The sequence below is a fragment of the Fodinicurvata halophila genome, from assembly GCF_042651425.1.
Taxonomy (GTDB): domain Bacteria; phylum Pseudomonadota; class Alphaproteobacteria; order Kiloniellales; family DSM-21159; genus Fodinicurvata; species Fodinicurvata halophila.
In genome coordinates this window covers 167,272-278,498 of the sequence record NZ_JBHSCW010000011.1, presented here as the reverse complement: position 1 = coordinate 278,498, position 111,227 = coordinate 167,272, and the positions used below count along the sequence as shown (strand labels likewise).

The 111,227-nt window shown below is 63.0% G+C and carries 111 protein-coding genes and 1 pseudogene (2 of these 112 only partly in view); 66 read left to right on the top strand and 46 right to left on the bottom strand.

Features of this window, described 5'->3' with window-relative positions; translation table 11 throughout:
- The 3 genes from ACFOW6_RS17515 to ACFOW6_RS17505 form a co-directional block, all read left to right on the top strand.
- Positions 1-338 carry the final stretch of a pirin family protein gene (locus ACFOW6_RS17515; RefSeq protein WP_382423725.1) on the top strand. Its footprint begins 526 nt before the window's first position, so 338 of the gene's 864 nt are visible here — the last part of the coding sequence; the start codon falls outside the window, past its left edge; its stop codon occupies positions 336-338.
- 236 nt (positions 339-574) lie between these two features.
- A complete protein-coding gene (locus ACFOW6_RS17510) occupies positions 575-1,459 on the top strand; it encodes an NAD(P)-dependent oxidoreductase (protein ID WP_382423724.1) in 885 nt (294 codons plus the stop codon).
- 33 nt (positions 1,460-1,492) lie between these two features.
- On the top strand, positions 1,493-2,440 hold the full coding sequence (locus ACFOW6_RS17505) for a 2-hydroxyacid dehydrogenase (protein WP_382423723.1): 948 nt from the start codon (positions 1,493-1,495) through the stop codon (positions 2,438-2,440).
- Between the two features lie 31 nt (positions 2,441-2,471).
- Here the strand turns inward: ACFOW6_RS17505 and ACFOW6_RS17500 are convergent, their stop codons facing one another.
- From ACFOW6_RS17500 to ACFOW6_RS17470, 7 genes are all read right to left on the bottom strand, one after another.
- On the bottom strand, positions 2,472-3,191 hold the full coding sequence (locus ACFOW6_RS17500) for an FCD domain-containing protein (protein WP_382423722.1): 720 nt from the start codon (positions 3,189-3,191) through the stop codon (positions 2,472-2,474).
- Between the two features lie 208 nt (positions 3,192-3,399).
- Complete coding sequence (locus ACFOW6_RS17495) at positions 3,400-4,782, bottom strand: TRAP transporter large permease (RefSeq protein WP_382423721.1); 1,383 nt, start codon at positions 4,780-4,782, stop codon at positions 3,400-3,402.
- Positions 4,779-5,357 (bottom strand): TRAP transporter small permease, encoded by a 579-nt coding sequence (locus ACFOW6_RS17490; protein WP_382423720.1) that lies wholly within the window; start codon positions 5,355-5,357, stop codon positions 4,779-4,781. Before ACFOW6_RS17490 ends, ACFOW6_RS17495 begins: the two co-directional genes overlap by 4 nt.
- Positions 5,358-5,450: 93 nt before the next feature.
- Entirely contained in the window at positions 5,451-6,434 is a 984-nt protein-coding gene (locus ACFOW6_RS17485; RefSeq protein WP_382423719.1) for a sialic acid TRAP transporter substrate-binding protein SiaP, read from the bottom strand.
- Between the two features lie 115 nt (positions 6,435-6,549).
- Complete coding sequence (locus ACFOW6_RS17480) at positions 6,550-7,713, bottom strand: four-carbon acid sugar kinase family protein (RefSeq protein WP_382423718.1); 1,164 nt, start codon at positions 7,711-7,713, stop codon at positions 6,550-6,552.
- Positions 7,714-7,719: 6 nt separating this feature from the next.
- Positions 7,720-8,715 (bottom strand): 4-hydroxythreonine-4-phosphate dehydrogenase PdxA, encoded by a 996-nt coding sequence (pdxA, locus tag ACFOW6_RS17475; RefSeq protein ID WP_382423717.1) that lies wholly within the window; start codon positions 8,713-8,715, stop codon positions 7,720-7,722.
- Positions 8,712-9,479: an SDR family NAD(P)-dependent oxidoreductase gene (locus ACFOW6_RS17470; RefSeq protein WP_382423716.1), complete on the bottom strand. Its 768-nt coding sequence runs from the start codon at positions 9,477-9,479 to the stop codon at positions 8,712-8,714. The genes pdxA and ACFOW6_RS17470 overlap by 4 nt, the downstream gene beginning before the upstream one ends.
- Positions 9,480-9,625: 146 nt before the next feature.
- Between ACFOW6_RS17470 and ACFOW6_RS17465 the strand changes: the two genes are divergently transcribed.
- Positions 9,626-11,209 (top strand): UxaA family hydrolase, encoded by a 1,584-nt coding sequence (locus ACFOW6_RS17465; RefSeq protein ID WP_382423715.1) that lies wholly within the window; start codon positions 9,626-9,628, stop codon positions 11,207-11,209.
- Between the two features lie 29 nt (positions 11,210-11,238).
- On the opposite strand, the gene ACFOW6_RS17460 is transcribed toward ACFOW6_RS17465, so the two are convergent.
- Positions 11,239-12,300 carry a class I SAM-dependent methyltransferase gene (locus ACFOW6_RS17460; RefSeq protein ID WP_382423714.1) on the bottom strand — a complete coding sequence of 354 codons (1,062 nt, stop codon included), beginning with the start codon at positions 12,298-12,300 and terminating at the stop codon, positions 11,239-11,241.
- A 148-nt stretch (positions 12,301-12,448) separates the two neighbouring features.
- Between ACFOW6_RS17460 and ACFOW6_RS17455 the strand changes: the two genes are divergently transcribed.
- The 5 genes from ACFOW6_RS17455 to ACFOW6_RS17435 all read left to right on the top strand — a co-directional run bounded on the left by ACFOW6_RS17455 (position 12,449) and on the right by ACFOW6_RS17435 (position 18,244).
- The gene (locus tag ACFOW6_RS17455) at positions 12,449-13,459 is read left to right on the top strand and encodes a GlxA family transcriptional regulator (RefSeq protein WP_382423713.1); all 1,011 of its coding nucleotides are present in this window, start codon (positions 12,449-12,451) and stop codon (positions 13,457-13,459) included.
- A 265-nt stretch (positions 13,460-13,724) separates the two neighbouring features.
- Positions 13,725-15,257 carry a malonate--CoA ligase gene (locus tag ACFOW6_RS17450; RefSeq protein ID WP_382423712.1) on the top strand — a complete coding sequence of 511 codons (1,533 nt, stop codon included), beginning with the start codon at positions 13,725-13,727 and terminating at the stop codon, positions 15,255-15,257.
- A gap of 139 nt (positions 15,258-15,396) precedes the next feature.
- A complete protein-coding gene (locus tag ACFOW6_RS17445; protein ID WP_382423711.1) occupies positions 15,397-15,960 on the top strand; it encodes a PAS domain-containing protein in 564 nt (187 codons plus the stop codon).
- Between the two features lie 75 nt (positions 15,961-16,035).
- A complete protein-coding gene (locus ACFOW6_RS17440; protein ID WP_382423710.1) occupies positions 16,036-16,512 on the top strand; it encodes a nucleoside deaminase in 477 nt (158 codons plus the stop codon).
- Positions 16,513-16,789: 277 nt separating this feature from the next.
- A complete protein-coding gene (locus ACFOW6_RS17435; protein WP_382423709.1) occupies positions 16,790-18,244 on the top strand; it encodes a catalase in 1,455 nt (484 codons plus the stop codon).
- 89 nt (positions 18,245-18,333) lie between these two features.
- On the opposite strand, the gene ACFOW6_RS17430 is transcribed toward ACFOW6_RS17435, so the two are convergent.
- The 10 genes from ACFOW6_RS17430 to ACFOW6_RS17385 form a co-directional block, all read right to left on the bottom strand.
- A complete protein-coding gene (locus tag ACFOW6_RS17430) occupies positions 18,334-19,392 on the bottom strand; it encodes a branched-chain amino acid ABC transporter permease (protein ID WP_382423708.1) in 1,059 nt (352 codons plus the stop codon).
- Positions 19,393-19,411: 19 nt separating this feature from the next.
- Entirely contained in the window at positions 19,412-20,446 is a 1,035-nt protein-coding gene (locus ACFOW6_RS17425; protein ID WP_382423707.1) for a branched-chain amino acid ABC transporter permease, read from the bottom strand.
- Positions 20,443-21,168: an ABC transporter ATP-binding protein gene (locus ACFOW6_RS17420; protein WP_382423706.1), complete on the bottom strand. Its 726-nt coding sequence runs from the start codon at positions 21,166-21,168 to the stop codon at positions 20,443-20,445. Before ACFOW6_RS17420 ends, ACFOW6_RS17425 begins: the two co-directional genes overlap by 4 nt.
- On the bottom strand, positions 21,161-21,934 hold the full coding sequence (locus ACFOW6_RS17415; RefSeq protein WP_382423705.1) for an ABC transporter ATP-binding protein: 774 nt from the start codon (positions 21,932-21,934) through the stop codon (positions 21,161-21,163). Before ACFOW6_RS17415 ends, ACFOW6_RS17420 begins: the two co-directional genes overlap by 8 nt.
- A gap of 73 nt (positions 21,935-22,007) precedes the next feature.
- On the bottom strand, positions 22,008-23,210 hold the full coding sequence (locus ACFOW6_RS17410) for a substrate-binding domain-containing protein (protein ID WP_382423704.1): 1,203 nt from the start codon (positions 23,208-23,210) through the stop codon (positions 22,008-22,010).
- 29 nt (positions 23,211-23,239) lie between these two features.
- Complete coding sequence (locus tag ACFOW6_RS17405) at positions 23,240-23,635, bottom strand: hypothetical protein (protein ID WP_382423703.1); 396 nt, start codon at positions 23,633-23,635, stop codon at positions 23,240-23,242.
- The gene (locus ACFOW6_RS17400) at positions 23,632-24,051 is read right to left on the bottom strand and encodes a MaoC/PaaZ C-terminal domain-containing protein (RefSeq protein ID WP_382423702.1); all 420 of its coding nucleotides are present in this window, start codon (positions 24,049-24,051) and stop codon (positions 23,632-23,634) included. The genes ACFOW6_RS17405 and ACFOW6_RS17400 overlap by 4 nt, the downstream gene beginning before the upstream one ends.
- Positions 24,048-25,601, bottom strand: coding sequence for an acyl-CoA synthetase (locus ACFOW6_RS17395; RefSeq protein WP_382423701.1), 1,554 nt, complete (start codon positions 25,599-25,601; stop codon positions 24,048-24,050). Before ACFOW6_RS17395 ends, ACFOW6_RS17400 begins: the two co-directional genes overlap by 4 nt.
- Positions 25,602-25,617: 16 nt before the next feature.
- Positions 25,618-26,388, bottom strand: a complete 771-nt coding sequence (locus ACFOW6_RS17390; RefSeq protein ID WP_382423700.1) for an enoyl-CoA hydratase/isomerase family protein — start codon at positions 26,386-26,388, stop codon at positions 25,618-25,620.
- Positions 26,385-27,014: a TetR/AcrR family transcriptional regulator gene (locus ACFOW6_RS17385; RefSeq protein WP_382423699.1), complete on the bottom strand. Its 630-nt coding sequence runs from the start codon at positions 27,012-27,014 to the stop codon at positions 26,385-26,387. The genes ACFOW6_RS17390 and ACFOW6_RS17385 overlap by 4 nt, the downstream gene beginning before the upstream one ends.
- Before the next feature lie 198 nt (positions 27,015-27,212).
- Between ACFOW6_RS17385 and ACFOW6_RS17380 the strand changes: the two genes are divergently transcribed.
- From ACFOW6_RS17380 to ACFOW6_RS17370, 3 genes are all read left to right on the top strand, one after another.
- A complete protein-coding gene (locus ACFOW6_RS17380) occupies positions 27,213-28,079 on the top strand; it encodes an alpha/beta fold hydrolase (RefSeq protein ID WP_382423698.1) in 867 nt (288 codons plus the stop codon).
- Positions 28,080-28,313: 234 nt separating this feature from the next.
- Complete coding sequence (locus ACFOW6_RS17375) at positions 28,314-28,886, top strand: hypothetical protein (RefSeq protein ID WP_382423697.1); 573 nt, start codon at positions 28,314-28,316, stop codon at positions 28,884-28,886.
- Between the two features lie 8 nt (positions 28,887-28,894).
- The gene (locus tag ACFOW6_RS17370) at positions 28,895-29,653 is read left to right on the top strand and encodes a hypothetical protein (RefSeq protein ID WP_382423696.1); all 759 of its coding nucleotides are present in this window, start codon (positions 28,895-28,897) and stop codon (positions 29,651-29,653) included.
- A gap of 268 nt (positions 29,654-29,921) precedes the next feature.
- Here ACFOW6_RS17370 and ACFOW6_RS17365 read toward each other — a convergent pair whose 3' ends face one another.
- Together ACFOW6_RS17365 and ACFOW6_RS17360 are read right to left on the bottom strand one after the other, a co-directional pair.
- The gene (locus ACFOW6_RS17365) at positions 29,922-30,170 is read right to left on the bottom strand and encodes a hypothetical protein (RefSeq protein ID WP_382423695.1); all 249 of its coding nucleotides are present in this window, start codon (positions 30,168-30,170) and stop codon (positions 29,922-29,924) included.
- 378 nt (positions 30,171-30,548) lie between these two features.
- Positions 30,549-31,379: a class I SAM-dependent methyltransferase gene (locus tag ACFOW6_RS17360; protein WP_382423694.1), complete on the bottom strand. Its 831-nt coding sequence runs from the start codon at positions 31,377-31,379 to the stop codon at positions 30,549-30,551.
- A gap of 164 nt (positions 31,380-31,543) precedes the next feature.
- Here ACFOW6_RS17360 and ACFOW6_RS17355 point away from each other — a divergent pair, with 164 nt between their 5' ends.
- Positions 31,544-32,254, top strand: a complete 711-nt coding sequence (locus ACFOW6_RS17355; RefSeq protein ID WP_382423693.1) for a winged helix-turn-helix transcriptional regulator — start codon at positions 31,544-31,546, stop codon at positions 32,252-32,254.
- Between the two features lies 1 nt (position 32,255).
- On the opposite strand, the gene ACFOW6_RS17350 is transcribed toward ACFOW6_RS17355, so the two are convergent.
- The 4 genes from ACFOW6_RS17350 to ACFOW6_RS17335 form a co-directional block, all read right to left on the bottom strand.
- The gene (locus tag ACFOW6_RS17350; protein WP_382423692.1) at positions 32,256-33,515 is read right to left on the bottom strand and encodes an FCSD flavin-binding domain-containing protein; all 1,260 of its coding nucleotides are present in this window, start codon (positions 33,513-33,515) and stop codon (positions 32,256-32,258) included.
- A gap of 2 nt (positions 33,516-33,517) precedes the next feature.
- The gene (locus tag ACFOW6_RS17345; protein ID WP_382423691.1) at positions 33,518-33,868 is read right to left on the bottom strand and encodes a c-type cytochrome; all 351 of its coding nucleotides are present in this window, start codon (positions 33,866-33,868) and stop codon (positions 33,518-33,520) included.
- Between the two features lie 260 nt (positions 33,869-34,128).
- The gene (locus ACFOW6_RS17340) at positions 34,129-34,581 is read right to left on the bottom strand and encodes a DUF302 domain-containing protein (protein WP_382423690.1); all 453 of its coding nucleotides are present in this window, start codon (positions 34,579-34,581) and stop codon (positions 34,129-34,131) included.
- A 95-nt stretch (positions 34,582-34,676) separates the two neighbouring features.
- The gene (locus tag ACFOW6_RS17335; RefSeq protein ID WP_382423689.1) at positions 34,677-35,042 is read right to left on the bottom strand and encodes a DsrE family protein; all 366 of its coding nucleotides are present in this window, start codon (positions 35,040-35,042) and stop codon (positions 34,677-34,679) included.
- Between the two features lie 305 nt (positions 35,043-35,347).
- Here ACFOW6_RS17335 and ACFOW6_RS17330 point away from each other — a divergent pair, with 305 nt between their 5' ends.
- From ACFOW6_RS17330 to ACFOW6_RS17320, 3 genes are all read left to right on the top strand, one after another.
- Positions 35,348-36,244, top strand: coding sequence for a class I SAM-dependent methyltransferase (locus tag ACFOW6_RS17330; protein WP_382423688.1), 897 nt, complete (start codon positions 35,348-35,350; stop codon positions 36,242-36,244).
- A gap of 171 nt (positions 36,245-36,415) precedes the next feature.
- Positions 36,416-36,808, top strand: coding sequence for a MerC family mercury resistance protein (locus ACFOW6_RS17325; RefSeq protein WP_382423687.1), 393 nt, complete (start codon positions 36,416-36,418; stop codon positions 36,806-36,808).
- Positions 36,809-36,983: 175 nt separating this feature from the next.
- Entirely contained in the window at positions 36,984-39,065 is a 2,082-nt protein-coding gene (locus ACFOW6_RS17320) for a winged helix-turn-helix domain-containing tetratricopeptide repeat protein (protein WP_382423686.1), read from the top strand.
- 190 nt (positions 39,066-39,255) lie between these two features.
- Here ACFOW6_RS17320 and ACFOW6_RS17315 read toward each other — a convergent pair whose 3' ends face one another.
- Complete coding sequence (locus ACFOW6_RS17315; RefSeq protein WP_382423685.1) at positions 39,256-40,434, bottom strand: serine hydrolase domain-containing protein; 1,179 nt, start codon at positions 40,432-40,434, stop codon at positions 39,256-39,258.
- A 312-nt stretch (positions 40,435-40,746) separates the two neighbouring features.
- Between ACFOW6_RS17315 and ACFOW6_RS17310 the strand changes: the two genes are divergently transcribed.
- From ACFOW6_RS17310 to arsB, 4 genes are all read left to right on the top strand, one after another.
- Complete coding sequence (locus tag ACFOW6_RS17310) at positions 40,747-41,280, top strand: macro domain-containing protein (protein WP_382423684.1); 534 nt, start codon at positions 40,747-40,749, stop codon at positions 41,278-41,280.
- 191 nt (positions 41,281-41,471) lie between these two features.
- Positions 41,472-43,544, top strand: coding sequence for a HelD family protein (locus ACFOW6_RS17305; RefSeq protein ID WP_382423683.1), 2,073 nt, complete (start codon positions 41,472-41,474; stop codon positions 43,542-43,544).
- Positions 43,545-43,742: 198 nt separating this feature from the next.
- Positions 43,743-44,108 (top strand): ArsR/SmtB family transcription factor, encoded by a 366-nt coding sequence (locus ACFOW6_RS17300; protein WP_382423682.1) that lies wholly within the window; start codon positions 43,743-43,745, stop codon positions 44,106-44,108.
- Between the two features lie 77 nt (positions 44,109-44,185).
- Positions 44,186-45,268: an ACR3 family arsenite efflux transporter gene (arsB, locus tag ACFOW6_RS17295; RefSeq protein ID WP_382423681.1), complete on the top strand. Its 1,083-nt coding sequence runs from the start codon at positions 44,186-44,188 to the stop codon at positions 45,266-45,268.
- 24 nt (positions 45,269-45,292) lie between these two features.
- On the opposite strand, the gene ACFOW6_RS17290 is transcribed toward arsB, so the two are convergent.
- Positions 45,293-45,583 carry a cation:dicarboxylate symporter family transporter gene (locus ACFOW6_RS17290; protein ID WP_382423731.1) on the bottom strand — a complete coding sequence of 97 codons (291 nt, stop codon included), beginning with the start codon at positions 45,581-45,583 and terminating at the stop codon, positions 45,293-45,295.
- Positions 45,584-45,709: 126 nt separating this feature from the next.
- On the opposite strand from ACFOW6_RS17290, the gene ACFOW6_RS17285 reads away from it, so the two are divergent.
- Positions 45,710-46,693 carry an HAD family hydrolase gene (locus ACFOW6_RS17285; RefSeq protein ID WP_382423680.1) on the top strand — a complete coding sequence of 328 codons (984 nt, stop codon included), beginning with the start codon at positions 45,710-45,712 and terminating at the stop codon, positions 46,691-46,693.
- Positions 46,690-47,307 (top strand): methyltransferase, encoded by a 618-nt coding sequence (locus ACFOW6_RS17280; protein WP_382423679.1) that lies wholly within the window; start codon positions 46,690-46,692, stop codon positions 47,305-47,307. Before ACFOW6_RS17285 ends, ACFOW6_RS17280 begins: the two co-directional genes overlap by 4 nt.
- Before the next feature lie 40 nt (positions 47,308-47,347).
- Here the strand turns inward: ACFOW6_RS17280 and ACFOW6_RS17275 are convergent, their stop codons facing one another.
- Positions 47,348-47,818, bottom strand: coding sequence for a pseudoazurin (locus ACFOW6_RS17275; RefSeq protein ID WP_382423678.1), 471 nt, complete (start codon positions 47,816-47,818; stop codon positions 47,348-47,350).
- 294 nt (positions 47,819-48,112) lie between these two features.
- Between ACFOW6_RS17275 and ACFOW6_RS17270 the strand changes: the two genes are divergently transcribed.
- A complete protein-coding gene (locus ACFOW6_RS17270) occupies positions 48,113-50,428 on the top strand; it encodes a nitric-oxide reductase large subunit (protein ID WP_382423677.1) in 2,316 nt (771 codons plus the stop codon).
- A 37-nt stretch (positions 50,429-50,465) separates the two neighbouring features.
- Positions 50,466-50,867, top strand: coding sequence for a SirB2 family protein (locus ACFOW6_RS17265; RefSeq protein WP_382423676.1), 402 nt, complete (start codon positions 50,466-50,468; stop codon positions 50,865-50,867).
- A 4-nt stretch (positions 50,868-50,871) separates the two neighbouring features.
- Here ACFOW6_RS17265 and ACFOW6_RS17260 read toward each other — a convergent pair whose 3' ends face one another.
- Together ACFOW6_RS17260 and nirK are read right to left on the bottom strand one after the other, a co-directional pair.
- Entirely contained in the window at positions 50,872-51,531 is a 660-nt protein-coding gene (locus ACFOW6_RS17260; protein ID WP_382423675.1) for an alternative oxidase, read from the bottom strand.
- Between the two features lie 101 nt (positions 51,532-51,632).
- Complete coding sequence (nirK, locus tag ACFOW6_RS17255; protein WP_382423674.1) at positions 51,633-52,682, bottom strand: copper-containing nitrite reductase; 1,050 nt, start codon at positions 52,680-52,682, stop codon at positions 51,633-51,635.
- Positions 52,683-52,860: 178 nt separating this feature from the next.
- On the opposite strand from nirK, the gene ACFOW6_RS17250 reads away from it, so the two are divergent.
- The 6 genes from ACFOW6_RS17250 to ACFOW6_RS17225 all read left to right on the top strand — a co-directional run bounded on the left by ACFOW6_RS17250 (position 52,861) and on the right by ACFOW6_RS17225 (position 58,723).
- Positions 52,861-53,556, top strand: coding sequence for a Crp/Fnr family transcriptional regulator (locus ACFOW6_RS17250; RefSeq protein WP_382423673.1), 696 nt, complete (start codon positions 52,861-52,863; stop codon positions 53,554-53,556).
- A gap of 128 nt (positions 53,557-53,684) precedes the next feature.
- Positions 53,685-53,999, top strand: a complete 315-nt coding sequence (locus ACFOW6_RS17245; protein WP_382423672.1) for a hypothetical protein — start codon at positions 53,685-53,687, stop codon at positions 53,997-53,999.
- Positions 54,000-54,382: 383 nt separating this feature from the next.
- Positions 54,383-55,447: a TRAP transporter substrate-binding protein gene (locus ACFOW6_RS17240; protein WP_382423671.1), complete on the top strand. Its 1,065-nt coding sequence runs from the start codon at positions 54,383-54,385 to the stop codon at positions 55,445-55,447.
- Positions 55,448-55,463: 16 nt separating this feature from the next.
- Complete coding sequence (locus tag ACFOW6_RS17235) at positions 55,464-56,066, top strand: TRAP transporter small permease subunit (protein WP_382423670.1); 603 nt, start codon at positions 55,464-55,466, stop codon at positions 56,064-56,066.
- Entirely contained in the window at positions 56,059-57,402 is a 1,344-nt protein-coding gene (locus tag ACFOW6_RS17230) for a TRAP transporter large permease (RefSeq protein ID WP_382423669.1), read from the top strand. The genes ACFOW6_RS17235 and ACFOW6_RS17230 overlap by 8 nt, the downstream gene beginning before the upstream one ends.
- Before the next feature lie 43 nt (positions 57,403-57,445).
- Positions 57,446-58,723, top strand: a complete 1,278-nt coding sequence (locus tag ACFOW6_RS17225; protein ID WP_382423668.1) for a hydroxymethylglutaryl-CoA reductase, degradative — start codon at positions 57,446-57,448, stop codon at positions 58,721-58,723.
- A 12-nt stretch (positions 58,724-58,735) separates the two neighbouring features.
- On the opposite strand, the gene ACFOW6_RS17220 is transcribed toward ACFOW6_RS17225, so the two are convergent.
- From ACFOW6_RS17220 to ACFOW6_RS17205, 4 genes are read right to left on the bottom strand one after another with little or no spacing between them, the layout of a single operon-like run.
- Positions 58,736-59,509: an HpcH/HpaI aldolase family protein gene (locus ACFOW6_RS17220; protein ID WP_382423667.1), complete on the bottom strand. Its 774-nt coding sequence runs from the start codon at positions 59,507-59,509 to the stop codon at positions 58,736-58,738.
- A gap of 15 nt (positions 59,510-59,524) precedes the next feature.
- Positions 59,525-60,262 carry an SDR family NAD(P)-dependent oxidoreductase gene (locus ACFOW6_RS17215; protein WP_382423666.1) on the bottom strand — a complete coding sequence of 246 codons (738 nt, stop codon included), beginning with the start codon at positions 60,260-60,262 and terminating at the stop codon, positions 59,525-59,527.
- Entirely contained in the window at positions 60,262-62,448 is a 2,187-nt protein-coding gene (locus ACFOW6_RS17210) for an alpha-ketoacid dehydrogenase subunit alpha/beta (RefSeq protein ID WP_382423665.1), read from the bottom strand. The genes ACFOW6_RS17215 and ACFOW6_RS17210 overlap by 1 nt, the downstream gene beginning before the upstream one ends.
- Positions 62,445-63,374 (bottom strand): isocitrate lyase/PEP mutase family protein, encoded by a 930-nt coding sequence (locus ACFOW6_RS17205; protein WP_382423664.1) that lies wholly within the window; start codon positions 63,372-63,374, stop codon positions 62,445-62,447. Before ACFOW6_RS17205 ends, ACFOW6_RS17210 begins: the two co-directional genes overlap by 4 nt.
- A gap of 177 nt (positions 63,375-63,551) precedes the next feature.
- On the opposite strand from ACFOW6_RS17205, the gene ACFOW6_RS17200 reads away from it, so the two are divergent.
- From ACFOW6_RS17200 to ACFOW6_RS17170, 7 genes are all read left to right on the top strand, one after another.
- Positions 63,552-64,313, top strand: a complete 762-nt coding sequence (locus tag ACFOW6_RS17200; protein WP_382423663.1) for an SDR family oxidoreductase — start codon at positions 63,552-63,554, stop codon at positions 64,311-64,313.
- 36 nt (positions 64,314-64,349) lie between these two features.
- Complete coding sequence (locus ACFOW6_RS17195; RefSeq protein WP_382423662.1) at positions 64,350-65,147, top strand: SDR family NAD(P)-dependent oxidoreductase; 798 nt, start codon at positions 64,350-64,352, stop codon at positions 65,145-65,147.
- Between the two features lie 81 nt (positions 65,148-65,228).
- Positions 65,229-66,017, top strand: coding sequence for an SDR family oxidoreductase (locus ACFOW6_RS17190; protein WP_382423661.1), 789 nt, complete (start codon positions 65,229-65,231; stop codon positions 66,015-66,017).
- 2 nt (positions 66,018-66,019) lie between these two features.
- Positions 66,020-66,958 (top strand): 3-hydroxyacyl-CoA dehydrogenase, encoded by a 939-nt coding sequence (locus ACFOW6_RS17185; protein WP_382423660.1) that lies wholly within the window; start codon positions 66,020-66,022, stop codon positions 66,956-66,958.
- Positions 66,959-66,986: 28 nt separating this feature from the next.
- Complete coding sequence (locus ACFOW6_RS17180; protein WP_382423659.1) at positions 66,987-67,925, top strand: BKACE family enzyme; 939 nt, start codon at positions 66,987-66,989, stop codon at positions 67,923-67,925.
- Positions 67,926-67,971: 46 nt separating this feature from the next.
- Positions 67,972-68,580 carry a DUF6151 family protein gene (locus ACFOW6_RS17175; RefSeq protein ID WP_382423658.1) on the top strand — a complete coding sequence of 203 codons (609 nt, stop codon included), beginning with the start codon at positions 67,972-67,974 and terminating at the stop codon, positions 68,578-68,580.
- 177 nt (positions 68,581-68,757) lie between these two features.
- Positions 68,758-69,882, top strand: a complete 1,125-nt coding sequence (locus ACFOW6_RS17170) for a zinc-dependent alcohol dehydrogenase family protein (protein ID WP_382423657.1) — start codon at positions 68,758-68,760, stop codon at positions 69,880-69,882.
- Between the two features lie 30 nt (positions 69,883-69,912).
- Here the strand turns inward: ACFOW6_RS17170 and ACFOW6_RS17165 are convergent, their stop codons facing one another.
- Positions 69,913-71,088: an acyl-CoA dehydrogenase family protein gene (locus ACFOW6_RS17165; protein WP_382423656.1), complete on the bottom strand. Its 1,176-nt coding sequence runs from the start codon at positions 71,086-71,088 to the stop codon at positions 69,913-69,915.
- 134 nt (positions 71,089-71,222) lie between these two features.
- Between ACFOW6_RS17165 and ACFOW6_RS17160 the strand changes: the two genes are divergently transcribed.
- On the top strand, positions 71,223-72,170 hold the full coding sequence (locus ACFOW6_RS17160; RefSeq protein ID WP_382423655.1) for a LysR family transcriptional regulator: 948 nt from the start codon (positions 71,223-71,225) through the stop codon (positions 72,168-72,170).
- Here ACFOW6_RS17160 and ACFOW6_RS17155 read toward each other — a convergent pair.
- Positions 72,167-72,705 (bottom strand): annotated as a pseudogene (locus tag ACFOW6_RS17155) (exopolysaccharide biosynthesis protein). The gene ACFOW6_RS17160 and the pseudogene ACFOW6_RS17155 overlap by 4 nt on opposite strands.
- A gap of 327 nt (positions 72,706-73,032) precedes the next feature.
- Here ACFOW6_RS17155 and ACFOW6_RS17150 point away from each other — a divergent pair.
- From ACFOW6_RS17150 to ACFOW6_RS17105, 10 genes are all read left to right on the top strand, one after another.
- Entirely contained in the window at positions 73,033-74,334 is a 1,302-nt protein-coding gene (locus ACFOW6_RS17150; RefSeq protein ID WP_382423654.1) for an ABC transporter substrate-binding protein, read from the top strand.
- A gap of 77 nt (positions 74,335-74,411) precedes the next feature.
- Positions 74,412-75,317 (top strand): branched-chain amino acid ABC transporter permease, encoded by a 906-nt coding sequence (locus tag ACFOW6_RS17145; protein ID WP_382423653.1) that lies wholly within the window; start codon positions 74,412-74,414, stop codon positions 75,315-75,317.
- Between the two features lie 3 nt (positions 75,318-75,320).
- A complete protein-coding gene (locus ACFOW6_RS17140; RefSeq protein ID WP_382423652.1) occupies positions 75,321-76,325 on the top strand; it encodes a branched-chain amino acid ABC transporter permease in 1,005 nt (334 codons plus the stop codon).
- Entirely contained in the window at positions 76,322-77,062 is a 741-nt protein-coding gene (locus ACFOW6_RS17135; protein ID WP_382423651.1) for an ABC transporter ATP-binding protein, read from the top strand. Before ACFOW6_RS17140 ends, ACFOW6_RS17135 begins: the two co-directional genes overlap by 4 nt.
- Before the next feature lie 4 nt (positions 77,063-77,066).
- Complete coding sequence (locus tag ACFOW6_RS17130; RefSeq protein WP_382423650.1) at positions 77,067-77,744, top strand: ABC transporter ATP-binding protein; 678 nt, start codon at positions 77,067-77,069, stop codon at positions 77,742-77,744.
- Positions 77,745-77,834: 90 nt separating this feature from the next.
- Entirely contained in the window at positions 77,835-78,581 is a 747-nt protein-coding gene (locus tag ACFOW6_RS17125) for an SDR family oxidoreductase (RefSeq protein ID WP_382423649.1), read from the top strand.
- Between the two features lie 128 nt (positions 78,582-78,709).
- Positions 78,710-79,699, top strand: coding sequence for a cyclase family protein (locus ACFOW6_RS17120; RefSeq protein ID WP_382423648.1), 990 nt, complete (start codon positions 78,710-78,712; stop codon positions 79,697-79,699).
- A gap of 125 nt (positions 79,700-79,824) precedes the next feature.
- Positions 79,825-80,547: a spermine/spermidine synthase domain-containing protein gene (locus tag ACFOW6_RS17115; RefSeq protein WP_382423647.1), complete on the top strand. Its 723-nt coding sequence runs from the start codon at positions 79,825-79,827 to the stop codon at positions 80,545-80,547.
- 114 nt (positions 80,548-80,661) lie between these two features.
- Positions 80,662-81,477, top strand: a complete 816-nt coding sequence (locus ACFOW6_RS17110) for an undecaprenyl-diphosphate phosphatase (RefSeq protein ID WP_382423646.1) — start codon at positions 80,662-80,664, stop codon at positions 81,475-81,477.
- Complete coding sequence (locus tag ACFOW6_RS17105) at positions 81,474-82,124, top strand: class I SAM-dependent methyltransferase (RefSeq protein ID WP_382423645.1); 651 nt, start codon at positions 81,474-81,476, stop codon at positions 82,122-82,124. The genes ACFOW6_RS17110 and ACFOW6_RS17105 overlap by 4 nt, the downstream gene beginning before the upstream one ends.
- Before the next feature lie 12 nt (positions 82,125-82,136).
- Here the strand turns inward: ACFOW6_RS17105 and ACFOW6_RS17100 are convergent, their stop codons facing one another.
- A complete protein-coding gene (locus tag ACFOW6_RS17100) occupies positions 82,137-82,898 on the bottom strand; it encodes an ADP-ribosylglycohydrolase family protein (protein WP_382423644.1) in 762 nt (253 codons plus the stop codon).
- Between the two features lie 85 nt (positions 82,899-82,983).
- A complete protein-coding gene (locus tag ACFOW6_RS17095; RefSeq protein WP_382423643.1) occupies positions 82,984-83,850 on the bottom strand; it encodes a LysR family transcriptional regulator in 867 nt (288 codons plus the stop codon).
- A 104-nt stretch (positions 83,851-83,954) separates the two neighbouring features.
- Between ACFOW6_RS17095 and ACFOW6_RS17090 the strand changes: the two genes are divergently transcribed.
- Positions 83,955-84,896 (top strand): DMT family transporter, encoded by a 942-nt coding sequence (locus tag ACFOW6_RS17090; RefSeq protein WP_382423642.1) that lies wholly within the window; start codon positions 83,955-83,957, stop codon positions 84,894-84,896.
- A gap of 63 nt (positions 84,897-84,959) precedes the next feature.
- On the opposite strand, the gene ACFOW6_RS17085 is transcribed toward ACFOW6_RS17090, so the two are convergent.
- Positions 84,960-85,826: an NAD(P)-dependent oxidoreductase gene (locus tag ACFOW6_RS17085; protein ID WP_382423641.1), complete on the bottom strand. Its 867-nt coding sequence runs from the start codon at positions 85,824-85,826 to the stop codon at positions 84,960-84,962.
- Between the two features lie 188 nt (positions 85,827-86,014).
- Here ACFOW6_RS17085 and ACFOW6_RS17080 point away from each other — a divergent pair, with 188 nt between their 5' ends.
- The 4 genes from ACFOW6_RS17080 to ACFOW6_RS17065 all read left to right on the top strand — a co-directional run bounded on the left by ACFOW6_RS17080 (position 86,015) and on the right by ACFOW6_RS17065 (position 90,061).
- The gene (locus ACFOW6_RS17080) at positions 86,015-87,166 is read left to right on the top strand and encodes an extracellular solute-binding protein (protein WP_382423640.1); all 1,152 of its coding nucleotides are present in this window, start codon (positions 86,015-86,017) and stop codon (positions 87,164-87,166) included.
- Positions 87,167-87,253: 87 nt separating this feature from the next.
- Complete coding sequence (locus ACFOW6_RS17075; protein WP_382423639.1) at positions 87,254-88,324, top strand: ABC transporter ATP-binding protein; 1,071 nt, start codon at positions 87,254-87,256, stop codon at positions 88,322-88,324.
- A gap of 3 nt (positions 88,325-88,327) precedes the next feature.
- The gene (locus tag ACFOW6_RS17070) at positions 88,328-89,212 is read left to right on the top strand and encodes an ABC transporter permease (RefSeq protein ID WP_382423638.1); all 885 of its coding nucleotides are present in this window, start codon (positions 88,328-88,330) and stop codon (positions 89,210-89,212) included.
- Positions 89,213-89,221: 9 nt separating this feature from the next.
- Complete coding sequence (locus tag ACFOW6_RS17065; protein ID WP_382423637.1) at positions 89,222-90,061, top strand: ABC transporter permease; 840 nt, start codon at positions 89,222-89,224, stop codon at positions 90,059-90,061.
- A 2-nt stretch (positions 90,062-90,063) separates the two neighbouring features.
- Here the strand turns inward: ACFOW6_RS17065 and ACFOW6_RS17060 are convergent, their stop codons facing one another.
- Positions 90,064-91,080, bottom strand: coding sequence for a 1-aminocyclopropane-1-carboxylate deaminase (locus tag ACFOW6_RS17060; protein WP_382423636.1), 1,017 nt, complete (start codon positions 91,078-91,080; stop codon positions 90,064-90,066).
- Between the two features lie 140 nt (positions 91,081-91,220).
- Here ACFOW6_RS17060 and ACFOW6_RS17055 point away from each other — a divergent pair, with 140 nt between their 5' ends.
- Positions 91,221-91,739: an Lrp/AsnC family transcriptional regulator gene (locus tag ACFOW6_RS17055; RefSeq protein WP_382423635.1), complete on the top strand. Its 519-nt coding sequence runs from the start codon at positions 91,221-91,223 to the stop codon at positions 91,737-91,739.
- 18 nt (positions 91,740-91,757) lie between these two features.
- Here ACFOW6_RS17055 and ACFOW6_RS17050 read toward each other — a convergent pair whose 3' ends face one another.
- From ACFOW6_RS17050 to ACFOW6_RS17040, 3 genes are all read right to left on the bottom strand, one after another.
- Positions 91,758-92,408 carry a dioxygenase family protein gene (locus ACFOW6_RS17050; protein ID WP_382423634.1) on the bottom strand — a complete coding sequence of 217 codons (651 nt, stop codon included), beginning with the start codon at positions 92,406-92,408 and terminating at the stop codon, positions 91,758-91,760.
- A gap of 43 nt (positions 92,409-92,451) precedes the next feature.
- Positions 92,452-93,420 (bottom strand): acrylyl-CoA reductase (NADPH), encoded by a 969-nt coding sequence (gene acuI, locus ACFOW6_RS17045; protein ID WP_382423633.1) that lies wholly within the window; start codon positions 93,418-93,420, stop codon positions 92,452-92,454.
- A 100-nt stretch (positions 93,421-93,520) separates the two neighbouring features.
- A complete protein-coding gene (locus ACFOW6_RS17040; protein WP_382423632.1) occupies positions 93,521-94,945 on the bottom strand; it encodes an FAD-binding oxidoreductase in 1,425 nt (474 codons plus the stop codon).
- 274 nt (positions 94,946-95,219) lie between these two features.
- Here ACFOW6_RS17040 and ACFOW6_RS17035 point away from each other — a divergent pair, with 274 nt between their 5' ends.
- Complete coding sequence (locus ACFOW6_RS17035; protein WP_382423631.1) at positions 95,220-96,299, top strand: endonuclease/exonuclease/phosphatase family protein; 1,080 nt, start codon at positions 95,220-95,222, stop codon at positions 96,297-96,299.
- Between the two features lie 26 nt (positions 96,300-96,325).
- Here ACFOW6_RS17035 and ACFOW6_RS17030 read toward each other — a convergent pair whose 3' ends face one another.
- Both ACFOW6_RS17030 and ACFOW6_RS17025 read right to left on the bottom strand, forming a co-directional pair.
- Positions 96,326-97,453, bottom strand: coding sequence for a CaiB/BaiF CoA transferase family protein (locus tag ACFOW6_RS17030; RefSeq protein WP_382423630.1), 1,128 nt, complete (start codon positions 97,451-97,453; stop codon positions 96,326-96,328).
- Between the two features lie 94 nt (positions 97,454-97,547).
- Positions 97,548-98,309 (bottom strand): class I SAM-dependent methyltransferase, encoded by a 762-nt coding sequence (locus ACFOW6_RS17025; protein WP_382423629.1) that lies wholly within the window; start codon positions 98,307-98,309, stop codon positions 97,548-97,550.
- Positions 98,310-98,490: 181 nt separating this feature from the next.
- Here ACFOW6_RS17025 and ACFOW6_RS17020 point away from each other — a divergent pair, with 181 nt between their 5' ends.
- The 9 genes from ACFOW6_RS17020 (at position 98,491) to glpK (ending at position 108,530) form a co-directional block, all read left to right on the top strand.
- Positions 98,491-99,255, top strand: coding sequence for a DeoR/GlpR family DNA-binding transcription regulator (locus ACFOW6_RS17020; RefSeq protein WP_382423628.1), 765 nt, complete (start codon positions 98,491-98,493; stop codon positions 99,253-99,255).
- Between the two features lie 137 nt (positions 99,256-99,392).
- Entirely contained in the window at positions 99,393-100,940 is a 1,548-nt protein-coding gene (glpD, locus tag ACFOW6_RS17015) for a glycerol-3-phosphate dehydrogenase (RefSeq protein ID WP_382423627.1), read from the top strand.
- Between the two features lie 5 nt (positions 100,941-100,945).
- Positions 100,946-102,034 (top strand): ABC transporter ATP-binding protein, encoded by a 1,089-nt coding sequence (locus tag ACFOW6_RS17010; RefSeq protein WP_382423626.1) that lies wholly within the window; start codon positions 100,946-100,948, stop codon positions 102,032-102,034.
- Between the two features lie 17 nt (positions 102,035-102,051).
- Positions 102,052-103,137, top strand: coding sequence for an ABC transporter ATP-binding protein (locus ACFOW6_RS17005; protein WP_382423625.1), 1,086 nt, complete (start codon positions 102,052-102,054; stop codon positions 103,135-103,137).
- 4 nt (positions 103,138-103,141) lie between these two features.
- A complete protein-coding gene (locus tag ACFOW6_RS17000; RefSeq protein WP_382423624.1) occupies positions 103,142-104,023 on the top strand; it encodes a carbohydrate ABC transporter permease in 882 nt (293 codons plus the stop codon).
- Entirely contained in the window at positions 104,020-104,817 is a 798-nt protein-coding gene (locus ACFOW6_RS16995; RefSeq protein WP_382423623.1) for a carbohydrate ABC transporter permease, read from the top strand. Before ACFOW6_RS17000 ends, ACFOW6_RS16995 begins: the two co-directional genes overlap by 4 nt.
- Before the next feature lie 12 nt (positions 104,818-104,829).
- Entirely contained in the window at positions 104,830-105,114 is a 285-nt protein-coding gene (locus ACFOW6_RS16990; RefSeq protein WP_382423622.1) for a DUF2160 domain-containing protein, read from the top strand.
- Positions 105,115-105,192: 78 nt separating this feature from the next.
- Positions 105,193-106,914, top strand: a complete 1,722-nt coding sequence (locus ACFOW6_RS16985) for an ABC transporter substrate-binding protein (RefSeq protein WP_382423621.1) — start codon at positions 105,193-105,195, stop codon at positions 106,912-106,914.
- 110 nt (positions 106,915-107,024) lie between these two features.
- Entirely contained in the window at positions 107,025-108,530 is a 1,506-nt protein-coding gene (gene glpK / locus ACFOW6_RS16980) for a glycerol kinase GlpK (RefSeq protein WP_382423620.1), read from the top strand.
- A gap of 5 nt (positions 108,531-108,535) precedes the next feature.
- Here glpK and ACFOW6_RS16975 read toward each other — a convergent pair whose 3' ends face one another.
- Complete coding sequence (locus ACFOW6_RS16975) at positions 108,536-109,561, bottom strand: YeiH family protein (protein WP_382423619.1); 1,026 nt, start codon at positions 109,559-109,561, stop codon at positions 108,536-108,538.
- A gap of 183 nt (positions 109,562-109,744) precedes the next feature.
- The gene (locus tag ACFOW6_RS16970; RefSeq protein ID WP_382423618.1) at positions 109,745-110,404 is read right to left on the bottom strand and encodes a haloacid dehalogenase type II; all 660 of its coding nucleotides are present in this window, start codon (positions 110,402-110,404) and stop codon (positions 109,745-109,747) included.
- Between the two features lie 111 nt (positions 110,405-110,515).
- Between ACFOW6_RS16970 and ACFOW6_RS16965 the strand changes: the two genes are divergently transcribed.
- Together ACFOW6_RS16965 and otnI are read left to right on the top strand one after the other, a co-directional pair.
- A complete protein-coding gene (locus ACFOW6_RS16965) occupies positions 110,516-111,202 on the top strand; it encodes an L-fuculose-phosphate aldolase (protein WP_382423617.1) in 687 nt (228 codons plus the stop codon).
- Between the two features lie 18 nt (positions 111,203-111,220).
- Positions 111,221-111,227, top strand: partial view of a 2-oxo-tetronate isomerase gene (otnI, locus tag ACFOW6_RS16960; RefSeq protein WP_382423616.1) — the 5' end (the start) only. 809 nt of this gene lie beyond the right edge of the window; only the first 7 of its 816 coding nucleotides appear in the window; its start codon is at positions 111,221-111,223; its stop codon lies off the right edge, out of view.

The window sequence follows — 111,227 nt, the reverse complement described above, 5'->3', positions numbered from 1 at the left end:
TTACGCCGGTCAACCTTTGGGATGTGCGGCTCGATGCCGGGGCGGAGGCGGTGCTGCCGCTGCCGGCGGGCCATAACAGCATGGTCGCGGTCCTATCCGGTCATATCACGATTGACGGGACCGGCCTCGGCGAAGCCGAGGTTGCACACCTGTCCACGGACGGTGAGGGCGTCCGGCTGCAGGCCGATGGCGAGTCCATGATCCTGGTGATGACCGGCGAGCCGATCGACGAGCCTGTCGTGGGATACGGGCCCTTCGTGATGACAAGCAAGGACGAGATCCGCCAAGCGATCGAGGATTTCAATGCCGGCCGCTTCGGCCAGATGGCAGCCACCTGACAGATGACAGCCGGGCTTCGGATGCGGGGCCCGGCTGCCCTCATCTCTCGCCTCCGCCTTTCTGTTCTACCGAAACTGGCACCTGACAGAACGGACTGATATACTTACGCTTCCAGACTGTTCCTGTACCAAACGTCTGAAGGGACCCGCGGTGTGAAGGTGCAACTGCGCCAGAGTGGCTTGGTAGGTAGTGTGCCCTTCACCAGCATTCCCAACCAATACAGAGGGAGGCATTCATGGCAAAGCGTATCGGTTTCATCGGGGTCGGGCTCATGGGCTATGGGCCGGCGCGGCTGCTGCTGGAGGCGGGCTATCCGCTGACGCTGCTGGGCCATCGCAACCGGACGCCCGTGGACGACCTGGTGGGACGCGGCGCGCAGGAGGCCGCGAATGCGGCGGACCTGGCGCGCAACGCCGATGTGATCATCACCTGCGTGACCTCCTCCGCCATCATGGAAAGCCTGGTGAACGGCGAGCAGGGCATCCTGGCGGGCGCGCATGACGGCCAGATCCTGATCGACATGACGACGGCCGATCCGCAATCCACGCAAGACCTGGCCGCTGCCCTGGCGGAGAAGGGGGTGCGGATGATCGACGCACCCATGAGCCGGACGCCGCGGGAGGCGCGGGAAGGGCGCTTGAACCTTCTGATCGGCGGCGATGCGGCCGATATCGACGAGGTCGAGCCCATCCTGTCGGTCTTTTCCGAGAACCGCTTCCGCGCCGGGCCGCTGGGCAGCGGGCATACCGTGAAGCTAGTCAACAATGCGCTTTCGCTGGGCCACGCCGCCCTGGCGGCGGAAGCGGCGGCGACCTGCGAGGCCGCCGGGGTCGACCCGCAGGTGCTCTACGACATCGTCACGGCCGGCGGCGCCGACAGCAAGATGTTCCGCATGGTCATGCCGGCCGCCCTGGAAGGCCGTACCGATGGTCTGGAATTCACACTGCAGAACGCGCGCAAGGACTATGGTTATTACCTGAAGTCCGCGCGCGATGCCGGCTGCGTTCCCATGACGACCCAGGCCGTCCACCAGCTGTTCGAGCTGGCGATGGCCCAGGGCAAGGGCGACGAGTACGTGCCCTACCTCTACCGATTGCTGCAGGGCTGGCGCACCAAGTGATCAGGCCTTCCTCGCAGCGGATAGGAGTCATCCATGTCCAAGTTCCCTCTTCTTTCCCTGTCCCCTCTGGGGCCATCGGACATCCAGGAGCAGCTGGATTCGGAGTTCGAGTGCCATCTGGTCGGCCGCGATGGCTCGCTGGAAGAGCTGCTTGAGCGGGTGGGAGGCCAGGTCACCGCCCTGGTCACCACGGGCGGTCGCGGCGCCGAGGCCGAGCTGATCGAGCGCCTGCCGAAGCTGCAGGTGATTGCCTGTTACGGCGTTGGCGTCGATGCGATCGATCTTGTAACCGCCGCGCGCCATGGCGCCGCCGTCACCAACACGCCGGATGTCCTGACCGACGACGTCGCGGACCTTGCGGTTTTCCTTCTGGGGGCCCTGCATCGCCTGATCGTGCGGGGCGATTCCTGGGTCCGTGCCGGCGAGTGGGCCCGCTCCGGAGGAATCCCCCTGGGGCGGTGCCTGCGCGGACGCCGGGCCGGGATTCTCGGTCTGGGGCGCATCGGCGAGGCCACGGCGCAGCGGCTGGAGGCGTTCGGGATGGAGATCCTGTACCACAAGCGCAGCCCGCTGCCGGACTCGAACTGGAGCTACCTGGACAGCCCGGTGGCGCTGGCCGAGCAATGCGACGACCTGATCGTCTGCTGCAGCGGTGGAAGCGCGACCCATCACCTGGTCGATGAGAAGATCCTGAATGCGCTCGGCCCGGAGAGCACGCTGGTGAACATCGCGCGGGGCAGTGTCGTGGACGAGACGGCGCTGGTGGCCGCGCTTCGCGCCGGGGGAATTGGAGGCGCCGCGCTCGACGTCTTCGAGAACGAACCGGAGGTACCCGAGGCACTTTTCGATCTCGACAACGTGGTCCTGGCCCCGCATATCGGCAGCGCCACCTGGGAGACGCGGCGCGCCATGGGAACCCTGGTGCTCGATAACCTGCGGGCACACCGGGACGGGCGCAAATTGCTGACGGCGGTGGAATAGGGTTGGCCGAGACGCCGGGCTAGCTCGAGCCCTAAGTCTCGGGGCCGCCTTCCATCAAGGTCCGGTACGTGCCGTAGTGGTGTTCCAGATGCCGGCGCATGGCGTCCTCGGCGGTGTCGGGATTGCCGCTTTCGATGGCTTCGACGATCTCGCGATGCGCCTCGGAGGCGACCTTGTCCTCGCCGGGACGCTGCAGGACGTGGGCGCGCCGGTCGTCCAGCAGGGTGGAAAGCGCGTCGTGGACGGCAATGATGATGGAATTGCCGGTCACACGGGCCAGGGTCGCATGGAACGCGACGTCCGAGCGCTTGAAGGCCAGCTCGTCGCCAATGTTGTGCAGGTTGGTTGCCAGCGCATCGCGCAGCGCCTCGTGGTCGGCTGCCGTGCCGTGTTCGGCGGCGTGGCGTGCGATCGCGACCTCGAACAGGACACGGGCGTCCTGCAGGGAGGTCTGCCCTTCGGGATCCTCCAACAGGCTGCGCACCGCCCCTGACAGACGCGGCAGGACGGTGTCCAGGGTGGGCTTGATCACGCGTGGCCGGGTGCCGCTGCTGATGGCGACGAAACCAAGCTTCTGGAGATAGAACAGCGCCTCGCGAACGGCGGGTCGTCCGACGCCGAACTGTTCCATCAGTTCCCGTTCGGCCGGCAACCTGTCGCCGGTCTTGTAGTGGCCGTCACGGATATCCTGCTCAAGGCGTTCCGCAACCTGTTCCGAAAGCGTCTTGCGTTCGATCCTGTAGGTTTTCATCTCATTTCTCGCGCGTCCGCTATATCAGGCCCGGCGGGACGCGTCCGGGTCGCCTACGGCCTGCTACAGCTTTCTCTGCGAGGACTCCAGCAAGTTTTCCCAAGGCATGGATTCTCGCATCCTGAAAAGGAACCACGTTGTGCCGAGGATCGTCCCGAAGCGCGGCGCGCGGCCGTCCAAGGGCCGCCTCCCCGAAGCCCGGCAGTGCTCAGCGATAGATCAGGCTCGGCAGCCACATGGAAATCTCCGGGATAAAGGTGATGAGAAGCAGCGAAATCACCAGCGGAATCAGGAATGGGATGGTCCCCCGCATGCAGCGCTCGAACGAGACGCCGGAAACGCGGGAGAGAACGTAGAGCACCATGCCCACCGGCGGCGTGAGCAGCCCGATCATCAGGTTCAGCACCATGATCACCCCGAAGTGCACCGGATCGACGCCCACCTGGACCGCGACCGGCAGCAGCACGGGGACCAGGATGGTGATGGCGGCGACCGTCTCCATGAAACAGCCGACAACCAGCATGATGAGGGTCATGATCAGCAGGATGATCGCCTGGTTGTCCGTATAGGCGGTCAGCAGGCCGGCGAACTGGTCGGTGAACTGGTTGCTGATCAGGATCCACGCGAAGATCGAGGCCGCTGCGACGACGAGCAGGATGATGGCCGTGGTCTCGATCGTCTCCATGCTGATCCGAAGCAGCCGGCGCGGCGGCAAGGTGCGGTAGACGACGGCGCCGAGGAACAGCGCGTAGACGACGGCCGCGATCGCCGCCTCGGTCGGCGTGAAGGCTCCGGAAATGATGCCGCCGATGATGATGAGCGGCGTCAGCAGCGACAGGAACGCTCTGGTAAAGGTCGACCACAGACGGCGCAGGCTGAATTGAGTGTCGCGCGGATAGCCACGGCGGCGCGCGATCCAGGCGACCATGATCATCAGGGTCGCGGCCATCAACAGGCCCGGGATCAGGCCGGCGACGAACAGCTGGCCGATCGATGCGGAGGCCATCACGCCATAGATCACCATGGGCAGGCTGGGGGGAATGATCGGACCGATGGTCGAGGAGGCGGCGGTGATGCCGATCGCGAAGTCGGAGTCGTAACCGCGCTCGCGCATCGCCTTGATCTCGATGGTGCCCAGGCCGCCGGCGTCCGCCACCGCCGCTCCGGACATACCCGAGAAGATGATGCTGGCGCCGATGTTGACGTGTCCCAGGCCGCCGCGCATCCAGCCCATCAGGGCGTTGGCGAAGTTGAACAGCCGGTATGTGATGCCGGCGCCGTTCATCAGGGTGCCGGCCAGGATGAAGAAGGGGATCGCGAGAAGCGGGAAACTGTCCACGCCGTTGATCATCCGGTGGGCCACGACGAAGTCGGGAACCTGCCCGGTGACATAGACGAACAGGAGGCTGGCGCCGCCGAGCGACACCGCTACAGGGATACCTGCAAGCAGCATCGTGAACAGGGCGGCAAACAGGAAGCCCAGGTCCTGCTCGGTCCAGGCCAGCCATGCGGAAAGCAGAGTGCCAGCGACGATTATGACAGGCGCCACGATCTTCGGCCGCCCGCCCGGTGCCATGGGGCTCACGGTCATCGGGTGTTTTCCTCGTTCACGGGAGATCCGGGTTGGTGGGACGAGCCTGCGCCCCCGAAGCGTTGCGGCCAGACGGTCAGAATGCGATAGATCGTTCGCAATGCCATGAGGGCGAATCCCGCGCAGGCCACGTAATAGATGACGCTCTTGGGGATATCGACGGAGGCCATGTAGGAGCCGGTGCGCGCCGCCACTTCATACGTCAGCCAGGCCAGGATGACAAAGAAGACAAGGTTTATCACGTCGACCAACGAGGCCAGCAAGCGTCCCACAGGGTCGGACATGTAGCGATACATGAACTCCATCATGATGTGGTTGTTCCGGCGCACCGCCATGGCGCCGCCCGTAAAGCCGACCGCGATCAGCAGGTAGCGCGCCATCTCCTCGGTCCAGCCGATCGAATCGCCAAGGACGAAGCGCGTGAAGAACTGTGCGAAAACGTCAAGCGCCAGGAGCCAGAAGACGAGGAGGACGACATAATCCTCCAGGGCAAACTCGGAGAAGTCGAACGGTGGCTCAGCCTCGAGCTCGAACGATTCTGATTCGGGAGCGTCCCCCGGATTCGGATCGGTCATCTTCACCTCCAAGGCTACAGGCGCGGAAGCTGGGGAGAGAGCTCCCCGTCCGCCGGCCACAGGCGCGACGGACGGGGAGAACGTGACGCGCTATCAGAGGTCCTGGAGACGGTCGAACGTTTCCTGGGACCATTCGACGTCTTCACCCGTCAGGTGCGGGCGGACGGCTTCGCGGAAGGCCTCCCGGTCAACGTCCTTGTTGACCGTCGTGCCCTGCTCCTCGAACCAGGAGACGAGTTCCTCCTCGGACTCGATGATGTCCTGGGTGGCACCCTGGGCCGCTTCCTCGAGGACGTTGGTGAGAATCTCCTGGTCCTCTTCGGAGAGGGAGTTCCAGGTGATCCCGCTGACGATGGTCAGCAGCGAGTCGGTGATATGACCGGTCAGGTTGATGTACTCCTGGACCTCATAGAACTTCTTCGCCCGGATCGTGTTGAGGGGGTTCTCCTGGGCGTCGACCGTGCCCTGCTGCAATGCCAGGTAGACCTCGGCAAATGCGATCGGCGTCGGGTTCGCGCCGACGGCATCCGGCATCATCATGTACAGTGGGGCGTTCGGCGTGCGGATCTTCAGTCCCTCCATGTCGGAGGGCTCATCGATCTCCACATTCGAGGTGACGTGACGCTGCCCATAATAGGTGAGGGTGATGACCTTGTTGTCGGTCTCGTCCCGATAGCCCTGGGCCAGCTCGCGGAACAGGTCGCTGTCGCGATAGGTCTTCCAGTGATCGACGTCACGGAACATGTAGGGCGCGCCGGCAATGCCGATCGGGCCATAGGAGCGGGCGGCAAACTGGTTGCCGGTGTAGATCACGTCCACGGTACCCAGGCCAAGGCCCTCGTTGATGTCCACTTCCTTGCCGAGGGACGAGGCCGGGAAGACCTCCATCGTATGCCGTCCGTCGGTACGCTCCTCGAGTTCCTCGGCAGCCCAGACGGCCCATTCGTGGAACGGTTCCGAGGTCTCGTAGACATGCGCGAACTTCAGGTCCTTGGCGGATGCGGAGTGAGCTGTCGCGACCGCACCGACTGCGAGCGCCATCAGACCGCATTTGCCCAGTAGCGTAAGCTTTTTCATGAGCTGTTTCCTCCTTGTAGTCGTCTGTTTCACCCCCACGGTAGAACCGCGGAAGACTTGTTATTATTATCCTTTTTGGAGCCGGATCTTATACCTTTCATACCAGCATACCAAATCATTTTGAAGGGCCTGCCGTAAATCCGGTCCAGGACAGCAGGTCGGTGAAGAGCTCAGGGCCGCCAAAACCGCCGGCCTTGGTGATCAATGGAACCGTCCGCTCCTGCACCCGAATGCAGGCATGGACGACACCGGCCTCGAACTCGCCACGGACTGTCACGAGCGTTGCATCCAGCACACCCAGAAGGGCGAGCGCCGTATCGCCGCCCGTGACCACAAGCAGGCCTGGCACCTTCTGACGTATCAGGCGCGCGGCACTTTCGGCAAGGCAGGCTGCAACGGTCTCTGCATCGCATGCGTCCTCGTCGTCCGGAACCGTCAGCAGTGTTGGGCCTGGCCCCGGGGAGGTGCGGCAATCCAATCGCCCGCCGGGTGCGCGCAGATGTGTCACCTCGTGCCGGTGCCGGAGCGCGTGAACTTGCGAGTGGGTCGTCTCGGTCCGGGATCCCACGACGAAGACGGCAGGTGGTTCCGGATTGGGTGCGGGGGTGAGGTTAGGGGGGCCGAAGGCTGTGTCTGCCAGCGCCTCGGCCAGGCCGGAGGCGCCGACCGGTAGCCATTGCCGTGCCTCCGGAAGCATGCGCCGGGCAAGCGATGATAGCGCGTCCGCAGTGTCGGCATCGGCGACGAGGTTGTCCGTGCGGGGCCAGGGACCATTCGCGTCCACCACTGTGGTTTCGCCCAGCGTTGTCTCCAGCAGCTTTGCGAGATCGTCTTCCGGAACGGCGGCGCGCGGATCGCGTCCGGCCGCCGTTTCCCGCAAGGGGCGCCCGTTCACCAGCAGCCGGCCGTGGCGCACGCAACGGCCCTGGGCGGGAACGGCAGGGCATATCAGGGCGCGCCGTTGCGATGAAGAGGCGGCCGCGGCGACCTCGGCCCCGACCGGGCCGCGGAGCGTCGAGTCAATCTTCTTGAGCAGGATGTCGGGCGTCTGCGAGAGCAGGCGCTGGAACGTGTCCCGCACCCTCGCCGCCGCTGCCTGCGGGGATGCGTGGCGGCTGACGGTGTTGACCGCGAGAACCTCCGGTTTCTCAGCAAGCGCCAGGTCCAGGGCGTCTGGCGTAGCGGCTACCAGCGTGTGCAGCCCCCGGGTCGCGAAAGGTGCGGCGGCATCGAGGGCCCCCGTCAAATCGTCGGCGACGATCGCGACCCGGAGTGCCATCCCGCGCTATCCTGGCGTGGCCGTCATGCGGCGTGCATAGGCAATGGCACAACGCATGTTCTGGTGATCGGCAGATCCCTGCCAGGCGATGTCGAAGGCGGTGCCGTGGTCGACCGAGGTGCGCTTGACCGGCAGGCCAAGGCTGACGTTCACGGTGCTGTCGAAGGCGATAAGCTTGATCGGAATGTGTCCCTGGTCGTGGTACTGGGCGACCACCAGGTCGAATTCCCCGCGCGAGGCCCTGTAGAAGACGGTGTCCCCGGAAATGGGCCCGACGACGTCGATACCCTGGTCGCGGGCCGTGGCCACCGCCGGCTCGATCGCGTCGATCTCCTGCCGGCCGAAGATGCCGCCTTCGCCGCAATGGGGGTTCAGGCCGGCCACGGCGATCCGGGGCGCCCGGCCAGTGACCTCGCGCATGTGCTCGTCTCCGGCCCGGATCGTCTCGAGGACACGCTCGTGGGTCGCCCGTTCGGTGGCGTCCCGCAGCGACACATGGGTGGAGACATGGACGGTGGCGAGCGGTTCGCTTGTGAGCAGCATGAACGAGGAGCGCACACCTGTCAGGTCGGCCAGCATGCCGGTGTGTCCGTCGTACTCCCGCCCCGCCGCGTGCAACGCGGCCTTGTTGAGCGGTGCGGTGACGATCACGCCGATCTCGTGTGCCAGGGCGCGCTGCACGGCCTGTTGTACGCACAGGAAGGCGCTTTCGCCGGCTTCCGGCGAGACCGTCCCGTCCTTCACGGCCGCCCGGTTCGGCAGCGGGATGTCGTCGATGGCGATCGTTCCCGGCATTTCGTCGGCCTCGTCGGGGGCGCGGAAGTCGAGCGCGTGCCCGGTCAGCTTCGCCGCGCGTTCCAGTGTCAGCCGGTCGCCGATCACAAGCGACTGGCTGCGCTGCTGCGCCGACATCTCGGCCAGGGCACGACAGACGATCTCCGGGCCGATCCCGGCCGGGTCTCCAATGGTGATGCCGAGTTCGCGGGGGCGGATGGTGGTCATGGCATCAGCTGGCCGCCGTTCACCTCGAGAACCTGGCCGGTGACATAGCCGCTGAGGGCGTCCGTCGCCAGGAACAGGTAGGCGCCGACACAGTCGCCGGGCGTGCCCAGGCGGCCCAGGGGAATGGTGCGGCGGACGGTCTCCAGCTGCTCTTGGCTGGAGTGCCGCTCATGGAAGGGGGTGTCGATCGTGCCGGGGGCCACGGCATTGACGCGTATGCCCTCGGGGGCAAGTTCCTTTGCCAGGGTGCGCGTCAATGTGGAGACGAAGCCCTTGCCGGCGGCATAGAGGCCGACACCGGGGCCGCCACCGTTGCGCGCGGCGATCGAGCTCGTGTTGATGATGTTGCCGTGTCCCTGGCTGTGGAACTGCGGCAGGAAGGCACGGACCGCCGCGAAGACGGAACGGGCGTTGAGATCCATGACGTGATCGTAGCGGGCGTCGTCGATGTCCTCCATCGGCGCGCGGCCGCCCATGTCGCCCGCATTGTTGACCAGGATATCGATACCGTCCCACGCTGCGATGAAGTCTTCGGCAAGCCGGTTCACGGCCTCGGGGTCGCGCACGTCGGCCGCGAACAGCTGCGCCTCGCCCCCGGAGGTCCGAATCTCTTCTGCGACGGCTTGCGCCGCCTCCTGGCTGGCGTTGTAGTGGACGCCGACACGCGCGCCGAAGGCGCCCATGCGGTGGGCGACAGCGGCCCCTATGCCCGTACTCGCACCGGTGATCAGAATGCGCTTGCCGCGTAATTCGTCGAATTCCATGTACGCCTCTCGCTGGCTGTAGAGTCCCTCCCGACTTTTACATAGCATGACCTTTCATACTAGTATACTTTCATGACGTGGCGTGGCCTTCGGGATCGGGCGTAGCCGATCCGCGACAGGGCTACAGCCAGGAGCGGAGGACACTCATGACACATGCTGATGCAGATGTGGCGGAGGCCGAGCAACAGGCCGATGCGCAAACAGTGACGACGACGCCTGCCGTCGTGCGCCTGAACCCCGATGACAACGTGCTGGTAGCCGCGCGCCGGGTCACGGCCGGTACCGAACTGCCGTCCGTCGGGCTCAAGTGCCGCGACGACATACCTGCCGGACACAAGGTGGCTGCGCGCGCGGTCGCCGAGGGCGAGGCAGTACGTAAATATGGCCAGATCATCGGCTTCGCCACGCAGGACATCGCCGAGGGCCAGCACGTGCACTCGCACAACTGCGGCATGGGCGACTTCGAGCGCGACTATGACCATGGCGTCGAGGCGCGCCCGACAGAGTACGTTCCGGAGCCGCAGCGGGCGACGTTCCAGGGCATCGTGCGGCCCGACGGGCAGGTTGCCACACGCAACTATATCGGCGTCCTGACCACGGTGAACTGCTCCGCGACGGTCGCACGGGCCGTTGCAAGCGCCTTCAATGACGCTGCTCTCGAGGCCTATCCCAATGTCGACGGGGTCGTTGCCTTTGCCCACGGAACCGGCTGCGGCATGGCCGGATCGGGCGAAGGCATGGAGCTGCTACAGCGCACCCTGCACGGCTACATGATGCATCCGAACTTTGCCGGCGTGCTGCTGATCGGTCTCGGCTGCGAGATGAACCAGATCAGTCGAATCGTGGAGCGCTTCGGGCTCGAGCGGGGTAACAGCTTCGACTACATGAAGATCCAGGAAGCCGGGGGCACGCGCGCCGCGATCCAGGACGGTGTGGAACGTGTGAAGGCCATGCTGCCGGCCGCCAACGAGGCGACCCGTCAGCCGGTTCCCGCCAGCCAAATCAAGCTGGCGCTGCAGTGCGGCGGCTCGGACGGTTACTCCGGCATCACGGCGAATCCGGCGCTTGGCGCTGCCGTCGACAAGCTGGTGCGCCACGGCGGCACGGCGATCCTCAGCGAAACACCGGAAATCTACGGCGCCGAGCACCTGCTGACCCGGCGGGCCGTCAGTCGCGAGGTGGGCGAGAAGCTGCTCGAGCGCATCCGCTGGTGGGAGGACTATACCGCGCGCAATTCCGGGACCATGGACAACAACCCCTCGCCCGGCAACAAGGAGGGCGGCCTGACGACGATCCTCGAGAAGTCGCTGGGCGCGGCCGCCAAGGGCGGCACGACGCGGCTGGAGAACGTTTACGGCTATGCCGAGCCCATCGAGGGCCCGGGCTTCGTATTCATGGACTCGCCGGGCTACGATCCCTGTTCGGTCACCGGCCAGATCGCCAGCGGCGCCAACGTCGTCTGCTTCACCACCGGGCGTGGCTCGGTTTCCGGCTTCAAGCCGTCCCCCTCGCTGAAGCTCTGTACCAACTCGACGACCTATCAGCGCATGTCCGAGGACATGGACATCAACTGCGGTCCGGTCCTGGACGAGGGCGTCTCGGTCGAGGAGATGGGCGACAGGATCTTCGATCTCGTGCTGCGGACCGCCTCGGGCGAACAGAGCTGCAGCGAGGCCCTGGACTTCGGCGACAACGAGTTCGTGCCCTGGCAGATCGGCGCCGTGATGTAACGCGCTTGAAGGCGGGGTGACATCCCCGCCTAAAGCCGGGCCTCGAAGACGATGTTGAACGGGGTTTCGGTTGCCCGCCGGAATGTGCCGAAGCCCGCCGTGTCGAAGACGTCGGACAGACGCTTTTCCCCGGCCTGCGCGCCGAGAGCCATGCCGCCCTCCTCAGAGAGCGAATGCGGACAGCAGATGGTCGTGGAGCCGCAATAGAACAGCCGGCCGACCGTGTTGAGGTTGTCCTCCAGCCGATCGTTGGCGAAGGGTTCCACGAGCATCACCGTGCCGTCCTCGGCGAGTGTCTCCCGCGCGTAGCGGGCCCCGCCGACCGGGTCGCCCATGTCGTGCAGGCAGTCGAAGAAGCACACCATGTCATAGCCGTCACCGGGGTAGGACTTTGCGCTCGCCACCTCGAAGTGTACCCGGTCAGTGACTCCGGCATGCTCTGCATTGGCGCGGGCGGCCGCGATGGACTCCTCGTGCGCGTCGAAGCCGAAGAAGCGGGATCCGGGAAAGGCCTCCGCCATGATGATGGTGGAATGACCGTGGCCGCAGCCGATGTCTGCCACCTGTGCTCCGGCTGTCAGCTTGTCGACGACGCCGTCGAGGGCCGGCAGCCAGTTGGGCACGAGATTGGCCCGGTAGGGCGCCTTGAAGAAGGCGGCCGAGCCGCAGAACAGCCGATGATGATGCTCGCCCCAGGACACCCCTTCGCCGGTACGGAAGGCCCGCAGCAGCTTGTCCTCATCGAACCAGACCGATGCGGGAACCTCCCAGGCGTGCGGGATGAAGACGGGGCTGTCCTCGTCTGCGAGCACCAGTGCCTGTTCGGGCGTAAGCTCGTAGCTGTCGTTTGCGGCATCATAGGCAACATAGCCGCCTGCCGCCTGGCTGTTGAGCCATTCACGCACATAGCGCTCGGCGCAGCCGGCGCGCTCGGCGACCTGGCGGGCGGTCATTGGGCCGGCGCCCTTCATCGCCTTGTAGAGGCCGCACTTGTGGCCGAGGCTGACCATGATCCCGCCAAAGCCCGCGGCGAGATCGCCGACGGCCTGCTGGATGAAGGCATTGAGTTTGCTTTCGTCGATCGCCGTCATTGTTCCTCCTTCACGCGGATAGTCTTCGCGCTTTTTGAATGACGCGGCGCAGCGCCATTGCTGCCCACCAAGACTGCGACTTGAGGCGCTGCGCAGGAAGTGCGAGAGTCGACCCAATCGGTCCATTTCCGTCACGGAGGCCGAAAAGTTGAGCGACAAGCCGCCGCTGCACGTGAGCGTGATTGCCACCCCGGGGACCCTGTCGATGCCCATCGCGGGGCTTTACGAGGTGCTCAATGCCTTCCCGGTGGTGGCCGGCTTCTATGACGAGGTGCCGGCCTCGCCGCCCTTTGAGGTGGAGATCGTTGGCGCGACGCGCACGAACATGACCTCCGCGAGCGGCCTGCCGATCACGATCCAGCGTGCGATCACGGACATCGAGCAGACCGACATCGTCATCGTGCCCATCATGGCCGCCGATGACAGCTGGCAGACCGGTCGTCATCCTGATCTTGTGGACTGGATGCGGCGCATGCACGCGGGCGGCGCGCTGCTCTGTTCGGCTTGCACGGGGCTTCTCGTCCTGGCCGAGACCGGGCTTCTCGATGGGCGACGGGCGACCACGCACTGGGCGATTGAGCCCGTCGTCCGGCACACCTTCCCCGAAATCGAGCTGTGCCTGGACGAGGTGCTGGTGACGGCCGGCGAGCGTGAAGAGTTCGTGATGTCGGGCGGCGCATCCTCCTGGCAGGACCTCGTGCTCTACCTGATCGGACGCTGTGTCGGCCCGACCGCCTCCCAGGCGGTGGCCAAGTTCGAGTTGCTGGAGCGCCATGCGGAAGGCCAGGCGCCCTATCTGCCGTTCCTGCCGCGAACCCGGCATGGGGACTCGCTCGTACTCGGACTGCAGAAATGGCTGGATACGAACTACGCGATCGCCAGTCCGGTTGCAGAGATGACCCGCAGGTCGGGCCTGTCGCCCCGCGCCCTCGAGCGTCGATTCCGGCGAGCAACCGACCATTCGCCCATCGGCTATGTGCAGCAGATCCGTATCGCGGAAGCAAAGCGGTGGCTCGAGCAGACCGATGCCCCCATCGACCAGATCAGCTGGGAGGTGGGCTATGAGGATGCAGCGGCATTCCGGCGCCTGTTCAAGCGCATCGTCCGCATCACGCCGGGGGCCTATCGCCGGAAATTCACACTGCCCAAGCTGGCATAGCGTAGCAGTTCGCCGTCATTGTCTCCCGGATGATGGCTGTCATCGAGGCGCTCTTCGTGCTCTGCAGTCCCAACCTTCCGCTTCGGCATTGCCGGTGATCTGGTCCGCTTCCTGTGCAGCCAACCGTTCGCATTGTGCCCCTGGCCGACCTGCAAACAGTTTGACCAGAAGCCTGCGCATGCGTCACTTTTAGGATCGGATTACTTCGATCCCCGGCGCGCCTTCCTGTCGGATCCCCCTTCGGACAAAACATTCACGATGACAAATGACTGAAGAGACACTCTACAATCGCCTTTTCCAGAACGTGCCGAACCCGGACAAGGTCTTCCTGGAAACTCCCGAAGGACGCACCCTGACCTACGAAGAGGTGCAGGCCGGAGCGGCGCGTGTGGCCAACGCGCTGGTGGAACTGGGCGTCGAACCGGGCGATCGGGTCGCCGTCCAGGTGGAGAAAACGCCGGAAGCCCTTCTTCTCTATCTTGGAACGATCCGGGCCGGAGCGGTCTATCTGCCACTCAACACCGGCTATACGCTGGCCGAACTCGCCTATTTCCTGGGCGATGCAACGCCCACTGTCGTTGTCTGCGATCCCCAGGCGCGTGACGAGATCGCCGGCCTGCCGGAAGCGCGCTCGGTGAGGGCGATAGAGACGCTCGATGCAGCCGGACAAGGCAGCTTGGCAGATCGCATGGCGCGACAGAGTGGTGCGTTCGACACCGTGCCGCGTGCCAGGGACGATCTTGCTTCCATCCTTTACACATCAGGCACGACGGGGCGCTCGAAGGGCGCCATGCTCAGTCAGCACAACCTGGCATCGAATGCCGAGATCCTGGTCGATAGCTGGCGGATCACGGCTGACGATACCTTGATTCACGCCTTGCCGTTTTTCCATACGCATGGGCTGTTCGTTGCAACGAACACCCTGCTCATGGCCGGAGGCAGCGTTTTCTTCCTGTCCAAGTTCGATGCTGAGACGGTAATCCGGCTGATGCCGCGTGCCACGATGCTGATGGGTGTTCCAACCCATTACACGCGCCTGCTCGCTCATGACTCCTTCACGCGAGATGTCACGCGGGGCATGCGGCTGTTCATTTCCGGCTCGGCGCCGTTGCTGGCCGAAACCCATCGTGCATTCAGCGAACGTACGGGCCACGCCATTCTCGAGCGCTATGGCATGACCGAGATCAGCATGACCTCGTCCAATCCCTATGACGGAGAACGTCGTCCGGGCACGGTCGGCTTTCCGCTGCCGGGCACCGAGTTGCGCGTTGTGGATCCTGAAACAGGCCAGCCACGGGCAACGGGCGAGGTTGGCGTGATCGAGGTCCGCGGCCCACATGTCTTCAAGGGCTATTGGCAGATGCCCGATAAGACAGCCGCCGAATTCCGCGCCGACGGGTTCTTCATTACCGGCGATCTCGGAAAGATCGACGAGGATGGCTATGTCCATATCGTGGGGCGCGACAAGGACCTGATCATTTCGGGTGGCTTCAACGTCTATCCCAAGGAAGTGGAGACGGAGATCGACGCGCTCGAAGGTGTTTCCGAATCAGCCGTGTTCGGTGTGCCGCATCCCGATTTCGGGGAGGGCGTGACCGCTGTCGTCGTCAGGAAGGATGGTGCAAGCATAAGTGAGGAGGAGGTGCTGAACGCCCTCGAGGACAAGCTGGCACGATACAAACAGCCCAAGCGGGCTTTCTTCGTCGATGAACTGCCGCGCAACACGATGGGCAAGGTGCAGAAGAATATTCTGCGAGAAAGCTATGATGCGCTCTACCAGGCGGCTCCTTCGGGTTGAAGGATCATGGCATCGATATCCTTTGCGGTTACCATGTGGAAATCTTCGGTAGCGGAAGTCCGTTGGGCTGCCCAGCCACGATACGAATGTGTATGGTCGCCTTGATGTCACAAGGATCGATCACAAGAGACGGGATGGAATGCTTCAGGCGCTCGAAGACGAATATCGCCATTTGATCGACCAGTGGAAGCAGGCCCGGACGGACGGTGGCGTGCCCACACGCGAAAGCTTTGACCCCATGGCCTTGCGTGGCCTTGTGGCGCGGGTTCATCTGCTGGAGTTCGATGGTCCGGAAAAACTGATCTATCGTCTTTCGGGAACCCATGAGCAGGCGCGTTTGGGGGAGGACCCGAAAGGAGACGATTACCTGACCCTGATTGACCCGGACGCGCGGGACTATCTGGTCCGGAATATGCACCGCATACTGTTTCATCCGGCAGCTCTGGTGTTCACGACGCAAGAGATTCATGCAGACGGCAGCCGCACGCCCACGCGCTTCATCGCCCTGCCCCTGCGCGATACCAGGCGCGGGCGGGATCAGGTGATCGCCCTGGTGAGCGAAAAGGGACCGAAACAGCATCTGCAGGCCACGTTTCCGGTTCCGCTCAGTCACCCATGGCACGATGAGGTCATTGCCATTGAGGCTGTGGAACTGGGCAGTGGAGTGCCGGACATCCCCATTTACAAGCGCGAGAGTGCATAAGGTTGTGTGCAGCGCTTTTTAGCGAGGTCCCCGTTGTACGGGTAAATTTGGAAGACAGGGCCGCGAAGGATTAGGATGATTGATGCGAATGACCAGGCGCACCTGAAACGCTGCATCGAGCTTGCCGAGGAGGCCTTGGAGGCGGGGGACGAACCGTTCGGCTCGGTGCTGGTTTCCGCCGAGGGAAAGGTCCTGGCCGAGGATCGCAATCGCGTTGCCGCCGGGGACCAGACGCGCCACCCGGAGTTCGCCCTGGTGCGCTGGGCGGCCGCCAACATGGCCCCCGACGACCGGGCGCGGGCGACGGTCTATACATCCGGCGAGCATTGTCCCATGTGTGCTGCGGCCCACGGCTGGGTCGGCCTGGGCCGGATCGTGTACGCCAGCTCGTCGCACCAGCTCAGGACCTGGCTGGAGGCGATGGGGGTTCCGCCGGCGCCGGTGCGGCCCTTGCCGATCCAGGAGGTCGTGCCGGATCTGGAGGTCGAGGGGCCCGTGGCGGGTCTGGCCGAGCAGGTGCAGGCCCTTCACCGGCGTCGGCACAAAGCCTGAGCTCTTCGGCACGATCGGGAAGCTGGTGACAGGCGGACAGGGGTTACCAGGTTCTGCGTTCGCTTACGAGAGTCTTGTCGCAGTTTTGCCATGCGCCAGCCCCCGCTCAGAGGCTAGCCTGCGAAACGGACTTCCGTGCTGCTGCACATGGCGGGGACAGGACCTCGCATAGGCACAGGCCTCTGCAAGCTCTGGTTCAAGAACGGCGTCCGCGCCCCCACATGATACCAAAAGCAATTATCGATGTACGCGCTCACGACGGACAGGAGAGATCACAATGGCAAAGAGCGACGATAAACCAACGACGACAGATGCGGGAATCCCCGTTTCCAGCGATGAGCATTCGCTTACTGTCGGACCGGACGGTCCCATCCTGTTGCAGGATCACTATCTCATCGAGCAAATGGCGAACTTCAATCGGGAGCGGATTCCGGAACGCCAGCCGCATGCCAAGGGGGGCGGTGCCTTCGGGCATTTCGAAGTCACCCAGGACGTCAGCAAGTACACCAAGGCCGCGGTGTTCCAGCCGGGCACCAAGACCGAGACGCTGATCCGTTTCTCGTCGGTCGCCGGTGAGCGCGGCAGTCCCGATACCTGGCGTGACCCGCGCGGCTTCGCGCTGAAGTTCTATACCAGCGAGGGCAACTACGACATGGTCGGCAACAACACGCCGGTCTTCTTCGTGCGCGATCCGATGAAATTCCAGCACTTCATCCGCTCCCAGAAGCGCCGCGCGGACACCAACCTGCGCGACCACGACATGCAGTGGGATTTCTGGACGCTCTCACCCGAGTCGGCACACCAGGTGACCTGGCTGATGGGCGACCGTGGTATCCCCAAGACCTGGCGCCACATGAACGGCTATTCCAGTCATACCTACATGTGGGTCAACGCGAAGGGCGAGAAGTTCTGGGTAAAGTATCACTTCAAGACCGACCAGGGCATCGAGTGCCTGACCCAGGAGGACGCCGACCGGCTGGCCGGCGAGGACGGCGATTACCACACGCGCGATCTCTACAACGCGATCCAGCGCAAGGAGTATCCCAGCTGGACGCTGTACATGCAGATCATGCCGTTCCACGAGGCGGAAACCTACCGTTTCAATCCCTTCGACCTGACCAAGGTGTGGCCGCATTCGGATTATCCGCTGATCGAGGTCGGCCGGCTGACGCTGGATCGCAATCCGACCGACTATCACACCGAGATCGAGCAGGCGGCCTTCGAGCCCAACAACCTCGTCCCGGGCATCGGGCCGAGCCCCGACAAGATGCTGTTGGGGCGTCTCTTCTCCTATGCCGATGCCCATCGGGCCCGCATGGGCGTCAACTACAAGCAGATCCCGGTGAACCGCTCCAAGGCGCCCGTGCACAGCTACAGCAAGGATGGGGTGATGCGGGTCGAGAACGTGTCAGACCCGGTCTATGCGCCGAACACGAAAGGCGGTCCGGCGGCCGATCCCGAGCGCTATCCCCAGGATGACACCTGGGAGGCCAGCGGGGACATCATTCGCGCGGCCTACACCAAGCGCCGGGATGACGACGACTTCGGCCAGGCCGGCACGCTGGTGCGCGAGGTCATGGACGATGCGGCCCGTGATCGCCTGGTCTCCAATGTCGTGGGCCACCTCAAGGACGGTGTGTCCCAGCCCATACTGGAACGCGCCTTCGAGTACTGGCGCAATATCGACCAGGACATCGGCAACCGTATCGAAAAGGGCGTGAAGGGCAGCTGACCGCCTTCGCGCGTCCGCTTTTCAGGATGACAAGCTCCGGGGAGCGAAACCGGCTCCCCGGAGTTTTTCTTGCACTCCAGAGACCACTCCTATCGGCCCGCGCGCAGGCGCCCGACGATGCCGGTGGGGAAGAAGTAGACGCTGAGTATGAACAGCACGCCGAGCCAGAGCAGCCAGCGGTCGGGGTCGATGAGTGCTGGCAGCAGCGGCACATCGCCCAGCGCCGTAGCACCGATCTCCATCAGGTTCTGCAGATAGTTGCGGGCCAGGATGAACAGCGTGGCGCCCAACACGGCGCCATAGATGGAGCCCATGCCGCCGATGACCAGCATCAGCAGGATGTCGATCATGATGGTCAGGCTGAGCGTGGTGTCGGGGCCGGTGTACTTCAGCCAGATCGCCATCAGCGAGCCGGCCAGGGAGGCCACGCCGGCCGACAGGCAGACCGCGATGGTGCGGTAGATCACCGTACGATATCCGATGGCCTCGGCGCGGAAGGTATTCTCGCGGATCGCCTGCAGGACCCGGCCGAAGGGCGCGTTGACGAAGCGCAGCAGCAGCAGGACGAGACCGACGGAGGCGAGAAAGACCAGGTAGTAGTTGAGCAGCCGCCCGTCAATCTTGACGCCGAAGACTTCCGTATCGATCAGCTTGAAGGCGGGCCCCAGTTCCCGTGGCACGCGGTAACTGAGGCCGTCCTCGCCGCCGGTCAGTCCGGAGAGCTGGGAGGCGAGGATCATGAAGGCACTGGCCACCGCCAGGGTCACCATGGCGAAGAAGATCGAGCGGACGCGCAGCGAGAAGAGCGCGATGACGAAGGCAAGCGCAATCGAAACCGCCAGCCCCGCCAGGCTGCCCAGCAGTATGCCGCTCCAGCTTGCCGGCCAGACTTCAAGCAGGATGGCGACACCGTAGGCGCCGATCCCGTAGAACATGGTGTGGGCGAAGGACACCACGCCGGTGTAGCCGAGCAGCAGGTCGTAGCTGGCCACCAGGACGATGAAGACGCAGACCGTCGCCGCGGTGTTGAGCGAGCGCGTGCCCGGAAACAGGAAGGGTGCGAAGGCGAGACCGACAAGGATCGCCAGCAGGATGAGCGTCAGCGCACGGCTGCGTGGCAGGTCGCCGGAGAGAAGAGCGTTCAGCATGGCCTAGATTCTCCCGCGCTCAATGCTTGTTGACCGGCAGCAGGCCCTGCGGCCGCCACATCAGCACCGCCACCATCAGCAGGATGTTGGAGCCGAGCGCCACCTTGGGCACCAGGTAGCCGGTGTAGTTGGCCATCAGCCCGACCAGCAGCGCACCGATGAAGCAGCCCGGAACCGAGCCGAGGCCACCGATGATGACGACGATGAAGACCAGCACCAGGACATCGAGCCCCATCTGGGCGGTGATGATCTGTTCGTAGAGACCCCACATCACGCCGCCCAGGCCGGCCAGCGCCGAGCCGGCGACGAACACCAGGATGAAAATCAGGCGGATGCGGTAGCCGAGCGCTTCCACCATCTCGCCGTTCTCGACCCCGGCGCGGATCAGCAGGCCGATCCGCGTGCGCCCCAGGACCCAGAGCAGGGCCAGGAAGATGACGAGGCCTAGGATCACGGAATAGACGCGGTATTTCTCGATGGCCACCATGCCATACACCCAGGCGCCCGTGAGTGCTTCCGGGCGGGGCAGCGGAATGGCGTCGGGGCCCCAGATCAGGCGAATCAGCTCCTCGGCGACGATCAGGCCACCCATGGTCACCAGGATCTGTTTCAGGTGCGCGCCATAGACCGGCCGCACGATGACCCGCTCGAAGACATAGCCGAGGCCGCCGGCGACCAACATGGCCGCCAGCATGGCCGGGAGCACCGCGCCGAGATTGAGCAACACGGAATCCGCACCCGTCCACCCCGTGGCCTGCAGCAGGACCGTGGCCCCGACGAAGGCGCCGATGGAGATGAAGGCGCCATGTCCGAAATTGAGAATGTCCATCAGGCCGAAGACCAGGGTGAGCCCCGAGGCCATGACGAAGATCATCATCCCCATGGCCAGTCCGGCCAGGGTCAACGTGGCCCAGGTCGGGCCGCTGCCGATCAGGACATAGCCGACTATCAGGAAGGCCGGGACGAGGAGATAGGGCACCCAGGCCCCGAGCCGTTCGGTAAACGGCGCACGCGGTGTGGCGTTTTCGGTCTGGCTGGCGGTCTGGTCGGTCATGACTCTGTATCCAGGCTGAGGCCGAGGAGGCGCTGCTGCAGGGCCTCGTCCTCGGCGAGTTCGGCCATGGCCCCGCCATGGACGACGCGGCCGTCGTCCATCACCGCGACGCTGTCGCCGACGGCGCAGGCCATGTGGAAGTTCTGCTCGACGAGAAGGATCGTGGTTTCGCTGCGCTTGAGGTCCAGAAAGGCCTCGATCAGGGCCTCGACGATCGAGGGGGCGAGACCCTTGGTCGGTTCGTCGACCAGCAGCAGGCGTCGCGGCTCGGCGATGGCGCGCGCGATCGCCAGCATCTGCTTCTGGCCCCCGGAGAGATTCCCGGCCGGCAGCCGCCAGAATTTCCTGAGCGCCGGGAAGAGCTGGAAGATCCAGTCTAGGCGCGCTTCGTCCATGGGCCCCTTGCGGGCGGCCAGGACCATGTTCTCCTGGACCGTCAGGTTGCTGAAGAGGCCCATGTTCTCAGGGACATAGGAAATGCCCTGGCGCGCGATGTCCGCTGTCGCCATGCCGCCGATCTCGGCGCCGTCGAAGACGACTTTCCCCTGCGAGGGCTGCCAGAGACCCATGATGCTGCGCAGGGTGGTGGTCTTGCCGGCGCCGTTGCGGCCCAGCAGCATGGTGAGGCCCCCGGCCGGCACGGTGAGATCGACACCCTGGAGGATGTGGTACTGGCCGATGTGGGTGTGGACGCCCTCGAGGTGCAGCAATGGCTCAGGCATGGCTCTTCCTCACGCCGAGATAGGCTTCCTGGACGATTGGTGAGGCGATGACCTCGTCGGGCGGGCCGTCGGCAACAAGCGCGCCGTTGTGCAGCACGATGATCCGGTCGGCGAGCGAGCGCACCACGTCCATCTTGTGTTCGACCAGCAGGACGGTCTTGGTCCGGTCGCCCTTGATTTCGCGAATAAGGTCGAGAATGACCGGCACCTCGTCGGCGCTCATGCCGGCCGTGGGTTCGTCGAACATCAGAACGTCGGGCTCCAGGGCCAGCAGTACGGCGACCTCGAGGCGGCGCTGGCCACCGTGCGGCAGGGCCGCGGCCGTTTCGCCGGCGCGCTCGAGCAGGTTGGTGCGGTCCAGCAGGGTCTCGGCCTCCTCGATCAGGCTGCCGAAGGAACTGGCGCGTGTCAGGAGGTTGAGGCCGATGCCGCGCCGACTCTGGATCGCCAGGCGCACGTTCTCCAGCACGCTCAGGTTGGGAAACAGGTTGGTCAGCTGGAAGGCGCGGCCGATGCCGCGATGGGTGCGTGCCGGCGCGCTCAGGCCGGTGATGTCATTCCCGTAGAGGCGTACCTGTCCGGCACTCGCCTTCAGCTGGCCGGAAATCATGTTGAAATAGGTGGTCTTGCCCGCCCCGTTGGGGCCGACAATGGCGGTCAGGCTGCCGCTCTCGTAACGGCAGGAGACGGAATCCACGGCGACATGGCCGCCGAAGCGGATCGTCAGGTTCTCGGTCTCGAGCACAGGGGGGCTGGATGCGGGCATTGGCTCTTGCTCTTTGAGGGAGAGAGCTGGCGGAGCGCGCCGCTGCACGCCCCGCCAGACTGCTATCGGCCATTCACCGGTCGTTGCGGATGGGGATGTCCATGTCCTCGATCTCGAGTGTGCGAACGAGTTCGGGAATGCCCCATTCCACGTCCTCCTCGACGCGGATCTTGAAGTGGTACATGGCCTGCAGGGCCTGGTGATCCTCCTCGCGGAAGCGCATGGTGCCCTTGGGCGTCATGAACTCCATGCCCTCCATGGTCGCGATCAGGTCCTCGGTCTCGGTGCTTTCGGCCCGACGCAGGGCCTCCACGATGGCCACGCCGGCCGACATGCCGCCGGCCGTGAAGAAGTCCGGCGGCTCGTTGTGGCGCGCGAAGTGCTCCTCGACGAGCCAGTCGTTCATCTCGTTTTCCGGGATCTCGTAGTAGTAATAGGTGGCACCCTCCATACCCGGAAGTTCCTTGTAGGCCGCCATCGCGGCCAGGATGTTGCCGCCGGAGGCCAGCTCGATGTCGAAGCGCTCCGGTGCCAGGGCCTTGATCTTCCCGACGGGATTGCCGCCGCCGGCCCAGACCACCCAGATAATCTTGCGCTCGCAGTTCTCGGCCGCGTTCAGCTCATCGAAGAGGCGCTGCGCGTGGGCCGTGAAGTCCGTGGCATCCTGCGGAGCATATTCCTCGAAGATCAGGCGCGCGTCCGTGTCGGCGAGCGCCTCCTTGAAGGCGGCGACGCCGTCGCGGCCGAAGGCATAGTCCTGCGCCAGGGTGGCGATACAGTTGCCGTCCTGACCGAGGGCGACCGCGTTGGCGATGGCGTCCTGGGAGGAGTTGCGCCCGGTCCTGAAGATGTAACGGTTCCACGCCTCTCCGGTGATGGAATCGGCGACCGCCGGCTCGACCAGCAGGATCTTTTCGTACTCCTGGGCGACCGGCAGCATGGCGAGCGCGACGCCGGAGGACACGGCGCCCACCGCCAGGGTGACCTCGTCGTCTCCGTAGGCCTCGGCCAGCAGGGTCTTGCCGAGGTCCGGCTTCAGCTGGGTGTCCTTCTCGATCACCTCGATGGGCCGGCCGTCGATCTCCATGGTGCCGTCGGTGGCGTACTCGAGTCCCATCATCAATCCGTTGTGGGACTGTTCGGCATAGGCTTCGTAGGGGCCCGTCTTGCCATAGACATGGGCGATCTTGATGGGCTCCTGGGCAAGCGCGCTGCCGCTGGCCAGGAGGCCCGCGACGGCCGTGGCGGCCGCCAGGGTCGATACTAGTCTCTGCATTGCTTTCTCCCTTTCCATGATCGTGGTTCTCATTGTTGTTGCGCGCTCTCCGCAGTACCGGAGACGCGGTGGCCGACATCCTTCACCAGCACCAGCGCGCGACCTTCGCAGATGGTGCGGCCGTCTGCGTCGCGGCAGAGCGTGGCCAGGTCCACGAGATCCTTCTCCGGCCGGATGCGCGTGATGGTGACGCTCGCCGTCAGCGGCATGCCCACCTCAGCCGTGCCGACGAAGTCCAGTGTCTGTTTCAGGTAGTTCGTACCGTATCCGGGCAGCTCGGCGCCCAGAAGATAGGAAAACAGGCCGCCGATCAGCGGCTCCGGCACGCCTCCGGTTGCACTCGGCGCGCCGCTGAGTGCCTCGTATCCGGCGATGGCCTCGGTGTCGAACACGCGGATGGTGCTGGCTGAGTCCCCGGTTTTCATGCGCCCGTCTCCCTGTCCAGTGCAATGCACGTTTCCCCCTCCAGGGTCAGTGTCGCATCTGCCGCCCGCAGAATTCGCATCGCGAGCCGGCATTCCTTGGCCGAAGGATAGTCGAGCACTTCGACCTCCAGGCGCAGTGTTTCCTCTGCAAAGGTGGGCGCCGGAAACATCAGGCTCTGGGTGAGCTGCCGCATACCGGGAAAATGGGTGGCAATCACACCACGCAGTGCCGTGTAGAGCAGCATGCCGTGAGCCACCGTGCGACCGAAACGGGTCTGCGAGGAGAAGACAGGATCCACATGGATCGGATTGTCGTCGCCGCTGATCTCGGCGAAGCGGTCGAACTCCGCCTGGGTGAACCGGCGCTCGGCGGTGAAGACCGTGCTGCTTGCAGGCAGCTGGGTGTCCAGTGTCATCGCTCACCTCCCGCCTTGGCTGAGGGCGCCTCGTTTTGGGAGCGTTCTCGTAGCATATGCTTCTGTACCTTTCCCGCCGGCGTACGCGGGAAATCCTCGACCACGAAGAAGCGCTTGGGAATGCGGTAGCCGGCAAGGTGTTCGCGGCAGTAGGCGTCCAGGGAGTCGAAGTCGATATCCTCGCCGGGTCGGGGGCGCAGATAGGCATGGCCGACCTCGCCCCACTTCTGGTCGGGGACCCCCACCACGGCCACCTCGAGAAGCTGGGGGTGGCCGAGCAGGGTTGCCTCGACCTCGGCCGGGTAGACGTTCTCGCCGCCGGAGATGAACATGTCCTTGATCCGGTCGACGAGATAGAAATAGCCCTCGCCATCGCGGCGCGCGACGTCGCCGCTGTGCAGCCAGCCGTCGACGATGGTTCTCGCTGTCTCCTCCGGCCGGTTCCAGTAGCCGGGCGTGATGTTCGCCCCGCGCAGGAGCAGTTCGCCGGCTTCCCCGTCGGCCACATCCCGGCCGTCACTGTCGACGACCCGCGCCTCGACCAGCAGCTGCGGCTTGCCGATGGAGCCGGGCTTGCGGGTGACGTTCTCGGCATCCATCAGGAAGGTGGTCGGACCGGACTCCGTCATCCCGAAGCCCTGCTGGATATACGCACCACGTTCGGCATAGGTGTGCAGGATGTGATCGGGCAGGGGCGCGCCGCCGGCGCTCCAGCTGCGCACCCGCGTCAGGTCGACCTCCGAAAAGCGTTCATGCAAGCTGAGCGCCTGATAGACCGCCGGCACGGCGAGCAGCGCCGTCAGCTCTCCGCCGTCGATCAGGTCGAGCAGCCGCTCGGCATCGAAACCGGGCAGGACATTGACGGAGCCGCCGCAGATCAGGGTGGGCAGGGTGTGCAGGTTGATGCCGGCCGTGTGGAACAGCGGCAGGTAGCAGGGCGTGGTGTCGGCGCCGGTGAGGTTGGTCGGCTGGGCGATGTTGATGTAGTTGGCGAGCGCCATGCCGAAGGTCTGGATCACCGCCTTGGGCGTGCCGGTGGTGCCCGAAGTATAGAGCATGTACCAGGGAGCTTCGGGATCGCGTTCCTCGACGCGTGGCGGCCAGCTCGGCATTTCCTCGGCGGCGAGCAGGTCTTCGTAGCTTTCCGTACCCTGCGTTTGCTCCAGCGGAACCATCGGCAGGTCGCGCCCGGCGGTCATCTTGCCGGCGAGTTCGGCCGTGGCCGCGTCGTGCAGCAGGAAACGCGGCGCGCAGTCCTCGACCACGGGGGTGAGCTCGCTCGCGGTCTGGCGCCAGTTGAGTGGCGTCAGGATGACTCCGGCCTTGCCGCAGCCGAAGAGGATCTCGAAGAAGGCGATGCAGTTGTGGCAGAGGATGGCAACGCGCTCGCCGGGTTCGGCGCCGCGCCGGCGCAGGGCCGCGGCGAAGCGCTCGGCGCGCTCGTTGAGCGCGCGATAGGTGACGCTTCGTCCGCTTGCGACCTCGTGCATGGCCGTCTTGTCCGGCAGCAGGCTTGCGCGCTTGGCGGCGAAATCGAAGACCTGGAACATCCTGCCTCCTCCTCCGCTAGGCGGCCCGGCCGAGGAACCGCGCCACGCCGGCGCGGGTTTCCGGTCGGGCGGCCTGTTCAATGAAACCACGGCGCTCAGCCTCGAGGGCCTGCGCGATTGCGGCGCGTCGGGCGGGGTCGAGCAGTCGCGCTTTGGTGGCGTGCAGGCCGCCCTGAACCTTGCTCGAGAGCATCTCGACCCAGTCATTCACCTGGCTGTCCAGGGTTCCGGCCGGCACCACTGCGTGGGCGAGGCCGAGGCGACTTGCTTCCTCGGCGTCCACCTGACGGTTCAGCAGCTGGATCTCGGCGGCCCGGGCATGCCCGATCCGTTCGGGCAGCAGCGCGCTCCAGCCGCCGTCGGGACTGAAGCCGACCTCGACGTAGTAGGGCGCAATGAAGGTCTCTTCGGCCAGGACGACGAGGTCGGCGGCGAGAACCAGGCCCAGCGAGCCGCCGGTGACCGGTCCCTGGACGCGAGCGATCACGGGCAGAGGCAGGTCGAGCAGCGTCAGGATCGCCTCGTTCAGCCGGCCGACGATCCGTTCCCCATAGACCGCCATGTCCTCGGCATCGTGGAAAGTGGCGAGATCGCCGCCGGTGGAGAAACTCCGGCCTTCCGCGGCCAGCACCACGACACGCACGCTGTCGTCCCGGCGGACCTCGGCAATGGCGTCCAGCAGGTCTTCCAGCAGCTCCGGCACCAGGCTGTTGTGCCGCTCCGGCCGATTGAGGGTCAGCCGAGCGAGACCGCTGTCGATCTCGCAGAGGACCAGCTTGCCGCTCATGCCGTACCTCCTTCGCCGGGTCGTGGCTTGAGGCCGTTGGCGATCATGTCCATCACGCTGGCGACCACGGGGCCCGGGTCGCGCTCCGCCTCCCAGATGCCGTAGCGCAGGCCGAGAAAGAGCGAGATGCCCATCAGCGCCCAGCTCTCGGCGTCGGCGTCCTGGACACGGATTTCGCCGCGTGTCGCAGCCGCTTCGCAGCGCGCGCGATAGGCCGCACCGAAATCCTGGAAGTAGAGGCGGAAGGCCTCGGGGTCGACGAACTGTGCCTCAAGGACGATGCGATAGAGATCCGGGTAGAGCCGCACGAAGCGGATGAAGGCTTCCATGCCCTGCGCTTCGGCGGTCAGGCGGTCGGTCGTCTCGTCCACGTTCTCGGTCAGGAAGTCGCGCAGCCGCCGGCCGAGATCGAAGACCAGCGTGCGGAACAGCTCCTCCTTGCTGGCGAAATAGATATAGAAGGTGCCCTGGGCGGTGCCGGCCGCCGAGGTGATGCCGGCAACCGAGGCCTCGTGGAAGCCCTTGCTGCCGAACTCCTCCTGCGCCGCGTCCAGCAGCTTGCGCACGGTGCGCGCGCCGCGTCGCGTCTTTGGCGGGTTGTTCAGTTCCGGCAGGGCCTGGTCCAAGGCGCGGCTCCCAAAGTGTTCCGTCCCGTGACAGCGGTTGCCGGCGCGATGGCCTCGGCTTGCAATTTCCGCTGTCGTGCGTTTTCTTATTATGAGACATGACTCAACTGTCATGTTTATACTAAGGCCGCTCATTAGGTCCTGTCAATTCGCTCGGTTGTCCGCAGGGAGCGAAGGACGGCAAGCTGGGAGAAGGGTTTGAGCGAAACGCCGGGGAAAGCCCTGCCGATGGGTGACGGACCTCCACTGCACTATCGTGTGCTGGGGGAAGGCCCGCCGCTGCTGCTCCTGCACGGCTTTGGCTGTGACGGCCACAGTTTCGACGGGCTGGCTGACCGCCTGAAGGAGCGATTTCGCGTCATCATTCCCGATCAGCGCGGGCACGGTCAATCGGCGGCGTGTGCCTTCCCGGACGTACGGGAGGCGACGGATCCTCTTGATGATCTTGCCGATGATGCGGTGCACCTGATCGATCATGCGGCGGGGCAGCCGGTGGTGGCGCTGGGCTGGTCGATGGGTGCGGCGGTGCTCTTTTCCGCCGTCGCGCGCCACGGCCAGGGGCGTTTCGCCGGCCTGGTCGTCGAGGACATGGCACCGCGGGTTGCGAGAGGGCCCGGCTGGGACCTGGGCCTGATCGGGGCCGGCTCACCGAAGGAAACGGCTGCGGTCGCCGAGCGCATGAGCGAGGACTGGCCGCAGGTGGTCGAGCGCATGGCGCCACGCGTCTTCGCCGATGCGGAAACTCCCATGGCGAAGGATCTGCAGTGCAGCATGCTGGACAGTGACCCCGAAGCGATGGCGCTGCTCTGGCACGCTCTGGCCACGGCGGATTTCCGCGAGACCTGTTCGGCGATCGACATTCCCGTGTTTCTCACACGTGGCGCACACAGCCGGCTCTATCCGGCGGAGACGATGGACTGGCTGGCTGCACGCATGGCGAACGCGCAAAGCCGGACCTATTCCCAATCGGGTCACGCCCCCCACCTCGAGGAGCCGGCGCGCTTCGCCGCGGACCTTGCCGCGTTCGCAGAGCGATGTGTTTTCGGGCAGGACGAGCCCACCTGAGGCAAATCGAGAGTAGACGATCTCACATGGATTTGAACTCTCGGTACGCCTGTCATCACCTTTTCAAACAAAGTGTGGTACCGGAAAACCTCCCAGTAAAACCTAACTTGATCGCGGGTCAAGTGCACGCGAACAACTTATCTGTGAGACAACCGAACATCTCGACTCAGGCGAATTCGTACCATATGATGTACTCTAGTGGGGTTGGGGCTACCATCTGGGGGAAGGCGCAAAATGACAACAAAGCTACACGTGAACATACACCAAGGCATTATTGACGTTGAAGGTGATCCAGAATTTGTCAAAACGGTCTACGCAGACTTTAAGTCTACTATTGTAACCAAATTAGAAGAGACGACAGATTACAATAGCGCGCCTGAACCTCAACAAGACACAAATCTAGGTGCCGAAACTGCCGCCAGTAAGAGCAAGTCCGGACGTCGCACTAAATCGTCAAAATCAAGTTCTTCTGGAAAATCTACCAACACAAAGTACTCTCCTAAGGTTGATCCAAAACTTGAAATTGAGGGATTAAAAGAATTTAAAGATAAATTTAAGCTAAGCAATAACTATACAAAAATACTAGTGTTTTGTAAATTTTTAGAATCTAAAGGTATTTCTCCTTGTAATGCGGATCAAATTTATACGTGTTTTCGTGCATTGAATGAGAAATTGCCTAAATACTTTTCACAAGCGCTTTACGACACAAAAAACAAACCAACGTATATTCAATTTGAAACACTTGATGAAATATCGGTCACAAATATAGGCGAAAATGCGTTTAATTACGAGCTAGAGCGCGCCTGATATAACCAATGAACTCGAGAGCAGAACGTTTTTACAATTCTATCACCGAACGTGATACCTTATTACAACGGGATCAGATAGATATGTTCGCGTATTTCCTCCAGATAGAGGAGGAATACAGCGTATTATCTCTTAAAGATATCCGAGAATGTTTCGAGCTCTGCGACCTTTCTGTACCAGCTCGGTTAAGCGCTCATCTTTCGGAAGGCGCAAAAGGGAAATCTCCCCGATACATAAAAACGAAAAATGGATATCGTTTGGAGAAGTCTTATCGCGAGTGTTTATCACAAAAGCTCGGTGACGACCGTTTAGAGCGACAAACCAGCGTGGAACTACGAAACCTCGAAAAGAACTTCCCAGAAGGCTCCGAACTCAGGTTTTTCGAAGAAACAGTAGCATGTTTTGAAGCAGGTGCTAATCGCGCTGCCATTGTAATGTGCTGGAATTTAACACTTTGCCGTCTCTATGAATATATATTCCAACATAAACTATCGGAATTTAATGCTGCTTTAGCCACCAACAAGGACAAATCTGTCAAGGTTTCCAAAATCGAAAATAGGTCTGACTTCAGCGATATCCCTGAGCGCGCGTTTTTATTGCTTTGCCGTCAAGCGCGTATTATCTCGGGTGATGTAAAGAAAATCTTAGACCAAAGGATTGAGATAAGGAATACGGCCGCGCATCCTTCAGACATTGAGCTCTCAAAGATGAAGACCATTGATTTTATAGAAGATCTTACGCGAAATGTAATTCAAAAATTCTTCTAAGATTATTAAATAAATTATACTTAATAAAAACCTGTATCGTGAGAATAATGATTAATTATTATATAATATTGGTTAATATTTGTATTTCCCGTGACCCATTCGGGATCAGGAGCATACCAAAATTGTAGCACGAAACATTTCGGCAGAAGCATGTCTTAATAAAATAGTGTGCTGACGGAAGTTGGTGCTGAAAGGCCTGGATAGTTTCCTAATTTTTTTCGCCATGTAGGGTGCCTTGGAGGTAGCTGTTTTCCTCTGGTTCTGCATCCTACCGCATTTTTAAGAAAAGGGTCATGCCTGCGCCGTGGGGAATTAGCTCAGGGATCAATGCCGCATTCCTTTTCCAGCTCCGCTCCCCTTCGTCCTCGTCGATGGGAATGGTGCGCTTTCCTTCGTCCGGTGCGTCCAGGAAGGTTGCCATGACGACGGCCTCCTCGGCACTGGGATTGAAGGCCGTGTAGGCGTTGTCGAAGGCGGGGTCGACGAAGGCCGTGCCCGTGGGATAGGGGCGTTCCACAATCCTCGGCGTAGACGTAGATCAACTCGACCTGAGTGATGGGAGCAAGAAGGGGGGCCAGGTGTGTTATATGCCAGGGAAAACGGCGCCCGGCTGGATGGCGATCTCTGCCACCACGACGTTCGAGACGTAGTCGAACTCGATGGTCTTCTCCTCAAGGCCCTCAGGGGTCAGCATGAGCTATGCGGCCACCTCGTCGGTGAAGGTGTGGCGTTCGGATATGGACGTTACGGTGATCGGTTCCGTCTCGCCTTGGCCTCGGCCAAGGCGCTGAACGCCAGAACGCCCACGGCAATGGGCGCGAGCGTAGGCGAGAGGATGGATGTAAAGGGTATTTCTCTCCTCCGTTTCTATCAGGAGCGGTTTGAAGACACTGCCTTAGCGTCGGGTGCCCACGACGACCCAGTAGTCGCGAGGCACACAGATACCCAGTTCGGTGGCGAAGCCGTCGTGGAAGGCGATCCAGTCCCGCTTGAGTGCTTCGAGCTGGCCGGCCTCCAGCTTGCCCGACAGGGTATGAAGGGGACCGTAACCGTTGAGGAAGGTCTCCCAAGCCGCCTGGCCATCCGGTTCGCGATAGAAGGAGGTGCCGCGCTCGAACCTGAGCTCGAAGGCCTCACCCAGGAGTTCTTCCAGACGCTCCGGTTTGCCCCATTCGAAGGGCGAAGGCGGCGGCGATCCTGTGGGGGCGGGCATGTAACCCTTCATGATCTTGAACATCTCGAAGACGTTTCCATCGGGCGTCCAGGTGGCCAGCGCCAGCCGGCCGCCGGGCCGGCAGACCCGCGACAGCTCGGCAGCGGCGTCCTCGGGCCGCTGCACGAACATGACGCCGAAGGTCGAGATGACCGCATCGAAGGAGGCGTCCCGATAGGGCAGCGCCTCGGCATCGCCCAGGTCGAAGGGGATATCGAGATTGCGGACGGCGGCGATCTCCTGCGCCGTGGACAGCATGTCGGGTGCGAAATCCACGCCCGTGACATGGAATCCGCGTTCGGCGAGGCGCCGGGCCGTCCAGCCCGTGCCCGTGGCGACATCCAGAAGCCGCTCGCCGGCGGCCGGTGCGAGGCGGTTGATGCAGTGCTCGATCGCGTCGAGGATGCCGCGACTGATCTCGTCATAGGCGCGGCCGGCACTCGACCAGGTGGCCGACGGCGTTTCGTTGTGGCTGCGGATGACTGAGTTCGGATGTTCCGTTGCTGTCGTCATCGTCATCTCCTTCGAAAGTGATATACAGCGCAGGAAAACCTGCGATAGGGTGACAGCATTCCCGAGCCCGCCCGCATCCATCCAGTTCACAATGTGAACTTCGGGCGGTCGACTGCAGAGGTTACGCAGTTCGGGACTCCACGGAGAAGCCGGGAGGCGATCCGATGACGGAGGACAGTGGGTACGGACAGTTCTGTCCCGTCGCGAAAGCCGCCGAGATCCTCGCCACGCGCTGGACGCCGCTGATCCTGCGCGAGCTGATCAGCGGCAGTTCACGCTTCAACGACATTCACCGCGGTGTACCGTTGATGCCCCGAGCGTTGCTGTCGAAGCGCCTGAAGGAACTCCAGGCTGCGGGCATCGTGGAACATGTGTCGGCGGAGGAGTCGAAGAGTGCGAGCTATCAGTTGACCCAGGCGGGTGAGGACCTGCGCCCGATCATCGTCTCCATGGGCATCTGGGGCCAGCGCTGGGTGGAAAGCGCACTGGAAGGTCCCGACTGGGATGCCGGTGTGCTGATGTGGGACATGCGGCGCCGTATCGATACCAGCTGTCTGGAAAAGCCCCGCACCGTCCTGCAGTTCGAATACCAGGATGCGCCTGCCGAAATGCGCCGCTGGTGGCTGTTGATCGAGGACGGGGCGATCGACCTCTGCCAATCGGATCCGGGTTTCGAGGTTGATCTCTATGTCCTGACCACGGTTCCGGTGATGAGCCAGGTCTGGATCGGCAAGACATCTCTGGGACGGGCCATGGCAAACGACGAGATCGTTCTGCATGGCGACGCGGACCTACGCCGGAACTTCAGCCGCCTGTTGCAGCTCTCCGTGATCGTCGAAGCCGCAAGCCAACCGCCGCGGATGCAGGCCACCTGACTCACGAGAACATGTCTGTGGTGATGGCGTGGTACCAGTCGACGCTTTCCCGGAAGGTGGCCTGACGGGTCTGTGCGTCCTCGTCGCGAGTGCTGATGAAGCTGTCGACGGTGCGAATGCGGCCGTCCTTCGGTTCATAGACGGCACCGACCTTGACGCCGTCCTCCGGCCCCAGGAGCGACCAGCAGGTGTTCATGTAACGTGCCGGGAACGCCCGCTGGCCGAGGAGTGCGTGGCAGATCGCATTGGCGGCGACCTTGGCCTGGCTGTTGGCCGCAAACCCCGATTTCGGCATGTCTCCCTGGTCGGCCGCGTCGCCCAGCACGTGTATCGCGGTGTCTCGGCGGCTGGTCATGTCCCCGGGGTGTACCGGGGCCCAGCCGGAATCATCGGTCAGCCCGGCGACCTCGGCAATATGGCCGGCCTTCTGCGCCGGAATGACGTTGCAGACATCGACGGTTTCCGAGTGTCCGTCGATATCCACGGTCATGGTGTCCGGGTCGACACTGATTGTGCTGGAGCCAGACTCCGGGCCAATCCGCTCGATCATGCCGCCGTAGTGTCGTTGCCAGGCTTCCTCGAACAGAGCCTGCTTGGGAAAGCCGGGTTTCGGATCCACCAGCAGGATCTTCGCTTTGGGGTTCCGCTGTTTCAGCAGATGGGCGACCATGCAGATCCGCTCATAGGGCCCGGGCGGACAGCGATAGGGATGGGGCGGTGCCACCAGGCAGAAGACCCCGCCCTCGCGCATCTCCATGAGCTGGTCGCGCAGTAGCCGAGTCTGGCTGCCGGCCCGATAGGCATGGGGCATCGCGTTCTGGGCCGCAACGCTCCAGCCGGGCACGCTGTCCTCGACGAAATCGATGCCAGGTGAGATGACGAGACGGTCATAGGGCAGAGCGGAACCGCCCGCCAGCCGCACCTGCCGCGCCTCGCGGTCGACGGCCACCGCCCAGTCATGCACCACATTGATGCCGTTACGCGCGGCAAGCCGTCCGTAGCCGTGGGCGAGATCGTCATAATCCCAGAAACCGGCAATATAGAGATTGGAGAAATAACAGGTGTAGTACTGGCGCGTGGGCTCGATCAGGGTGACCTCTATCTCGGCGGCGCTGTCGTGAGCGATGTAACGCGCCGCCGTCGCCCCGCCCGAACCACCGCCGATGACCACCACCTTCGGCCGGCTTCCGGACGAAGCGCGGGGTGCGGCAAGCGTCCCGACCCCAGCCGCGAGAGCCCCCATGAGACTGCGCCGCGACATTCTCATTGGCTGCTCCTTTCGGTTTCATCTGCCTGTTTGGCCAGGTAGGCGGCGATGTCGGCAATATCGGCCTCGTCGAGCGCGGTCGCGAAAACCGTCATCGCGGGATGTGCCCGCTTGCCGCTGCGATAGGCCGCCATGCGATCGGTGAAGCGCTGCGGATCCATGCCCTGCAGGGCGGGAATGGCCCATTGGGGAGGGGAGGGGCCGTGACAGCCGGCGCACTGGTTCGCCAGATGGGCACCGCGCTCCGGGTCGCCGCTCTCTTGAGCAAGCGCCGGCTGCACGATCGCCAGGAGAATGACGGTGGCCAGACCGGCCCAGGATCGGGAGTCTGCAAATATCCGTTTCATCCTGTCTCTCGTTTCTGGGAGCGTCCAAGCGGTGCTCTCCTGTTGCATCGTTGTTGTGCGACGGGTCCCGCGCCCGGGGGCCGTATCGAATGGAGTGGCAAGGCCAGCTCCAGCTCTACGAGGATCTCGCCGTTCAAACTGCACAGGAGCCGTTTGAAAATGCGGCAAGGATGCCCCCCGGCTCCGGATGCCTGAGCGCGGGCCGTTTCCCTCAGGGGGAGGGAGGCGATCATGCGAGACGCCATGATACGCTCTCTTGCCTATTCGACGCCGAGAACCTCGGAGAGCAGCTCCTCGAAGGCTGGCCTGGCGGTGGCCACGGCGTTCTCCAGGTTCGGGTCGGGATAGAGCTCGGTCATGAACGAGAGATCGAGCATCGACAGCTTCGATTCCCCGTCCTCCTCATAGAAGGCGAGATGACCGCAGGGCATCATCGCCATGGTATGCATGCCGGCCGCGACCACATCCGATCCGATTTCGGGATAGCAGATCTTCAGCGCAGTGACCTTGCCGCCGGCCAGGCCGAACTCGGCCAGGAAGAGCCAGTTCTCTTCGGCCTCGGTATACTCGCGCAATTGCGTCGCGGCGTCCTCGGGGGACTGGTCGAGCGTGTACACATGGAACATGTCGCTGCCGCTGTCGCCGGCGGCGGGCAGTGCAGTGCCGACGGTCAGGATTCCCGCCATGGCGGTGGTCTTAAGAAACCTGGTCATTGCTATGCTCCTTCTGATTGGCATGAATTCCTGTGGTGTCGAATGAGGGGGACGTACTCACCGCCCAACTCCACCACGTGTCCGGGAGTCCGGGCTCAAAAGCTCAGGGTTGCAGCGCCGGCCTTTATACGCTCGTGCATGGCACTGGCGCCCGTAACCTCGATGCCGTCGATCAGGTCATCCTGCGTGTAGCCGCGCGCCTTGACGCATGGGGTGCAGGCCCAGAGCGTTCCGCCACGTTGCAGGAAATCATCGACCAGCGACTTCAGCGGCTCCATCGGATGCGCCTGTGTCAGGTCGATGGCGCCGCGGCGGACGATGTCGACCGCATTGCCGGTGAGGAAGATCGAAACCGTAAGCCCGGAGGTCATGCCTCCATTCGCGACCGTGAAGCCGATCGAGGCGCGTTCGTCCTCGGGACCGTGTGTCATCGTTACAACCAGTTCTTCCGTCTGTGCCATGATGGTGGTCTCCTCCCTGCTTGGCTGGGGTGCCTTTGGCATCACCAAGTAAACAGAACATCATTGGCGTTAAAGATGCTTGCCGGACTCCTCATGGTTTTCTGGATTTTCCCTGAGGGATGGCAGCAGATGAGGAAAAGCGTGCGGTCCTGGAGGCCCGAAAACCGAGCCGCGGGACGCCGCCGGCCTGTTGTCCTCATGAAACCAACAGATCTTCCTCAGGGAACCTTCAAGCGCGAGGTTTTCCGACTCGCTATACTCTCGGCAATGAGATTGAATGGTATTTCACATGAAGGAGAAGCGTCATGACGGCTTCCAGCGATGCACCTGTTACCGCGCCGGAACAGGAGGATACGGAGTTCGTTCAGTTCTGGAACGAGGTTCTGGCGCCGAAATTCATTCGCTTTCGCCATATCCTGGTGGATGGCCTGACCCACCACAGTGAAGCGGTGTTTCCCAAACTGCCGGTCAAGCCCGGGGATCGCGTGCTCGACGTCGGTTGCGGCTTTGGCGACACCGCGATCAAGCTTGCCCGGATTGTCGGGCCCGAGGGAGACGTCGTGGGCATCGACTGCTGCGACGCGTTCCTGACCGCGGCCGAGGCCGATCTCGCACAGACCGACCTGAAGAATGTCAAGTTCATGCGTGGCGATGCCGAGATCTCACTGCCCGAGGGAGAATTCGATTTCGTCTTTGCCCGCTTCGGCACGATGTTCTTCGCCAATCCGGTGGCCGGGCTGCGCAACATGCGCCGCGCACTGCGGCCAGGTGGAACGATGGTGCACATCGTCTGGCGCAATCCGGAAGACAATCCCTGGCTATCGATGGCCAAGAATATCGTCCTCGAGTTTCTGCCTCCGCCGGGAGACGATGCACGTACCTGTGGACCGGGGCCGTTCTCCATGGCCGATGAGCCCACCGTGCGCAAGATGATGGAGGTCGCTGGCTACACCGACATCGACTTCCAGCGTGTCGATGCCCCCGTTCTGGTCGGCCAGGACGTGCGTGACGCCATCGAATTCCAGTTGGCCATCGGGCCCGCGGGCGAAGTGTTCCGCGAGGCTGGCGAAGTGGCCGAGGCCAAGCGCAGCCAGATCGAAGAGGCGCTTGCCGATGCGATCCGCCAGCAGACCCTCGAAGAGGACGGGATCGTGATGGGCAGTTCGTCCTGGGTGATCAGTGGCCGCAATCCTGAGGACTAGGTGTTTGAGCCCGGACGTGGATGGGATGATGACCATGATCGTTTGACGAACACGTGAGGACAATTCCTGGCAGTGTTTGCCCCAGGCGGTCGTTGTGCTCGGCTCCAGTTCCTGGATGGCAAGCGCACGCACCCCGGATGAGTCCCGTCACGTTTCCAGGGAGCAGAAATCATGCAAGAAGAGACAGTGCCACGAAGGTTGAAGGGAACAGGCAGATGGAGCCTGCTGGGCGCCGTAGCTGCCGTGGTGGCCCTTATCTCCTGTTATGGCCCCCTGTTGCTGATTGGCGTGCTCTCGTTACTGGGTACCAGCCTTGTGCTCGACGAAACCCTCTGGGCCGGAGCGATCCTGGCGGCGACCGCTGTGGCTCTTCTGGCCTTGGTGATCAGCTTCCTGCGCCATCGCAAGCCTTTGTCCCTGCTATTTGCTCTCGCGGGGGGCGCGCTCATCTTCTATGCTTTTCTGGTATCATACCACGTTCTGATAGAAGGGCTGGGATTTCTTCTCCTGATCGTCGGCGTGGTGATGGACCTGCTAAGCGTGCGCAGAAAGAGTGCTCGCTAGCTAGAACCGGGATGCAATAGAGGTTGTTGTTAAGTATTTGAGGTGGTGCAGACTTCAGTATGCAAGAGCGTTTTCTTGCGAATGGGAGCAGACAGCTGGTATGCTAAAAAAACACTGACTCGAAATCAGGGTGGTTCTGAAGGGCGGTGTAAAGACGACTTGTGGAGTGCGCTCGATGGCCTCCGCGTTGACCTGTATCGTCGCGATCAGGATTGCCTCTCCCTTCCCAGAGCGCAGTGCTGTCCATGCGCCCTATTCTTCGGAAGCAATCAAGGCGCATCTCGTCCTCTCCGCCGAAACCCATGGAGGATACCCCCTCGAGGCAGACTGCGCCGGCAAGGATTCCGCGGAGCCGGCACTCGTGTTTCACGAGGTCGATCGCGCACTCAGCTTTGCACTGGACGTGAGTGAAGGCGGCAACCCCGAATCAGACGGGGCAACATGGCTCCATATAGGGGTGCACGGGGTTTCGGCGAGACCCGATGATGACGCGGTCAGGGGCGAGGATGTCGCGCTTGCCTTGTGTCTGGCCGATCGCGCTCCGGCAGGTGGGATCGTTGTCTCTCGCGAGGTGCACGCACACGCCAGCTCCGATATGTCGCTACGGGTCTTCGATCATGGCTGGGTCGAGCAATCGGCGCATGGCCCGGCGATCGAAAGTTTGCGCGTGCAAAGGGAGTCGCGCGCGCCGGAGCGCCAGGTTATCCGGTTCGGTGCCTTCGAACTGGATGCCTCCTGCTTCGAGTTGCGGCACGATGGCATGGTGATTCCCGTGGAGCCACGGACATTCGATCTGATTGCGCTTCTGGCCCGCAACATCGATCGCACGGTCACGAAGGACGAGATTTTCCAGACCATCTGGGAAGGGCGCGTCGTTTCCGATGCCGCCCTGAGCAGCCAGGTCAGATCGGCACGTCGTGCCCTGGGTGATGACGGCCTCAACCAGTCCATAATCGCCACTGTACATGGACGTGGTTTCCGCTTGAGGAGCAACTCCGAGGATGCCCGGTCTTCTGCGCAGCGGCCGGCCACGGGCGAATCACTGTCGCTGCCGCAGACAGAGACACCGCGGCCGACGGTGGCGGTCCTGCCCTGCGCCAATCTCGACGAGGACGGACGAGGCGCCATCCTGGCGCAAGGGCTGACGGAAGACCTCATCAACGCCCTGTCCAAGAACAGGTGGCTGCGCGTGATCACACGCAGTCCAACCTTCGCCTTGAGCAGGGCCACGGACGATATCTCCGAGATTGCCCGGAAGCTGGGAGCCGACTACCTCGTCACGGGCAGCATACGCCGGGCCGGCAGCCGAGTGCGCACGACCATGCAGGCAACCGATACCCGGACGATGCGCTGTATCTGGTCCGAGGGCTTCGATCGCGAAATGCGCGACATATTCGAGTTGCAGGAGGAAATCTCGGGCCTCGTCTCCTCGCGCATCGCCACGGAACTCGGCATCGAGGAACAGAAGAAGGCGGCACGCGTTCCACACACCAACCTCGGTGCCTGGGAATTGTATCAGCTGGGTTCGGCGGAATTCTATCGCTTCACACCGGAAAGCAATCGCCGTTGCCAGGAGTTGATGCGCCAGGCCATCCGGGAGGATCCTGCCTTCGCCGATCCCCATTCGCGGCTGGCCTATGCCATGATTCTCGAAATGGTGTACTTTGAGGCGCCGATCGATGCCGCACGCATGGACGAAGCCGCCAGACTGGCCGAGCAGGGTGTCGCATTGGACGACCAGGACGCCAACACCTTCTTTTCGCTCGGGCGTGTGCGACTGGCGCGGCGCGAATACAATCTCGCCATCGACGCCCTGGAGCATGCGATCACACTCAACCCCTGCCATGCGCTGTCGCATTGCGGCCTGGGCGACTCCCTCGCCTATGAGGAATGCTTCGATGAGGCGTTCAGCCAGTTCGACCATGCCATAGAGCTCAGTCCGCACGACCCCTTCCGCTGGGCGTTCATGTCCTATCGCTCGCTGGCGCACCTCTTCGCCGGCCAGTTCGAGGACTCCGCCCTGTGGGCACGCCGTGCTTCACAGGTGCCCAACGCGCACTACTGGGCCCGCGCCCATCTGGTTTCGGCATTGGGTCATCTGGGTGGTGCGGAGCAGGCGAGTACGGATTCCAACCTGCTCCTGAAGACGCGCCCCGGCTTTTCCCGGGACTTTGCCGAAGAGCGCCTGTTCTTCGTCAAGAAACGCAATCAGCTGGAGACCTTCCTCGAAGGCCTGGGACGGGCGGGCATTCCCTGACTGACAGGCACCGAGTTTCCGCTTGGTCCCTTTGCGTCCGGTCCTGGTTCGCCGCATTTACCCTGATACGGACGAGGCGTCAGGCTGCGGCCGTGGGTTGCCGCCAGGATCAGATGAAACCCAGTTCTGTTAGAGATGGCGCTGTCTGGGAAACGGCCGAAATGTTCAAGCGCAACACGGGGGGCGTCTTTCAGTTCCCGCCATATGCGAGATAAAGTTCTTTCATGATGTATCCAGCCGCCAGGTTGGCCTGCCGGCCGCCGATGTTGGTGGCAACGACGATGGCAATGTCGACTTCTGGATCCACCAGGATCTTTGCCAGGTTCATGCTGTTGGAGCCGTTGTGGGTGTGCAGGGGGCGGTCAGCCCAGTCGAACTGCTCGATTCCCCAGCCGAGGGCATAGCCGCCTTCCTCGGGAGTGCCTGGCGGCGGATTGGGTATTTTTGCCGGGACCTTGGGGTCCATGATGTAGGCCAGGGTCTCCGGCGCGACCAGTTTTGGACCGCGATGTGCGCCGCCGGAAATCCATGCGCCCCAGCGTGCGAAATCCAGGATGGACATGTGGGCCGTTCCGGCCGGCCCCATGATGGGCGGGATATCCGCCGCGGCACCCCAAGGCCTGGCTTCGGGCTCTCCGGTATTCTCCTGTGAATGTCCCACCAGTGCATCGATCAAACCGGGCGTGGCGGTAGCGCCCAGGCCAGCCGTTTCCAGCTCGAGCGGCTGGAAGATCCGTTGCTGTATCAGGGCCTCCCAGGGCTGACCCATTGCCGTCTCGATCATGGTGCCGGCGATGAGATAGCCGAAGTTGGCATACTGGAAAGGGGAGTCGTCGGGAATGACCGGCTCGTGATCCTTCCAGGCATCCAGCGCCATCAGGCGAAGATCCGTCAGGTTGTGCTCGAAGGCATTGGCATTGAAGTAGATCTCGATCATCTCCTGCGTGTCGCTGGGAATGCCACTCGAGTGCGAAAGAAGCTGCTCCAGACGGACCTCGGCCAGAGTTTCGTTCATGTCAGGGACCTTGTCGCCCAGCACGTCCCCGATGGTGCTGTTCCAGCTCAAGAGGTCCTCTTCGACGGCCATGCCCGCCAGCAGTGCCGTCATGGCCTTGGTGTCCGAGCCGATGTGGATCCTGTCCTCGACCTCCGCCGGGGCGTCATGGCCCAGGGCCCGCAGGCCGGTGGCGCCGGCGGCAACGATCTCGCCGTCGACGGCCACGGCGGCGACCATGGCGGGGAGACCGAACTCTTCGCGAACCGGTTCGAGGCGTGACTCCAGGTCTTCCTGTGCCTCGGCGAAGGACACGGACGTCAACTGGAACAACACAGCGAGGGCGAGCAGGGGAGTCAGACGGACAGGACGCATGAATCTTGCTTTCTTTCTTGGGACCGCAGGGTCCTGTTGAGAATCGGCAGGGGAGCCGGAAGGCCGCCCGATATATGAGCGGAAAACTTCGGGCTGTTCAAGGAGTTGCAGCCTGCTTGAGGAAGGGACGTGCCTGCACCTGGCGAGACGGAGGCTTGAGGAGCGCCGGGCCCGCACTACACAGGCTGTGATTTCCTTCCCATGTTCTTTTTATCCGTGATGCCCCAGGGAAGTGACAGCTGCGGTCCGGACAGTGGCAGACAAACGAACCGGCACTCACTTGGAGTGCTGTTCCAAAGCGGAGAGAAGACCATGAAGATCGAGGTGAATCAGGTTGCCCTTGAATGCCGTGTCGGGGATATAGCCGCTCAATCCGATATCGAAGCAGTGGTGAACGCCGCCAATGCGGAGTTGATGCCGGGTGGAGGCGTGGCGGGTGCCCTTCATGCGCGCGCCGGTCGTGAACTGGCGAAGGCCTGTGCCCCTTTGGCGCCGATCTCGCCCGGGGAAGCGGTGCTCACGAAGGGTTTCAATCTTCCCAATGCTTACGTGATCCATACCCTGGGACCGGTCTATGGTCGTGACGAACCTTCTGAGGAATTGCTCGCTCACTGCTATAGGCAGTCCCTGAAGGTCGCGGAAAACCAGGGTATCGCTTCGGTGGCCTTCCCGGCGATCTCGACGGGAGCTTTCGGCTATCCGCTGGTCTCGGGCGCAGAGGTCGCCTGCAGGACCGTGGTGTCCATGGTTCCGGAACTGAGTCATGTACGGCTCGTACGTTTCGTGATGTTCGATGAACGCGCACATGAAGTGTTTAGCGAAAAGCTACAGCAGGTTGCGGAATAGCTCCCGTCCAAGAACAGAGTGAACGGCTGCGCGAAGATGTTTCGCCGGGTGCGCGGTCTGTCAGCTGGAGGGGCCTGACCTGAAGCGTGAGTCTTGAGATTTGAACCCGAAACCCTGATAAGGAGCCTCGTTGTGTGGGCTCCCACAAGCCGGATCCCAGGTGCCCAAACCGGAAGCCAGCCCTAGATAAGATGAATTCTGCCGAGACCGAAGAGAAGGTGCGCCTCGAGGCCTGCCTGGAACGTATAGATCATAACCTGAAGAGCATCGATGCGCGGCTCAACGCCTATGCCCAGGAGGTCCAGACGAACAAGGACTATCTCTGGGAAGCGCGACGCGACATGGACCATATCGAGAAGATCGCGGTGCGCCAGACGATCGACCAGAAGGTGCGCTCTGGTGAGGTGCTCGACCAACAGCGGCAGAAGCTGCTCAAGCTGAAGAAGGCGCCCTACTTTGGGCGGTTCGATTTTGCGCGCGGCACGGCCGGTGGCGACCAGGCAGAAGCCATCTATGTCGGGGTGCACGATTTCCGGGACGAGGAGACGGGACAGACCCTCGTCTACGATTGGCGTGCCCCGATTTCCTCGCTGTTCTACGACTACGAGATTGGCCCCGCGCGCTATCAGGCACCTTCAGGCGAGATCGCGGGCCAGCTGACACGCAAGCGGCAGTTCCGCATCCGCGAGGGCGATCTCGAGTTCCTGCTGGAAACCGACGTGAACATCGTGGACGAAGTCCTGCAGGAGGAGTTGAGCCGCTCCTCCGACGAGGGGATGAAGAACATCGTCGCCACCATCCAGCGCGACCAGAATGCCATCATCCGCGATGCCGAGGCGCAGACGCTGATCATCCAGGGGGTGGCCGGCTCGGGCAAGACCTCCATCGCGCTGCACCGCATCGCCTTCCTGCTCTATCGCTTCAAGGACACGCTGAGCTCCGACGACATCCTGATCATCTCGCCCAATCGCGTGTTCGCCGACTACATCGGCAACGTCCTGCCCGAGCTGGGTGAGGAGCAGGTGGGCGAGATCGGCATGGAAACGCTGGCTGGCGAGCTTCTGGGTCACAAGTATCGCTTCCAGAGCTTTGCCGAACAGACCGCCCAGCTGTTGGAAAAGGATGACGCGGCGATGAAGGAACGCATGGTCGCGAAGGCCTCGCCGGAGTTCCTGAAGCAGATTGATGCCTATGTGGAGCACCTGGAGGCAAACTCCTTCCAGGCAGAGATGTGGCGCGTTGGCCGCAAGCTGGTCCCTGACTGGTTCTTCGCCGAGACCTGGAACAAGCATCGCGGCCTGCCGTTTACCGAACGCGTGGCGGAGGTGGTCAAGGCGGCCGAGCACAATATCGGGCTCTACTACAACTACGAGCTTCTGACTCATGAGCGGCAGTCGCTGCGGGAGGCTGTTCGGGGCATGGCCCGAAAGATCACCCTACGCGAGGCCTACAAGCAGATGTTCGAGTGGCTGGAGCGGCCCGACCTGTTCAAGCCGGCGGGCGGCAAGCTCGAGTATGCCGACGTCTTTCCGCTGATTTACCTGAAGATGCGGCTCGAGGGGATCGACAATCCCCGCAAGGAGGTGAAGCACCTGCTGGTGGACGAGATGCAGGACTATACGCCCGTTCAGTATGCCGTCCTCGGCAAGCTGTTTCCCTGCCGCAAGACGATCCTGGGCGATGCCAGCCAGTCGGTGAATCCCTACAGCGCCTCGAGCCCGGAACAGATCCAGCGCGCCTTGCGGGCGCCGGCGCCGGTCAAACTGACCAAGAGCTATCGCTCAAGCTGGGAGATCATGCAGTTCGCCCTGGCGATTTCGCCCAACGAGGAGCTGGTGCCCATCGAACGCCACGGCGAGCCGCCCCAGGTCGTGACCTGCACACGCGCGAGTGAGACGAGAGCGCGGATCCTGCAGGAGGTCGAGGATTTTCGGGCCTCCGGCCACAACAGCCTGGCGCTCATTGCCAAGACGCAGAAGCAGGCGAACAGGTTGCATCGACAGCTGACCGAGGCCGGTGCGAAGGCCCGCCTGCTGGATGCCGGCAGCGAGGGGTTTTCCACGGGCGTGATCGTCTGCACGGCACACTTGGCGAAGGGCCTGGAATTCGACCGCGTGATCGTGCCAGACGCCAGTGCCGAGACCTACAGCACGGAGCTGGATCGCAATCTCCTTTACGTTGCCTGTACCCGGGCGATGCACCGCCTGACCGTCCTGGTAACAGGAGCCCCGTCCGAATTCCTGCCGGCCCCGGCTGCTGCCTGAGCGCGGTAGAGCAAACGCCGGGGTCTCTCCACTGCAGCGCATTTCCTGGAGGCGCGACACCATTGCGGCCTGACGAAAAGGCCGTGTTTGATCTTGCTTCTCCTGGAGAGCGGCATTACCTTCAATCGTTAATCGACGATAAACGATTGAAGGTAATACATGGCAGACGCATCGCTGAGCTCCCCGAATGCAGTTGGGATGGATCTGACGCCGGCGTCCGGCGACGAGGATGCTGCGGCGATCGCGAAGGCGCTGGCCCATCCGGCGCGCATCCGCATCCTGCGCCTGCTCTTGGAGAAACAGTCCTGCATCGGCTGCGACATCGTGGAGGAGATCGGGCTTGCGCAGTCCACGGTGTCCGAGCACCTGCGGATCCTGAAGTCGGCCGGGGTCATCACGGCCGAGGCCATGCCGCCGCGCGTCTGCTATGCCCTGAACGCCGAGTGCCTGATGCCGCTTGCCGGCCTGCTGAATACGGTGTTCGAGCAGGACAGCCGAGGTGCGCTCAAGGGGTCGATCTGCTGTCCGCCTGCGGAGGACGAGCCAAAAGAAAGTCCCGAGTGACCACTGCACACTGAGGCTGCGTGATCCGGCTGGCCAGGGACAAGCCGAAAGCCTGAGTCCTGACCAAGGAGAAGAGCATGGCGTCCGCCGCCTCCCGCAAACAGCTGTCCTTCCTGGATCGTTACCTGACGCTCTGGATCTTTGCCGCCATGGCGGTGGGCGTCGGTCTCGGTTCGCTCTTCGACGAATTGCCGCTGTTCCTGGACAGCCTGTCAATCGGGAACACCAACCTGCCGATCGCCATCGGCCTGGTCCTGATGATGTATCCGCCGCTGGCCAAGGTGCGCTACGAGGAACTGCCACTGGTCTTCAAGGATGTCCGGGTGCTGGCCCTCTCGCTGGTGCAGAACTGGTTGATCGGGCCACTCCTGATGTTCGCGCTGGCGGTGCTCTTCTTGCAGGACTATCCCGAATACATGACGGGCCTGATCCTGATCGGCCTGGCGCGCTGTATCGCCATGGTGCTGGTCTGGAACCAGCTCGCCGGCGGCAGCAATCAGTACGTGGCCGCGCTGGTCGCCTTCAACTCGATCTTCCAGATCCTGTTCTTCAGCCTCTATGCCTGGGTCTTCCTGACGGTGCTGCCGCCGCTGCTCGGCCTGGACGGCAGCGTGATCGATGTCGGTTTCCTGACGATCGCCGAGGCCGTTCTGATCTATCTGGGCATCCCCTTCGCGGCCGGATACCTCACTCGACGGGTGCTTGTGCAGCGCAAGGGCGAGAGCTGGTACGAGAGCCATTTCCTGCCCAGGATCTCGCCCCTCACCCTGGGGGCACTTCTGTTCACCATCGTTGCCATGTTCTCGCTGAAGGGCGGCATGGTGCTGGAGCTGCCGCTCGACGCCCTGCGGATCGCGCTTCCCCTGGCGCTGTATTTCGTGATCATGTTCGTGATCAGTTTCTGGATGGGCAAGCTGATCGAGGCCGACTATCCACGTACCACGGCGATCGCCTTCACGGCGGCCAGCAACAATTTCGAGCTCGCCATCGCTGTCGCCATCGCCTCGTTCGGCCTGGCCTCGCCGGTCGCCTTCGCAACGGTCATCGGGCCTTTGGTCGAGGTGCCTGTGCTGATCTCTCTGGTGACGGTGGCGCTCTGGCTGAAACGGCGGTGGTTTGGCGAGGCGGCCGGAACTTCCCTGCGGCACGGCGCGGAGTAGCCGCAGAAGCCTGGCCTCCGGCCTTCACCCGGGCGCCGTCTCAACGGAATGCGCCTTGACACGTGGGTTCAGCAGTGTGGCCGCCACCAGGTCGCCCGTTACGTTCACCGTGGTGCGACTCATGTCCAGGATGCGGTCGACGCCCAGGATGATCACCATGCCCTCGACGGGAATGCCGAAGTTCGTGGCCACGCTGAGCAGGATGGCGATGCTGACGCCGGGTGTCCCGGGGGCGCCGATGGAAGAGGCCACCAGCGTGCCGGTGATCAACAGGGTCTGGGCCAGCGAAAGTTCGATTTCGCTTAGCTGTGCCAGACAGGGTCTACAGTTGTCGAAGCACTATCTCCGACGAGAGTGACATGGACAAGCCGAAGGGGCATAACTGCGGAAGATGCGGCGAGATTGAGGGCAACGGGTGGCACAATGCGCATTTCTGGGATCATGCTCGGTTGCTTCCTTCTGGGGCAGGCTGCCTTTGCCGGTCTGGCACTGGCGCAGGAGGATCCGCTGGCGTCCTGGAACGAAGGGCCGGCCAAGTCCGCCATCCTGGAGTTCGTGGCCGAGACCACCGACCCGGACAGCCAGGGCTATGTCGCCCCCGACGAGCGGATTGCGGTGTTCGACAACGATGGCACGCTCTGGTCCGAGAAGCCCCTTTACTTCCAGGTGCTCTTCGCCATCGAGCGTCTTCAGGAGATGGCGGGGGATCACCCGGAGAGGACGGAAACCCAGCCGTTCAAGGCGGCGCTCAAGAGGGACTGGGAGGCTGTGGCTGCCTCGGGCGGCAAGGGCCTGATGAAGCTGCTGGCGGCCACCCAGACCGGCATGAGCGACAGGACTTTCACGGCGGAGGTCCAGGATTGGCTCGATACGGCGCGCCATCCGCGTTTCGATCGACCGTTCACCGAGCTCGTCTTCCAGCCGATGCTCGACGTACTGGAGTATCTGCGAGCCAACGGGTTCCGCACATGGATCGTCTCCGGTGGGGGCATCGATTTCATGCGTGCCTGGACCGAGGAAGCCTACGGTGTACCGCCCGAGCAGGTGATCGGCACCCAGGTCGATCTCGATTACGTCTCCGATACCAAGGCTCCGGCTTTCGAGCGAAAGTCGGGAACCTTCTTCTTCACTGACGGAGCGAACAAACCCATCGGCATCCAGCGCCATGTGGGCCGCCGGCCCGTCATCGCCTTCGGAAATTCCGACGGTGACCTGGAGATGCTCGAATGGACGACGACAGGTGAGGGGCCGCGACTTGGGGTGCTCATCCACCACACGGATGCGGAACGCGAGTGGGCCTACGACCGCGAGAGCGATATAGGCCGGCTGGACAAGGGACTCGCCGAAGGACCGGATCGCGGCTGGATCATCGTCGACATGGCCGATGACTGGGCGCAAGTCTATCCGTGGCAGAGCGCGCCATGACCACCTGGATTCACGAGCAGAGGCTGGCAACGGTTCATCAGGCTGTCTTGGACACCGGGGCCCGCAGGGTGCTCGATCTCGGCTGTGGAGAGGGCGACCTGCTCCTGCGCCTGATGCATGAGTCCCGATTCGACAGGCTGGTGGGCGTCGATCTTTCGGAAGACGCGCTGGACCGGCTGCGCTCCAGACTTGCCGAGCAGACCGGGCCGCCGGCCACCTGTATCGAACTGGTGCATGCGTCGATGATCGAGCCCCCTCCAGCGCTTTCGGGGTTCGATTGCGCCGTGTTGCTGGAGACGCTCGAACATCTCGATCCCCAGCGCCTGTCGGTCCTGGAAACCGCTCTGTTCCAGAAGATGAAACCCGCCAGCGTGATCGTCACGACGCCCAACGCCGATTACAACGAGTTGCTGGGCGTCCCGGCTCACCGTTTTCGCCATCCCGATCACCGATTCGAGTGGGGGCGGCGGAAATTCCGAAGCTGGGCCGAGGGTGTCGGGCAACGCAACGGATGCCGGGTCGTCCTGTCCGACCTGGCCGGCGCGCATCCCTTCTATGGGGGCGTCAGCCAGATGGCTGTCTTCACGAAGGAAGCGGTCGCGGCCGCGCGTTGAGATGGTCTCACACACGGCCGCTCCCGGTAGGCAGGCTGTATCACTGCGCCTGGGCAGTCTGGCTGGTCTTCAGCTGCTCGAACAGCTCCGCCATCTTCTGGCCGGCGCGTCCGGGGTGTTTGACCTCTTCGGCCGCATCGGCATTGGCCATGGCATCACCGACCTTGATTACGCCCACCATGCCCATGCCGTAGTGGGGCAGGCACTTGTAGCCATAGATGCCTTCCTGGTCGAAGGTCACGGTGATCTCCTCGTTCATGGCGCCTTTCCACTCCTCGGCGCCCTCGGGCAGCATGCCGGGGATGATCTCCGCGTTGTGGTTCCTGTCGGTGAGCACGAAGGTCACGGTGTCACCGGGCTCGATCTCGAGATAGGCCGGCTCGAAGGCCATGGGCTTGCCGTCCGCACCCTTGTTGAGCATCTGGACTTCGTGGTCGGCGGCCAGCGCCGTGCCCGAGATCAGCAGCGTACCTGCGATCGCGAGGGCAAACTGGAGTTTCTGCATTTTCATGGCTCATGTCCTTCCTTGGCCGTAATGTCCTCGCCCCTTCGGGCGGATCTCGTCGTCACGTCGTTCCCGTGACCTGCCCCTGTGTATAGAGCAGAGGGCCGGAGCGAACCTTGCGCTGGAACAAATTCATGCATTGAAAATGTCTTTTAGCGCACATACGCTTGCGTCTATCTGGAGTGAACAGCACCGACTCTTTTCAAGAGTGTAGTCGATAGTTTCGCGGGGGCTGCCGAGACGGCACTGGAGATGGCGCAGGGCAGATAGATCCCGCTTGGTCCGGACAGGGGGATTGTCATGACCAACACGAAACAGCTTTGGATCTTTCTGGCGGTCCTGCTGGGCGTTTCCTTTGCCGTACTCCTGTGGAGCGGCAACCAGATCTACCAGGCCGCACCCCCTGTCCCTGAGGAAGTGGTCACCACCGAAGGGGAAACCGTCTACACCCGCGCGGACATCCAGAAGGGACGTCAGGTCTGGCAATCGATGGGCGGCATGCAGCTGGGCTCGATCTGGGGGCACGGCGGCTACGTGGCCCCGGACTGGAGTGCCGACTGGCTGCACCGCGAGCTCATGTTCCTGCTCGATCGCTGGGCGCAGGAGGAATACGATACCGCCGGTTACGAGGAGTCGAGCAACCAGCAGAAGGCGGCCCTGCGCGGTCGTCTGACTGCGCAGATACGCGAGAACACCTACGATCCCGAAAGCGGCACGATCACGATCAGCCAGGATCGTGCCGAGGCGATCGAGGCGGTATCCGCGCATTACGAGAGCCTCTTTGGCAACGATCCGGAAACGGCGGATCTGCGCGAAGCCTACGCGATGAAGAACGACACGGTGCCGGATGCGGAAAATCGGCAGGTGATGTCGGCCTTCTTCTGGTGGTCCGCCTGGTCAGCGGCCACGGAGCGTCCAAACGACTCGATTACCTATACCAACAACTGGCCGAGCGAGCCGCTGATCGAGAACCGGCCGCCCTCCAGCACCTTCCTGTGGTCCGCCTTCAGCGTGATTTTCCTGCTTGGAGGAATAGCCCTGCTGGGCTGGCACTATGCCGTGAGCCATTCCCGGGAAGAGGAGCCGCACCGCTTGCCGGAATTCGATCCCATGCGGCATCTCAAGCCCACGCCCTCCATGATGGCGACGGCGAAGTACTTCTGGGTCCTGCTGGCCCTGTTCCTGCTGCAGATCCTGCTGGGGGCGATCACGGCCCACTACCAGGTCGAGGGCCAGGTGATGTACGGCTTCGAACTGGCGGATATCCTGCCCTATTCGATCACCCGGACCTGGCATACGCAGCTTGCGGTGTTGTGGATCGCGCTGGCCTGGCTCGGGACCGGGCTCTACATCGCGCCGGCGGTCTCGAACTATGAGCCGCCCTATCAGCGCCTCGGCGTGAATCTGCTCTGGCTGTGCCTGATCGTCATCGTGGTGGGCGCCTTCGCCGGGCAGTGGCTGGCCGTGATGCAGGAGCTGGGCCTCGAGCACAATTTCTGGTTTGGCCATCAAGGCTGGGAGTACGCGGATATCGGCCGCTTCTGGCAGTACTTCCTGTTCATCGGCCTGCTCCTGTGGCTGTTCCTTGTGGGCCGGGCTCTCTGGCCGACCTTGACCAGCAATTCGGAATCCCGGTCCATCGTCGGGTTGCTGTTCCTCTCGACGGTGGCGATCGGCCTCTTCTTCGGGGCTGCGCTGATGTGGGGCGAGCACACCCATCTCTCCATCGTGGAGTACTGGCGCTGGTGGCTGGTCCATCTGTGGGTCGAAGGCTTCTTCGAGGTCTTCGCCACGGCGGTCATCGCCTTCATCTTCACGCGGCTCGGCCTGTTGCCCGTACGCACGGCGACCATAGCGGTGTTGTTCGCCACCATCATCTTCATGGCCGGTGGTGTCCTGGGCACTCTCCATCACCTCTACTTCGCCGGTTCGCCGACACCCGTGCTGGCGCTGGGGGCCAGCTTCTCGGCCCTGGAGGTGGTGCCTCTGGCCTATGTCGGGTTCGAGGCCTATCATCACTATCGCCTGGGCGTGGCGACCCAGTGGATGCGTCGCTATCGCTGGCCGGTCATGTTCTTCCTGGCGGTGGCCTTCTGGAACCTTGTGGGCGCCGGCCTGTTCGGCTTCCTGATCAATCCGCCACTTTCGCTCTATTACATGCAGGGCCTGAACCTGACGCCGCTGCACGGGCATACGGCGCTCTTCGGAGTGTACGGCATGCTGGGTATCGGGCTGGTTCTGTTCTGCATTCGCGGAATGAAGCCCAACCTGGCCTGGCCGGAAGGAACCCTGAAAGTGAGCTTCTGGTGCCTCAACATCGGGCTTGCGATGATGGCCCTCATGACCCTGTTGCCACTGGGCGTCATGCAGCTGTTCGCCTCGCTCGAGCATGGCTACTGGTATGCCCGCTCGGCCGAGTTCATGCAGCAGCCCATCGTCGACCTGCTGGTCTGGCTGCGGGTGCCGGGGGATACCATCTTCTCCATCGGGGCCGTGGCCCTGGCGGTCTTCGTCATCCGCCTGTGGATCTTCCCGCGGCGCGAGGACGAGGTGCCTGTCGAAGAGGGCGAGCGCGAAGCTGGCGCCTATGCCGGGTCAACGGGATACCGCCGTTGATCCGGCCGGTCTGGCAGACAGGGGGCGGCCTGCCTGAATGATCGAGTTCTATTCGGAGATCAGGCTGGTCCACGTTTGGGCCGTGCTTGCCAGCGGCGGACTATTTCTGTTGCGCGGTCTGGCGCTCTTCGCGGGCACGCGCTGGGCCATGGTCGCGCCGGTGCGCTATCTCAGCTACACCATCGACACGGTTCTGCTGACGGCGGCCCTGATGCTGATGACGATCGTGCAGCAGTATCCGTTCTTCCACGGCTGGCTGACCGTGAAAGTGCTGCTGCTGGTCGTCTATATCCTGCTGGGCTATTTCGCGTTCTGGAGGGCGCGTACCCGCATGATACGGATCGGCGCCTGGGCGGCAGCGCTGCTGGTCTACGCCTTCATCTTTTCCATCGCGCGCGCCCATCACCCCTTGGGGGTCTTCTATACCTTGGCGGGATGACGCCTTACAGAAGTGGAGAGGGCGGGTCGGGCAGGTTCTGCCCGCGTGCCAGGACATCGGCGAAACCGTGATTGATGTCACGGTGGATGGCTTCGTCCTCCTGCATGGCGACGATAGCGTCCCTCAGGCGCGCATCCGGCTCCAGGTTCCAGTAGGCGATGGCGAGATCCGGGGCTGGCGGGTTCTCGCGTCGGCCCTGATCGATCTCGCGCAGGTATTCGCTGTAGCCCTCGACGGCATCCTCGGCGAAATAGCCGGTTATGCGGTGGGCGGTCTTGGGCGAAAAGAGGCAGATCAGGAAGTGGGCGTTGTAGAACAGGCCCTGGGCCAGGAGAATCAGGATACGCTCGAAGCCGTTCGGTCGGTCGAGGGTGACGAAGACCATCAGGTGCGTGCGCTGGTTCTCGGCCTCGTCCATCAGGCTGCGCACCCAGCCACGGTCGTCCTGAAGACGCCGCAGGCATTTCAAGTGCAGCAGTGTGGCGGCCACCATTCCCGGAACGGCTGCGATGGTTTCGAGGACGATGGTGCGATTGCCGTACCGGCGGCCAAAGGCGCCACGGGCGAGATGGCCGAGGCCGCTTACCAGCGTGTATGCGAAGCGATCGGAGAGTCCCTTCGGGGCGTGATGGCGGGTGAGGTCGGTCTTGTCGATCTGCAGCATGGCATGTCCGCAGCTGGTGTACCTTGCAGCGGCACTATACAGATCGGCTGCCCCGAAGGGCAGCCGATTCGTTGTCATCCTCGCTTCACAGGAGGGAGGTTTCAGGACGTCGGTTCCTTGGCCTCATGCTCCTGGAAAATCTCGGGGTTCTCCGGACCTTCCACCACCAGGTGTCCGGCCAGGCCGCGTTCGGCCCGCGAGAGGGCGTGGTCCACCAGGACGTAGGTGCCCGGTACTTCGAGCTCCAGGTCGACGACTGACGCACCGCCCGGAGGCACTGAGATGGTCTGCACGTCCATTAGTGGCTCGCTGGTCAGTGACGCGTTCGAGTAGACCGTGTCGAAGATCTCGCCGATCACGTGGAACGAAGAGGTCTTGTTCGGGCCGCCGACCCCGAAGAAGATCCGGATGCTTTCGCCAACTTCCGCCTTGAGAGCCTTCTCGCCGGTCAGTGCTTCAGCAGCGCCGTTGAAGACGTAGTACTCGGGCTGTTCGGCCGACAGCTTCTCGTAGCTCTCCATCAGCTCACCCTTGGTGCCGAAGGGCTCCTCGGTATAGAGCTCGCCTTGCATGACATAGAACTCACGGTCCACTTCAGGCAGTCCGCCTTCAGGCTCCACCAGGATCATGCCGTACATGCCGTTCGAGATGTGATGCGCCACGCTCGGGACTGCACAGTGGTAGACATAGAGGCCGGGCTTCAGGGCCTTGAACGAAAAGCCGTTCGAGTCCTTGCCGGGGTCGGCCATGGTCGCTGCACCGCCGCCGTGCGGCCCGGTTACCGCGTGGAAGTCCACGTTGTGCGGCATCCAGCTGTTCTCATCGTTCTTCATCGACACTTCCACCGTGTCGCCGACACGGACCCGAACCATGGGGCCGGGCACCTGACCGTTGAAGGTCCAGTAGCGGTATGTGGTTCCGTCGTCGAGCTGACCCACCTTCTCGATGGTTTCGAGCTCAACCTTGACGGTCTCGGGCTCCGTACGGTCGATGGCTGGGGGCAGGTCGGTGGGCGCGCGCACGATGTCGGCAACTCCCGCAGCCTGCGCGCTCTCGGGCGCCTTGTCCTCTGCCACTGCAGATCCGAAACCGCCAAGGGCTATGGCCAGGGCCAGGGCGCTTGTCGTGGTGACCAGGGTGTTGCGTTTCATCGTCGTTACTCCTTGAACTGAACGTTTGTCAGGACATCCCGTGATGTCCCGATCCTTATGCCCGAAAGCCTGGTCGCGGACTTTGCGCCAGAACAAACTGCGGTGATTATTATCGCTTCCTCCAGGAGCAGTCGTTAGAGTTCGAACACACGGGACAGGGGCTGAAGCGACCGCGCGTATGGAAGGAAAAGCCGATCTGGATATTCTGGCCGGCACGGAAATCTTTCGTTCCCTTCCCCGGGAGGCTCTGGAGGATATCTGGGCCGGGGGGTTCCGAAAGCAGCTGCCAAAAGGGTCCACACTCTTTTTCCAGGATGATGCCGTCTCCGCCCTCTATGTCGTGGTGGTGGGGCGCTTGCGGGTGTCCCAGTCCACGGCCGAGGGGGCCCAGGTTATTCTGCGCTATCTGGGACCGGGAGAGCTGGCCGGTTATGCCGTCCTTTCCGGTGGCGAGAGCTATCCGGGCACCGTCAGCGCCGTGGAAGACAGTTACCTGCTGGGCTGGTCCAGCGACTCCATACATGCCCTGATGGGCCGTTACCCACAGATTGCACTCAACAGCGTTTCGGTTCTGGGACGTCGCTATCAGGAGACCCAGTTGCGCCTGCGCCAGCTTTCCACCGAGAAGGTGGAGCGCCGGATCGCGCACACGCTCCTGCGGCTTGTCGAGCAGGCCGGACGGCGCACGCCTGCGGGAATCGAGATTGCCTTTCCCCTGTCGCGTCAGGACCTGGCCGAGATGGCCGGCACCACGCTGCATACCGTCAGCCGAACCCTGAGTACCTGGGAAAAGCTGGGGGTGGTGGTGAGTGGTCGTCGCCGGATCATGGTCTGCCAGCCGGAGGAGCTCGCGGAGATCGCGGAAAGCGACTGATGGGAGAGCACGCGGCCCGCCACGCCTCTTACCTCCACGAGATGCGCTTGAAGCAGCTGTTTCCGGCTCAATATATGCGGGTAGGGCAATTCCGTTGTTGTCCGCGCTTGGTTGAAGGAGGTTCGAGCATGGCGATCTGGCGACTCTATCCCGTGGTGGCTCCCAGCGATTCCGCTTGGCTGGGGCGGCCGATCTGGGAAGAGGTGATTGTGCGTGCCGATACCGCCGGCATGGCGCGCGTGGTGGCGTCCAAGCTGGAATATCCCAAGCGTGAAGGGGGTGTCGGCAACGAAAGCCACAGTTTCAACAGCGGCCTGGACAATGAGCGGCTCTACTGGATCAAGAAGTTGTCGGCGGAAGAAGCTGCCCGGTTCGATGACTCTCCGGGGAATCCGGCCGTATTGTCGGCCACACCTCTCGGGTCGGAGAGCGAACACGCATGAGAAGCTTCGCTCGCGTTCGCTAGGAATACCCTGAGGGCGGGACAGAAGGACGATTGCCTTCCGCGCGATGAGGTGCTTGTATGAGTCGAGAGTGCTGCTTGAGCGCGATGCCTCCGACAGGTATGCGCCAGCCTCAATTCACTCCTATTAAAAAAACAGGAATAATGTTGCGGGCAGACTAGCAAGTGCACCGCAAATTTTTCCATATCCCAGTATAATCATTGACATTGTTACGCAGTCTTTGAAAGATTAGCTCCTATCGCTTTGCATGATACCATCTTGCTTCGGCGGATGGGAATTCAGTGCTGAATGATATAACGCGGAACCCGACGAGAAGAAGCGGGAAACCAATCCGCATATCGACAAACATATGGGAGGACGAAATGAATTCATTGACCAAGAACCTTATTCCCGCCGCTGCGGCGGCCGCGCTGGCATTCGGCGGGGCCACCTCAGCCGGCGCACAGGGCGGGCCGTCCGAACTGGACGTTGCCAGCACCTTTCCAAAGAACCTGACCTATCTGGGCGAAGGCGGCGAGAAGTTCGCCGACCTCCTTGCCGAGGTAACCGAAGGGGAGATCACCCTCAACATCCACGGCGACGGCGATCTCGTGCCCGCGCTCGAGGTCTTCAATGCCGTCAGCCAGGGCTCGGTGCAGGCTGGCTGGGACTGGATCGGCTATTGGGGCGGCACCGTTCCCGTTGCCGGTCTGGCCGGCGCAATGCCCTTCGGGCCAGGTCCGGAGCTGTTCCTCGGCTGGATGTGGGAAGGCGGCGGACTGGAGATTCTCCAGGATGCTTACGACGAATACAATGTCCAGGTGCTGCCCTGCCACCTGACCGCCCCGGAAGCCGGCGGCTGGTTCAACCAGGAAATCAATTCGCCGGAGGACTTCGAAGGTCTCACGATGCGCATTTCCGGACTGGGCGGCAAGGTGCTCAACAAGCTCGGCGCATCCACGCAGCTGATCCCGGCCAGTGAGCTCTATGTGGCCCTGGAGCGTGGTCGTATCGATGCCACGGAGTTCTCTCTGCCGATCATCGACGACACCCTCGGCTTTGCCGAAATCGCCGATTACTACTACTTCCCGGGTTGGCACCAGCCAGCCAGCTGGAACTCCTTCATCATCAACCAGGATGTCTGGAACCAGTACACCCAGGAAGAAAAGGACCAGTTCTGGGCCGCCTGCAAGGCCAACATCATCTGGTCCATGGGCTCCGCTCCTGAAGCGCAGGCCGATGCCATCGACAAGTTCGAGGAAGAAGAGGGTGTCGAGGTGAAGCGCTTCCCCGATGAGGTTCTGGATGCGCTTCGCAAGGCGTCCAGGGAAGTCCTTGAGGAAGAGGCAGCCAACGACCCGCACTTCAAGGAAGCCTATGAATCCCTCCTGGCCTACATGGAGACAGCCGGCCGCTGGCAGGAACTGCAGACTCTGCCGAAAGAGTGATCAGGGTTCCTGATCCATGGCTTTCTTCAAGGCTATAGAACGGGTGGGCCGCGCGCTGGGAGAGATCAGCGCGTGGCCCGGCCGTTTGGCATCCTGGCTGATCCTGCCGGTGATCCTGGCAGCGCTTTTCGTGGTGATCGGCAGCTTGTTCGGGGTGGGCACCATTGCCCAATGGGAAGGTCGCGTCCTGCTTTTCTCCAACCAGCTGACCCTCACCAGTCTGGTCGAACTGCAATGGCACCTCTTCGCCGTCATGATCATGCTGGGCGGTGCCTATGCCCTGCGCGAGAACCATCATGTGCGGGTGGATCTTATCTACGCCGGAGTGGGGCCGAAATGGCAGCGTATCATCGATATCGTTGGCGATCTCGTCCTGCTGCTGCCCTATTGTGCCCTGATTGCGTGGTTGTCGCTGGGATTTGTCGACATGGCCTATCGCTCCGGAGAAGGTTCGGATTACGGCGGCCTGTCGGATCGCTACCTGGTCAAGGCGTTCCTGCCCATCGGGCTTTGCGTACTCTTCCTGGCAGGACTGGGGCGGATTCTCGAAAACCTGGGCGCGCTGTTGTCCGGGAAGGACAGCGAACAGGGTAGAGGAACACAAGAAACCAATGGGTGAATACACGCTCCCGCTTCTGATGATTCTGGCCCTGATGGGGGGGATCTTCACGGGCTATCCCGTCGCGTTTGTCCTGGCCGGTCTTGGCATCCTTTTCACCTTCATCGCCGACCTGCCTTTCCTGTTTCTTGGTTCGGTGGTCAATCGGACCTTCACGGGCGTGATCGGAAACTGGCTTCTGCTGGCCGTGCCGCTGTTCGTCTTCATGGGCCTGATGCTGGAAAAATCGGGCCTGGCCAAGAACCTGTTGCTGTCCCTGGAGCGCCTGTTCGTGGGCATGCGGGGCGGACTGGCGGTTTCCGTGGCGTTGCTCGGCATCGTCATGGCGGCTTCCACCGGCATTATCGGTGCCTCGGTGGTGATGCTGGCCATGCTGTCGCTGCCCGTGATGATGAAGCAGGGCTATGACAAGTCGCTCGCCTGTGGAACGGTCTGCGCCGCGGGGACGCTGGGAATTCTCATCCCGCCCAGCATCATGCTGGTTCTTGTCGGCGATATCCTGCGGATCTCCGTGGGTGACCTGTTCACGGCGGCGATCCTTCCGGGCTTGCTGCTCGGCGCGATCTATATTGGATACATCGTTGGCGTCGCGGTTCTGCAACCGCACAAGGCGCCCGTTAACGTTATCGAGGACGATAGCGGGCGGATATCGGTTATCCTGGAACTTCTGAAGGACCTGATTGCGCCCGTGCTGCTGATCATGGGTGTGCTGGGGTCCATCATCGCCGGTATCGCGACCCCGACGGAGGCTGCGGCTGTCGGTGCGGCGGGGACAATCCTGCTGGCGGCCATCAACCGGACCCTGAATCTGGAGACCCTGAGGACCTGTGTCTACGAGACAGGCAAGACCTCTGCCATGATCCTCTTCGTGGCGATCGGCGCGACTTGCTTCAGCGCCATCTTCAAGCGCATTGGCGGCGAGGACATGATCTTCGATGCCACGACGGCGCTGGGAACCGGCCCCTATGGCACGCTGATCGTCCTGATGCTGATCATTTTCATACTCGGCTTCTTCCTGGAGTGGATCGAGATCAGCTATGTGGTGCTGCCGCTGTTCGCCCCCATCGTTGCGAGCCTCGAATTCGGCCTGGACATGCATAGCGGGGAGCGTCTCGTGTGGTTTGCCATCCTGGTGGCCGTCAACCTGCAGACCTCGTTCCTGACACCGCCTTTCGGTTATGCGCTCTTCTACCTGAAAGGGGTGGCGCCTCCGGAAATATCCATGAAGGATATCTACGGCAGCATATGGCCCTTTGTTCTGCTGCAGATTGTGGGGCTGGCGTTCTGCTTGGCCTTCCCCAGTGTTATCCTCTGGTTGCCCCGTGTCCTGGGGTAGGGCGCAGGTTTCATTCGGACCGTCAAGGATGTGAGTCGATACAATGAGTGAGCAGAAATCTTCGCGCATAGGCGGATTCTACAAGCTTTCGCGTGAGGAAAGACTCGATGCCGTGAAGGATGTTTCTGGCTTGGCGCAGGAAGATCTCGACAGGCTGCTGTCCACGGAATCCCTGCCGTTCGAGCTGGCGGACCGACTTGTGGAGAATGCCGTCTCCAGTTTCGGGGTGCCACTGGGAATTGCCACGAACATGCTTGTGGATGGCCGCGATGTCCTGGTGCCCATGGCCACCGAGGAATCGTCGGTGATCGCGGCAGCCAGCAACGCGGCCCGCCAATGCCGGGACAGCGGTGGATTCCACACCTCCCTCAGCGCCACGGAAATGATCGCCCAGATCCAGGTCCTGGGCCTTTCCGATCCCTGGGCCGGGCGCGCCAAGATCCTGGAGCGCAAGTCGGAAATCGCCCAGATCTGCAACGGTTGCGATCCGATGCTCGTCAAGCTGGGTGGCGGGTTTCGCGATCTCCAGGTGCGCGTCCTGCCGTCTTCCAGGGGCAGCATGGTGGTCACCCACATCATCGTGGACACGAAGGATGCCATGGGGGCCAATGCCGTGAACACCATGGCGGAGCGCCTGGCGCCCACGCTGGCGTCCTGGACCGGTGGCCGGCACCATCTGCGCATCCTTTCGAACCTGGCCGATCGTCGCCTGGCCCGGGCGAGAGCCGTCTGGCCCAAGGATGCAATTGGCGGGACGGAGATCGTCGATGCCATGCTGGATGCGGCCGAGTTCGCTGAAGTGGACCCCTACCGGGCGGCCACCCACAACAAGGGTATCATGAACGGGATCTCCTCCGTGGCCCTGGCCACCGGAAACGACACCCGCGCCATCGAGGCTGGTGCCCATGCCTATGCCGCGACCTCCGGCGCCTATCGTCCGCTGAGTCATTACGAGAAGACGGCAGAGGGCGACCTGGCGGGCAGCATCGAACTGCCCCTGGCGCTGGGCCTCGTGGGCGGTGCCACAAAGGTGCATCCCATGGCTCAGGTGTGCCTGAAGATCCTGGGTGTGCAGAACGTGGTCGAATTCTCGGGTATCGTCGCTGCCGTCGGCCTGGCCCAGAACTTTGCCGCGCTCAAGGCCCTGGCGACGGTGGGCATACAGAAGGGCCACATGACCCTGCATGCCCAGAACGTGGCCATTGCTGCCGGCGCCACCGGCGAGGAGATCGCCCAGGTGGCCGCGGAACTGGCCCGGCGCGGAGAGGTGCGCGGTGACGTGGCCGAGACCGTCCTGGCGGAGATCAGGGCGAAGACATAGCGCTCGGCCGTTTCAGCTCTTCAGGTGGCTGGTATAGCGGCTGCAGTAGTCCGCAAGCAGCAGTTTGTCGGTGCCGATGGTGAAGGCACTTACGCCCTGGGCCTGCCATTCGTGCATTTCCCGGCGTGCCTGGTCCATGTCCGGTGAGAAGACGGGCATGATGACCGGCAGGTCGACCTCCCGGGCCTGGGCGGTCATGGTTTCAAGGGCGGAAACCACTTCAGGATGGCGGAAATCGCCTTCCTTGCCCATGGCAACGGACAGGTCGAAAGGGCCGAACAGGACGGCTTTCAATCCGTCCGTAGCTGCGATTTCCGGAAAGGCTTCCACGCCTGCCGGGCTCTCGACCAGCGCTATGATGCCGCTGGAGCGGTTGGCCTTTTTTGCATAGTTCGGCCAGTTGCGAACGAACTGGTCGCCCGAGCGCACACAGGGGCAGGCACCGCGCCGTCCGTCGGGCTCAAAGCGTGCTGCCGCCACGACAGCTTGCGCCGCCTCAGCCGACTCGATCTTCGGCACCAGCACCGTTCCGGCGCCCGCATCCAGAGCCTTCATGATCATCCAGGCTTCGTTCGTGGGAACGCGCACGATGGGCTCCAGGCGATTGGCGTTGCAGGCGCGTACGAGCTCAGCGGCCGTTTCCAGCCCGAAGACACCGTGCTCGGTGTCGATGATGGTGAAGGCAAAGCCGGAGGCGGCGACGATGTCGACGACTTCAGCCGAGGCGATCTGGGACCAGGTGCCGAGAATCGGCGACGGCGAATCCAGCAGATCCTGAAAGCTCATGAGGCAAACGCTCCTTCAGTTCATGAAGACACCGCCGTTCACGTCCAGGATGGTCCCGGACATGTAGCTGGCGGCACCGGTCAGCAGGAAGACGATCGGCCAGGCGATCTCCTGGGGCTCGGCCATGCGTCCGAGCGGAATGCGGGACAGGTCGAACTCCTGGTCTTGTGTCATGGGGGAAGCGGTTGCCCCCGGCGCCACGCCATTGACCAGGACGCCGTGGGGGGACGCCCGCCGGGCCAGCCATTTGACCAGGGTGTTCACGCCGCCTTTCGAGGCCACGTAATGCGGGCTGGCATTCAGGCCGCCCATGCGCCCGGCCACCGAACTGACGATGACCATGCGCCCGTCCTTCTGCTCCTGCATGACCGGCAGGCAAGCGCGGGCACAGTGGATCACGCTGAGGACATTGGTGTGCATGACCTCGTCGAACACGGCATCCCAGCCGTCCTCCATCCAGTCGTCCCAGGGACACATGGCCGCCAGGGCAACCAGGCCATCGATGCGACCGGCCTCGCCGATCAGCTGTTCCACGCTGTGTCGGTCCGAGATGTCGCAGGCCTGCGCGCGCACCCGGCTGCCGCCGGCCTCGAGTTCCGCCTTCAGCGGTTCCAGGCCATCGCGGTCGGTCAGGACCAGGTCGGCGCCAAGCTGGGCCGCAAGGCGTGCCACTTCAGCTCCGATGCCCCCGGCCGCGCCGGTGATCACGATCTGCTTGCCCTCGAGAGTCAGGGCGTTTGGCAAGCCATTCATTACGCGGCTGCCCGCTGGGCCGTGTCGGCCAGCATCTCGCGAAGCGTTTCCTCGACATCGCTGCGTCCGGCGACGGCAGCCTGCTCCAGGACCTTGGACACCGTAGGCGCAGCCCAGCGGCCGACCACGCGCTTGACCGGCTGGTCCAGGTGGTCGAAGCAGCGCCTCTGGATCTCGTCCGAGAGGAAGGCGCCGATGCTTGTTCCGCGCGTGCTCTGTTCGACGATGGCCACATTGTTCGTCTTCCGGATCGACGCCTCGATCGCCTCGAAATCGATATCACGCTGGGACAGGGTGCGCAGGTCCAGAATATCGGCGGAAACCCCCATCTCCTTCGCCGTATCGCGCGCAAGTTCGCACATGGTCAGCGTGGTCAACAGCGTGACCTGGTTGCCTTCGGCCACCTTGCGCGCCTTGCCGAAGGGAATGTGATAGTCGAGCTTCTCCGGGATCGGACCTGCCTTCTTCTGAAGCGACTGGTGTTCCACGACCAGCACCGGGTCCTGGCAGCGCAGGGCCGAGTTCATCAGGCCGGCGTAGTCGAAGGGCGTTGCCGGCGTCACGATGCGCCAGCCGGGGAACATGGCGAAGACTCCCGAGGGATCCATCGAGTGTTGCGAGCCATAGCCTTCCGTCCCCGGGATCCGGCAGCGCAGGACCAGCGGCACGGGATAGCGTCCGCCGAAGAGGTGGCGCATCTTCGCGATTTGATTCAGCAGGGCATCGGTCGCATTGAACATGAAATCCGAGTACATCAGCTCGACGATGGGCTTCAGGCCGGCGGACGCCATGCCGGCGGCCATGTTGCAGAAACCGTTCTCGTTGATCGGCGTGTTGATCACGCGATCCGGAAAGCGGTCCATCAGGCCCTTGGTGGCGCCCACCGTGCCGCCGCCCATGTTGGCAACATCCTCACCCAGGACATAGATGCTCTCGTCCTCGGCCATGCGCTCGGCCACCACGCGCGGCATGACGTCGATGAGGCGCGTTTCGTCCAACTCGTTGGCCGCGTAGTCCTGGAGCTCTGTGAAGCGCGCACCCTCGAATTCGCCGAGATCGCCGGTAATGTCGTTGTCCACCGTGGCGGGATCGGGCCAGAGATCCGGCTTGATGCGGGCGGAACTGCCCTTGCCCTCGACACAGCTCTCCACAGCGGCCTGAACCGCCTCCTGCACGAGGCTGTCGATATGCTCACTGCTCTTCCGGTCCAGGATCTTGCGCTTGTCCAGCTCCCCGATGAGGAAGTCGACGGGGTCCTGTTTGCGCCAGGATTCCTCCTCGTCCTTGCTGCGATAGCCGAAGGCGCTGCCCGGGTAGGGTGCGCTCTGGTGATAGTAGCGGTAGACATCCGCCTGGATCAGGACGGGGCCCCTCTTGCCGGAAATTTCCTTGGCGGCCCATTCCGCGGCGCGATAGGCGGCCAGGGGATTCATGCCGTTCAGCTTGATCGAGGGAATGCCATGACCCTGGGCCCGGGTCAGCAGCTCGCTCTCCCGCGTCGACTGCTCGATGGACATGGAGACAGAGTACTGGTTGTTCTCCATGAAGAAGATCATGGGCAGATCATAGAGCGCGGCCAGGTTCAGGGCCTCGTGAGCCGTTCCCTGGTGAATGGCGCCATCGCCGAAGAAGGCCACCGTCAGGTCGCCGCTTTGCCGTACTTTCTCGGCCCAGGCAGTGCCGCAGCCGATGGCCATGCCGCTGGCGACGATGGCCTGGGTGCCGACCACGCCGACTTCGTCGTTGCGCAGGTGCATGGAGCCGCCGCGGCCGCCTGACCAGCCCTCCTTCAATCCCAGGATATCGGCCAGCAGGGTACGGGTGATCTCTCGCATGTCATCGGGCAGCTGATCCGCCTGGACCGGATCGAAGTCTCGTGCCCAGAGTGCGTGCAGCATCTTGGCAACGACCTGGTGATGGGCGCGATGTGTTGCCGTGATCTTGGTCGTGGGGGTCAGCGCCGCCAGGCAGCCGGCGCTCGCGCCTTCCTGGCCGATGCTGGAATGCGCGGGTCCGTGGACCAGGCCGCGCTTGTCCAGGTCGAGGATGGCCTCCTCGAAGCGGCGAGCGCCCAGCAGCAGGGTCAGTGTGCGCTTGGCCTGTTCGTTCGTGAAACTCTTCCAGTCCTTGTCCTCCAGGGACAGCTGGTACATCGGGGTCTGGTTGCGGATCTGCTGCGTCTTCATGATTGCGTCTCTTCCCTCAGGCTTGGCGAGCCTTTTTCTGTTGCATCCTTCTCCCCTTGATCCGGCTGCGAGGCAGCTTCCTCTCTCTGACGCGCCCTTTCAACGCCAATGAACTCGCCAAACCACTCGAAGGGCGTCATGGACTGTTCCGTGGCTTCTTTCGTCACCCGGTCCGCGTCCTTCATGGCGCGATAGAAATCCTGCATCGCCTTGGCAGCCACGAAGAGCGAGGTGAAGGGGTAGATGACGAGAGCGATGCCGAGCTGCCGGTAGGTGTCACTGGTCTCGAACGAGCCGGACCAGCCGGGAACCCCGCCGCAGATGGCCAGCGGGCCGTCCACCATTCCCGAGAGCTGCTGGAGCTCCTCGAAAGAGTAGTTCTCCGCGGCGAAGCCGAGATCCGCGCCGGCGGCGAAGTAGTGGTTCAGGCGTGCGGCTGCCGCGTCCAGCCCCTCGCTGTCCTTGGCGTCCGTCCGGGCGATGATCAGGAAATCGCTGTTGCGGCGGGCCTGACAGGCGGCACGCACCTTTGCCGCCATCTCCTCCGCCGCAATCACCTTGCGTCCGGGTAGGCCGCCGCAGCGTTTCGGGCTGCCCTGGTCCTCGATATGGATGGCCTGGACACCCTGGCTTTCCAGGCGCCGGGCCGTTTCCCAGACCTGGGCCGGCCCGCCGTAGCCCGTGTCCGCATCGCAGATCACGGGAACGTCGACAGCCTGCGTGATCCGTCCCGCAATCTCCACCATGTCGAACAGGCCCGTGAATCCAAGATCGGGCAGGCCGAATTGGCTGGCTTCCACGCCATAACCGGATATCGAGACCGCTTCGAATCCGGTGCTCTCGGCAATGCGCGCGCTGACGCAGTCGTACACTCCCGGGGCCAGAACGCAGCGTCCCTCAGCCAGTTTCTGCTTGAGATCGGGCATCTTCCATTCCTCCGTTTATCTTTTTTTGAGGGCAACCCTAGCCCATCATCTTCTGGATCGATAGGGTGTATCTAAGAGCACTCCGGAGAGCGCGGTTTCCTGCGTCCGGAGACAAGCAGAACAAGGCCTGCCGGCGCATGCGCAGAACAGGCTTCAGAGGGAGACCCGGGGACAATCATGGCCAGTGAAGACCAGAACGCCTACGTGATCGTGACCGGCGGCAGTCGGGGTATCGGGGCGGCGACCGCCCGTGCCGTGGCCAGGGCCGGATACAACCTGGCCATTACCTACAAGAGCAACAGCGCCGCCGCCGATGAGGTCATCCAGGCGGTGGAACAGGAAGGCCGCCGGGCAACGGCACGGGCCTTCGACATGGCGACGGGCAATGTGGAAGAGCTGTTCCAGGCGTTCGATTCCGCCGGCCTGGGGCAGCTGCATGGCCTCGTGAACAATGCCGGCATTACCGGGCCCATCAAGCGATTGACGGAGGTCGACCAGGCGATGCTGGATGACCTCTTCCGTATCAACATTTCCTCCCTGATGCTCTGCATGAAGGAAGCGGCCCTGCGCATGTCGACCGCCCGTGGCGGTGCGGGCGGTGCCATTGTCAACGTCTCCTCACGTGCGGGCCAACTGGGCGGAGCCGGGGAATGGATTCACTATGCCGCCAGCAAAGGGGCCGTGGATACCCTGACGGTCGGTGCTGCGAAGGAGCTCGGCGGCGAGGGGATTCGCGTCAACGCCGTCTCTCCCGGCCTGATCGAGACGGAAATTCACGCAGCCGCCGGGGCCCCGGAGCGTGTGGAGAAGATGGTCGGCGGTGTGCCCCTGGGGCGAAGCGGCGCGGCCGAAGAGGTGGCCGAGGCTATCCTCTGGCTGCTCTCGGGAAAGAGCAGTTACGTCTCCGGCGCCAATATCGTGATCTCCGGAGGTCGTTGAGCCAAATCGGACGGCATTCGATGAAGGGAGAGGGCGTTGAACGCTGCAGAGGATGAAGACAGGCGCATCGCGCTTGTGACCGGGGCCGCCAGCGGCATCGGGCTGGCGGTGGTCGAGCGCCTCCAGGCGGAGGGGTATCAGGTCGTCGGGGCTGACAGGAACCGGGACCAGTTGGCCCGTCTGGGGGAAGAAAACCCGCAGGTGGTCTGGCAGGTACTGGACGTCAGCTCGGAGGAGGAGATCGATGGCCTCAAGCAGGACATCGAGGATCGCTTCGGCTGTCCCCATGCCGTCGTCAATGCGGCCGGCATCATGCAGGACAACGTTCCGCTCGATGCCATGGAGATGGAAGAACACGATCGGATCTGGGACGTGAACTACCGCGGCAGCTTCCTCACCTGCCGCAAGTTCGGCCTGGCCATGTCCCGTCTCGGGCGCGGTGTCCTGATCAACATTGCCTCGATCACGGCCCTGAGGCCGCTGCCGCTCTTCGCCTATGGGCCGGGCAAGGCGGCCTTGGTTGCCATGACCGAAAGCCTGGCCGGCCATCTGGGCCCGTCCAGCGTGCGCGTGAATGCGGTGGCGCCCGGCTTCGTGCTGACCCCGCCCATCAAGAGCAAGATCGATGCAGGCTTGCGTGATGCCTCGGACCTCTCCAATTCGGCGGCGCTTGGACGCATGGTTGCGCCTGAAGAGATCGCCGAGGCGATCGCCTTCCTGATCAGCGACAGGGCCGCGGCGATCACCGGCATCACGCTGCCCGTGGATGCGGGCTGGCTCGCCGGGTCCGCCTGGGGAACCTATGGCGGCCTGCGCTTTTCGGGGAAGGAATAGAGGAGGACGGGCTTTGATCTGTCGTCCTCCAGAAGGGCACCGGAGCCTGGAGAAACAAGAACGCTTGAAGGGATGGAACAGATGACACTTGCCAATCTCCTGCGGCCCGATGCCGGCCTGCGCGTGCTGGTGACAGCCGGTGCCGGCGGTATCGGACGGCGAATCGTCGAGGGCTACCGCGAAGTCGGCGCCCGCATCGCGGTCTGCGATGTCTCCGAGGAGACGCTTGCGGCCTTCCGCAACGAGGTTCCCGATGCGCTGGCCGTCAACTGCGACGTGGCGGATCGCGAAGCCGTGGCGGACATGGTCCACCAGGCCCGCGAGGCCCTGGGCGGCCTCGACGTGGTGGTGAACAACGCCGGCATCGCCGGGCCCACGGGCGCGGTGGAAGACCTTGATCCCGTGGAATGGGAGCGCACGATCCGTACCGACCTGGACAGCCAGTTCTATGTCGCCCACGAGACGGCCAGGGACCTGAAGGAAAGCCGTGGTTCACTGATAAACATTGCCTCGGTGGCCGGCCGGCTGGGCTATGCCTATCGCACGCCCTATGCTTCGGCCAAGTGGGGCATCATCGGCTTCACAAAGAGCCTGGCCGCGGAAATGGGCCCGGACGGCGTGCGGGTGAACGCGATCCTGCCCGGCATCGTCGAGGGCGAGCGCATTCGCGGCGTGATATCGGCCCGCGCCCAGGCACTGGGCGTGTCCTACGAGGAGATGGAGAAGCGCTATCTGGCGAATGTCTCCCTGCGCCGCATGGTCAGCGCGGATGATGTGGCGACCACCTGCCTGTTCCTGACCTCGCCGGGCGGGGCGAACATCAGCGGCCAGGCGATCAGTGTCTGCGGAAACGTCGAGGTGTTGATGTGAGTATGGAGACGACCACGGTTGCCCTGATCGGCGGAGGGCTGATCGGCTACAGTTGGGCAGCGATCTTTGCGCGCGCCGGCTGCCATGTGAGGATCTACGATGCCTCCGAAGAACAGCGCGAACGCCTGCCGGAACTCCTGAAGGCGCAGCTCGAGGAGCTGGAGTCCGTGGGGCTGGCCGAGGATGCCGCGGGGGCTTTCGCGCGAATCTCGGTGAGCGAGAGCATGGCGGTCGCCATCGAGGGCGCCGATCATGTTCAGGAGAACGGGCCGGAACGCCTGGAGGTGAAACAGGAGCTCCTGAAAGAGGTGGACAGCCTGGCCGACGCGGCCGCAACCATCGCCAGCTCGACCTCGGCTCTGTTGCCCTCGGCCCTGTCCGAGCGGCTTGCAGGCCGGCACCGCTTCCTGGTGGCACATCCCGTCAATCCGCCGCACCTTATTCCCGTGGTGGAACTCTGTCCCGCACCCTGGACGGAGGAAGGGGCCATGGAGAAGGTGCGCGCCCTGATGCAGGCCATCGGCCAGAAGCCACTCGTGATGAAACGCGAGATCGACGGCTTCATCCTCAATCGCCTGCAGGGGGCCCTGCTGCGCGAGGCTTTCTCTCTGGTCGATCAGGACTATGCCCGGGTGGAGGATGTGGATGCTGCCGTTTCGGACGGCCTTGGCCTGCGCTGGTCCTTCATGGGACCCTTCGAGACGATCGACCTCAATGCTCCCGACGGACTGGCCGACTACGGCCGGCGCTATCGGGAGATGTACGCCAAGATGGCGGGGTCCGAGGCGAAACCCTGGTCGGACGACCTGCTCGCCAAGGCCGAGACCCAGCGGCGGGAGATACTGCCGGCCGGGAAACTGCCCGATCGCCAGCGCTGGCGCGATGCCCGCCTGCAGGCCCTGGCCCTGCACAAGCGGGACCAGGACGACCGCGAGAGATAACCAGATCAGTTTGGAGGACAACAAGCCCATGGCCGCGACAAGCAAGAACAAAGTCATCATCACCTGTGCCGTGACCGGCGGCATCCATACGCCGTCCATGTCGCCCAACCTGCCGGTGACGCCGGACGAGATCGCCGAGCAGTCCATCGAGGCGGCCGAGGCCGGTGCCGGGATCCTGCACCTGCATGCGCGCGATCCGGAGACGGGACGCCCCACCCAGGATCCCGAAGTCTTCGGCCGTTTCCTGTCGCGCATCAAGCAGTCGACCAATGCGGTGGTGAACATCACCACGGGCGGCAGCCCGCACATGAGCGTCGACGAACGCCTGCAGCCGGCCAAGCACTACCAGCCCGAGGTGGCCTCGCTGAACATGGGGTCCATCAATTTCGGGCTCTTCCCGATGCTGGACCGCTACAAGGAGTTCAAGCACGACTGGGAGCGCCAGCACCTGGAGAACAGCCGGGACCTTGTCTTCAAGAACACCTTCGCCGACATCGAGTATATCCTGAAGACCTGCCAGGCCAACGGCACGCGCTTCGAGTTCGAGTGCTATGACATCGGGCACCTCTACAACCTGGCGCACTTCCTGGATCGTGGCCTGGTGAAGCCGCCGCTCTTCGTGCAGTCGGTGTTCGGCATCCTGGGCGGGATCAGTCCGCACCCGGAAGACATCATGCACATGCGACGCACGGCCAACCGGCTGTTCGGCGACGACTATCGCTGGTCCGTGCTGGGCGCCGGAGCCGCCCAGATGCGGGTGGCCTCGATCGCGGCCTCCATGGGCGGCAACGTCCGCGTCGGACTGGAGGATTCCCTCTGGGGCGCGCCCAAGAAACTGGCAGATAACAATGCCGAACAGGTGAAGAGAGTGCGCCAGATCCTGGAAGGCCTGTCCCTGGAGATCGCAACACCCGAGGAGGCACGCGAAATGCTCTCCCTGAAGGGCGGCGACCAGGTCAACTTCTAGAGAGTTGCGAGCCTGTCCGTGACGAACTGAGGCCTGGACGAGGCGTATGTGGACGACGAGCATTGCCATCAGCTGCCGCTGCGGCTCCCTGACGGGGGCTGTGCACCCTCGCGGACGGGTGAACCGATGCGTCTGCTATTGCGATGACTGCCAGGCGTTCGCCCGCTTCCTGAAACGCCAGGACGAGGTGCTCGACGACTTCGGTGGGACCGAGATCATCCATCTCTCCCAGGGCGAGGTGAGTTTGTCCAAGGGTACGGAGCAACTGGCCTGCATGCGCCTGACGGCAAATGGTACTCTGCGCTGGTACGCAGGCTGCTGCAGCACGCCGATCGCAAACACGCTTCCGAACCGACAGATTCCCGTCGCGGGCCTGGTCCAGTCCTGTCTGGACGTGGACCAGGCCGCCCTGGATGCCGCTCTCGGGCCCGTCGACATGCAGGTCTTCACCAAGTACGCACTGCAAACGCCCGCTCCGAAGATGCGGGGCCTGGTGCCTGGCATGGCGCGGGTCCTGCGCGTCATCCTGCGCGCGCGCCTGCACGGCGATCATCACCGCAGTCCCTTCTTCCATGCAGATACGGGCAAGCCCGTCGTCGTGCCTAAGGTCCTGAGCGATGCCGAACGCGCAGAGGTGAAAGCTGGCCTCGTCTGAGGGCAGCCGGGCAAAAGCTTGTCCGAAGGGGCAAGGTGAAGGTGTATTGGCTTCCGAACCCGCCCTTCGCTTTCATATGGATCTTGCGTTTGCGTTTCGGGATACAATCGCCGAGCATCATCGAAAACCGAGGCCATCCCGAGGCCGTAAGCAATGGATGCAGCAGAGGAAACAGCCATGAAGACCCGCGCCGCCGTTTTGAACACTTCTCCCGTGGAGCGTCCCTATGCCGAGACGCGGCCCCTGAGGATCGAGGAGGTCGAGCTTGTCGAGCCAGGGCATGAGGAGGTGCAGGTCCGCATCCGTGCTGCAGGCCTCTGCCATTCCGACCTCTCGGTGATCAACGGCGACCGGCCGCGGCCCCTGCCGATGGCGCTTGGGCACGAGGCGGCCGGTGAGGTCGAGGCCGTCGGCCCCGGCGTGACCGACCTGGAGCCGGGGGATCACGTGGTGATGATCTTCATGCCCTCGTGCGGACACTGCATGCCCTGCGCCGAGGGGCGCCCGGCGCTCTGCGAACCCGGGGCAGCGGCCAACGGCGCCGGCACCCTGTTGGGCGGGGCCATGCGGATCCAGCGCAACGGCGAGCCGGTCTATCACCACGTCGGGGTCTCGGCCTTTGCCGAGCGGGCCGTGATTTCGCGCCATTCCATGGTGAAGATCGACCGCGAGCTGCCGTTCGAGCACGCGGCCCTGTTCGGCTGTGCCGTACTGACCGGTGTCGGGGCGGTGGTCAATACGGCCGCCGTCAAGGCCGGGCAAAGCGTGGCCGTGATCGGTCTGGGCGGTGTCGGCTTGGCGGCTGTGCTTGGGGCCCAGGCCGCCGGTGCCTCGCGCATCGTCGCCGTGGACCTGCTGCAGGAGAAGCGCGACTTCGCGCGGCAACTGGGCGCGACCCATGCCATCGATCCCCGCGACGAGGAGGCCGTGGCGAAGGTCAAGGAATGGACAAACGGTGGTGTCGATGCCGCCGTCGAGCTGGCGGGCTCCGTGCCGGCCCTGGATTTCGCCTATCGCATCACGCGCCGGGGCGGCACCACCGTCACCGGCGGCTTGGCGAACCCGGAGAAGAAGCTGGAGATCCAGCAGGTCTCGCTGGTGGCCGAGGAGCGCACGCTGAAGGGCAGCTATATCGGCAGCTGCATCCCTTCACGCGATATCCCGCGTTACATCGAGCTGTTCCGGGCCGGGCGCCTGCCGGTGGATCGCCTGCTGACCGGGCGCGGGACGCTGGAGGACATCAACGAGGCCTTCGACAGCCTGGCCGATGGCACTGCCGTGCGCCACGTCATCACGCCCTGAGGCCTTATACGTCCTGATAAGTCCTGTTCTTCAGAAGGAGCGCGGCAGGCCCAGGACCTTCTCCGCCACGTGGGAAAGGATGAGGTTGGTGGAGATCGGCGCGATCTGGTAGAGGCGCGTTTCGCGGAACTTGCGCTCCACGTCGTATTCCTCGGCAAAGCCGAAGCCGCCGTGCGTCTGCAGGCAGGTGTCGGCGGCATGCCAGGAGGCCTCGGAGGCCAGCAGCTTGGCCATGTTGGCCTCGGCGCCGCAGGACTCTCCCCGGTCGTAGAGGTCGGCGGCGTGAGAAACGGCCAAGCTTGCGGCATGCAGTTCCACGTGATTGCGGGCAATGGGAAACTGCACGCCCTGATTCTGCCCGATGGGACGGCCGAAGACCTTGCGCTCGCTGGCGTAGTTCGTGGATTTCTCGATGAACCAGCGGCAGTCGCCGATGCATTCCGCGGCGATCAGGATGCGCTCGGCATTCATGCCGTCCAGGATATAGCGGAAGCCCTTGTGCTCTTCGCCAATCAAGGCATTGGCCGGAATCTCCAGGTCGTCGAAGAAGATCTCCGTCGTGGAGTGGTTGATCATGGTGTTGATGGGCCGGATGCGCAGCTTGTCGGCGGGGGCTTCGCGCATATCCACCAGGAAGACCGAGAGGCCGTCGGTGCGCTTTTCCATGGAGCCCTTGGGGGCCGTGCGCGCCAGCAGGATCATCAGGTCCGAGTGTTCGGCACGGCTGGTCCAGACCTTCTGACCGCGGATGACGTATGTGTCGCCCTTGCGCTCGGCCGTGGTCGAGATGGACAGCGTGTCGGTGCCCGCCCCAGGCTCGGTCACGCCGAAGGCCTGCAGACGCAGGTCCCCTGAGGCGATGCCGGGCAGGTAGGCCTGTTTCTGTTTTTCGCTGCCGTGTCGAAGCAGGGTGCCCATGGTGTACATCTGGGCATGGCAGGCGGCCCCGTTGGCACCGCAGGCATGGACTTCTTCCAGGATGGTGGCCGACACCGAAAGGGGCAGTCCGCTGCCGCCGTACTCCTCGGGAATAAGCGAAGCCAGCAGGCCGGCCTCCGCCATCGCATTCACGAATTCACTGGGGTAGGCGCGCTCGCGGTCGAGCTTGCGCCAGTATTCGTTCGGAAAGCGCGCGCAAAGGGCACGTACAGTGTCGCGGATGGCTTCGATCTCTGCGCTTTCGGGCGCGGGAGCGCTGTTACTCATCAGGGCGTGCCTTGGTCGTCTCGGTCATCTGGAAGTCGTTTCGCATGCTGGCAGAATCTGGAATAGCCTAGGCTATAATGCAAAGATAATATAAGAATACATTACATAATAATTTCATATAGCAGACCATCCTAATGGATATCCGTCATCTCCGGTATTTCGTGACCATCGCCGAGGAGGGCTCCCTCTCCAAGGCCTCCGAACGCCTGCATGTGGCGCAGCCGGCGCTGAGCCAGCATGTGCGCAACATGGAGCGGGACCTGCGCACGGAGCTGCTGTTCCGTTCCTCACGTGGCGTACAGTTGACGGAGGCAGGTGCCCGGCTGCTGCAACAGGCGCGCCCGTTGATCGGGCAGTTCGACCAGCTGGAGGAAGTGGTTCGGGCCGAGGATGTGGAGCCCGCGGGCGAAGTGCGTTTCGGCGTGCCGGGCACGGTCAGCCAGGTGCTCAGCGCCCGACTTATCCAGGAGGCGGCCAAGCGCTATCCCGGAATACGCCTGCGCATCGCCGAGGCCATGAGCGGCTTCATCTTCGATTGGCTGCGCGAGGACAAGATCGATGTGGCGGTGCTCTATCGCGGCGTCGACAGCCGGGGTATCCGCCTGAAACAGGTGCTGTCCGAGGAACTGCTGTTGTTCGGCCACAAGGAGGCAAGCGTGGGCCGGGCGAGGCCCTTCCAGGATGCGGTGGATTATGCGAAGGCCATCTCGCTGCCGCTGGCGGTTCCGAGCCGCGGGCACGGCCTGCGCGACCTGCTGGACGAGGTGGCGCTGCAGCATTGCGGCCGGACCTTCGAAGCGCACACCGAGATCGATTCCTACGCCCCGATCAAGACGCTTGTTGAGCAGGGGCTGGCCTTTTCAATCCTGCCGGCCATGGCGATCAAGCAGGAATGCGAGCAGGGGCGGCTGGTCTCCTGGCACATCGTCAAACCCGAACTGCGTCGCAAGATATTCCTCTCGGCGCCCGCCGACCGTCCTCTCTCCTCGGCGACCCTGGCTATCGAGAAGCTGTGCCATGAGCTGCTGCAGCAGCTGGTCCGGGAAGGGACCTGGGAGGCCAGACTGGAAGGGGGCGACTAGACGAGAAGCCCCACTTCCACGGCACTCCAGATAGCCGCCGCGCTGAGAAGAAGCGAAAGGATCGAGGCCAGGAGAGCAATGGCAAGGAGCAGGCCGTCTTCTTCCAAAAAGGCGAAGGCCAGCAGCATGATTGTCAGGATTGGTAAGATATGACTGAAAGGAACCGGAATCAGCATCGTTCCACCGAGCAGCAGAATGATGGTTCCGACCATGCGTTTCCGGATCCCAAAATGCGCGTTCCATCGGGGCCGTACTGCCCGCTCGATGAAGCGCCGGGGCGGCACCACGCGCCTCACGAGATTCTGCAGCCGCGCGGTCGAGAACTTGCGCTCGGCGATTTTTCTGGGCAACGCCGGTTCGGCTGGCCGCAAATCATCTGAATCGCGGGTATGGCCAGAAAAATTCCGACAAACAACGAGGCACCGGGCAATAAGCCGACAAGGGCGACAAGCAGCATCACGATGCCAAAGGACCGTTCTCTCAGGTTCTCCAAAATCCACCCAAGCGTGACGCTCTCCGCGGGAGCATCGTGCATCAGTCTTTCCAGGATCATTGATGTGGGAATATGAGGAGGCATGGCATCAACTTTGGCCGGGCGGAGAAGGATCGACGGCAGGTTGCCCGGAAAGCCGGGAGAAAGGGAGACTGCTCAAGATCATGCGTTCCATTTGCCGCCATTCGCCAGTCATTCTTGCCGTCATAGGAAATTGTTATATCTAATAAAGCGAAATAATCTTTGCATCTGATTTAAACTTCAACCAACCTTCGGAATCGATAAAAATTGCTTCATGCTCGCGGAGTCTCTGCTTTGGGGGCGCTTGCGAATAAATGCTTCAAAAACAATAGGTAGGGAGGAAGAGATATGAGAAAACCAATATCAGTTGCGGCTATTGGTCTTGCCGCGTTGCTGCCGCTCCAGGCGGCGGCCCAGGACAAGCCCGAAGAGATTCATATCGGTATCACCACCTTCACCTCGGGGCCGGCCTCGGTCTTTGGCGTACCGGGCCAGGAGGCCGCCGAGATGATCGCCGAGAACATCAACGAAGCCGGCGGCATTCACGATGTGCCGGTGACGCTGAGTTTCATTGACGAAGGTGCAGGGGCGGAAACCCTGACCACCGAATACCGCCGGCTCGTGCAGGACGAGAACGTGGACGTGATGTTTGCGTCGATCTCGTCGGGCAACTGCCTCAACATCGCGCCGCTCGCCGAAGACCTGGAAATGTTCAATATCCTCTGGGACTGCGGCACCCAGCGGATCTTCGAGGAAGCGGACTATCGCTACAACTTCCGCACCCAGGCGAACGCCACGCCCGAGATGATGGCGCCGCTGCTCTATCTGCTGAAGAACAACCCGGACTTCGAGACGATCGCCGTGGTCAACCAGGACTATGCCTGGGGCCGCGACAGCTGGGAGCTCTTCTCCACGGCGCTCAAGCAGCTGAAGCCGGACGTCGAGGTGGTCGGTGAGTTCTTCCCCAGCTTCGGAGCGGCCGACTATTCGGCCGAGATTTCCCGACTGCTGGCCACTCAGCCGGATGTCATTCTCTCGACCTCCTGGGGCGGCGACCTGGACACCTTCGTGCGCCAGGCCAACCAGCGTGGTCTGTTCAACACCTCGCAGTTCGTCCTGCCACTGGCGGAATCCTCGCTCGAGCGGCTGGGTGACGACTTGCCGGATGGCGTGATCGTCGGCGGACGCGGCGACCACTACTTCCTGCATCCCGAATACAAGGATGGTGAGGAGCTTCAGGACTTTGTCGCCCAGTATCGGGAGCGTACAGGGGACTATCCGATCTATCCTGCCTTCCACATGGCCCAGGCTTTTGCGGCACTCCAGGGTGCCTACGACAAGGCCATCGAGGCGAACGACGGCGAATGGCCCAATCGCGAACAGCTGGTGGATGCCATGGATGGCCTGGAGTTCCGTGGTCATGGCCGGCCCGTAACCATCCGCGAGGACAACCAGGGCGTCGAGGCCCAGTTGATCGGGACCACACGTCATGTCGATGGTTATGACTTCCCGATCATGGACAACATGATGATCTTTGACGGGGCGGATCTCATGCCGCCTGTCGGCGAGAACTCGATCGAGTGGATCAAAACCCTGGACGAAAGCTTCGTCGAGGAGGTCAGTGCTGACGAGTATCAGCACGAGGAGTGAGCCCTGACCGGGTTGCGGAGTCCTGACGGCTTCGCGACCCGGTTCTCCTTCAAACTCCACCGGTTCGTGTAAAGTTCATGTCCTTTCAGATTCTCGTTCTCACCGTGCTGGATGGCATCGCCTACGGAGCCCTGGTCTTCCTGGTCGCCGTGGGGCTGACGCTGGTTTTTGGCGTGATGCGCATCCTGAATGTGGCCCATGGCAGCTTCTATGCATTGGGCGCCTATGCCGCCGCCAGCCTGGGTCTCGTGCTCACGGCCTATGGCATTTCGCCCTGGTTTGCCTATCCGCTTTTCGTCGTGGCGGCCGTGGCGGTCGGCGTATCGGTGGGTGGTTTGATGGAGCGCTTCATCCTGCGGCCGATCTATGGTCAGGAACAGTATCTGCAGCTGCTGGTCACCTTTGCGGTCTTCATGATCCTGGACAATGCCCAGCGCCTGATCTGGGGGGTGCAGCCCTATTTCTATACCGAGCCGCTGAGCCTTCTGGGCAACGTCAGCGTCGTGAACATTACCTATACCTCGTATCAGGTAATCTTCCTGCCGTTGGTGGCCCTCGTCATCCTGTTCGGGCTGCGCTGGTTCCTGCGGCATACCCTGGCCGGGTCCCTGATTGTCGCTGTGACGGAGGATCGCGAAGCTGCGACGGCCATCGGCATCAATGCCCGCAAGGTCTTCTTCCTGACCTTCGTCATCGGCACGAGCCTGGCCTCCCTCGGCGGCGCCCTGGCCTCGCCCACCACATCCGTGTTGCCCGGAATGGGCGCGCAGATGATCGTCCTGTCCTTTGCCGTGGCGGCAACGGCCGGACTGGGACAGATCGGCGGCGCGGCCATCACGGCTCTGATGATCGGCCTGGGACGTTCGGCCGCCGTCTTCTTCATGCCAGAACTGGAAGTGGTCGTTCCCTATCTCATCATGGTCATCGTATTGCTGTTCCGGCCTGAAGGTCTGTTTGGCAAAACCACGGCAAGGAAGATCTGAGCCATGCTGATGCGCTTCGGACTGCCTGTTGTCTTCGTGTTTGCCGCGGTGCTGCCCCTGGTGGTTGGCGGCTGGGATGCCTTCCTGACGATCGTGTGGGCGAAGGCGTTGCCGGTTCTGGGAATCATTCTGCTGTTGCAGGCGGGCCAGGTTTCCTTCGGACACGCCATGTTCTTCGCTGTTGGTGCCTATACCGCCGGCTTCGTGATTCGGGGCATGGGGGGTGGCGACCTGTTCATTGCCCTGCTTGCCGCCATCGTGGCGTCGGTGATTGCGGGCCTCCTGGTCGGGGTTTTCGTCGTTCGCTATCGCTACATCTTTTTCGCGATGTTCAACCTGGCCTTCTCGATGGTGCTCTTCTCGCTGCTCGAGAAGTTCATCCACATCACCGGGGGCTCGGACGGCCTCAGCATTCCGCGGCCTGAGGTCGTCGGACTGGCCATGGAACGGGCGAACTACGAATATGTGCTCTATTATCTCTCCCTGATCATTCTCGTGCTCTGCCTCTACGGCGTGCATCGTTTCCTGGACAGTCCGCTGGGGCATACGCTCAAGGCCATCAAGACCAACGAGACCCGCATCGAATATCTCGGCCTCTCGCCCCGTGTCGTGCTGCTGATCGCCTATGTCATCTCGGCCTTCCTGGCCGGGTTGGGCGGGGCGCTTGTCGCCGTCTTCCAGGGCATTGCGACGCCCGAGTATGCCTACTGGGTGCGCTCCGGCGAGTTCGTCTTCGTGGCGATCCTGGGCGGGACCGGCAATGTCTTCGGGGCGCTGGCGGGATCCTTCGTCTACGAATACATCCGTGCGCTGGCGACCGCGTATGTGGGGGACACCTGGCAGTTGACCCTGGGTATCGTCCTGCTGGTCATCATCCTCTTCGCACCCAGCGGGCTCGTTGGCCTCCTGGATGAAGTTCGCGGCTACCTGAACCGTGCGAGAGGCTATGACAAAGGCGAGAGACGTGATGGCGTGAAATCCGGCACGAAGGGAGGAGACGGACAATGAGCGCTCTGATCTCCGCCCGGGAACTTGCCATCAGCTTCGGCGGCGTGATTGCGGCCGAAGACGTGTCGCTGGAGGTCTTCGAGGGCGACCACCTGGCGATCATCGGTCCGAACGGCGCCGGCAAGACCACCTTCCTCAATATCTGTACCGGCTATCTCAAGCCCCAGGCCGGAAGCGTCACGTTCCAGGGCAAGAGCATTCTGGGTGCGTCGCCGCGGGCCATTACCCGCATGGGCATCGCCCGGGCGTTCCAGATACCGCAGCTCTTCACCGAGCAGACGGTGCTGGAGAACATGCTGATCGCAGTCGCCTCCCAGGCCCGTCGCTTTGCTCCCTTCACCTCGCTGATGAAGATTCCCGAGCGCAAGGAGGCCGAGCATCTGCTGGTATTGGTGGGATGCGATGACGTGATGGATCGTCCAGCCTCGGAACTGCCCGAGGGCAAGCGCAAGCTTGTGGACATCGCCCTGGCCCTCGCTCTGAAGCCGAAGGTGCTGCTGATGGACGAGCCGACGTCGGGCGTTGCCTCTTCCGAGAAGTTCGCAATCATGGACACATTGCTGGCGGCTCTGAAGGAAGAGCAGGTGACCTCTGTTTTCGTCGAGCACGACATGGAGATGGTCTCGCGCTATGCCAATCGCGTGGCCGTCTGGAACGCAGGTCACATCCAGAGCCAGGGAACGCCAGAGGAGGTTCTCAAGGACCCCGAGGTGGTCCGTACGGTGATTGGAGTCTAGGGATATGCTCGAACTGAAGGACCTCTCGGTTTCCATCGCCGGCATTTCGATCCTCAGGAACATCGGTTTCACGGTCGAGGAAGGGGAAACCATCGCTTTCGTGGGACGCAACGGAGCCGGCAAGACCACGACCCTGCGTGCGATCATGGGGTTGGTTGCAGCACGTGGATCCATCCAGCTTGACGGCCGGGCCATCGACCAGGTGGAGGCCCATGAACGTCCCGGCCTGGGTATCGGCTATGCGCCGGAGGATCGGCGCTTGTTCACGGCCTTCACGGTCGAGGAGAATATCCTGTTGCCGGCTCGCGTGGCGCGCCTTTCGGCTGAAGAGACCCGCCGGCGCCTGGATCGTGTCTACACCATCCTGCCCGAACTGCAGGAGATGGCGAAACGCCCTGCGGGTGCGACGTCCGGCGGGCAGGGCAAGATGGTGGCACTGGGACGCGGCCTGATGCTCGGCACGCACCTTCTGCTGTTGGACGAGCCATTCCAGGGATTGGCGCCGGTGCTGGCCAACCGCTATGCCGAGGCCTTGCGGGCCCTGCGCGACAAGGATCGCTCGCTATCCGTGATCATCACGGAGTCGAACCCGGGTCTGCTGAAGAATTTTGCCAGCCGCATGATCACGATCGAACGCGGCGAGATAGAACGTATCGAGGACGTCTCGCAGGTTGAAGCCTGAACGGGCCACCGGCCGACGGGGGCGGTCCGCCAATGCATCCTGAAATGCACCGAGACGCAAGACATACAGATGAGAAGGGAGATACAAGCCATGCGCCTGAAAGGTAAGACAGCTCTGATAACTGGAGGCGCCTCCGGCTTTGGCGCCGAGATTGCTGCCGTCTTCGCACGCGAAGGCGCTACGGTGACCATCATGGATCTCAACAAGGACGGCGCCGAGCAGCAGGCCGAGAAGATCGGTTCGGGGACGAAGGCGGTTGCCGGCGACGTGACCAAGAGCGACGATGTGGAGCGCGCCGTCGAGACGGCCAAGGAAGGCGGTCGCCTGGACATCGTGGTGAACAATGCCGGTTGGACCCACCGCAACAAGCCGATCCTCGAGGTGACGGAGGAGGAGTTCGACCGCATCTACAACGTCAACGTGAAGGCGATCTATCACATGACCAATGCCGTTGTGCCGGTGATGAAGCAGGCCGGCGGCGGCGTGATTCTCAACATCGGCTCCACGGCCGGCATTCGCCCGCGTCCCGGCCTGACCTGGTACAACTCCAGCAAGGGGGCGGTGAACCTGCTGTCACGCTCCCTGGCCGTCGAACTGGCACCGGACAAGATTCGCGTGAACTGCGTGGCGCCGGTCATGGGGGCGACGGGGCTGCTGGAGAGTTTCATGGGCGTGCCGGATACACCGGAAAATCGCGAGAAGTTCGTTTCCACGATTCCCCTGGGCCGCATGTCCGAACCCCGCGACATTGCCAATGCCTGCCTCTACCTCGCCTCCGAGGAGGCGGACTTCATCACGGGCGTCGTGTTCGAGGTCGATGGCGGCCGCACGGTCTGAGGTCAGTTGTCTTGGTTCATAAGAAGAGTGATGGAAGACAGTTTTTGATGGTTTCTGGACGGTTACAGCACGAGTAGGGAAGGCCCGAAACGGTTTTCCCGTATCTATCTCAAGAATGGGAGGAAAGGATGTCAGGAAAACCGTTTGCTTTGGCCTTTGCCGTCATCGTGTCGGCGGGTCTCGTTGCTTCGAATGCACTTGCCCAGGACGATGAGCAGGACTGGCCAGCCAATGCGTCGGATGCGCCGGACTGGTGCCAGTCCGAGTGGGGCGCCGAGGACGAGATCGGCGCCGCCAATCTCTTGTCGGAAGAGCGGGTGCTTGAGGCCGCCAAGCTGATCAAGACCGGCAAGACCTATTCCCTGGGGGCCGAAACCAACTCGGAGACCCCGGCCTTCGGACCGCGCAGCTGGGCTCTGGTGATCAACCAGCCCGGCCAGGTGGGCGGCGTTGGGCTTGGTCCCAACAAGATGAACTACAATGACGACATCTACATGGGCTATGTCGGCACCGGCTCCCAGATCGACGGCCTGGGCCATATCGGTGTCGACAACGTCTACTACAACTGTCACCACAACAGTGATTTCGTGCAGGCCGACGGTCTGACGAAGCTGGGCATCGAGAAGATTCCCAACTTCGTCACCCGTGGCGTCGTGCTCGACATGACCGATCACTTCGGCCAGGACGTGCTGAACGAAGGCACCGTATTCAACAGCGAAGAGATCGAGGCGCAGGCCGAGAAGCAGGGCGTCGAGATCCGCGAGGGCGACGTGGTGCTGTTCCACACCGGCTGGCTGTCGCTGGTGGGCGAGGATGACGAGCGCTATATCGCCGCCGAGCCGGGCCTGGGTCTGGACGGGGCCAAGTACCTGGTCGAGAAGAATGTCCTGGCCGTCGGCGCCGATACCTGGGGGCTCGAGGTCATCCCCTTCGAGGAAGGCGTCGGTGTCTTCGAGGTGCACCAGGAGCTGATCGCCAAGAACGGCATCTATATCCTGGAGAACATGAAGACCGAGGAACTCACCGCCGACGAGGCCTGGGAGTTCATGTTCGTCCTGGGGCACTCCCGCTTCACCGGCGGTGTCCAGGCGGTTATCAATCCGACCGCGATCCGGTAGGCTTCATCCGCCTTGAAAGGACCGGCCCGGGCAGGCAGAAGGCTTGCCCGGGTCGTCTTTTATTGCCTTCCAGTTGCGCGTGGCCTATCCCCAATGCGGGAATGGGTTCTTGTTGGAGCTATACCTTGAGCCTCTATTTCGAAGAGCTTGATTATCGCCCGACCTCCATCGGTGCCCTCAGCCTGCGCCGGCGCCGGGAGCTTTCCCTGGGCGTGGATGTCTTCGAGATCAAGCTGGGCGAGGAATTCCTTATGTCCAGCCTCTTCACCGCCTCCGAGGTGGCTTTGGCACATCTGGGCCTTGGCGAGCTCGACACGTCGGATGCCAGGGTCCTGGTGGGGGGCCTGGGGCTTGGGCATACCGCAAAGGCGGTGCTGGAGCATCCGGAGGTGAGCGGCCTGGTCGTGGTCGAGGCGTTGGAGGCCGTGATCGATTGGCACGAGCAGGGTCTGGTGCCGCTCGGCCCCGAACTTGCCGCGGACCCGCGCTGCAGCTTCCACCACGGCGACTTTTTCGCGTTGGCAACCTCCGAGGATGGATTTTCCAGGCTCTCCCCCGAGCGCCCTTTCGATGCCATCCTGGTGGATATCGATCATTCACCGGAGTTCCTGCTGGATCCGCAGAATGCGGACTTCTACGGTCCGGACGGACTGAGGCGTTTCGCGGCACAGCTCTCCCCGGGCGGCGTGTTCGGGCTCTGGTCCAATGAGCCGCCGGATGAGGCCTTCACGGAACGCTTGGCGTCCGTCTTTGCGCAGGCGCGCGCGGAACCGGTGACCTTCCACAATCCTCTGCAGGGCAAGAATTTCACTCAGAGCGTCTATTTGGCACGGACCGGAGGCGAATAGGTTTGCGCACTCTGCGGTCGATGCTTTTCCTGGGGACCGCGACAGGATATGTCATGACCGGCGCGCGCAGGCACGCGATATGACCGAAGGATTGAGAGAGGGCGGAACGACCTGATGGATATACTGCAGATCGTGGTTCTGGCCCTGGTTCAGGGCATTACCGAATTCCTGCCGATCTCTTCTTCCGCACACCTGATCCTCGTTCCGGTCCTGACGGGGTGGCAGGACCAGGGCCTGTTGATGGACGTGGCCGTGCATGTCGGCACCCTGCTGGCCGTCATCGCCTATTTCCACCGCGATGTCCTGCGCCTGATCCGGGGCGGCATCCAGGTGCTGGGCCTGCGGTACGGTCCGGACTCGCGTCTCGCCCTGCAGATTGTGGCGGCGACGATCCCCGTGGTGATCGCGGGCTTCCTGATGAAGGACCTGATCGCCACAGAGCTGCGCAGCACAACCCTGATCATCGGCACGACGGCGGGCTTCGGCCTGCTGCTGGCCCTCGCCGATTGGCGGGCCCACAAGGCCGATGGCACGGTGTCGGCGCTTGGTTGGCGCGAGGTGATTATCATCGGCCTGGCTCAGGCCCTGGCTCTGGTGCCGGGTGTCAGCCGCTCGGGCATCACCATTACGGCGGCCCTGTTCCTGGGACTGCGGCGCACCGAGGCGGCCCGCTTTTCCATGTTGCTGTCCATACCCACGACGCTGGCTGCTGGAACCCTGGCCGGCATCGATCTGGCGCGCTCAGGGGACGCAGCGCTGCAGGCTGATGCGATACTGGCCGGCCTGCTGGCCTTTGCCAGTGCGCTGGCCGCCATTGCCGGCATGATGGCCTGGTTGAAGCAGGCCTCCTTCACGCCCTTTGTCATCTATCGGCTCGGTTTGGCATTGTTCCTCGCACTGCTGGTGTTCCTGGGGCTGATTGGCGGATGAAGGAAGAGGAGGTTCCCGCTTGCCCCGTCTGCCGTTCGGGGCAGGTGCACTATTTCGGATGTTTCGAAGCGCAGGTCTATTGGCGCTGCAAGGACTGTCTGGCCACCTTCCTGGATCCAGCGCAGCGGCCGGACGCAGCTGCGGAACGCGAGCGTTACCTCGAGCATCACAATGACCCGCAGGACCCCCGCTATCGGCGTTTCCTGGGGAAACTGGTCGAGCCGCTGCGCGAGAAGCTGCCCGAGCAGGCCCGGGTGCTGGACTACGGCTGTGGGCCCGGTCCGGGGCTGGCAGCCATGCTTGAGGAATCCGGGCATCGGGTGCAGCTCTATGATCCCTTCTTCCATGCAGAGCCGAGCGCGCTGGAAGCCCGCTACGATGCCGTGGCCTGTCCGGAGGTTGTGGAGCACTTCCATGCGCCGGCCGAGGAATTCGAACGTCTTGGGCGATTGCTGCAGCCGGGCGGCTGGCTGGGGATCATGACCTGTTTCCAGACCGAGGATGCGCGCTTTGCCAATTGGCATTACCGGCGCGATCCGACCCATGTGGTCTTCTACAAGGCTGAAACCCTGAGGTTCCTGGCGGCGCGGCACGGATGGCGTTGCGAGATTCCGGTCAAGGATGTGGCTCTGATGCAGGTGCCCTGAGGTGCAGGGCCGTCATCGCTGCGTGGCATTCTCGAAGCGCTGCAGGACCTCCAGAAGATCAGGAGCAAGGTGACTGCGGGCCGTTTCGCCCACGTCCTGCGGCAGGCCGTGGAGTGCTTCCGCAACGGCGCCCGTGATGCAGGCCAGTGTGTCGGTGTCGCCGCCCAGGCAGACGGCGGTGCGTACGGCCTGCACCCAGTCTTCTGCCGTGAAGGCGGCCGCCAGGGCCGGTGGCAAGGTCCCTGCGGCCGAAACGTCGAAGCCGCCGCTCTTGAGGGCACGCTCCGGGTTCAGATCGTAGCCAAAGTCCTGCACGAGACGCTCCTGGACTGCGGCCCCGCTTTCGCCGCGGCGCAGCTGGAAGATGGCCAGCGCCACGGCTTGTGCAGCTGTCACGGCCGAGGGATGGTCATGGCTGACCGCCGCCTGGGCGGACGCCTGGTAGAGGACCTCTTCCTCGCTGTTCGCCAGCCAGCCGATGGCCGCTGTGCGCATGGGGGCGCCGTTGCCCCAGCTGCCGTAGGGGCCGGCATTGTCGCTCATGGCCCAGCGGATGAACATGCCGCCGTACCCGGCGTTGGGGTGCCGGCGTACGAAATCCCGCAGTCGCAGCGCATAATCGGCTCTGTCCAGGAAGGCGTCGGCCACGGCCAGGCTGCAGACACTGTCATCCGTGAAGCGGCAGTCGGCATGCCAGAGGGCGAAGTCCTGGGGTGGTTTCGAATGGCCTTCGAAGCGGGACCCGATGATATCGCCTGCGATTGCTCCCAGCATGAGTTCTCCTCCTTGTCCCAGGAGTGAGGATGCCGGCGGCTTCATTCAAGAGCAAGCGCCCGGACGGCGGAGACCGGGCAATGGCTCATTGGGCAGCGACACGCTCGCGGATCATCTCGGTGAGCCGCCGCACACCTTCGGAAGGCCGACCGGCCCGCCGGTGCAAGGCGATTTCCACGGACGTCAGTGCGGGCAGCTCCCCGTCCTCCACGATCCGCAGTTCCGGGCTGATCACACTGGGGATCAGGACGGTGACAGCAAGGCCGGCGCCGACAATGGCCTGCTGTCCCGTCAGGCTCATGCTCGTGTAGGCCACGCGCCAGCTGCGTCCGGTCTCTTCCAGGGCGGCAAGTGCCCGTTCGCGGAAAACGCAGGTGTCCTGGGGAAACAGCGAGAGCGGCAGGACGGGCTCCTGCTCGGGCTGGTGGCTGCTGGAGCTGACCCAGACCAGTGGCTCCCGGCGCAACACCTCGCCGCCCGGTGTGCGCGGATGGCGCGTGACCAGGGCGAGGTCCAGCGTGCCGGCCTCCAGCCGGCGCATCAGGCTCACCGACAGGTCGCAGGTGAGCTGCAGGTCGACGGCCGGGTACTGCTCGCGAAAGCTGCGAATGATCTCCGGAAGGTAGAAGGCGTAGTCGTCCGGCACGCCCAGCCGGACCCGACCGGAGGGCTCTCCGCTCGTCAGGTCATTCCAGGCCTGGTTGTTGAGAGTCAGGAGCTGGCGCGCATAAGCCTGCAACCGTTCGCCTGTAGGGGTCGGTTCGACTTGCCGCCCGAGGCGCCGGAACAGTGGGGCGTCCAGTTGGGTTTCCAGGCGGCGGATCTGCATGCTGACGGTGGACTGGGTGGTGTTGAAGGCGCGTGCGGCCGCCGTGAACCCGCCCGTGTCGAGGACAGCGAGGAAGATTCTGAGCAGGTCGAGATCAAAGGTACTTCGCAGTTGATTTGCCATCACAAAACACGATGAGTTTCATCAAAACTATGGATTTGAACGATCGGATACTCCCGGCTATCTGAGGTGCAGAACTTCCCGAAAAACCAGGAGTATGGCCGACCATGCGGCAAGGTTATCAGCGTATTCTCGATCGATACAACCCTAGTGAAACGATTGCATTCTCTGCGGCGCTCTTTGCCGTGGTGCTGTGGGGCCTGCTGCCTGTCCTGCGTGAGCAGGTGGCCCAGGTGCCACCGTTGCAGACGGCGGCGATCGCGCTGGCCTGTGCGGCAGGGGTCGCACGGCTGTGTGCAGGTCTCGGAGAGGGGGCCAGGGCCACGGCCGGGACAGAGGCTGCGGCCTTGCCCTTCACCCGCGGCCTTCTGCTCGCGGCCCTGCTGGTGGGGGCGATCGGGTTCTATTTCCTGGGACTGGACTGGGCGCCGCCCGAGCGGGTTACGCTGGTGACCTACACTTGGCCGCTCATGTTCGTGGCGGCGAGCGAGATCCTGCGGCAGGGACGTGTCGGTCCGCTGGTTCTCGCCGGCTGCACGCTCGCTTTCGCCGGCACCACGACAATGGTGCTCGATCAGGGGACTGCGGCGGGCTCGTTGTCAGCGAGCGGTTTCTCCTGGGGGCAGGCGACGGGATATCTCGCCGGACTGCTCAGCGGGCTCTGCTGGGTCGGCTATTCGCTTGTCCTGCGTCATGGCGTGACGCTCGGACCACGCGCCTGGCCACGGGTTTTCGGCCTGGGTGCGCTCCTCGCTCTGCTGATTCATCTGGGCTTTGAGACGGCACAGTGGCCGTTGAGCCTTGAAACGCTTGTCATCTGTGCCGTGATCGGGGCCGGTCCCTATGGCCTGGCGTTCGTGGCCTGGGCCTACGGGGTGCGGCGCGGCCCGGCCCGGATGGTAGGCGCGCTTGCCTATGCCGTGCCGTTCATTGCCTCCGGTGCGCTGGTTGCGCTGGGCGCGGCAGATCTGGACTGGCGCTTCGCGGCTGGGGGCGCGGCGATCCTGGGTGGTGTCATCCTTGCCAATCGCCAGCCCGAGCAGGCGTGACGCCTTCCACTCCGACGCACCCGGACCGCTGCCGTGTGCCGCGGCCCGGGTGATTCGTCGGCTTCAGTCCTTGAGGTTGCGCAGCAGGCTGGAGGTATCCCAGCGGCCACCGCCCATGCCCTGGATGGCGGCATAGAACTGGTCGACCAGGGCCGTGACCGGCAGCTGGGAGCCGTTGCGCTGGGCTTCGGCCAGAGCGATATTCAGATCCTTGCGCATCCAATCGACGGCAAAACCGTGGTCGAACTTGTCCTCCAGCATGGTCTTGTGCCGGTTGTCCATCTGCCAGGATTGGGCCGCGCCCTTGCCGATGACATCGAAGACCTTCTCACAATCCAGGCCGGCCTTCTGGGCGAAGTTCACGCCCTCGGCCAGGCCCTGGACCAGGCCGGCGATGCAGATCTGGTTGACCATCTTGGTCAACTGGCCGGAGCCGGCTGTGCCCATCAGGGTCACGGCACGGCCATAGCAATCCATGGCGCTCTTGGCGCTCTCGAAGGGCTTTTCGTCTCCTCCGACCATGATGGTCAGGGCGCCGTTCTCGGCACCGGCCTGTCCACCGGACACGGGTCCGTCCAGGAACCCCTTGCCCTCGGCCTTGCAGGCTTTCTCGAGTTCGCGGGCCAGCTCTGCCGAGGCGGTCGTATGGTCGACCAGGATCGCGCCGCTCTTCATGCCGGCCAGGGCGCCGTCATCGCCGTAGACCACGGTGCGCACATCGTCATCGTTGCCCACGCACATGAAGACGATATCCGCGTCCGCTGCGGCTTCCGCCGGCGTCTTGCCGCTGCTGCCGCCATGCTCCTGGGTCCACTTGGACGCCTTCTCGGCTGTACGGTTGTAGACGCGGACCTCGTGGCCCGCCTTGGCCAGGTGTCCCGCCATGGGATAGCCCATTACCCCAAGTCCCAGGAACGCCAGTTTTGTCATCTCGGTTTCCCCCCGTTTCCATGGTTTCGATTGAAGATAGCCAAGGGTAGAGGCTTTGCTTTCGACCGGCAAGGCGAGGATTTCTGGTTGATAACTACACCCTTTGGTGTAATGACGCTTGTAACATTCCTGGTGTAGGCTTGAATCCGATCACCTTGAATGAGGCTTCCAGAAAAGGAAAAAGAAGAATGAAAAAGCAGATCGCAACCACAGGGCAGAGGCCGGGGTTTACACGTCGCCAGGTCATGAAGTCCGCGGCCGCAGGGGCCGCGGTGCTTGCTGCTCCGGCCATCATCAGCCCGCGGGCGCTGTCTTCCTCGGGTGAGGTGCGGGTCTATTGCTGGGCCGGTTACTTCAGCGACGACATGCTGGCCGATTTCACCGACAAGACCGGAATCGAGGTAACCCGTGTGGAATTCGGCTCCAACGAGGAGCAGATGAATCAGGTCCGCGCCAACCAGGCCAGCGGTTTCGACCTGATCATGCCGACCATCGATCGCGTGCCCCAGTATGTCGAGGAGGGGCTTCTCTCGCCGCTCAACACAAACAATATCGACTTCGACCAGGTCATTGCCGGCAACCTGAACGGCGCCGACGAGGGTGGCGGCATGGTCGGCGGCGAGCGCTATGTGGCACCCACGGACTGGGGCACGGAGGCGCTGTCCTTCAACAAGGACGAGGCGCCGCTGGAGTACGGCAGCGCCAGTTACGGCGATCTGTGGAATCCGGATTATTCCGGTTTCGTCACCCTGCGCGGCCATTCCGGCCTGGTGGGCATAGGTCTCTGGCTGCAGGACGAGGGGCGCCTGCCTCACAGCATGCGCGAATGTTTCGCCGACGAGGAGAAGATGGCTGCCAACTACGACATCATCCTGGAGGAGGCGATCAAGAACAAAGGCAGCATCGCCCAGTTCTGGAACAACGAGAACGAGGCCCAGGGTGCGTTCCGCACCAACGGGTGCGTGATCGGCCAGACGTGGGATTCCACCGGAGCGCGTCTTTGGGACGAGGGCATGCCCATCCGCTATCTGGCGCCGAAGGAGGGCGCACTGATGTGGATCGAGGGCTTCGGCATGCTGTCGGGGGCCGAGAATATCGAACAGGCGGAAGCCTTCATCAACTGGTACTACACACCGGAAGTGGGGGCCATGTACGCCAACGAGACGAAGATCAACACCACGGTGAAGGGCGCCGAGGAGCACCTCGACGACTTCAACCGCGAATTCTTCGCCTACGCCTATCCCGAGGATGCGCTGGACAAGCTCTGGGCCTGGCCGGTCCAGGATGCCTGGTTCATCTCCAAGCGCAACGAGTATGCCGAACGCTTCCTTGCGGCATGATAACGGCTGCGGATCCGGAGACGTATGGGCGCCTCCGGAGCGCAGTTTATTCGAGAGGACGCAGACAGAGGTGTTCGGGAGAGACTCATGACGCAGGGTGTGGAACTGCGAAGCGTCAGTGTGCGCTTTGGAGACTTCACGGCCGTGGACAACGTCAGCCTGGAGATACAGGCCGGCGAGTTCTTCTCGTTCCTGGGACCGTCAGGCTGCGGCAAGACGACCCTGCTGCGGGTGGTGGCTGGCTTCCTGGAGCCCAGCGAGGGGCAGGTCCTGATCGGTGACCAGGATATGCGGGGACGCGGACCGAACAAGCGACCCACCGCCATGATCTTCCAGAATCTGGCCCTGTTTCCCCTGATGCCAGTCTGGGAGAACATTGCCTTCGGGCTCGAAGTCCAGGGATGGTCGAAGGCCCAGCGGCGCCGGAAAGCGGACGAACTGCTGGACCTGATCGCCTTGACCGGGCAGGCGGAGAAGAAAGTCTCGGAACTCTCGGGCGGACAGCGCCAGCGCGTGGCCATCGCCCGAGCCTTGGCGGTGGAGCCCTCGGTGCTGCTGCTGGACGAGCCGCTCTCGGCCCTGGACCTGAAGCTGCGCCAGCACATGCGCAGTGAATTGCGCGCCATACAGAAGAAGACGGGCGTCACCTTCATTTACATCACCCACGATCAGGGCGAGGCACTGACCATGTCGGACCGAGTGGCGGTGATGAACACGGGCCGGATCGAACAGGTGGATACCCCGGATCGCCTTTATGACGAGCCGCACAGCTATTTCGCCGCCACCTTCGTGGGCGAGAACAACCGTATTCCCGGCCGCGTTCGGGCCCGCGAGGGAGAGCTGGCCGTTCTGGAAACATCCTTCGGCGCACTTCGGGCACGTAACGTCAGGGACCTTTCCGAAGGCGCCGAGGCGATGCTGTTCGTGCGGCCGGAACGCTTGTACATGAACGGATCGGAGAACGAGGGCAATCGCCTGGAGGCAGAGATCACCCGCCGCGGCTTCGAGGGCGCCTATTTCCAGCTCGAGGCGCGCAGCGGAGAACAGCTGTTGATGGCGCAACTCCAGAACACGGCCTCGACCCCGGATCTGTCAGTCGGACGCAGGGTAGCCTTCAGCTTCCATGCGGAAGATGCCGTCCTGTTGGTGGAGGGCTGAATCGTGCAGGCGGTCCTGCAGCGCTACGGCCTGACGCTGACCAGCGTCATCATGCTGATCACGTTGCTCTGGATCATGGTCATGGTGGTCGGTCCGCAGCTGGTCATGATCGACTATTCCTTCCGGCCCAACCTGCCGCCGACCCTGCGCGGTGGGCCGGACGACAGCTACACGCTGACCAATTATCTCACCCTGGCGGACAACGAGATCCACCGAGCGATCTTCTTCAAGACCATCTGGGCCAGTGCGCTGGTCACGTTCATTACCCTGGTGGTCTGCTATCCCGTGGCCTATTTCCTGGCGCAACTGGCGCGTGGCCGGCAGGCTTCCTTCTTCGTGTTGCTGCTGGTCATTCCCTTCTGGATCAACGAGATCCTGCGCACCTTCGCTTGGTGGATCATCCTGGCCTACAACGGGCCGCTCAACCAGATCCTCGGCTACCTGGGCCTGATCGACCAGCCGATCCGCTACCTTTCGGGCGACGGCGGCGTCATCATCGGCATGGTCTACGCCTATATTCTCTTCATGGTCTTCCCACTGTACAATGCGCTGGAATCCCTCAACCGCAACCAGGTGGAAGCCGCCCGCGATCTTGGGGCCCCGGTGTGGCGCATTCACTGGCGTGTGGTGATCCCGCATGCCAAGCCCGGGATTGCCACAGGTTGCATCATGACCTTCATGCTGGCGGCCGGCTCCTATGCCGTGCCGGCCCTGCTCGGCTCTCCGGGCAGCCGCTGGTTCACCCAGATCATCTACAACTGGTTCTTCGAGGGCGGGAACTGGAACCAGGGGGCGGCCTACGCCTTCATCCTGCTGGTGCTCTGCCTTGGCTTCATCTTCGCGGCGCTCAGGCTCTTCCGCGTCGAGCTGGACGATATAGCGAAGTAGGGGATGGGCATGACTTCCGATCGCATCCTCACCTGGTTCGTCCGCGGCTACCTGGCGGTTTTCTTTACCTACCTGTTGCTGCCACTCACCCTGATGAGCGCGGCCACGTTCAACGAAAGCCGCTTTCCCACCATAACGCCCTGGGAAGGCACGACCCTTCAGTGGTTTGGCGTGCTGGCCGAGGACGCGCAGATGTGGACTGCGCTTTGGACCAGCCTGGTGGTCGGCCTGGGCGTGATCTGCGTGGCCGTGCCGATCGGAGTCTCCGGTGCCCTGTTGCTGAACGAACTCCGTACCCGGGCCAAGACCTTCATCTACGGCGTCATGGTCTCCCCCTTGCTGACGCCGGGGGTGATCATCGGCATCTCGACGCTGATCTTCTGGCAGACGCGCGGAGTCAGCGGCGGCGTCTTCCTGATGATCCTGGCGCAATCCACCTTCATCGCTGCCTATGTCATGCTGATGGTGCTGGCACGTCTGCAGCGTTTCGAGCGCGCGCAGGAGGAGGCGGCCCTGGACCTGGGCGCCACGCATTGGCAGGCCTTCCGCCGGGTCACACTGCCCTTCCTGATGCCCGCCATCCTTGCGGGCTGCCTGATCGCCTTCCTGCAGTCCTTCGAGAACTACAACACCACGGTCTTCGTGCGCGGCTTCGACACCACGCTGACGGTCTACATCGCTTCGAAGGTGCGCACCGGCGTGACCCCGGCGGTAAACGCCCTGGGCCTGATCCTGGTCTGCACCACCATCGTCGCGGCCGTCTTCTACGAACTGGCGCGTCGGCGCGAGGAGGCCCGTGCCAACGCCCGGCGCAGGGCGGCCCTGCTGGCCGAGGAGGCCAGGATATAGTCTCAGCCGTCCTTGAAGAGATAGCTGTAGCCGTTGATGGCGGGCACGCCGCCCAGGTGGGCGTAGAGCACACGCGCGCCCTCCGGAAATTCCTCGTGCCGGATCATGTCGATCATGCCCTGCATGGATTTTCCTTCATAGACCGGGTCGGTCATCATGCCCTCGAGCTGTGCCGAGAGGCGTATGGCCGCGAGGGTTTCCGCGGAGGGCAGGCCATAGGCGGGATAGGCATAGCGGGTGTCGAGCACGACCTCCTCGTCTTCAATGGCACGCCCCAGATCGACCAGGTCGGCCGTGCTGCGTGCGATGCGCAGGACAGCGTCTCGGGTCTTCGCAGGCTCGGCCGAGCCGTCGATGCCGATCACGCGGTTGGCACGGCCGTCGGCGGCGAAGCCGGCCACCATGCCGGCCTGGGTGCTGCCGGTGACCGCGCAGACGACGATGTAATCGAATTGGAAGCCCAGTTCGGCCTCCTGCTGGCGGACCTCTTCGGCGAAGCCGACGAAGCCCAGGCCGCCCAGCTTGTGATCCGAAGCACCGGCGGGTATGGCATAGGGCTTGCCACCGCGCTGACGCACGTCTTCCAGCGCGTTTTCCCAGCTTTCGCGAATGCCGATGTCGAAGCCGGCGTTTACCAGTTCCACCTCGGCGCCCATGATGCGGCTCATCTGGATATTGCCCACGCGGTCATAGACGGCGTCGTTCCAGTCGACCCAGTGCTCCTGCACCAGGCGGCACTTCATCCCCAGTTTCGCCGCCACCGCGGCGACCTGACGGGTGTGATTCGACTGGATGCCGCCGATGGTCACCAGCGTGTCGCAGCCCTGTTCGAGTGCATCCGGCACCAGGTATTCCAGCTTGCGCACCTTGTTGCCACCGAAGGCGAGGCCGCTGTTGCAGTCCTCGCGCTTGGCCCAGATCTCCACCTTTCCGCCCAGGTGGGCGCTGAGCCGAGGGAGGGGTTCGACGGGCGTGGGACCGAAGGTCAGCGGATGGCGTTTGAACTGCTCGAATTTCATCTGAATATCTCCGGAAGCCTTGTATGCGAAACCTGATATCGAGAAAGCCAGTCTATGCGCAATCAATCATGAATTCCCTGCTTTCTTTGTCATGTTTCTTGCCCTAGATTGCCTTTTCCCACGAGCAATGAGCAATCGGAATGAACAAGGAAGCCCGTCCACGCAATAAGGTGCAGGAAAGCGAGCGCGCGCTCTCGGCCCTGGATCGGATCGACCGTCGGATTCTCAACCTCCTGCAACGCGATGCGCGGATGACCAACGAGGAATTGGCCCAACGGGTCGGTCTCTCGCCGGCGCCCTGTTCGCGTCGGGTCAAGCGCCTGCGGCAGGAAGGCTACATCCTGCGCGACGTGGCCTTGGTGGACACCGCGAAGACCGGTCATGCCCTGATTGCCTTCGTCAGCGTCGAACTGGACCGCCAGCGCGAGGATGCGCTGGCCGCGTTCGAGCGCCACATCTCCACGCAGCCCGAGGTGCAGCAATGCTATTTCATCTCGGGCGAGAGCGACTACCTGCTGCTGGTCTCCTGCCGCGACATGGAGCACTACAACGACTTCGTGCGCGACGTCCTGGCGCGTGAGCACAACATCCGGCGATTCCGCACCAGTTTCACCCTGCGCCGGGTGAAGTACGACACGGCCGTGCAGATCGAGGAATAGGGCGCACTCCGGTTGCGTTCAGCGCGGCAGGACAATGGGGAAGTGGCCTGCCCAGCGTGTGCCGTCCTCGTCATCGAGGGCCTTCAGCTCCACGCTCAGGCGTGCCTTTTCCGCTTCGCTGAGCCGGCTGTAGATCCAGTCCTCCCCGTTCAGGGGTTCGCCGGCCACGTACATCTGGGTGGTCAGGGTCTCTCCCTCCGGGGGATGGACCTTGAAATGGATGTGGGGCGTGCGCGAGCCATAGGGCACGGGGCGAATGGTGCGAAAGCCGTAGCGGCCCTCGCTGTCGCTGCGGGTGGTGCCGTAACCCTGGAAAAGAGGATCGCGTGCACCCTCCCTGTCATCGCCGCTGTGCAGATAGCGTCCCCCGGCATCGGCCTGCCAGATCTCGATGCGGCATTCCGGGAAGGGAGTGCCGTCCGCATCCAGGACCCGGCCCTGCAGTTCCAGGATCTCGCCCTCGGCCCTGCTGTCCGCCTCGGCGAGGCGGACGAGATTGTTGTCACGCTCGGCCGGCAGGGAGTCGGGATAGAAGGGCCCCTCGGTCTGGCTCGGCGTCAAACCTTCCGGAGCTGTGCCTGCCAAGGCAGGCAGGCGCGTGCCGAAGGCTGCTCCGGCGAGGGCCAATGGCCCGCTTAGCAGGAAAATCCGCCTCGTCAAATATGCCATGCTCTCGTCCTTTCCGGCGCCCCGCCCGAAAGGCGACGCCGTTTCACGCTGCGATATCGACGATCAGCCGTCCACGCACCTTGCCGGCCAGGATCTTCTCGGCCGCCGGGATCACCTCGGACAGGCCGACCGTGTGGCTGATCCGTTCCAGGGCCTCCGCATCCAGTTCCCGGGCCAGGTTCTCCCAGGCCTTCAGGCGCAGATGGCGCGGCGTATAGACGCTTTCCACACCGGCCAGGGTGATGTTGCGCAGGATGAAGGGCGCCACCGTGGTCGGCAGGTCCATGCTGGCCGCCAATCCGCAGGCGGCCACCAGTCCGTCCTGGCGAGCGCTGGCCAGGACATTGGCCAGAATCTGTCCGCCCACAGTGTCGACGGCGCCGGCCCAGACACCTTTCTGCAAGGGTTTGCCGGGTTCGCCATAGGGGGCGCGATCGATCACCTCGCTTGCCCCCAATGCGTTGAGATAACTCGATTCCGAAACACGGCCGGTCATGGCGCTGACCTGGAAGCCGCGCCCGGCCAGCAACCTGACGGCCACGCTGCCGACGCCGCCGGAGGCGCCGGTCACCAGGACCGGGCCATTCTCGGGCTTGAGCCCAAGTTCCTCCAGCCGCATGACGCAAAGCATGGCCGTGAAGCCGGCCGTGCCGACGGCCATGGCCTGGGCGAGCGTCATGCCCTTGGGCAGCGGTACAAGCCAGTCCCCCTGGACCCGTGCGCGTTCCGCATAGCCACCCCAACGCTCTTCCCCCAGGCCCCATCCGGTCAGGATGACCTCGTCGCCGGGCTTGAAGTCACCATGGCTGCTCTCCGCCACGACGCCGGCGAAGTCGACGCCGGGAATCATGGGAAAGCTGCGCACCACCGGTCCCTTGCCGGTGATCGCCAGGCCGTCCTTGTAGTTGAGGGTGGAGTACGTCACGTCGACCAGAACGTCGCCCTCGGGCAGGTCCGTCTCGTCCACCTCTGTGATCTCGGCGTGGGTCTTCTTGTCCTCGTCGCGGGTCAATAGCAGGGCACGAATGGCGAAATCCTCCCGTTTGCTGGCAATGGACAGGTGGGACGATAGCGTAGCTTTAAGCCACCGGCAAATCTGCTGGCAGCGAGGCCTAGATCACTTTGCCCGGATTCAACAGGCCTTGCGGATCCAGGGCCGTCTTCAGCTTCTCCATGACGGCGAGCTCGGCCTCGCTGCGATAGCGGCGCAGGGCATCGCGCTTCATGGACCCGACGCCGTGCTCGGCCGAGAAACTGCCGCGATACTCCTGCACCAGATCATAGACCGCCCAGGTGACCTCCTTGTGACGGGTGGCCAGGCTGCCATCGGGAGTGTCCAGGTCGTGACATATGTTGAAGTGCACATTGCCGTCGCCGACGTGTCCGAAGGCGATCAGCATGGCGTCCGGGGCGATGGCCTGTACTTTTTCGATCGCGGTTTCGATGAAGTCGGCCATGTCGGAGATGGGGACCGAAACGTCATGCTTGAGCAGGTGCGGCATGTCGTTGTGGGCTTCGACAAGGGCTTCACGAATGCGCCAGAGCTGGGCGCGCTGGCCTTCATTGCTGGAGACCGTACCGTCGACCACCAGACCTTCCTCCATCAGGCGCTCGATCAGCCCTTCCAGCATTTCAAACAGGCCGGAGCCTTCCTTGCTGGCGGAGACCTCAAGCAGGGCATACCAGGGGTAATCCCCCTCGACGGGATCCACGACATCGGGAACGCGGTTGCAGGCCAGCGTGATGCCGTTCTGGGGCATCATCTCGAACGCCGAGAGCCGGTCGTTCGTGCTTTCCCGGGCGATGGCGAAGCTTTTCATGACAGCCGGCAGGGAGGGGAAGGCCAGAAGCGCGCATTCGCGTTCGGCCACGGCCGGATAGAGTTTCAGGACCGCCCCGGTCACGACGCCCAGGATGCCTTCGGAGCCGATGAAGAGCTGCTTCAGGTCGATGCCCGTGTTGTCCTTGCGCAGGGCGCGCATCATGTCGAGGACGGTGCCATCGGCCAGAACGACTTCCAGGCCCAGGATCAGGTCGCGTGTGTTGCCGTAGCGTAGAACGGCCGTGCCGCCGGCGTTGGTCGAGATCGAACCGCCGATCTGGCAGGAGCCTTCCGCCCCATAGCTGAGCGGGAAGAGGCGGTTGGCGTCAGCGGCCGCCTTCTGGACGTCCGCCAGGATGCAGCCGGCGTCCACCGCCATGGCATGGTTCTTCTCGTCCAGCCAGCGCACCTTGTTCATGCGTGCCAGGCAGAGAATGACCTCGTGATCCGGGCGAGACGGAACACCGGCCCCCGTCAGACCGGTGCGTCCGCCCTGGGGAATAACCGAAAGGCCATGTTCGGTGCAGAGGCGCAGCGCTTCGGCCACCTGTTCGGTGGTTTCCGGGCGCAGAACGGCCAGAGGGGCATTGTCCACTTCCCCCATGAAGTCACGGCCGTATTCCCGGGCCTCTTCGCCCGTCAGCAGGCCCTTCGGACCCAGCAGCTCCTCGAGGCCCTCCGGAAGGTTCGTGCGTTGCAGCTCCAGTGAAGTCATGTCTCGCCTTCCCTAAAGGTATTTCGTCCGGGTGTGTCTTCGATTTCCTCGAATTGTCCGCTCGATGGGCGCTTCCTGCAAGGGCGTTGCCGTTTGCAGGTGCGAGGTTGTCCAGCCACAGGCCGAAAGGAACGGGTTGTGACCCGATCTTCCTGCCCGTTTCGAGGGCGCACACACGCTCATGACTTTGTCACCGGACAGGGGGCTTTCCCGCTTGCCGTTCTGGGGCAGAACACTAGCCTTCAAGTGGCAAGAAGCTGGAGGACAAGGATCGATGGTGATTTTGCTGCGTTCCGTGCTCTGGGGACTGGGCCTGTTCCTGGCTGTTGCGACGCTGTTGCCCTTTTTTCCAGGTGAGGCCTGGTGGATCCGCATATTCGACTTTCCCCGAATGCAACTGGCAGCCCTGTTGGCCCTTGTCTTCCTGCTCTGCCTTGCCGCCTTTGACTGGCACCAGCGGCGATTCTGGTTCCTGGCAGGAGCGGTGCTCGCCTGCCTCGTCTATCAGTCGGCACGTATGCTGCCCTATACGGGCCTTTGGCCGGAACAGGCCGTCTCGGCCAGGCAGGGGCAGTGTTCCGAGGACAGCCGTCTCAGCCTGATGATATCCAACGTCCTGCAGGACAATCGCGACAGCCAGGCCGTGCTGGATCGGGTTGGTGAATACGCGCCCGATCTGCTGCTGCTGATCGAGACCAACGGCTGGTGGGCCGAGGCGATGGCGCCCCTGGAGGAAGAGTACAAGGAGGTCGTGGCCCAGCCGCAGGAGAACAAGTACGGATTGCTCCTCTTCTCGCGGCTGGACCTGATCGAGCCGCAGGTGCGCAGGCTGGTCGAGGAAGAGGTGCCGTCGATCCATTCCGGAGTGCGCCTGCCCTCGGGGGTCGAGGTCGTGTTCTACGGGCTGCATCCGCGGCCGCCGGAGCCGAAGCAGGATACCGAGGAGCGCGATGCGGAACTCGTCCTGGTGGGCCGTGAAGCGCGGGAGGTGGATGTCCCGGCCATCGTTGCAGGAGATCTCAACGACGTGGCCTGGTCGGACACGACCCGGCTGTTCCAGGAACTGAGCGGACTGCTCGACCCCAGGATCGGGCGCAGTCTCTATTCCAGTTATCATGCGCAGTGGCCCATCCTGCGCTGGCCCATCGATCACGTATTCTTCAGTCCGGATTTCACGCTGCTGCGCATGAGCCGTCTGGAGCCCGTGGGCTCGGACCATTTCCCCATTCTGGTCGAACTCTGTCATCAGCCCGCCAACGAGGGGCAGTCGAACTCTCCCGATGCCGAGCCGGAGGACCAGAAGGAAGCGCGCGAAACCATCGAGGAAGGACGGGAGGCTGAGAAAGAGGAGTAAAACCTGCATTCCTCGATCAGCGGGATCTAGCTGCCGGAGAATTCCTCGCGGACGCGGGTATCGTCCGCGCCGAGTTCCGGGACGGGCCCGTAACTTTCCTCGAATTCAGGGGTGATCGGCGGGGGCGCCAGCAGGTTCACCTCTCCGGCAGAGGTTTCCACGCGCACGAAGCGGTTCTGCGGGTGGGTGACCACGTCCTCCATGGTGGAAAGCTTACCATAGGCGACCTTGGCGCCGGTCAGCTTCGCGATCGCCTGTTCGCGGTCCAGCTGCGAGAAGACCGCAGTGATGACCTCGTCCAGGGCCTGGCGATTGGTGACACGCTCCGGGTTGCTGGCAAAACGCGGATCCTCGGTGATATCGGGGCGCTCCAGGACGTTCTCGCAGAGGCTTTTCCATTCGCGCTCGTTCTGTATGGCGATGAGGACGCTCTTGCCGTCGCGGCATCCGTAGACCCCGTACGGGGCGATGGTGGGGTGGCGCAGTCCCTCGCGCTTCGGCGTGGCCTTGCCGTAGTGATGCTGCAGGTAGGGTACGTTCATCCAGTCGGAGGTGCTGTGATAGAGCGAAACCTCGATGCTGCGTCCGCCCTTGCCGCGTTCCCGCGCGAACAGGGCCTGCAGGATCGCCTGTTGGGCATACATGCCGGCGGCGATGTCACTGACGGATACGCCCACCCTTGCTCCGGAGTCCGGCGTGCCGGTTATGTTGGCCAGTCCCGTTTCCGCCTGAACCAGAAGGTCGTAGGCCTTCATGTCCCGATAGGGACCATCCATCCCGTAGCCGCTGATGTCGCAGGTGATCAGCTGGGGATAGCGCTCGCGCAGGCTCTTGGTGCCGAAGCCGGCACGTTCCGTCGCACCGGGCGCGAGGTTCTGGATGAACACGTCGGCCCGGCTGAGGAGATTGTGCAGGAGCTTCTGGTCCTCAGGATCCTTGAGGTTGAAGCGCACGGATTCCTTGCCACGGTTGAGCCAGACGAAATAGGCGCTCAGGCCGTTGACGCAGCGATCATAGCGGCGTGCAAAGTCGCCTTCCTCGCGTTCCAGCTTGATGACGCGCGCTCCGGCATCGGCCAGGCGGGACGAGGCGTAGGGAGCAGCGACCGCCTGTTCGAGCGTGACGACGAGAAGACCTTCAAGATCCTTGGGCATGATGAGAACCGCTTCTTCCATCTGTAACTTCGACTGAGGGGAACATCGGGGATTTTTCCGGCAAGTTCAAACCCCCGGGGGTATCAGGCTTCCGTCAGCCTTCCAGCACCGCGGCAAAGCGCAGGCGCACGTAATCCGCGGTCCAGGTGCCCGTCTCGTCGCACAGGATAGGCTGCAGGCGCTCTGCCACCTCGGCCAGCACCGCGGTGCGCTCGTTTTCGGAAAGCGGGGCGAGGAAGGACTGGGCGAATATCTCCAGCCAGGCATGGAGTGCGCCGGGCAGGGGCGTCGGGCGGGCAAAGCTGGCAATCTCCATGACTCGGAATCCGTGATTGCGCAGTTTGCTGGCATAGGCTGCGGGTGAAGGAAAATACCAGGGACTGAGCGCAAGCGGATCGTCCCCACGGCGGGAAAGGGCCTCGTGCAGAGCCGCCCGGATAGCGGCCACGTTGCCATGCGCGCCGAATTCGCCGACGAAGCGTCCGCCTGTCCGCAATACTCCAGCCACGCTCGCGAGGACCCGGTCCGGTTCGGTCATCCAGTGCAGGGCGGCGTTGGTGAAGACGGCATCGAAGCGCTGGTCGAAGGCAAGGCTGTGTCCGTCCATCCGCCGCGCGTCCAGGCCGCGGGTGCGGCTGGCCGCAACCATGTCCTCGGACGCGTCGACGGCGACGATCTCGGCGCCGCTGGCCACGAGCTGTTCGGTCAGCGCGCCGTCCCCGCAGCCCAGGTCAAGAATTCTTTCCCCGGCCTGTGGAGCCAGCAGGTCCACGACCCCTTGTCCCAGGCGTGCGACGAAAGCGGCATCGCGCTGATAGTCTTCGGCGTTCCAGTCCTGTGTGCCCGGCCTGTCCATGGGGCTTCGTTCTCCTGCGTCAAGTTCGGATCAAGGTCCGTCCAGGAAGGCGGGCTGTCAATCCGCGAACGGCCCTGTGCCGCGGCAAAGATCTTCGAGGCGGATGAGCCGCTTTGCAAAACCGAAAGTTCATGTATTCTGTCTGCCCGGAAAACGAACATAAACGAAAAGGGAGACGTCCTTGCAGAACCTGACCCTCCGACTGGAGCAGATTCTGGACCGCGCGCGGGATTCGGGACGCGTCACGGTGGAGGATCTGGCGGCTCATTTTTCCGTGACCCCGCAAACCATCCGCCGGGATCTGAACGAGCTCTGCGAGCAACGCCTGCTCAAGCGGGTGCACGGCGGGGCCGTGCTGGCGACGGGCATCGAGAACGTGAAGTACGAGGCGCGGCGTATCCTGGCCTCCGAGGAGAAGCAGCGCATTGCCCGGCGTGCCGCGGAGTTGATCCCCGACAACTGCTCTCTTTTCATCAACATCGGGACCACGACCGAGGAAGTGGCGCGGGCGCTGTCGGGGCATCGTGGCCTGATGGCCATCACCAACAATATCAACGTCGTCAATATCCTCTACACCCAGCCCGAAATCGAGACGATCGTGACCGGTGGCGTGCTGCGGCATTCGGACGGCGGCATCGTGGGAGAGCAGGCCACCGACTTCATACGGCAGTTCAAGGTGGACTATGCCGTGATCGGCGCCTCGGCCATCGAGGAGGAAGGGGACCTGCTGGACTACGACTATCGCGAGGTCCGGGTTTCCCAGGCCATTATCGAGAACGCGCGCACGGTTTTCCTGGTGGTCGACCACATGAAGTTCTCGCGCAGCGCTCCGGTGCGGATCGGGCATATCTCGCAGGTCGACCGCCTGATCACCGACGAGATGCCGCCTGCCGGCCTGCGACGGATCTGCGAGGAGTCAGGGGTCAGGGTGGACACCGCTCAATGATCTGTGCCCCGGCCTGTCCGCGATTGGAGGTTTGGTGGCATTCTTCAATTGAAGGTTCGTTTATTTTCGGATATTGTTCACTTCAATAAGATACGAAAATAAAAATAATCAAATAAAATCAGGGAGCAGGGACGTCCTTGGCGGAGGCATCACCCGAAATCTACGACCTTGCCATTATTGGCGGTGGTATAAACGGCTGTGGCATTGCGCGCGATGCGGCAGGTCGGGGTGCCCGTGTCTTTCTCTGCGAACAGGGTGATTTCGCCGGTGCGACCTCGTCGGCCAGCACCAAGCTGATCCACGGCGGTCTGCGCTATCTCGAATACTATGAATTCCGGCTGGTGCGTGAGGCGCTGATCGAGCGCGAGGTGCTGCTGCGCGCCGCGCCGCACATCATCTGGCCGCTGCGCTTCGTGCTGCCCCACCACAAGGGCCTGCGTCCGGCGTGGCTGATCCGTCTGGGGCTGTTCTTCTACGACCATCTGGGCGGACGCAAGATCCTGCCGGGCACCGCGTCGCTCGATCTGCGTCGCTCGCCCGTCGGAGAGCCGCTGAAAGAGGAATACATGCGCGGCTTCGAGTATTCGGACTGCTGGGTCGACGATGCGCGGCTGGTGGTGCTCAATGCCCTGGATGCTCTGAGGCATGGAGCGGAACTCTGCCCGCGCACTGTGTGTAACTCGGCCGAACGGCACGAAGGAGCCTGGAACGTCGAGGTCATGGACAGGCAGACGGGAGACAAGCGCAGCCTGCGCGCCCGCAGCCTGGTGAATGCGGCTGGCCCGTGGGTTTCGGAGGTGCTGAGCCAGCGCCTGCACGTGAACAGTTCGGAACGCACACGTCTGGTCAAGGGCAGCCATATCGTGGTTCCACGGCTGTTCGAGCACGACCGCGCCTATATCTTCCAGAATTCCGACGGGCGCATCGTATTCGCCATCCCCTATGAACAGGATTTCACCCTGATCGGCACGACGGACGAGGACTTCGACGAGGATCCGGGCGAGGTGCGGATATCCAGCAGCGAAACGGAATATCTGGTCGCGGCTGTCAGTGAATACCTGCAGAGGCCGATCACCACGGATGATGTGGTGCACAGCTATTCCGGCGTGCGTCCGCTTTATGACGACGGGGCCGGACAGGCCCAGCAGGCCACGCGGGACTATGTGCTGTCCCTGGATGATGGAGAGGGAACTCGACCGCCCTTGCTGAATGTCTTCGGCGGCAAGATCACGACTTACCGTAAGCTGGCTGAGCATGCCTTGCAGAAACTTTCGTCGCATCTCCAGGGACTGTCCGGTGACTGGACGGCCTCGGCCACCCTGCCCGGCGGCGATTTCGCTGTTGGCGAGAGCGCAAGGCTTACGCACACGCTGAGACAGGAGTACCCTTTCCTGACGGACTCCTGGGCACGGCGCCTGACACGCTCCTATGGCACACGCACACGGGTCATGCTTGGGGACGCCAGGGAGCTTGCGGACATGGGCCAGCACTTCGGTGCGGACCTGTACGAGCGTGAAGTGGTCTTCCTGATGCAGGAGGAGTGGGCCCGTTGTGCCGAGGACATCCTCTGGCGCCGCAGCAAATTGGGGCTTCGTTTCAACGTGGAGGACGCCGGCGCTCTGGAGAACTGGATGGAAAGCCGGCTGGCAGAGCGGGAGAGTCAGCCGAAGCAGGCCAAGGGGTAGAAGGCATGTCAGTGGAGCTTGTCGAGGTCAGCAAGGTGGTGGGATCCGAAACGCACATTCGTTCGGTTTCCATGAAGCTGGACCCCGGCAGCCTGAATGTCCTGCTGGGGCCGACCCTGTCCGGGAAGACCAGCCTGATGCGCCTCATGGCCGGCCTGGACGAGCCCACATCGGGGCGTGTTCTGGCCAATGGCAGGGATGTGACCGGCGTGCCGGTGCGCAAGCGCGACGTGGCCATGGTCTATCAGCAGTTCATCAACTATCCCACGTTGTCGGTTTACGAGAACATTGCGTCTCCCTTGCGCGTCGCCAGGCGCCCGAAGGAGGAGATCGACCGCGAGGTCCGCGAGGCCGCGGAACTGTTGAAGATCACCGATATGCTGCAACGCACGCCCCTGGAACTCTCGGGCGGTCAGCAGCAGCGCACGGCATTGGCCCGGGCGTTGGTGAAGGGGGCCGATCTCGTGCTGCTGGACGAGCCGTTGGCAAACCTCGACTACAAGCTGCGCGAGGAGCTGCGCGAGGAGCTGCCGCGGGTGTTCAGCGAGAGCGGCACGGTCCTGGTCTATGCCACGACCGAGCCCACGGAGGCTCTGCTGCTGGGCGGCAACACCGCCACCCTTCACGAAGGGGCGGTCACGCAATTCGGGCCGACGCTCGAGGTCTATCGTCGCCCGCATGACCTGCTGACGGCCCAGGTGTTCTCGGATCCGCCCATGAATCTTCTGAAGGTGGACCTGCAGGGCGGTCAGGTAAGGTTGCCGGATGGTTCGTTCGTGCCGGCCACGGGCTTGTTGCAGAGCCTTTCGGAGGGGGCCTACACCCTGGGGATGCGGCCCCATCATCTTTACCTGGAGCGCCCCTCGGACAGCGCCCTGGAGGTGATGACCGAGGTTTCGGTGACCGAAATCACGGGCTCGGAGAGCTTTGTTCATGTCAGCTACTCGGCAGAGCGCTGGGTGGTGCTGGCGCATGGTGTGCAGGATCTTGCCGCCGGCGACAGGCTGGCTGTCCATATAGATCCCGGGCGGCTTTTCGTGTTCGGTCCGGACGAACAGCTGGTGGCCTCGCCGGCCATGCAGGCGGCGGCATAGGGGCAGGAGGAAAGGGCATGGCGCGCATCGAACTCAGCAACCTGGCGCATTCCTATCTGAGCCGCCCGCAGGACAGGGCGGACTACGCCCTCAAGCAGATGACCCATGTCTGGGAAGAGGGCGGTGCCTATGCCCTGCTCGGACCTTCGGGCTGCGGCAAGACCACGCTCCTGAACATTATCTCGGGCCTGCTGGTACCGACCCAGGGTCAGGTGCTGTTCGATGGCCGGGACGTGACGCACGATTCCCCCGAACTGCGCAATATCGCACAGGTTTTCCAGTTCCCGGTGATCTACGATTCCATGTCGGTCTACGACAATCTGGCCTTCCCGCTGCGCAACCGGAAATTCCCTGCGGCCGAAGTCGATCGACGGGTGAGGGACGTCGCGGAAATGCTGGAGCTGACCGACAGGCTCAAGCGTCGGGCTGAGAACCTGACCGCGGACATGAAGCAGAAGATATCGCTTGGTCGCGGGCTCGTGCGCCCGGATGTGAACGCAATTCTCTTCGACGAGCCGCTGACGGTGATCGATCCGCATCTGAAGTGGCTCCTGCGCGGCCAGCTGAAACAGCTGCACAAGGAATTCAATCACACCATGGTCTATGTGACCCACGACCAGACCGAGGCCCTGACCTTCGCCGACAAGGTGGTGGTGATGTACGAGGGGGAAGTCGTACAGATCGGCACACCGGAAGAGCTTTTCGAGAAACCCGCACATACCTTCGTCGGCTACTTCATCGGCTCTCCCGGCATGAATGTGCTGGACTGCCATGTCGAGGGCAATCGCGCCTACGTCGGAGACCACCAGATGACCCTGCCGCGCGGTCACAGCCTGCCCGAGGCAGGCGGCAAACAGGTGCAATTGGGTGTCCGGCCCGAGTTCGTCACGGTCACCGGTCCCGACCAGGGAATGCCGGCGCGACTGGAGCGTATCGACGATGTGGGGCGCTATCGTATCGCCAAGCTGACCCTTGCCGGACAACAGGTGGCGGCAATCCTTCCCGAAGGCAGCGAGGTGCCGTCCGATACGGCCGGGGTGAGCTTCGACCCGGCGCGCCTGCACCTCTATGTGGACGGGCATCTGAGCGAAGGGAGGCCTTGAGACCATGGAACGCAAGGTCAACCAGAAAGCCTGGTTTCTCGTCCTGCCGGTCGTGGTGATCGTCTGTTTCAGTGCGCTGATCCCGCTGATGACCGTGGTCAACTATTCCGTTCAGGACACCTTCGGCAGCAACGAGTTCTTCTGGTCGGGTCTCGTCTGGTTCGAGGATATCCTCAATTCCAGCCGTTTCCAGGACGCGCTCTGGAGGCAGTTCCTCTTTTCCGGGCTGATCCTGCTGATCGAGGTGCCGCTGGGCGTGATCGTCGCGCTCTCCATGCCCCGTCGAGGCATCGGGGTGTCCGTCTGTCTCGTCCTCATGGCCCTGCCGCTGCTCATTCCCTGGAATGTGGTCGGCACCATCTGGCAGATCTTTGCGCGTGTCGACATCGGCCTGTTGGGCTGGACCGTGAACAGCCTGGGACTCGAGTACAACTACACCACGGATCCATTGAGCGCGTGGGTGACCGTGGTCCTGATGGACGTCTGGCACTGGACGTCGCTGGTCGTGCTGCTGGCCTATGCCGGCCTGCGCTCGATCCCCGAGGCTTACTACCAGGCCGCCAGGATTGACGGCGCTTCGCGCTGGGCGGTCTTCCGCCATATCCAGCTGCCCAAGATCCGCAGGGTCCTGGTGATCGCCATCCTGCTGCGGTTCATGGACAGCTTCATGATCTACACCGAGCCCTTCGTGGTGACCGGGGGCGGGCCGGGAAGTGCCACCAGCTTCCTGTCCGTGGATCTCGTCAAGATGGCCATCGGCCAATTCGATCTGGGCCGGGCCGCCGCCATGTCCATCATCTACTTCCTGATCATCCTGGCGCTGTCCTGGGTGTTCTACACGGTGATGACGGCCAAGCGGCGCGAGGAAATGGAGATGAACCTATGAAAGGGCGCTGGCTGATCCCGACGATCTATATCGTCTTGCTGATGATCCCGATCTACTGGTTGGTCAACATGTCCTTCAAGACCAACCAGGAAATCCTCTCAGTCCTGTCGCCGGTTCCACTCAATCCGACACTGGACAATTATCTGGTCATCTTCACGGATGCGTCCTGGTATTCGGGCTACATCAACTCGACGATCTATGTCCTGCTCAACATGGTCATCTCTGTCGCAGTGGCCCTGCCGGCCGCCTATGCCTTCTCGCGCTACCGCTTCCTGGGCGACAAGCATCTCTTCTTCTGGCTGCTGACGAACCGCATGGCGCCACCTGCCGTATTCGCCCTGCCGTTCTTCCAGCTTTACTCCTCGGTGGGCCTGTTCGACACGCATATTGCCGTGGCGCTGGCCCATTGCCTGTTCAACGTGCCGCTCGCCGTCTGGATCCTGGAGGGCTTCATGTCGGGTGTGCCGAAGGAGATCGACGAGACGGCCTATATCGACGGCTATTCCTTCCCGAGATTCTTCGTGAAGATATTCATGCCGCAGATTGCCTCGGGCATCGGTGTGGCGGCCTTCTTCTGCTTCATGTTCTCCTGGGTGGAACTGCTGTTGGCGCGCACGCTGACGTCCGTCGAGGCCAAGCCGATCGCGGCCACCATGACCCGCACGGTCTCGGCCTCGGGCCTGGATTGGGGCGTGCTGGCGGCCGCCGGGGTCCTGACCATTATTCCTGGGGCGCTGGTGATCTACTTTGTGCGAAACTACATCGCCAAGGGCTTTGCCCTGGGCCGCGTGTAAGGGAGAGTCGTTATGGAGATCAACCTGCAATGGATGGCCTGGACCTGGCAGACGGGACTTTTTTTCACCGGCATCGTGCTGGGGTTGGTGGTCATGTCCCTGTGGCAGCAGGTGTCTCCAACCATGGAGCGGGTCGGCATCCTGGGCATCGCGACGACACGTGGCGACCGGTTTTTCATCTCGCTGCTGGGCAGCGCATACATCCATGTTCTCTGGATCGGTTTTGTCGATCTGAACCTGCTCTGGGCCTCCGCGCTCAGCATCCTCTATGCGGTGGCGGTGTTCCGCTGGGTCTAGATCGATAAAGGGGGTGAACGGGCGCCCGATTGTAAAGCCCGCAAGAGTAGAAGAATAGTAAACAAGGGAGGAAATCTGATGTTGAGAAAAACCCTCTTCACCGCCTCCGCCATGATACTTGCCCTGGGCGTTCAGAACGCCCTGGCGGACATGGAGGCGGCGGAGCGCTGGATCGACGAGGAGTTCCAGCCATCGACCCTGAGCAAGGAAGAACAGCTGAAGGAAATGGAATGGTTCATCGAGGCAGCTGAACCTTTCCGCGGCATGGATATCAATGTGGTTTCGGAAACCCTTACCACGCACGAATACGAATCCAACGTGCTGGCCGAGGCTTTCGCCGAGATTACCGGTATCAACGTTACCCACGACCTGATCAGTGAAGGTGACGTGATCGAGAAACTGCAGACTGAAATGCAGTCGGGACGCAGTATCTACGATGCCTATATCAACGATTCCGATCTGATCGGAACGCACTCGCGCTATGATTCCGTCTTTCCGCTCGAGGATTACATGGAAGGCGAAGGCGCGGATGTCACCAATCCCATGCTGGATGTCGACGATTTCATGGGAATCTCGTTCACAACGGGACCGGACGGCAAGATTTACCAGTTGCCCGACCAGCAGTTCGCCAACCTCTACTGGTTCCGTTACGACTGGTTCCAGCGCGAGGATTTCCAGGAGCAGTTCCAGGAGATCTACGGCTACGAACTGGGTGTGCCGGTCAACTGGTCGGCCTATGAGGATATCGCCGAGTTCTTCAGCGAACATGTGGGCGAGATCGATGGCGAGCAGGTCTATGGCCACATGGACTACGGCAAGCGCGACCCCTCGCTGGGGTGGCGTTTCACCGACGCCTGGTTGTCCATGGCCGGGGCTGGCGATAAGGGCATTCCCAACGGACTGCCCGTCGATGAGTGGGGCATTCGTATGGAGGAATGCCGCCCGGCCGGTTCCTCCGTCGAGCGCGGAGGCGCCACCAACGGTCCGGCTGCCGTCTATGCCTTGCAGAAGTACATCGACTGGCTGAAGGCCTATGCTCCACCGGAAGCCGCCGGTATGACCTTCTCCGAGGCTGGACCCGTTCCCGCCCAGGGGAACATCGCGCAGCAGATCTTCTGGTACACTGCCTTTACCGCCGACATGGCCAAGGACGGCCTGCCGGTCGTGGACGAGGACGGCAATCCGAAATGGCGTATGGCCCCCTCGCCGCATGGTCCCTATTGGGAAGAGGGCATGAAGCTGGGCTATCAGGACGCCGGTTCCTGGACCCTGATGAAGGCCACCGAGCCAGATCGCCGCAAGGCCGCCTGGCTCTATGCCCAGTTCACGGTAGCCAAGACGGTCAGCCTGAAGAAGACCCATGTCGGCCTGACGCCGATCCGTGACAGCGATATCCGGCACGAGTCCTTCACCGAGCGGGCGCCCAAGCTGGGCGGCCTGGTGGAGTTCTATCGTTCTCCCGCCCGCGTCCAGTGGACCCCCACTGGCGTGAATGTCCCGGATTATCCGCGTCTCGCACAGCTTTGGTGGCAGAACGTGGCCGAGGCGGTGACCGGAGAGGTATCGTCTCAGGAGGCCATGGACAACCTGGCCCAACAGCAGGACGACATCATGGCCCGCCTGGAGCGTGCCGGCGTTCAGGGCGACTGCGGCCCCAAGCTGAACGAACCGCGCGATGCGCAATACTGGTTCGATCAGGAAGGGGCGCCGAAGCCCAAGCTGGACAACGAGAAACCACAGGGCCAGACCGTCAAGTATGACGAGTTGGTGCAACAATGGCAGGACGCTCAAGAGAACTGAGCACCTTCCCGTAACCTGGGCCGGAAGTCACAAAGGGCTTCCGGCCCTTTTCTGTCGCCCGGATGGACATTACAAACTGTGTCCGCGTGGATGTTCAGGGAGGCTAGGCCATGGTTAAGTATGTGATGGCAATCGATCAGGGAACCACTTCTTCGCGCGCCATCCTCTTCGACAGCGAACACCAGATAGCCGCCGTCGCGCAGCAAGAGTTCAAGCAATACTTTCCGCGCTCTGGCTGGGTCGAGCACGATCCGGAAGACATATGGAATTCGGTGCTGGCGACCTGTCGCGAGGCCATGGAAAAGGCGGGGGCCTCTGCAGGGGATATCGTCTCCATCGGGATCACGAACCAGCGGGAAACCACTCTGGTCTGGGACCGCAACACGGGCGAGGCCATCCACAAGGCCATCGTCTGGCAGGACCGGCGCACGGCCGACGCATGCGCGGCCATGAAGAAGGCCGGTCACGAAAGCGAGGTGCGCTCTCGCACCGGCCTGCTGCTGGATTCCTATTTCTCGGGCACGAAGGTGGCCTGGATCCTGGACAACGTGGAGGGCGCGCGGGCGCGCGCCGAACGCGGTGAACTGGTTTTCGGCACCGTGGATTCCTTCCTGATCTGGCGCCTGACAGGTGGCAAGCGGCATGTAACCGATGCCACGAATGCCTCGCGGACGCTACTCTACAACATTCACAAGGGAAGCTGGGACCAGGAACTACTTTCGATCCTGAACGCCTACGAGAGCATGCTGCCCGAAGTGCTGGATTCCGCCGCCGAATTCGGAGAGACCCTGCCCGAGCTGTTCGGTGCCGCGATTCCCATTCTGGGGGTGGCTGGCGACCAGCAGGCCGCCTCGGTGGGCCAGGCCTGCTTCGAGCCGGGCATGATCAAGTCGACCTATGGCACGGGCTGTTTCGCCCTGCTGAATACAGGGGCGCAATCGGTGATCTCACGCAATCGCCTGCTGACCACTGTGCTCTATCAGCTGGACGGCAAGCCCACCTATGCGCTTGAAGGGTCCATCTTCGTGGCCGGCGCGGCGGTGCAGTGGCTGCGCGACGAACTCGGACTGATCGAAACCGCGGCCGAGACAGCCGACCTGGCCGACAGGTCCGATCCCAACCAGGAGGTCTATCTGGTGCCGGCCTTTACGGGCATGGGCGCGCCTTATTGGGATTCCCGGGCGCGTGGTGCGATGTTCGGCTTGACCCGTGGCACTGGCGTTGCCGAGTTCGCGCGCGCGGCTCTGGAGGCGGTGGGCTACCAGACCCGTGACCTGCTTGAAGCCATGCGCGGCGACTGGGGTGGCGGCTCGCTGGGCGACACGATCCTGCGCGTCGATGGCGGCATGGTGGCCAGTGACTGGATGATGCAGTTTCTCGCCGACATCCTGGATGCCCAAGTGGATCGCCCCACCGTGCTGGAAACCACGGCGTCCGGCGCGGCTTATCTGGCAGGATACAAGGCCGGGTTTTATTCCGAACCGAGTACCTTCTCGAAGCATTGGCAGCTGGACCGGCGGTTTGCGCCGCAGATGTCGGAAGAGACCCGTGCGCGCAAGTACGAAGGTTGGCGCGATGCGGTCTCGCGGACCCTCGTACGGGACGCTGCAGGCTGAAATGCTCAGATCGTCAGCAGCGCGGCGACCACGATTGTGGCGATGAACACCGTCTCCGCCACGATCATGCCGATGGCACGGCCACCGACCTTCACCATCTCAACCAGCGAGGTCTTGATGCCGAGTGCGGCGATCGCCGTGATGATGCACCAGCGCGAGGCATCGCTCAGCAGCGCCTGAAGGCTTTCCGGGATCAGCGTCAGGCTGTTGGCGCCGACGATCAGCAGGAAGGCGACGAGGAAGCCGGGCAGCAGGTTGCCCGCCTTGCCGCCTGCGCCGCCCTCGGACATCTGCCGGGCGGCCAGGGTAATACCGAGAACGACAGGGACCAGCAGGGCGACCCGCAGCAGCTTGATGATCGTCGCCGTGTCGCCGGCTTCGTCCGAGACGCTGTAGCCGGCGCCCACGACCTGGGCCACGTCATGGATGGTGCCGCCCAGGAAGACGCCTGTCTGGGTGTCGTCGAAGCTGAAGATGCCGGCGATCAGGGGATAGAGGATCATGGCGGCGGTGCTGAGCGTGGTGACGCCGATGATCGTGAAGACGGTATCCCGCTCCTTGTCCTTGTAGTTGGGCAGCACCGAGGAAATGGCTGCCGCGGCCGAGGCGCCGCAGATGGCCACCGAGCCGGCGGACAGGATGCCGAAGCGCCTGTTGAGACCAAGAAGCCTGGCCGCCAGGACGCCGAAGACAAGGGTCAGCACGACAGCTGCGGCCACGGCCAGCATGACCTCCCACCCCAGGGCCAGGATCTGCTCCACTGTGATGCGCGCGCCCAGCAGGGCCACGCCAATCCGGAGCACCTGCCGGGCCGTGAAACCTACCCCGGCGGCAAAACGGGTTTCGGCCGAGACGAAGTTGAAGGCCATGCCGAGCAGCAGGGCGAAGAGAATGGTGGGGCCGCCGTAGTGATCGGTGATGAAGTGTGCGGCCATCGCCACGAGGATGCTGAACAGCACCCCGGGCAGCAGGCTGGGCAGTTCCTCGAACCCCTTGCGCAGCTTCTCGGAGGCCTTTCGCGTTCTTGACATCGTGATCCTTGTTCCCCCGCGGGACCGTCCTGTCCCGTATGTCTTCCAGTATCATTTCATTTTTCGACAAGGCTTCGCGTCATGCGGCTGTCTGGCCGCCATCATGCACGGAATACCGGCATCGTAAATCGCTCTTGCCGTATTCCTGGCATGCGGGAGGTGCCCAGGTACTCGGCCTCCTCCTCAGTCGAGAAGGTTTGCCAGCGCCGAGAGATCCTCGAGCTCGTCGAGTGGGGGGCTGTCGGGATACTCCTGAGGCATGCCGTTGCGGTTGACCCAGATCACACGGAAGCCGAACAAGGCGGCGCCGGCGGCATCCCAGGGGTTGGAGGACATGAAGATCACCGACGAGGGCACCACGGAAAACCGCTCGCATGCCATCTGGTAAACCCGGGGGTCCGGCTTGTAGATACCGATCTCCTCTATCGAAAGGACCGTATCCAGAAGTTCGGACAATCCGGCTGCCTTGACGGCTGGCTCGAGCATGTCGGGGGAGCCGTTGGACAGGATGCCGGTGGGAATATCGTTGTCCTTCAGATGCTGCAGGAAAGCGACTGCATCGGGATAGGCTTCGAGATTGAGGTAGGCATCCAGCAGGTTGCTTCGGATGGCCTCGTCCCCAATGCCGTAGACGGCCAGGGCATGATCGAGGGCACGCTGTGTCAGCGTCCAGAAATCCTGGTGCTGCCCCATCAGTCCGTGAACCCAGGAATATTCCAACTGCTTGCTGCGCCAGAGTGCGGAAATGGATTCGGCCTGGGGGCCCAGGGCCTCGGCATGCTGCTTCACGGCAGAGTGAACATCCAGCAGTGTGCCGTAGGCATCGAACAGGCAGACGGTCATGGAAGGGTCCTCTCTTTGGCGTCGTTGACGTTTCAGGCTTTACCTTGACAGCTTGCAGAGGACAGGTCATAGCCCGAACAAGGGCTTGAGGCAAAGAAAGCGGTCCAGGGGATGCGACAGGCAGCTGACGACACGGAAGAGCGGGAACGGCGTGCGGCGATTATCCAGGCCTGTCTGGAGATGAACAGGCTGGGCCTCAACCAGGGAACCTCCGGCAATATCAGCCTGCGTTGGCAGGACGGCCTTCTGATCACCCCCAGCGGATTGCCCTATGAGAGGATGCAGCCTGAGGACGTGGTTTTCCTGGATCGGGAAGGGCAGCCGCACGGACGCTACAAACCCTCGAGCGAATGGCGGTTTCACCGGGATATTCTGCAAGCCAGGCCGGACACGGGAGCCGTTGTCCACGTCCATTCGACCTATGCCACCATTCTCGCCATCCTCGGTCGGGAGATACCGGCGATCCACTACATGATTGCCGCCGCCGGCGGGCCGAATATCCGGTGTGCACCCTATGCGACCTTCGGCACCGAGGGTCTTTCACACAATGCCCTGCAGGCCCTCGAGGGACGTTCGGCCTGTCTGCTGGCCAACCACGGCATGATTGCCGTGGGAGCGTCACTCGAGAAGGCGCTTTGGCTGGCCGTGGAGGTCGAGACGCTGGCGTGCCAGTATCATGGTTGCCTGCAGGTTGGAGAGCCTGTCATTCTTTCCGACGAGGAAATTGCCCGGGTGGTCGAGAAGTTCCGGTCCTATGGTCCGGAAGCACAGAAGGGCAACTCACAGGAATCCGCTTGAACTTTTCCAGGAGGTCACATGCCGC

Coding starts and splice junctions, on each gene's coding strand:
- ACFOW6_RS17510 (WP_382423724.1), top strand. CDS start 575: ATGGCAAAGCGTATCGGTTTCATCGGGGTCGGGCTCATGGGCTATGGG.
- ACFOW6_RS17505 (WP_382423723.1), top strand. CDS start 1,493: ATGTCCAAGTTCCCTCTTCTTTCCCTGTCCCCTCTGGGGCCATCGGAC.
- ACFOW6_RS17500 (WP_382423722.1), bottom strand. CDS start 3,191: ATGAAAACCTACAGGATCGAACGCAAGACGCTTTCGGAACAGGTTGCG.
- ACFOW6_RS17495 (WP_382423721.1), bottom strand. CDS start 4,782: ATGACCGTGAGCCCCATGGCACCGGGCGGGCGGCCGAAGATCGTGGCG.
- ACFOW6_RS17490 (WP_382423720.1), bottom strand. CDS start 5,357: ATGACCGATCCGAATCCGGGGGACGCTCCCGAATCAGAATCGTTCGAG.
- ACFOW6_RS17485 (WP_382423719.1), bottom strand. CDS start 6,434: ATGAAAAAGCTTACGCTACTGGGCAAATGCGGTCTGATGGCGCTCGCA.
- ACFOW6_RS17480 (WP_382423718.1), bottom strand. CDS start 7,713: ATGGCACTCCGGGTCGCGATCGTCGCCGACGATTTGACGGGGGCCCTC.
- pdxA (WP_382423717.1), bottom strand. CDS start 8,715: ATGACCACCATCCGCCCCCGCGAACTCGGCATCACCATTGGAGACCCG.
- ACFOW6_RS17470 (WP_382423716.1), bottom strand. CDS start 9,479: ATGGAATTCGACGAATTACGCGGCAAGCGCATTCTGATCACCGGTGCG.
- ACFOW6_RS17465 (WP_382423715.1), top strand. CDS start 9,626: ATGACACATGCTGATGCAGATGTGGCGGAGGCCGAGCAACAGGCCGAT.
- ACFOW6_RS17460 (WP_382423714.1), bottom strand. CDS start 12,300: ATGACGGCGATCGACGAAAGCAAACTCAATGCCTTCATCCAGCAGGCC.
- ACFOW6_RS17450 (WP_382423712.1), top strand. CDS start 13,725: ATGACTGAAGAGACACTCTACAATCGCCTTTTCCAGAACGTGCCGAAC.
- ACFOW6_RS17445 (WP_382423711.1), top strand. CDS start 15,397: ATGCTTCAGGCGCTCGAAGACGAATATCGCCATTTGATCGACCAGTGG.
- ACFOW6_RS17440 (WP_382423710.1), top strand. CDS start 16,036: ATGATTGATGCGAATGACCAGGCGCACCTGAAACGCTGCATCGAGCTT.
- ACFOW6_RS17435 (WP_382423709.1), top strand. CDS start 16,790: ATGGCAAAGAGCGACGATAAACCAACGACGACAGATGCGGGAATCCCC.
- ACFOW6_RS17430 (WP_382423708.1), bottom strand. CDS start 19,392: ATGCTGAACGCTCTTCTCTCCGGCGACCTGCCACGCAGCCGTGCGCTG.
- ACFOW6_RS17425 (WP_382423707.1), bottom strand. CDS start 20,446: ATGACCGACCAGACCGCCAGCCAGACCGAAAACGCCACACCGCGTGCG.
- ACFOW6_RS17420 (WP_382423706.1), bottom strand. CDS start 21,168: ATGCCTGAGCCATTGCTGCACCTCGAGGGCGTCCACACCCACATCGGC.
- ACFOW6_RS17415 (WP_382423705.1), bottom strand. CDS start 21,934: ATGCCCGCATCCAGCCCCCCTGTGCTCGAGACCGAGAACCTGACGATC.
- ACFOW6_RS17410 (WP_382423704.1), bottom strand. CDS start 23,210: ATGCAGAGACTAGTATCGACCCTGGCGGCCGCCACGGCCGTCGCGGGC.
- ACFOW6_RS17405 (WP_382423703.1), bottom strand. CDS start 23,635: ATGAAAACCGGGGACTCAGCCAGCACCATCCGCGTGTTCGACACCGAG.
- ACFOW6_RS17400 (WP_382423702.1), bottom strand. CDS start 24,051: ATGACACTGGACACCCAGCTGCCTGCAAGCAGCACGGTCTTCACCGCC.
- ACFOW6_RS17395 (WP_382423701.1), bottom strand. CDS start 25,601: ATGTTCCAGGTCTTCGATTTCGCCGCCAAGCGCGCAAGCCTGCTGCCG.
- ACFOW6_RS17390 (WP_382423700.1), bottom strand. CDS start 26,388: ATGAGCGGCAAGCTGGTCCTCTGCGAGATCGACAGCGGTCTCGCTCGG.
- ACFOW6_RS17375 (WP_382423697.1), top strand. CDS start 28,314: ATGACAACAAAGCTACACGTGAACATACACCAAGGCATTATTGACGTT.
- ACFOW6_RS17370 (WP_382423696.1), top strand. CDS start 28,895: ATGAACTCGAGAGCAGAACGTTTTTACAATTCTATCACCGAACGTGAT.
- ACFOW6_RS17360 (WP_382423694.1), bottom strand. CDS start 31,379: ATGACGACAGCAACGGAACATCCGAACTCAGTCATCCGCAGCCACAAC.
- ACFOW6_RS17355 (WP_382423693.1), top strand. CDS start 31,544: ATGACGGAGGACAGTGGGTACGGACAGTTCTGTCCCGTCGCGAAAGCC.
- ACFOW6_RS17350 (WP_382423692.1), bottom strand. CDS start 33,515: ATGTCGCGGCGCAGTCTCATGGGGGCTCTCGCGGCTGGGGTCGGGACG.
- ACFOW6_RS17345 (WP_382423691.1), bottom strand. CDS start 33,868: ATGAAACGGATATTTGCAGACTCCCGATCCTGGGCCGGTCTGGCCACC.
- ACFOW6_RS17340 (WP_382423690.1), bottom strand. CDS start 34,581: ATGACCAGGTTTCTTAAGACCACCGCCATGGCGGGAATCCTGACCGTC.
- ACFOW6_RS17335 (WP_382423689.1), bottom strand. CDS start 35,042: ATGGCACAGACGGAAGAACTGGTTGTAACGATGACACACGGTCCCGAG.
- ACFOW6_RS17330 (WP_382423688.1), top strand. CDS start 35,348: ATGACGGCTTCCAGCGATGCACCTGTTACCGCGCCGGAACAGGAGGAT.
- ACFOW6_RS17325 (WP_382423687.1), top strand. CDS start 36,416: ATGCAAGAAGAGACAGTGCCACGAAGGTTGAAGGGAACAGGCAGATGG.
- ACFOW6_RS17320 (WP_382423686.1), top strand. CDS start 36,984: ATGGCCTCCGCGTTGACCTGTATCGTCGCGATCAGGATTGCCTCTCCC.
- ACFOW6_RS17315 (WP_382423685.1), bottom strand. CDS start 40,434: ATGCGTCCTGTCCGTCTGACTCCCCTGCTCGCCCTCGCTGTGTTGTTC.
- ACFOW6_RS17310 (WP_382423684.1), top strand. CDS start 40,747: ATGAAGATCGAGGTGAATCAGGTTGCCCTTGAATGCCGTGTCGGGGAT.
- ACFOW6_RS17305 (WP_382423683.1), top strand. CDS start 41,472: ATGAATTCTGCCGAGACCGAAGAGAAGGTGCGCCTCGAGGCCTGCCTG.
- ACFOW6_RS17300 (WP_382423682.1), top strand. CDS start 43,743: ATGGATCTGACGCCGGCGTCCGGCGACGAGGATGCTGCGGCGATCGCG.
- arsB (WP_382423681.1), top strand. CDS start 44,186: ATGGCGTCCGCCGCCTCCCGCAAACAGCTGTCCTTCCTGGATCGTTAC.
- ACFOW6_RS17285 (WP_382423680.1), top strand. CDS start 45,710: ATGCTCGGTTGCTTCCTTCTGGGGCAGGCTGCCTTTGCCGGTCTGGCA.
- ACFOW6_RS17280 (WP_382423679.1), top strand. CDS start 46,690: ATGACCACCTGGATTCACGAGCAGAGGCTGGCAACGGTTCATCAGGCT.
- ACFOW6_RS17275 (WP_382423678.1), bottom strand. CDS start 47,818: ATGAAAATGCAGAAACTCCAGTTTGCCCTCGCGATCGCAGGTACGCTG.
- ACFOW6_RS17270 (WP_382423677.1), top strand. CDS start 48,113: ATGACCAACACGAAACAGCTTTGGATCTTTCTGGCGGTCCTGCTGGGC.
- ACFOW6_RS17265 (WP_382423676.1), top strand. CDS start 50,466: ATGATCGAGTTCTATTCGGAGATCAGGCTGGTCCACGTTTGGGCCGTG.
- ACFOW6_RS17260 (WP_382423675.1), bottom strand. CDS start 51,531: ATGCTGCAGATCGACAAGACCGACCTCACCCGCCATCACGCCCCGAAG.
- nirK (WP_382423674.1), bottom strand. CDS start 52,682: ATGAAACGCAACACCCTGGTCACCACGACAAGCGCCCTGGCCCTGGCC.
- ACFOW6_RS17250 (WP_382423673.1), top strand. CDS start 52,861: ATGGAAGGAAAAGCCGATCTGGATATTCTGGCCGGCACGGAAATCTTT.
- ACFOW6_RS17245 (WP_382423672.1), top strand. CDS start 53,685: ATGGCGATCTGGCGACTCTATCCCGTGGTGGCTCCCAGCGATTCCGCT.
- ACFOW6_RS17240 (WP_382423671.1), top strand. CDS start 54,383: ATGAATTCATTGACCAAGAACCTTATTCCCGCCGCTGCGGCGGCCGCG.
- ACFOW6_RS17235 (WP_382423670.1), top strand. CDS start 55,464: ATGGCTTTCTTCAAGGCTATAGAACGGGTGGGCCGCGCGCTGGGAGAG.
- ACFOW6_RS17230 (WP_382423669.1), top strand. CDS start 56,059: ATGGGTGAATACACGCTCCCGCTTCTGATGATTCTGGCCCTGATGGGG.
- ACFOW6_RS17225 (WP_382423668.1), top strand. CDS start 57,446: ATGAGTGAGCAGAAATCTTCGCGCATAGGCGGATTCTACAAGCTTTCG.
- ACFOW6_RS17220 (WP_382423667.1), bottom strand. CDS start 59,509: ATGAGCTTTCAGGATCTGCTGGATTCGCCGTCGCCGATTCTCGGCACC.
- ACFOW6_RS17215 (WP_382423666.1), bottom strand. CDS start 60,262: ATGAATGGCTTGCCAAACGCCCTGACTCTCGAGGGCAAGCAGATCGTG.
- ACFOW6_RS17210 (WP_382423665.1), bottom strand. CDS start 62,448: ATGAAGACGCAGCAGATCCGCAACCAGACCCCGATGTACCAGCTGTCC.
- ACFOW6_RS17205 (WP_382423664.1), bottom strand. CDS start 63,374: ATGCCCGATCTCAAGCAGAAACTGGCTGAGGGACGCTGCGTTCTGGCC.
- ACFOW6_RS17200 (WP_382423663.1), top strand. CDS start 63,552: ATGGCCAGTGAAGACCAGAACGCCTACGTGATCGTGACCGGCGGCAGT.
- ACFOW6_RS17190 (WP_382423661.1), top strand. CDS start 65,229: ATGACACTTGCCAATCTCCTGCGGCCCGATGCCGGCCTGCGCGTGCTG.
- ACFOW6_RS17185 (WP_382423660.1), top strand. CDS start 66,020: ATGGAGACGACCACGGTTGCCCTGATCGGCGGAGGGCTGATCGGCTAC.
- ACFOW6_RS17180 (WP_382423659.1), top strand. CDS start 66,987: ATGGCCGCGACAAGCAAGAACAAAGTCATCATCACCTGTGCCGTGACC.
- ACFOW6_RS17175 (WP_382423658.1), top strand. CDS start 67,972: ATGTGGACGACGAGCATTGCCATCAGCTGCCGCTGCGGCTCCCTGACG.
- ACFOW6_RS17170 (WP_382423657.1), top strand. CDS start 68,758: ATGAAGACCCGCGCCGCCGTTTTGAACACTTCTCCCGTGGAGCGTCCC.
- ACFOW6_RS17165 (WP_382423656.1), bottom strand. CDS start 71,088: ATGAGTAACAGCGCTCCCGCGCCCGAAAGCGCAGAGATCGAAGCCATC.
- ACFOW6_RS17160 (WP_382423655.1), top strand. CDS start 71,223: ATGGATATCCGTCATCTCCGGTATTTCGTGACCATCGCCGAGGAGGGC.
- ACFOW6_RS17150 (WP_382423654.1), top strand. CDS start 73,033: ATGAGAAAACCAATATCAGTTGCGGCTATTGGTCTTGCCGCGTTGCTG.
- ACFOW6_RS17145 (WP_382423653.1), top strand. CDS start 74,412: ATGTCCTTTCAGATTCTCGTTCTCACCGTGCTGGATGGCATCGCCTAC.
- ACFOW6_RS17140 (WP_382423652.1), top strand. CDS start 75,321: ATGCTGATGCGCTTCGGACTGCCTGTTGTCTTCGTGTTTGCCGCGGTG.
- ACFOW6_RS17135 (WP_382423651.1), top strand. CDS start 76,322: ATGAGCGCTCTGATCTCCGCCCGGGAACTTGCCATCAGCTTCGGCGGC.
- ACFOW6_RS17130 (WP_382423650.1), top strand. CDS start 77,067: ATGCTCGAACTGAAGGACCTCTCGGTTTCCATCGCCGGCATTTCGATC.
- ACFOW6_RS17125 (WP_382423649.1), top strand. CDS start 77,835: ATGCGCCTGAAAGGTAAGACAGCTCTGATAACTGGAGGCGCCTCCGGC.
- ACFOW6_RS17120 (WP_382423648.1), top strand. CDS start 78,710: ATGTCAGGAAAACCGTTTGCTTTGGCCTTTGCCGTCATCGTGTCGGCG.
- ACFOW6_RS17110 (WP_382423646.1), top strand. CDS start 80,662: ATGGATATACTGCAGATCGTGGTTCTGGCCCTGGTTCAGGGCATTACC.
- ACFOW6_RS17105 (WP_382423645.1), top strand. CDS start 81,474: ATGAAGGAAGAGGAGGTTCCCGCTTGCCCCGTCTGCCGTTCGGGGCAG.
- ACFOW6_RS17100 (WP_382423644.1), bottom strand. CDS start 82,898: ATGCTGGGAGCAATCGCAGGCGATATCATCGGGTCCCGCTTCGAAGGC.
- ACFOW6_RS17095 (WP_382423643.1), bottom strand. CDS start 83,850: ATGGCAAATCAACTGCGAAGTACCTTTGATCTCGACCTGCTCAGAATC.
- ACFOW6_RS17090 (WP_382423642.1), top strand. CDS start 83,955: ATGCGGCAAGGTTATCAGCGTATTCTCGATCGATACAACCCTAGTGAA.
- ACFOW6_RS17085 (WP_382423641.1), bottom strand. CDS start 85,826: ATGACAAAACTGGCGTTCCTGGGACTTGGGGTAATGGGCTATCCCATG.
- ACFOW6_RS17080 (WP_382423640.1), top strand. CDS start 86,015: ATGAAAAAGCAGATCGCAACCACAGGGCAGAGGCCGGGGTTTACACGT.
- ACFOW6_RS17075 (WP_382423639.1), top strand. CDS start 87,254: ATGACGCAGGGTGTGGAACTGCGAAGCGTCAGTGTGCGCTTTGGAGAC.
- ACFOW6_RS17065 (WP_382423637.1), top strand. CDS start 89,222: ATGACTTCCGATCGCATCCTCACCTGGTTCGTCCGCGGCTACCTGGCG.
- ACFOW6_RS17060 (WP_382423636.1), bottom strand. CDS start 91,080: ATGAAATTCGAGCAGTTCAAACGCCATCCGCTGACCTTCGGTCCCACG.
- ACFOW6_RS17055 (WP_382423635.1), top strand. CDS start 91,221: ATGAACAAGGAAGCCCGTCCACGCAATAAGGTGCAGGAAAGCGAGCGC.
- ACFOW6_RS17050 (WP_382423634.1), bottom strand. CDS start 92,408: ATGGCATATTTGACGAGGCGGATTTTCCTGCTAAGCGGGCCATTGGCC.
- ACFOW6_RS17040 (WP_382423632.1), bottom strand. CDS start 94,945: ATGACTTCACTGGAGCTGCAACGCACGAACCTTCCGGAGGGCCTCGAG.
- ACFOW6_RS17035 (WP_382423631.1), top strand. CDS start 95,220: ATGGTGATTTTGCTGCGTTCCGTGCTCTGGGGACTGGGCCTGTTCCTG.
- ACFOW6_RS17030 (WP_382423630.1), bottom strand. CDS start 97,453: ATGCCCAAGGATCTTGAAGGTCTTCTCGTCGTCACGCTCGAACAGGCG.
- ACFOW6_RS17025 (WP_382423629.1), bottom strand. CDS start 98,309: ATGGACAGGCCGGGCACACAGGACTGGAACGCCGAAGACTATCAGCGC.
- ACFOW6_RS17010 (WP_382423626.1), top strand. CDS start 100,946: ATGTCAGTGGAGCTTGTCGAGGTCAGCAAGGTGGTGGGATCCGAAACG.
- ACFOW6_RS17005 (WP_382423625.1), top strand. CDS start 102,052: ATGGCGCGCATCGAACTCAGCAACCTGGCGCATTCCTATCTGAGCCGC.
- ACFOW6_RS17000 (WP_382423624.1), top strand. CDS start 103,142: ATGGAACGCAAGGTCAACCAGAAAGCCTGGTTTCTCGTCCTGCCGGTC.
- ACFOW6_RS16995 (WP_382423623.1), top strand. CDS start 104,020: ATGAAAGGGCGCTGGCTGATCCCGACGATCTATATCGTCTTGCTGATG.
- ACFOW6_RS16990 (WP_382423622.1), top strand. CDS start 104,830: ATGGAGATCAACCTGCAATGGATGGCCTGGACCTGGCAGACGGGACTT.
- ACFOW6_RS16985 (WP_382423621.1), top strand. CDS start 105,193: ATGTTGAGAAAAACCCTCTTCACCGCCTCCGCCATGATACTTGCCCTG.
- glpK (WP_382423620.1), top strand. CDS start 107,025: ATGGTTAAGTATGTGATGGCAATCGATCAGGGAACCACTTCTTCGCGC.
- ACFOW6_RS16975 (WP_382423619.1), bottom strand. CDS start 109,561: ATGTCAAGAACGCGAAAGGCCTCCGAGAAGCTGCGCAAGGGGTTCGAG.
- ACFOW6_RS16970 (WP_382423618.1), bottom strand. CDS start 110,404: ATGACCGTCTGCCTGTTCGATGCCTACGGCACACTGCTGGATGTTCAC.
- ACFOW6_RS16965 (WP_382423617.1), top strand. CDS start 110,516: ATGCGACAGGCAGCTGACGACACGGAAGAGCGGGAACGGCGTGCGGCG.